Origin of the sequence: uncultured Ilumatobacter sp., assembly GCF_963980585.1 — a bacterium.
Lineage (GTDB): Bacteria > Actinomycetota > Acidimicrobiia > Acidimicrobiales > Ilumatobacteraceae > Ilumatobacter_A.
The window spans coordinates 1-98,112 of sequence record NZ_CAXCAM010000005.1 but is presented as its reverse complement, the minus strand read 5'-3'; the positions used below and the strand labels follow the sequence as shown (position 1 = coordinate 98,112).

At 62.9% G+C, this 98,112-nt stretch carries 106 protein-coding genes, 4 tRNA genes and 3 pseudogenes; 17 read left to right on the top strand and 96 right to left on the bottom strand.

Features of this window, described 5'->3' with window-relative positions; translation table 11 throughout:
- Positions 1-22: 22 nt before the first annotated feature.
- The 14 genes from ACH2DW_RS03235 to ACH2DW_RS03170 form a co-directional block, all read right to left on the bottom strand.
- A complete protein-coding gene (locus tag ACH2DW_RS03235) occupies positions 23-511 on the bottom strand; it encodes a hypothetical protein (RefSeq protein WP_394928271.1) in 489 nt (162 codons plus the stop codon).
- Positions 504-1,544, bottom strand: coding sequence for a tRNA (adenosine(37)-N6)-threonylcarbamoyltransferase complex transferase subunit TsaD (gene tsaD, locus ACH2DW_RS03230; protein WP_394928270.1), 1,041 nt, complete (start codon positions 1,542-1,544; stop codon positions 504-506). The genes ACH2DW_RS03235 and tsaD overlap by 8 nt, the downstream gene beginning before the upstream one ends.
- Entirely contained in the window at positions 1,525-2,082 is a 558-nt protein-coding gene (gene rimI / locus ACH2DW_RS03225) for a ribosomal protein S18-alanine N-acetyltransferase (protein ID WP_394928269.1), read from the bottom strand. The genes tsaD and rimI overlap by 20 nt, the downstream gene beginning before the upstream one ends.
- The gene (tsaB, locus tag ACH2DW_RS03220) at positions 2,079-2,774 is read right to left on the bottom strand and encodes a tRNA (adenosine(37)-N6)-threonylcarbamoyltransferase complex dimerization subunit type 1 TsaB (protein ID WP_394928268.1); all 696 of its coding nucleotides are present in this window, start codon (positions 2,772-2,774) and stop codon (positions 2,079-2,081) included. Before tsaB ends, rimI begins: the two co-directional genes overlap by 4 nt.
- A complete protein-coding gene (tsaE, locus tag ACH2DW_RS03215) occupies positions 2,768-3,286 on the bottom strand; it encodes a tRNA (adenosine(37)-N6)-threonylcarbamoyltransferase complex ATPase subunit type 1 TsaE (RefSeq protein WP_394928267.1) in 519 nt (172 codons plus the stop codon). The genes tsaB and tsaE overlap by 7 nt, the downstream gene beginning before the upstream one ends.
- A complete protein-coding gene (gene alr / locus ACH2DW_RS03210; protein WP_394928266.1) occupies positions 3,286-4,425 on the bottom strand; it encodes an alanine racemase in 1,140 nt (379 codons plus the stop codon). Before alr ends, tsaE begins: the two co-directional genes overlap by 1 nt.
- Before the next feature lie 7 nt (positions 4,426-4,432).
- A complete protein-coding gene (locus ACH2DW_RS03205) occupies positions 4,433-5,803 on the bottom strand; it encodes an NAD(P)H-hydrate dehydratase (RefSeq protein ID WP_394928265.1) in 1,371 nt (456 codons plus the stop codon).
- A 38-nt stretch (positions 5,804-5,841) separates the two neighbouring features.
- Positions 5,842-7,563, bottom strand: a complete 1,722-nt coding sequence (locus ACH2DW_RS03200; protein ID WP_394928264.1) for a class I adenylate-forming enzyme family protein — start codon at positions 7,561-7,563, stop codon at positions 5,842-5,844.
- Between the two features lie 69 nt (positions 7,564-7,632).
- Positions 7,633-7,998, bottom strand: a complete 366-nt coding sequence (locus tag ACH2DW_RS03195; protein ID WP_394928263.1) for a holo-ACP synthase — start codon at positions 7,996-7,998, stop codon at positions 7,633-7,635.
- Positions 7,999-8,027: 29 nt separating this feature from the next.
- On the bottom strand, positions 8,028-11,423 hold the full coding sequence (locus ACH2DW_RS03190; protein ID WP_394928262.1) for an SIS domain-containing protein: 3,396 nt from the start codon (positions 11,421-11,423) through the stop codon (positions 8,028-8,030).
- A gap of 107 nt (positions 11,424-11,530) precedes the next feature.
- Complete coding sequence (glmM, locus tag ACH2DW_RS03185; protein WP_394928261.1) at positions 11,531-12,871, bottom strand: phosphoglucosamine mutase; 1,341 nt, start codon at positions 12,869-12,871, stop codon at positions 11,531-11,533.
- Positions 12,872-12,887: 16 nt separating this feature from the next.
- Positions 12,888-13,283: a 30S ribosomal protein S9 gene (gene rpsI, locus ACH2DW_RS03180; protein ID WP_394928260.1), complete on the bottom strand. Its 396-nt coding sequence runs from the start codon at positions 13,281-13,283 to the stop codon at positions 12,888-12,890.
- A 17-nt stretch (positions 13,284-13,300) separates the two neighbouring features.
- Positions 13,301-13,747, bottom strand: a complete 447-nt coding sequence (gene rplM / locus ACH2DW_RS03175; protein WP_394928259.1) for a 50S ribosomal protein L13 — start codon at positions 13,745-13,747, stop codon at positions 13,301-13,303.
- A gap of 178 nt (positions 13,748-13,925) precedes the next feature.
- On the bottom strand, positions 13,926-15,020 hold the full coding sequence (locus ACH2DW_RS03170; RefSeq protein ID WP_394928258.1) for a glycosyltransferase: 1,095 nt from the start codon (positions 15,018-15,020) through the stop codon (positions 13,926-13,928).
- Between the two features lie 150 nt (positions 15,021-15,170).
- Here ACH2DW_RS03170 and ACH2DW_RS03165 point away from each other — a divergent pair, with 150 nt between their 5' ends.
- Positions 15,171-17,192, top strand: coding sequence for a putative bifunctional diguanylate cyclase/phosphodiesterase (locus ACH2DW_RS03165; protein ID WP_394928257.1), 2,022 nt, complete (start codon positions 15,171-15,173; stop codon positions 17,190-17,192).
- Positions 17,193-17,263: 71 nt separating this feature from the next.
- On the opposite strand, the gene truA is transcribed toward ACH2DW_RS03165, so the two are convergent.
- From truA to ACH2DW_RS03000, 33 genes and pseudogenes are all read right to left on the bottom strand, one after another.
- Positions 17,264-18,085 (bottom strand): tRNA pseudouridine(38-40) synthase TruA, encoded by an 822-nt coding sequence (gene truA, locus ACH2DW_RS03160; RefSeq protein ID WP_394928256.1) that lies wholly within the window; start codon positions 18,083-18,085, stop codon positions 17,264-17,266.
- A 32-nt stretch (positions 18,086-18,117) separates the two neighbouring features.
- Positions 18,118-18,483: pseudogene (rplQ, locus tag ACH2DW_RS03155) on the bottom strand (50S ribosomal protein L17); the annotation flags it as partial.
- 33 nt (positions 18,484-18,516) lie between these two features.
- A complete protein-coding gene (locus ACH2DW_RS03150) occupies positions 18,517-19,440 on the bottom strand; it encodes a DNA-directed RNA polymerase subunit alpha (RefSeq protein ID WP_394928255.1) in 924 nt (307 codons plus the stop codon).
- Between the two features lie 127 nt (positions 19,441-19,567).
- A complete protein-coding gene (rpsD, locus tag ACH2DW_RS03145; RefSeq protein ID WP_394928254.1) occupies positions 19,568-20,185 on the bottom strand; it encodes a 30S ribosomal protein S4 in 618 nt (205 codons plus the stop codon).
- Positions 20,186-20,205: 20 nt separating this feature from the next.
- A complete protein-coding gene (gene rpsK, locus ACH2DW_RS03140; RefSeq protein ID WP_394928253.1) occupies positions 20,206-20,601 on the bottom strand; it encodes a 30S ribosomal protein S11 in 396 nt (131 codons plus the stop codon).
- Complete coding sequence (gene rpsM / locus ACH2DW_RS03135) at positions 20,601-20,981, bottom strand: 30S ribosomal protein S13 (RefSeq protein WP_394928252.1); 381 nt, start codon at positions 20,979-20,981, stop codon at positions 20,601-20,603. Before rpsM ends, rpsK begins: the two co-directional genes overlap by 1 nt.
- Before the next feature lie 14 nt (positions 20,982-20,995).
- Positions 20,996-21,109: a 50S ribosomal protein L36 gene (gene rpmJ / locus ACH2DW_RS03130; protein WP_394928251.1), complete on the bottom strand. Its 114-nt coding sequence runs from the start codon at positions 21,107-21,109 to the stop codon at positions 20,996-20,998.
- Between the two features lie 8 nt (positions 21,110-21,117).
- Positions 21,118-21,342 (bottom strand): translation initiation factor IF-1, encoded by a 225-nt coding sequence (infA, locus tag ACH2DW_RS03125; protein WP_394928274.1) that lies wholly within the window; start codon positions 21,340-21,342, stop codon positions 21,118-21,120.
- Between the two features lie 291 nt (positions 21,343-21,633).
- Positions 21,634-22,287, bottom strand: coding sequence for a TetR/AcrR family transcriptional regulator (locus ACH2DW_RS03120; RefSeq protein WP_394928250.1), 654 nt, complete (start codon positions 22,285-22,287; stop codon positions 21,634-21,636).
- A gap of 90 nt (positions 22,288-22,377) precedes the next feature.
- Positions 22,378-22,731, bottom strand: a pseudogene (locus ACH2DW_RS03115) (DCC1-like thiol-disulfide oxidoreductase family protein); the annotation flags it as partial.
- Between the two features lie 89 nt (positions 22,732-22,820).
- Positions 22,821-23,486, bottom strand: coding sequence for an adenylate kinase (locus ACH2DW_RS03110; RefSeq protein ID WP_394928249.1), 666 nt, complete (start codon positions 23,484-23,486; stop codon positions 22,821-22,823).
- A gap of 10 nt (positions 23,487-23,496) precedes the next feature.
- Entirely contained in the window at positions 23,497-24,825 is a 1,329-nt protein-coding gene (gene secY, locus ACH2DW_RS03105; RefSeq protein WP_394928248.1) for a preprotein translocase subunit SecY, read from the bottom strand.
- Positions 24,826-24,963: 138 nt separating this feature from the next.
- Entirely contained in the window at positions 24,964-25,476 is a 513-nt protein-coding gene (rplO, locus tag ACH2DW_RS03100; protein ID WP_394928247.1) for a 50S ribosomal protein L15, read from the bottom strand.
- 2 nt (positions 25,477-25,478) lie between these two features.
- The gene (rpmD, locus tag ACH2DW_RS03095) at positions 25,479-25,673 is read right to left on the bottom strand and encodes a 50S ribosomal protein L30 (RefSeq protein ID WP_394928246.1); all 195 of its coding nucleotides are present in this window, start codon (positions 25,671-25,673) and stop codon (positions 25,479-25,481) included.
- Positions 25,670-26,293 (bottom strand): 30S ribosomal protein S5, encoded by a 624-nt coding sequence (gene rpsE / locus ACH2DW_RS03090; protein WP_394928245.1) that lies wholly within the window; start codon positions 26,291-26,293, stop codon positions 25,670-25,672. Before rpsE ends, rpmD begins: the two co-directional genes overlap by 4 nt.
- Positions 26,293-26,658 carry a 50S ribosomal protein L18 gene (gene rplR / locus ACH2DW_RS03085; protein WP_394928244.1) on the bottom strand — a complete coding sequence of 122 codons (366 nt, stop codon included), beginning with the start codon at positions 26,656-26,658 and terminating at the stop codon, positions 26,293-26,295. Before rplR ends, rpsE begins: the two co-directional genes overlap by 1 nt.
- A gap of 2 nt (positions 26,659-26,660) precedes the next feature.
- Positions 26,661-27,200 carry a 50S ribosomal protein L6 gene (gene rplF, locus ACH2DW_RS03080; RefSeq protein WP_394928243.1) on the bottom strand — a complete coding sequence of 180 codons (540 nt, stop codon included), beginning with the start codon at positions 27,198-27,200 and terminating at the stop codon, positions 26,661-26,663.
- 23 nt (positions 27,201-27,223) lie between these two features.
- Positions 27,224-27,625, bottom strand: a complete 402-nt coding sequence (gene rpsH, locus ACH2DW_RS03075) for a 30S ribosomal protein S8 (RefSeq protein WP_394928242.1) — start codon at positions 27,623-27,625, stop codon at positions 27,224-27,226.
- A 10-nt stretch (positions 27,626-27,635) separates the two neighbouring features.
- Positions 27,636-27,821: a type Z 30S ribosomal protein S14 gene (locus ACH2DW_RS03070; RefSeq protein WP_394928241.1), complete on the bottom strand. Its 186-nt coding sequence runs from the start codon at positions 27,819-27,821 to the stop codon at positions 27,636-27,638.
- 8 nt (positions 27,822-27,829) lie between these two features.
- Entirely contained in the window at positions 27,830-28,459 is a 630-nt protein-coding gene (gene rplE, locus ACH2DW_RS03065; RefSeq protein WP_394928240.1) for a 50S ribosomal protein L5, read from the bottom strand.
- Positions 28,459-28,761 (bottom strand): 50S ribosomal protein L24, encoded by a 303-nt coding sequence (rplX, locus tag ACH2DW_RS03060; RefSeq protein WP_394928239.1) that lies wholly within the window; start codon positions 28,759-28,761, stop codon positions 28,459-28,461. Before rplX ends, rplE begins: the two co-directional genes overlap by 1 nt.
- Entirely contained in the window at positions 28,761-29,129 is a 369-nt protein-coding gene (rplN, locus tag ACH2DW_RS03055) for a 50S ribosomal protein L14 (protein ID WP_394928238.1), read from the bottom strand. Before rplN ends, rplX begins: the two co-directional genes overlap by 1 nt.
- Positions 29,126-29,413: a 30S ribosomal protein S17 gene (gene rpsQ / locus ACH2DW_RS03050; protein WP_394928237.1), complete on the bottom strand. Its 288-nt coding sequence runs from the start codon at positions 29,411-29,413 to the stop codon at positions 29,126-29,128. Before rpsQ ends, rplN begins: the two co-directional genes overlap by 4 nt.
- Before the next feature lie 2 nt (positions 29,414-29,415).
- Positions 29,416-29,631: a 50S ribosomal protein L29 gene (gene rpmC, locus ACH2DW_RS03045; protein WP_394928236.1), complete on the bottom strand. Its 216-nt coding sequence runs from the start codon at positions 29,629-29,631 to the stop codon at positions 29,416-29,418.
- Positions 29,631-30,047, bottom strand: coding sequence for a 50S ribosomal protein L16 (rplP, locus tag ACH2DW_RS03040; RefSeq protein ID WP_394928235.1), 417 nt, complete (start codon positions 30,045-30,047; stop codon positions 29,631-29,633). The genes rpmC and rplP overlap by 1 nt, the downstream gene beginning before the upstream one ends.
- Positions 30,048-30,063: 16 nt before the next feature.
- Entirely contained in the window at positions 30,064-30,954 is an 891-nt protein-coding gene (gene rpsC / locus ACH2DW_RS03035) for a 30S ribosomal protein S3 (protein WP_394928234.1), read from the bottom strand.
- A gap of 482 nt (positions 30,955-31,436) precedes the next feature.
- Positions 31,437-31,805, bottom strand: a pseudogene (gene rplV / locus ACH2DW_RS03030) (50S ribosomal protein L22); the annotation flags it as partial.
- Complete coding sequence (rpsS, locus tag ACH2DW_RS03025) at positions 31,805-32,083, bottom strand: 30S ribosomal protein S19 (protein WP_394928233.1); 279 nt, start codon at positions 32,081-32,083, stop codon at positions 31,805-31,807. The gene rpsS and the pseudogene rplV, both read right to left, overlap by 1 nt.
- Before the next feature lie 31 nt (positions 32,084-32,114).
- Positions 32,115-32,951, bottom strand: a complete 837-nt coding sequence (gene rplB / locus ACH2DW_RS03020; RefSeq protein ID WP_394928232.1) for a 50S ribosomal protein L2 — start codon at positions 32,949-32,951, stop codon at positions 32,115-32,117.
- A gap of 7 nt (positions 32,952-32,958) precedes the next feature.
- On the bottom strand, positions 32,959-33,246 hold the full coding sequence (rplW, locus tag ACH2DW_RS03015; protein ID WP_394928231.1) for a 50S ribosomal protein L23: 288 nt from the start codon (positions 33,244-33,246) through the stop codon (positions 32,959-32,961).
- Entirely contained in the window at positions 33,246-34,022 is a 777-nt protein-coding gene (rplD, locus tag ACH2DW_RS03010) for a 50S ribosomal protein L4 (protein WP_394928230.1), read from the bottom strand. The genes rplW and rplD overlap by 1 nt, the downstream gene beginning before the upstream one ends.
- Before the next feature lies 1 nt (position 34,023).
- Positions 34,024-34,671, bottom strand: coding sequence for a 50S ribosomal protein L3 (rplC, locus tag ACH2DW_RS03005; protein WP_394928229.1), 648 nt, complete (start codon positions 34,669-34,671; stop codon positions 34,024-34,026).
- A gap of 392 nt (positions 34,672-35,063) precedes the next feature.
- Positions 35,064-36,608, bottom strand: coding sequence for a fused MFS/spermidine synthase (locus ACH2DW_RS03000; RefSeq protein WP_394928228.1), 1,545 nt, complete (start codon positions 36,606-36,608; stop codon positions 35,064-35,066).
- Between the two features lie 65 nt (positions 36,609-36,673).
- On the opposite strand from ACH2DW_RS03000, the gene ACH2DW_RS02995 reads away from it, so the two are divergent.
- Positions 36,674-37,633, top strand: a complete 960-nt coding sequence (locus ACH2DW_RS02995; protein ID WP_394928227.1) for a TRM11 family SAM-dependent methyltransferase — start codon at positions 36,674-36,676, stop codon at positions 37,631-37,633.
- A gap of 46 nt (positions 37,634-37,679) precedes the next feature.
- Here ACH2DW_RS02995 and ACH2DW_RS02990 read toward each other — a convergent pair whose 3' ends face one another.
- From ACH2DW_RS02990 to ACH2DW_RS02890, 21 genes are all read right to left on the bottom strand, one after another.
- A complete protein-coding gene (locus tag ACH2DW_RS02990) occupies positions 37,680-38,879 on the bottom strand; it encodes an alpha/beta hydrolase (protein ID WP_394928226.1) in 1,200 nt (399 codons plus the stop codon).
- A gap of 51 nt (positions 38,880-38,930) precedes the next feature.
- On the bottom strand, positions 38,931-40,061 hold the full coding sequence (locus tag ACH2DW_RS02985; RefSeq protein ID WP_394928225.1) for a S1C family serine protease: 1,131 nt from the start codon (positions 40,059-40,061) through the stop codon (positions 38,931-38,933).
- A 255-nt stretch (positions 40,062-40,316) separates the two neighbouring features.
- Positions 40,317-40,631, bottom strand: a complete 315-nt coding sequence (gene rpsJ / locus ACH2DW_RS02980) for a 30S ribosomal protein S10 (RefSeq protein ID WP_394928224.1) — start codon at positions 40,629-40,631, stop codon at positions 40,317-40,319.
- Between the two features lie 11 nt (positions 40,632-40,642).
- A complete protein-coding gene (gene tuf / locus ACH2DW_RS02975; RefSeq protein WP_394928210.1) occupies positions 40,643-41,827 on the bottom strand; it encodes an elongation factor Tu in 1,185 nt (394 codons plus the stop codon).
- A 108-nt stretch (positions 41,828-41,935) separates the two neighbouring features.
- Positions 41,936-44,038: an elongation factor G gene (fusA, locus tag ACH2DW_RS02970; protein WP_394928223.1), complete on the bottom strand. Its 2,103-nt coding sequence runs from the start codon at positions 44,036-44,038 to the stop codon at positions 41,936-41,938.
- A 260-nt stretch (positions 44,039-44,298) separates the two neighbouring features.
- A complete protein-coding gene (locus ACH2DW_RS02965; protein ID WP_394928222.1) occupies positions 44,299-44,736 on the bottom strand; it encodes a CBS domain-containing protein in 438 nt (145 codons plus the stop codon).
- Positions 44,737-44,872: 136 nt separating this feature from the next.
- Complete coding sequence (gene rpsG, locus ACH2DW_RS02960) at positions 44,873-45,349, bottom strand: 30S ribosomal protein S7 (RefSeq protein WP_394928221.1); 477 nt, start codon at positions 45,347-45,349, stop codon at positions 44,873-44,875.
- Positions 45,350-45,357: 8 nt separating this feature from the next.
- The gene (rpsL, locus tag ACH2DW_RS02955; protein ID WP_394928220.1) at positions 45,358-45,729 is read right to left on the bottom strand and encodes a 30S ribosomal protein S12; all 372 of its coding nucleotides are present in this window, start codon (positions 45,727-45,729) and stop codon (positions 45,358-45,360) included.
- Between the two features lie 301 nt (positions 45,730-46,030).
- Positions 46,031-49,966, bottom strand: a complete 3,936-nt coding sequence (locus ACH2DW_RS02950; protein WP_394928219.1) for a DNA-directed RNA polymerase subunit beta' — start codon at positions 49,964-49,966, stop codon at positions 46,031-46,033.
- Positions 49,967-50,068: 102 nt separating this feature from the next.
- Complete coding sequence (locus tag ACH2DW_RS02945) at positions 50,069-53,701, bottom strand: DNA-directed RNA polymerase subunit beta (RefSeq protein ID WP_394928218.1); 3,633 nt, start codon at positions 53,699-53,701, stop codon at positions 50,069-50,071.
- A 425-nt stretch (positions 53,702-54,126) separates the two neighbouring features.
- Entirely contained in the window at positions 54,127-54,501 is a 375-nt protein-coding gene (gene rplL, locus ACH2DW_RS02940; RefSeq protein WP_394928217.1) for a 50S ribosomal protein L7/L12, read from the bottom strand.
- Between the two features lie 63 nt (positions 54,502-54,564).
- Positions 54,565-55,104, bottom strand: a complete 540-nt coding sequence (rplJ, locus tag ACH2DW_RS02935; protein WP_394928216.1) for a 50S ribosomal protein L10 — start codon at positions 55,102-55,104, stop codon at positions 54,565-54,567.
- Positions 55,105-55,338: 234 nt separating this feature from the next.
- Positions 55,339-56,040, bottom strand: coding sequence for a 50S ribosomal protein L1 (gene rplA, locus ACH2DW_RS02930; RefSeq protein WP_394928215.1), 702 nt, complete (start codon positions 56,038-56,040; stop codon positions 55,339-55,341).
- Positions 56,041-56,156: 116 nt separating this feature from the next.
- Positions 56,157-56,582, bottom strand: a complete 426-nt coding sequence (gene rplK, locus ACH2DW_RS02925) for a 50S ribosomal protein L11 (RefSeq protein WP_394928214.1) — start codon at positions 56,580-56,582, stop codon at positions 56,157-56,159.
- Between the two features lie 78 nt (positions 56,583-56,660).
- The gene (gene nusG, locus ACH2DW_RS02920; RefSeq protein WP_394928213.1) at positions 56,661-57,683 is read right to left on the bottom strand and encodes a transcription termination/antitermination protein NusG; all 1,023 of its coding nucleotides are present in this window, start codon (positions 57,681-57,683) and stop codon (positions 56,661-56,663) included.
- Entirely contained in the window at positions 57,680-57,976 is a 297-nt protein-coding gene (gene secE, locus ACH2DW_RS02915; RefSeq protein WP_394928212.1) for a preprotein translocase subunit SecE, read from the bottom strand. Before secE ends, nusG begins: the two co-directional genes overlap by 4 nt.
- 91 nt (positions 57,977-58,067) lie before the next feature.
- A tRNA-Trp gene (locus ACH2DW_RS02910) sits at positions 58,068-58,140 on the bottom strand.
- A gap of 104 nt (positions 58,141-58,244) precedes the next feature.
- Positions 58,245-58,409 carry a 50S ribosomal protein L33 gene (gene rpmG, locus ACH2DW_RS02905; RefSeq protein ID WP_394928211.1) on the bottom strand — a complete coding sequence of 55 codons (165 nt, stop codon included), beginning with the start codon at positions 58,407-58,409 and terminating at the stop codon, positions 58,245-58,247.
- Positions 58,410-58,513: 104 nt separating this feature from the next.
- Positions 58,514-59,698, bottom strand: coding sequence for an elongation factor Tu (gene tuf, locus ACH2DW_RS02900; protein WP_394928210.1), 1,185 nt, complete (start codon positions 59,696-59,698; stop codon positions 58,514-58,516).
- Positions 59,699-59,743: 45 nt separating this feature from the next.
- Positions 59,744-59,820: transfer RNA gene (locus ACH2DW_RS02895), tRNA-Met, on the bottom strand.
- Positions 59,821-59,886: 66 nt separating this feature from the next.
- Positions 59,887-59,959, bottom strand: a tRNA-Thr gene (locus ACH2DW_RS02890).
- Between the two features lie 162 nt (positions 59,960-60,121).
- Between ACH2DW_RS02890 and ACH2DW_RS02885 the strand changes: the two genes are divergently transcribed.
- The gene (locus ACH2DW_RS02885) at positions 60,122-60,670 is read left to right on the top strand and encodes a GNAT family N-acetyltransferase (RefSeq protein ID WP_394928209.1); all 549 of its coding nucleotides are present in this window, start codon (positions 60,122-60,124) and stop codon (positions 60,668-60,670) included.
- Here ACH2DW_RS02885 and ACH2DW_RS02880 read toward each other — a convergent pair.
- From ACH2DW_RS02880 to ACH2DW_RS02865, 4 genes are all read right to left on the bottom strand, one after another.
- The gene (locus ACH2DW_RS02880; protein ID WP_394928208.1) at positions 60,660-61,091 is read right to left on the bottom strand and encodes a DUF6941 family protein; all 432 of its coding nucleotides are present in this window, start codon (positions 61,089-61,091) and stop codon (positions 60,660-60,662) included. The two genes, ACH2DW_RS02885 and ACH2DW_RS02880, sit on opposite strands and share 11 nt — an antisense overlap.
- Before the next feature lie 64 nt (positions 61,092-61,155).
- Entirely contained in the window at positions 61,156-61,731 is a 576-nt protein-coding gene (locus ACH2DW_RS02875) for an adenylate/guanylate cyclase domain-containing protein (RefSeq protein ID WP_394928207.1), read from the bottom strand.
- A gap of 8 nt (positions 61,732-61,739) precedes the next feature.
- Positions 61,740-62,264, bottom strand: coding sequence for an adenylate cyclase regulatory domain-containing protein (locus ACH2DW_RS02870; RefSeq protein ID WP_394928206.1), 525 nt, complete (start codon positions 62,262-62,264; stop codon positions 61,740-61,742).
- Between the two features lie 115 nt (positions 62,265-62,379).
- Positions 62,380-62,462 (bottom strand) — tRNA-Tyr (locus ACH2DW_RS02865).
- 63 nt (positions 62,463-62,525) lie between these two features.
- Here ACH2DW_RS02865 and ACH2DW_RS02860 point away from each other — a divergent pair.
- On the top strand, positions 62,526-63,014 hold the full coding sequence (locus ACH2DW_RS02860; RefSeq protein ID WP_394928205.1) for a YajQ family cyclic di-GMP-binding protein: 489 nt from the start codon (positions 62,526-62,528) through the stop codon (positions 63,012-63,014).
- Positions 63,015-63,035: 21 nt separating this feature from the next.
- Here the strand turns inward: ACH2DW_RS02860 and ACH2DW_RS02855 are convergent, their stop codons facing one another.
- From ACH2DW_RS02855 to ACH2DW_RS02835, 5 genes are all read right to left on the bottom strand, one after another.
- Positions 63,036-63,455 carry a hypothetical protein gene (locus tag ACH2DW_RS02855; RefSeq protein ID WP_394928204.1) on the bottom strand — a complete coding sequence of 140 codons (420 nt, stop codon included), beginning with the start codon at positions 63,453-63,455 and terminating at the stop codon, positions 63,036-63,038.
- Complete coding sequence (locus ACH2DW_RS02850; RefSeq protein ID WP_394928203.1) at positions 63,452-63,811, bottom strand: hypothetical protein; 360 nt, start codon at positions 63,809-63,811, stop codon at positions 63,452-63,454. Before ACH2DW_RS02850 ends, ACH2DW_RS02855 begins: the two co-directional genes overlap by 4 nt.
- The gene (locus ACH2DW_RS02845) at positions 63,786-65,255 is read right to left on the bottom strand and encodes a hypothetical protein (protein ID WP_394928202.1); all 1,470 of its coding nucleotides are present in this window, start codon (positions 65,253-65,255) and stop codon (positions 63,786-63,788) included. Before ACH2DW_RS02845 ends, ACH2DW_RS02850 begins: the two co-directional genes overlap by 26 nt.
- Before the next feature lie 95 nt (positions 65,256-65,350).
- Positions 65,351-67,303, bottom strand: a complete 1,953-nt coding sequence (acs, locus tag ACH2DW_RS02840) for an acetate--CoA ligase (protein ID WP_394928201.1) — start codon at positions 67,301-67,303, stop codon at positions 65,351-65,353.
- Between the two features lie 44 nt (positions 67,304-67,347).
- The gene (locus ACH2DW_RS02835; RefSeq protein ID WP_394928200.1) at positions 67,348-68,349 is read right to left on the bottom strand and encodes an SAM-dependent methyltransferase; all 1,002 of its coding nucleotides are present in this window, start codon (positions 68,347-68,349) and stop codon (positions 67,348-67,350) included.
- Between the two features lie 163 nt (positions 68,350-68,512).
- On the opposite strand from ACH2DW_RS02835, the gene ACH2DW_RS02830 reads away from it, so the two are divergent.
- Positions 68,513-69,109, top strand: a complete 597-nt coding sequence (locus tag ACH2DW_RS02830; protein WP_394928199.1) for a peptidoglycan-binding protein — start codon at positions 68,513-68,515, stop codon at positions 69,107-69,109.
- 71 nt (positions 69,110-69,180) lie between these two features.
- Here ACH2DW_RS02830 and ACH2DW_RS02825 read toward each other — a convergent pair whose 3' ends face one another.
- The 13 genes from ACH2DW_RS02825 to ACH2DW_RS02765 form a co-directional block, all read right to left on the bottom strand.
- The gene (locus ACH2DW_RS02825; RefSeq protein WP_394928198.1) at positions 69,181-70,698 is read right to left on the bottom strand and encodes an NADH-quinone oxidoreductase subunit N; all 1,518 of its coding nucleotides are present in this window, start codon (positions 70,696-70,698) and stop codon (positions 69,181-69,183) included.
- Positions 70,698-72,341: a NuoM family protein gene (locus tag ACH2DW_RS02820; protein ID WP_394928197.1), complete on the bottom strand. Its 1,644-nt coding sequence runs from the start codon at positions 72,339-72,341 to the stop codon at positions 70,698-70,700. The genes ACH2DW_RS02825 and ACH2DW_RS02820 overlap by 1 nt, the downstream gene beginning before the upstream one ends.
- A 19-nt stretch (positions 72,342-72,360) precedes the next feature.
- Entirely contained in the window at positions 72,361-74,919 is a 2,559-nt protein-coding gene (locus ACH2DW_RS02815; RefSeq protein ID WP_394928196.1) for an NADH-quinone oxidoreductase subunit L, read from the bottom strand.
- A 1-nt stretch (position 74,920) separates the two neighbouring features.
- On the bottom strand, positions 74,921-75,220 hold the full coding sequence (gene nuoK, locus ACH2DW_RS02810; protein ID WP_394928195.1) for an NADH-quinone oxidoreductase subunit NuoK: 300 nt from the start codon (positions 75,218-75,220) through the stop codon (positions 74,921-74,923).
- 5 nt (positions 75,221-75,225) lie between these two features.
- Positions 75,226-75,765 carry an NADH-quinone oxidoreductase subunit J gene (locus tag ACH2DW_RS02805; RefSeq protein ID WP_394928194.1) on the bottom strand — a complete coding sequence of 180 codons (540 nt, stop codon included), beginning with the start codon at positions 75,763-75,765 and terminating at the stop codon, positions 75,226-75,228.
- Between the two features lie 49 nt (positions 75,766-75,814).
- Entirely contained in the window at positions 75,815-76,294 is a 480-nt protein-coding gene (locus tag ACH2DW_RS02800) for a 4Fe-4S binding protein (protein WP_394928193.1), read from the bottom strand.
- Entirely contained in the window at positions 76,294-77,376 is a 1,083-nt protein-coding gene (locus ACH2DW_RS02795) for an NADH-quinone oxidoreductase subunit H (protein WP_394928192.1), read from the bottom strand. Before ACH2DW_RS02795 ends, ACH2DW_RS02800 begins: the two co-directional genes overlap by 1 nt.
- Complete coding sequence (locus ACH2DW_RS02790) at positions 77,376-78,545, bottom strand: NADH-quinone oxidoreductase subunit D (RefSeq protein WP_394928191.1); 1,170 nt, start codon at positions 78,543-78,545, stop codon at positions 77,376-77,378. The genes ACH2DW_RS02795 and ACH2DW_RS02790 overlap by 1 nt, the downstream gene beginning before the upstream one ends.
- A complete protein-coding gene (locus ACH2DW_RS02785) occupies positions 78,542-79,234 on the bottom strand; it encodes an NADH-quinone oxidoreductase subunit C (RefSeq protein ID WP_394928190.1) in 693 nt (230 codons plus the stop codon). Before ACH2DW_RS02785 ends, ACH2DW_RS02790 begins: the two co-directional genes overlap by 4 nt.
- Complete coding sequence (locus ACH2DW_RS02780) at positions 79,227-79,871, bottom strand: NADH-quinone oxidoreductase subunit B (RefSeq protein ID WP_394928189.1); 645 nt, start codon at positions 79,869-79,871, stop codon at positions 79,227-79,229. The genes ACH2DW_RS02785 and ACH2DW_RS02780 overlap by 8 nt, the downstream gene beginning before the upstream one ends.
- A 51-nt stretch (positions 79,872-79,922) precedes the next feature.
- Entirely contained in the window at positions 79,923-80,288 is a 366-nt protein-coding gene (locus ACH2DW_RS02775) for an NADH-quinone oxidoreductase subunit A (protein WP_394928188.1), read from the bottom strand.
- A gap of 89 nt (positions 80,289-80,377) precedes the next feature.
- Complete coding sequence (nth, locus tag ACH2DW_RS02770) at positions 80,378-81,022, bottom strand: endonuclease III domain-containing protein (protein WP_394928187.1); 645 nt, start codon at positions 81,020-81,022, stop codon at positions 80,378-80,380.
- A gap of 132 nt (positions 81,023-81,154) precedes the next feature.
- The gene (locus ACH2DW_RS02765; protein WP_394928186.1) at positions 81,155-81,907 is read right to left on the bottom strand and encodes an IclR family transcriptional regulator; all 753 of its coding nucleotides are present in this window, start codon (positions 81,905-81,907) and stop codon (positions 81,155-81,157) included.
- A 234-nt stretch (positions 81,908-82,141) separates the two neighbouring features.
- On the opposite strand from ACH2DW_RS02765, the gene ACH2DW_RS02760 reads away from it, so the two are divergent.
- The 7 genes from ACH2DW_RS02760 to ACH2DW_RS02730 all read left to right on the top strand — a co-directional run bounded on the left by ACH2DW_RS02760 (position 82,142) and on the right by ACH2DW_RS02730 (position 89,408).
- Positions 82,142-82,891, top strand: coding sequence for a corrinoid protein (locus tag ACH2DW_RS02760; RefSeq protein ID WP_394928185.1), 750 nt, complete (start codon positions 82,142-82,144; stop codon positions 82,889-82,891).
- A gap of 3 nt (positions 82,892-82,894) precedes the next feature.
- Positions 82,895-83,611, top strand: a complete 717-nt coding sequence (locus ACH2DW_RS02755; RefSeq protein ID WP_394928184.1) for a DUF1638 domain-containing protein — start codon at positions 82,895-82,897, stop codon at positions 83,609-83,611.
- A complete protein-coding gene (locus ACH2DW_RS02750; protein ID WP_394928183.1) occupies positions 83,611-84,021 on the top strand; it encodes a virulence factor in 411 nt (136 codons plus the stop codon). Before ACH2DW_RS02755 ends, ACH2DW_RS02750 begins: the two co-directional genes overlap by 1 nt.
- A 96-nt stretch (positions 84,022-84,117) precedes the next feature.
- Complete coding sequence (locus ACH2DW_RS02745; protein ID WP_394928182.1) at positions 84,118-85,038, top strand: dihydropteroate synthase; 921 nt, start codon at positions 84,118-84,120, stop codon at positions 85,036-85,038.
- A 9-nt stretch (positions 85,039-85,047) separates the two neighbouring features.
- A complete protein-coding gene (locus ACH2DW_RS02740) occupies positions 85,048-87,105 on the top strand; it encodes an ASKHA domain-containing protein (RefSeq protein WP_394928181.1) in 2,058 nt (685 codons plus the stop codon).
- 180 nt (positions 87,106-87,285) lie between these two features.
- Entirely contained in the window at positions 87,286-88,836 is a 1,551-nt protein-coding gene (locus tag ACH2DW_RS02735) for a trimethylamine methyltransferase family protein (protein ID WP_394928180.1), read from the top strand.
- Between the two features lie 110 nt (positions 88,837-88,946).
- Positions 88,947-89,408, top strand: coding sequence for an SRPBCC family protein (locus tag ACH2DW_RS02730; protein ID WP_394928179.1), 462 nt, complete (start codon positions 88,947-88,949; stop codon positions 89,406-89,408).
- Here the strand turns inward: ACH2DW_RS02730 and ACH2DW_RS02725 are convergent.
- On the bottom strand, positions 89,391-90,644 hold the full coding sequence (locus ACH2DW_RS02725) for an MFS transporter (RefSeq protein ID WP_394928178.1): 1,254 nt from the start codon (positions 90,642-90,644) through the stop codon (positions 89,391-89,393). The genes ACH2DW_RS02730 and ACH2DW_RS02725 overlap by 18 nt on opposite strands.
- A gap of 113 nt (positions 90,645-90,757) precedes the next feature.
- Here ACH2DW_RS02725 and ACH2DW_RS02720 point away from each other — a divergent pair, with 113 nt between their 5' ends.
- Genes ACH2DW_RS02720 through udp form a run of 3 tightly spaced genes read left to right on the top strand, consistent with a single transcriptional unit; the run spans position 90,758 to position 92,545 of the window.
- Positions 90,758-91,135, top strand: coding sequence for a hypothetical protein (locus ACH2DW_RS02720; protein ID WP_394928177.1), 378 nt, complete (start codon positions 90,758-90,760; stop codon positions 91,133-91,135).
- Positions 91,136-91,150: 15 nt separating this feature from the next.
- Positions 91,151-91,756, top strand: a complete 606-nt coding sequence (locus ACH2DW_RS02715) for a TlpA family protein disulfide reductase (RefSeq protein WP_394928273.1) — start codon at positions 91,151-91,153, stop codon at positions 91,754-91,756.
- Between the two features lie 33 nt (positions 91,757-91,789).
- The gene (gene udp / locus ACH2DW_RS02710; protein ID WP_394928176.1) at positions 91,790-92,545 is read left to right on the top strand and encodes a uridine phosphorylase; all 756 of its coding nucleotides are present in this window, start codon (positions 91,790-91,792) and stop codon (positions 92,543-92,545) included.
- 28 nt (positions 92,546-92,573) lie between these two features.
- On the opposite strand, the gene ACH2DW_RS02705 is transcribed toward udp, so the two are convergent.
- Both ACH2DW_RS02705 and ACH2DW_RS02700 read right to left on the bottom strand, forming a co-directional pair.
- The gene (locus tag ACH2DW_RS02705; protein WP_394928175.1) at positions 92,574-92,945 is read right to left on the bottom strand and encodes a helix-turn-helix domain-containing protein; all 372 of its coding nucleotides are present in this window, start codon (positions 92,943-92,945) and stop codon (positions 92,574-92,576) included.
- Between the two features lie 137 nt (positions 92,946-93,082).
- A complete protein-coding gene (locus ACH2DW_RS02700) occupies positions 93,083-93,550 on the bottom strand; it encodes a hypothetical protein (RefSeq protein WP_394928174.1) in 468 nt (155 codons plus the stop codon).
- A gap of 172 nt (positions 93,551-93,722) precedes the next feature.
- On the opposite strand from ACH2DW_RS02700, the gene ACH2DW_RS02695 reads away from it, so the two are divergent.
- Positions 93,723-94,679, top strand: a complete 957-nt coding sequence (locus ACH2DW_RS02695) for a homocysteine S-methyltransferase family protein (RefSeq protein WP_394928173.1) — start codon at positions 93,723-93,725, stop codon at positions 94,677-94,679.
- Here the strand turns inward: ACH2DW_RS02695 and ACH2DW_RS02690 are convergent.
- From ACH2DW_RS02690 to ACH2DW_RS02680, 3 genes are all read right to left on the bottom strand, one after another.
- Complete coding sequence (locus tag ACH2DW_RS02690) at positions 94,676-95,650, bottom strand: NADPH:quinone oxidoreductase family protein (protein WP_394928172.1); 975 nt, start codon at positions 95,648-95,650, stop codon at positions 94,676-94,678. The two genes, ACH2DW_RS02695 and ACH2DW_RS02690, sit on opposite strands and share 4 nt — an antisense overlap.
- 128 nt (positions 95,651-95,778) lie before the next feature.
- Positions 95,779-96,552: a DUF169 domain-containing protein gene (locus ACH2DW_RS02685; protein ID WP_394928272.1), complete on the bottom strand. Its 774-nt coding sequence runs from the start codon at positions 96,550-96,552 to the stop codon at positions 95,779-95,781.
- A gap of 60 nt (positions 96,553-96,612) precedes the next feature.
- Positions 96,613-97,797, bottom strand: coding sequence for a MalY/PatB family protein (locus ACH2DW_RS02680; RefSeq protein ID WP_394928171.1), 1,185 nt, complete (start codon positions 97,795-97,797; stop codon positions 96,613-96,615).
- A 107-nt stretch (positions 97,798-97,904) separates the two neighbouring features.
- On the opposite strand from ACH2DW_RS02680, the gene ACH2DW_RS02675 reads away from it, so the two are divergent.
- Positions 97,905-98,112: HAD family hydrolase (locus ACH2DW_RS02675; protein WP_394928170.1), on the top strand; the 208-nt coding region annotated here is incomplete at its 3' end.

Sequence of the window (98,112 nt, the reverse complement as noted above, 5' to 3'; positions counted from 1 at the left end):
AGCCGGTCAGCCGGTCAGCCGGTCAGGGCAGATCAGAGACGGCGCGGGCCAGGAGATCGGCGTCGATGTCGATGGCGAGCCAGAGAGAGGGAACGGCGTCGGGGTCATCGACCGCGGCGTTCACGTCGTCGGGCGACGTCGTGGCGATGACGAGATGGCCGTGTTCGGCGGCTTCGCTGAGCACTCGGCCCTGCGCGGGAAGGACGAACGAGATGCCGAAGGTGCAGCGCACGGGCGAGGTGATCATGATGGCGAGCACGAAGAGGTGCGTCGCCTCCTCGGTGACCTGCTCGGGCGCCAACGCAAGGGCTGCCGCTTCTGTGCGAATGTCGCCGATGCCTTCGACCGCATGCACTCGAGCGAGGTCGGCGATGGCCCCGTCACCCGGACCGACATCGATCACCGCGGTCGGCCAGTAGCCACCGTCAGCATCGAGGGTCATGCCGATGTCGGCAACGGCGAAAACCGGCGTGTCGGTCGGCCCGACTTGGTCGGTCTCGGACTCAGTCAATGAAGGGCAACTTCAGGTTGGGAGTGGCGCCAACAGACAGCGGCGTCGGGCCGTCAGAGCGCAGCCGATGCCATCCCGCTGCTGCGATCATCGCAGCGTTGTCGGTGCACATCGCCCGACTGGGCAGGAACCCTTGGATGCCGTCTCGAGCGCAGCCTTCCAAGATCTCCTCGCGCAGGAGCGAGTTCGCTGCAACACCGCCGCCGAGCACGATGCTGGTGGCCCCCGTCGCCTTGGCCGCGGCACGCGACTTTGCAACCAGCACGTCGACCACGGCGGATTGGAATGACGCTGCAACGTCAGCTGAGCTCACGTCGGGATGCTTTCGGACGTAATTCATCACTGACGTTTTCAGTCCACTGAAGGAGAAGTTGTAGCTGTTGTCCATCAGGGCCCGCGGGAACTTGATCGCATCAGGATCACCGAGGAGCGCTGCTTCGTCAATCGCCGGCCCACCTGGGTAGCCGAGGTCGAGGAAACGGGCAACCTTGTCGAAGGCTTCGCCTGCTGCATCGTCGATGGTCTGCCCGAGCAACCGGTAGCGGCCGTGGTCCTGCATCTCGACCAACATGGTGTGCCCACCGGAGACGAGCAGCACGACGAGTGGGAACTCGAGCGTGGGATCCTCCAGCGATGCGGCGTACAGATGCGCCTCCATGTGGTTGACGCCGATGAACGGCACGTCCCAGGCCAGCGCAAGGGACTTCGCCGCCGACACACCGACGAGCAGCGCACCGATCAAGCCGGGCCCCACGGTGCATGCAACCGCATCGATGCGCGAGTCCTCGACCCCCGACTCGACGATCGCTCGCGCGATCACCGGGTTGAGCACATCGAGGTGCGCACGCGAGGCGATTTCGGGGACCACGCCACCAAACTCGGCATGCAGATCCACCTGAGTCGACACCACACTCGAGACGACGTCGTACCCACCCATCACGAGTGCAGCTGCGGTCTCGTCGCAACTGGTCTCGATGCCCAAGATGAGGGTGGACTCGTCGATCGTCAGGTCGTCATTCACCGGCGCTGTCATGGCTGGCCTCTCGAATCGTGTTGAGCCGGGTGCGATAGCCATCGCCCTGGATGTCGTGGCACCACATCACGATCGCGTCTTCGACGTTGTCGTAGTAGCGCTGGCGCACGCCAGCGGACTCGAAGCCAAATTCCTCGTACAGCCGCTGGGCGCCGTAACTCGACAGACGCACCTCCAGCGTCCACGCGACGCAGCCGCACTCCACGGCGACCTCAGCCAAATGCAGCATCAGCGCTCGGGCGACTCCTTGACGACGAGCGTCAGGATCGACGGCAACGTTGGTGACGTGCGCCTCGTCGACGGCAAACCACACCCCGGCATAACCAACGATGTTGCCGTCTTGGCGTGCCACCACATAGTGGCGGGTACCGGACCGCATCTGGTCGATCTCGCTGACGAACACGTTGTGCGACCAACCCACCGGATAGGCCGCGGCCTCGATGTCGAGAATGCCATGGCGCAGATCGCGCTTACGCAACGGTGCGATCGAGAAACCTTTCTCGTGCTCGCGGCCGAGCAACCGCTCGAGGACGCTCATGTGCGCGCCGCCCGGGTCGACCAGTTGATCTGAGCATCCGGCGCCCGGAGGTAGACCGGCTCGATTTCACGCGGGTTGACCCACTCTTCGCGCAGTGCCCGGGCATGCGCGAGCTGCACGAGCGGCGCCGCCGATGGGTGGGCGTCGCCACCGATCTCGCAGTGGAAACCTTCGAGAATTTCGTCGCGGTACCGAACCGCACCGTCGCCGACCAACAGGACGTCCTGACTGCGGGCCATCAGGTCGGCAACCAGGTCCTCGATCGGACCGACCGCCGGCTCGGCAACCTGCTGCACACCGCCGGGCACTTGGCGATACATGGCATAGAACACCTCGCCCTTCCGGGCGTCGATGACCGGCACGATCACACGATCGGTATGCCGACACGGGAAGGCAAGCAGGTCCAGTGAGGTGATGCCGATCATCGGGATCCGCAAAGCCTGCGCAATCGCCTTGGCCGAAGCCAGCCCGACACGCATTCCCGTGAAGAGCCCCGGCCCCACATCCACCGCGACGACGCTGATCTCGTCCAACTCGATGCCTGACTGTGTGCACACGAATTCGATTGCCGGCACCAAGGTCTCGGCGTGTCGCCGACCCTTCGTGACCTCGAACAGACCAATCACTCCTTCGTGTCCGCCGATCGACACGCTGACGCGCTCCGTGGCGGTTTCGATACCCAAGATCAACATGTGAATTCCGCCAGTCGGTTGCGTAACAAGTCCCAACGGGAGGCCCACGTCGAGCCGGTCCCAGCCACATCGATCAGTCGGCCGCGGTCGAGTGTCAGTTCGTCGGTCTCGTCGTCGGGGTCCTGATCGAGATGGATGGTGAGGTGATCCCCAAAGAACCCCTCGACCACGTCGCCCCACTCCACCAGCACCACGCCACCAAATTCTGCAAGCTCGCCGAGCGCAAGGTCCGCAACCTCTGAGGTGCGGTCGAGCCGATACAGGTCGGCATGATGCATCACGCGGATGCCACGCACTGCGGTACCGAGGTCGTAGCTGTGCACCAGCGTGAACGTTGGCGACGTGATCGGCTCCCCGATTCCGAATGCGGCGCCAAAGCCCTGTGCGAATGCAGTCTTGCCCGCACCCATTTCGCCAGCGAGCACGATCACGTCACCGGAGCGCGACACAGCGGCGACGGCGGCGGCCACAGCGTGGGTGTCGGCAATCGACGATGCTCGAAGGTGCAACATCAGCCATCGATGCTACGGCGCGGGAACCGAGGCACACGCGACGATATGCCACACACGATTTCGTAACCGATCGTGTCCAATCGGTCAGCCCAGTCCTCCGCGCGAATTGTCTGCTCGCCGTCGGGGCCGTCTTGGTTGCCGATCAGCACCACGTCGTCGCCGACGTTGACCTCGTCATCACCGCAGTCGACCATGAGTTGGTCCATCGTGACGCGGCCGACGATCTGTCGCCGACGACCGCCAATCAGGACTTCACCGCCCGTTGATGACAGTCGGCGCGGCACGCCGTCGGCGTAACCGATGGGAATGGTCGCCACCGTGGTGTCGCGCTCGAACTTGTGGACGCGCCCGTACGAGATGCGGCTCCCGGCGCGCGCCATCTTCACATACGACACACGAGCGCGAAGTTGTAGTGCAGGTCGGAGGTCAGCACAGAGGTCATCGACGCCGTGTCCAGGCGATACGCCATAGATCGCGATCCCGGCGCGCACCATCGAACGTCGAGTCTCGGGATGGGCCAGTGTCCCCGCAGAGTTGGCGAGGTGAATGAGCGGCACGGAACCCACCCGCTCGATGACGTGTTCGAGCGCACCGTCGAAACGCTCGACCTGGCGAGCGGTGAAGGCGTCCGACGGATCATCGGCAACAGCAAGATGGCTGAACACGCCGGCAAGCCGAACCGCTGGCGCACGTTCGGCAATCGACTGCGCCATGGCCGCGGCAGCATGCGGGTGCGCGCCGACACGCTGCATGCCGGTATCAATCTTCAAATGCACGGGCAAGCCGGTGGGCCCGACGGCGACGAGTGCGTCGAGGAACTGACGGGTGTACACCGTCGGCGTCAGACGGTGCTCGACGATGTGCCCGGCCGTCTCGGGCGGCTGCTCGCTGAGCAGCAGGATCGGTGCGTCGATCCCGGCCCGGCGCAGTTCGAGCCCTTCGGCGACCAAGGCAACGCAAAGCCCTTCGGCACCCGCGTCCATCGCGGCCCGGGCCACATCGACGGCACCGTGGCCATAGCCATCGGCCTTCACGACTGCCCAGACTGCAGCGGGGTCAGCGACTGCGCGGAGGGACGCGACGTTGTGACGAATCGCACCGAGATCAATCTCGACCCAGGCCCAACGGGTGTCGCTCATTGCGCGATCACTTCCATTGGGACGAGAGTACGCCAGCGAGCGCCATTGGCAAGGTGCTTGCAAGATCACCGGCGAGCATTCCTCGCCGAGGCAGCAGCGCTCCCGCCTCGGCATGCAACCAGGCAGCAGCCGCTGCCGAGCGCAGCGGATCCAGCCCGCGGGCCAATCCAGCGGCGATGATGCCGGTCAGTACGTCACCAGATCCAGCAGTCGCCAGGCGCTCATCACCATGGTCGACCACCAGCGCTGCTCCCCTCGGATTCGCAACAACCGTCGTCGGCCCTTTCAGCAACACGGTGCACTCCAGGTGTGCAGCGAGCTCGCGAGCGGCAGCAACACGATCCGGTCCGGGGAGCGATCCGGTCAGCTCGCGGAACTCGCCGTCATGCGGTGTCAACACGGTCGGATGCGACCGTCCCGCCAGAACGCCGGCAGCGCCTCCGTCGGCATGTGCGAGCGCGAACAGTCCGTCGCCGTCGACCACCACCGGCTGCGGAGCCGAAGCGACGCATGCCCGCACGGACTGCAGCGTTCCGTGGCCACGCCCGAGGCCCGGACCGATAGCCAGCGAACCGAATCGGTCGGCCTCGGCCAACACCTCGGCCGACCAGTCCTCGGCCGACAGCAGGGTCTGCACAATTTCTGGCCGACAGGCGACCATGAGGCCGGGAGCAGACAACTTGACCAGCCCAGCTCCTGCTCGCGCTGCGGCCTCGGCGGCGAGAGCGGCCGCTCCAGACATTCCCTCGCTCCCAGCGACGACGCGCACCGCGCCTTGCCACTTGTGCGCGTCGAAAGGTCGCTCCGGCCACCACGCCCCGACGTCAGCGCGATCGACGCGGTGACATGTTGCAGCGGACACATCGAGGCCGATGTCGACAACGTCGATGGTCCCTGCGCGCTCCGCGCCGGCTCCGAACAGCAACCCCGGTGCAAGTGCCTGGAAGGTCACGGTGCGGTCCGCTGCGATAACGCTCCCGCTGATCGTCCCTGTCAGCGCGTCGACCCCACTCGGTATGTCGACAGCGAGCACCGGCGAGGTGCCGACATCAGGAGCATCCCAAGCGCCGCGGAAACCTGTCCCGTAGGCCGCGTCGATCACCAGATCTGCCGCTGGCAGCGCCGCAGGTGCCAAGGCTGCATCGATGATCTCGACGTTCACCCCTCGCGAGCGCAGGATGCCGGCGGCAACGCGCCCATCGTTGCCATTGTTCCCTTTGCCCACAATGACGCGGACAACCCGTCCGTACGAGCCGCCGAGCATCTCGAGTGCGACGCGCGCCACTGCTCGGCCAGCGCGGTCGATCAACTCCTCGATCGATTCTGGGGCGCCCGCATCGACCGCCGCCATCTCGTCCGGAGTGAGGATCGGCTGCATTGTGCGGTGGGTCGAGTGCTTGCTATTTCACGTGCTGGTTATGCGGTGAGCGTCTCGCGGAGTTCGCGTTTGAGGAACTTGCCACTTGCGTTCCGCGGCAAGGGCTCCCCGAGGATCCAGATCCGCTCAGGGATCTTGAACTTGGCCAGCGATGTGCTCAGGAACTCTCGAAGCTGGTCCTCGGTGAGCGATGTCCCGTCAGCAAGCACAATGGCTGCACCGACGAGTTCGCCGAGACGGTCATCAGGAACGCCGAAGACGGCGGCCTCGGCAACGGCGTCATGCTGGTAAATCGCCGTCTCGACTTCGCTGCAGTAGATGTTCTCCCCGCCGCGCAGCACCATGTCCTTCGCGCGGTCGACGATGAACACGTAGCCGTCTTCGTCGATGGTTGCGATGTCACCGGTACGGAACCATCCATCTTGAATGGCCTCAGCGGTCGCCTCCTCGCGGTTGAGGTAGCCCTTGATGACCACCGAGCCGCGCACACAGAGCTCGCCGACACCGCTGTTCGGCACGTCGTCGCCGACCTCGTCGATCAGCTTGCCGTCGAGGGTCGGAACGATACGTCCGCACGATGCGGGCTTCGCGACGTACAGCTTGCCGGAGTTCGCCGTCACAATGCCGTGTGTCTCGGTGAGGCCGTAACCCGTGCTGGGCGCGGTGCCCTCTTGCGACTGGTCGATTTTCTCGACGAGGTCGGGCTGCAGCGGCGCTCCACCACCACCCAGGCCGACGAGCGTTGAGGTGTTGCGAGTCTCCCAATCCGGATGCATCAGCATCTCACGACTCATCGTGGGCACGCCCGAGAAGTTGGTGACTCCTTCCCGCTCGATCAGTTCGAGGGCCCGCGCAGCATCCCACTTGTAGGTCAGCACCAGCTTGGAGCCCGAGATCGTGGCGGGATGCAGCAGGCAGTTGTTGGCCGTGACATGGAAGAGCGGCGTCGGAGCCATGAACACGTTCTGCTTGTTCGGGTCCGCTGGGGGCGCTGGATCTTTGCCAGCTTTGGCTCCGACCTTTGCTTCTGCGGCTCCTGCCACGCCGGTCATGAACGCCAGATTGAGCAGGTTGTGCACCGAACCGCGGTGCGTGAGCTGCGCTCCCTTGGGGAACCCGGTCGTGCCGGAGGTGTAGAAGATGCACGCATCGTCATCAGGGTCGATGTCAGCAGCGGGGAGTCCCGCTGGCGCCGTTGCAGGATCGATGACGTCGTCCCAGTGGTCGGCGCCCTCGGGGAGGTCACCCTCGGTGCGTACGGCGATGACGTGCATCGCATGCTTCTCGCGCAGCTTCGAGAGGATCGGAACGACTCGCTCGAGGCGTTCGCTGTCGGCGATGAGCACCTTCGGGGCCGAATCGGCAAGCCCGTATTCCATCTCATCGGTGGTCCACCAAGCGTTCATCCCGACACAGGCGGCGCCGATCGACACGATGGCCCAGTACCCAAACACCCATTCGGGATAGTTACGCATCGCAAGCGCGACACGATCGCCCGGGCCAACGCCGTGCACATCACGAAGGTGATGTGCCAGAGCACGGATGTTGGCATCTGATTCGGCGTACGTGTAACGCTCATCTTCGAACACGACGTAGTCGCGGTCGCCATAGCCAGTCGCCAGCTCCCACACGAACCGCATTGAGGGCGGCGCCGCTTCGTACACGCGCATCGGAACGCCTCGGACTTCGATGTCCTTCATGGCGAACTGCGACCCCGGCTGGGTCAGTTCGGTCCAGGCCTCTTGAAACTCTTCGAGCATCGGGAGATTGTCGCACCCGGTCCGGCGATGTCACCAATTGGGGGCCAGCCCAGCCGACCGCTCCGAGCCCTACTCGCACACGACGTATGCCGCCGCGACCAAATCGCTGTGGGTCAGACTGAGGTGCCAACGCGTGACGCCTGCTGCTTGGGCCAACTCGGCGGCACGTCCAGTGATCGCCAGGCTCGGCGCGCCCGACGCTGCCCGCTCCACCCACACATCGTGGAAGCTAAAGGCGCCGAGGCCCAGCCCAAGCGACTTCATCACAGCTTCGCGAGCGGCAAATCGGGCCGCAAGCGACGGGATCGGGTCAGATTGTGGCGCGACGTAGTCGAGTTCGATCTGCGTGAAGACTCGTGTCCGCATCGATGGCGTCCGCTCCAGCGTGGTGCGGAACCGCTCGATGTCGACGACGTCGATCCCGATCCCGATCATCGGACCCTGATCACCAACTCGAACATGTCTCAACGATTCCAGTGATCGGCGGTCTCAGAGATCGGACCGATCAGCAACTGTTCGACCGGCAATTCGCCGAGCAGTGAGTCGTCGAAGGCGCCCTCGGTCTCGGTGACCCAGTCGACGAGGCGGTCATACCGTCGGTCGTAACCCTGCATGACTCCCCGCATCACATCGGCGGGCAACTGCTCGTGGAAGGCAACGTGGAGCAACGTGATTCCCGTTGCCTGACCCGCCTTCATCTCGGGCACGAAAATGAGGGTCCGGCCATCGCTCCGCCCACGACCGACGAGAATCTCGCCCTCGGAAGCAACGCGATGCTTGGTGCCACGCAACACAGCGTTGGCATCGACGCGACTGACCAGCCCACGTGCGACGCCGCCGCGATCGATGACAGAGATCGAGTCGCCGTCGATGCCATACCGGGTGTAGCCGTGGACAGCAGCGACTGCCGGATCGAGATCGGCGAGCACTTTCAGCGTGCGATAGCTCAACACGTCGCGGCCAGCGCCGGCCTGGATCACGGCTTGCACGAGGGCTCGGTCGATGATTCCCTCGTCGCTGCGCGAGATGCCGACGGTGACCGTCTTTGCCTGGTGCTTGATCGTGTCAACCGGGCGCGTGAGCTCCTCGATCACCTTGGTCAGTGCCGAGACGAAGTCGTCGATCAATGCGCTGGGTGAGCCGACTTTGCCGCTCTGGCGTGAGTACGCGTGCACGGGCCGGTCGGACAACACGTGACCGAACATCGCGGCCAACCGGACTGCGGTGGACGCTTCCAGGTGCCCGTCGTAGGTCCCGGAACGAAGACCATCGTCAAACGCAGTCGAGAAGCTCGGGACTTCGGCTGCGACTCGCTCGAGTGTTTCGTCGCTCGACAGGCCGAGTCCTGCGAGCTGCTCAACGACCTCGCGCGCTTCGCGCAGGGGGCGGGCAGAGGCATCGATCGCCAACGCGGCCTCGTACCCGAAGAGGTGACCGACCATTGCGGACAAGATGAATCCAAGCGCCGGGTCGACCGCCGGCACCTCGATGGTCGCGACGGCGTTGTAGCGGGTCTCACCGTCGTTGGCGACGACAATCGGAGTCGCCTTGTGCGCCTTGAAGATGGCCACTTCCTTGGCCACGTCATCAGCCGTCGATCCTTCGAGGCCGGCGGCGCAGACCAAGATCAGCGGTTCCGACGACAGGTCGATGTGCTTCTTGTCCTCCGTCGAGTCGCAGGCCATGGACTTGTAGCAGAGCTCGCTGAGCTTGATCCGGACTTCTTCGGCGGCGACCTTGTTCGGTCCGTTGCCGACGACGGCCCAATAGCGCTTCGACGGGGCGAATCGGCGAGCAGCGTCGGCGATGCCCTCACGTCGACTGAGCACTTCGCGCATGGCCTCCGGCAGCGCGCGGAGCGCATCGAGGAGCTGGGACCGACGCGTGGACAGACCCAACGAAGCAGCATCAGCAATTGCACACGCCAGCACGGCGCCTGCGGCGACCTGCGCGTAGAACGCTTTGGTCGAGGCGACGGACATTTCCACGTCGCGGCCGTCGGAGGTGTACAACACGCCGTCGGCCTTGTCGGTTAGGTCGCTGCCGCGCCGGTTGACGATGCCGATGACCGCCGCCCCACGCGAGCGCAGCAGGTCAACGGTGCGATTGGTGTCGGTCGTGGTGCCCGACTGGCTCACCGCAATCGCCAGCGTGTCGCTCATGTCGAGACGCATGTTGAAGCCCGACAACTCTGTTGCAGTGATTGCGTCGACGTCCAGGACCGACCCGGTGAGCTCATCGAGGATCGCTGCCATGCTCTGCCCGGCGACGGCAGCGGTGCCCTGTCCGATCACGCGCACGCGAGTGATCGTTCCTGCAGCCAACCGTTCGACGATCGATGCCGGCAGCGCCCGGTCGCCGACGACGGCGCGCAGCTCGCCATCCGCTTCAACGATCTTCCCGCGCAACGTCTTGGCGAAGCTGTTCGGCGACTCAGAGATCTCCTTGAGGAGGAAGTGCGGGGCGTCGCCGCGGTCGATGTCTCGAGTGGTGACTTCGGCGACCGCGATATCAGCGTCGACAACCGGTATCTCGGCGCCGTCGTAGGCGAGGCGAGTGATGCCCTCGAGGTCACCCGACTGCGCCCCGTTGAGCACGACGATCTCGCCCCCTCGCTCGCCGTCCATCCGGACGTATCGCTCGGTCTCTTCGACGACTCCGTAGGGCTCGCTCGCGACCACATAGCAGTCATCGCCCAGACCGATGTACAGACCTTGACCACTCCCCCGCAATGCGAGGAAGAGCGTCTCTGGTGCTGCAGCGGTGGCGACTCCAATGGCGATCGAACCCTCGAACACCGCCACCGTGCGACGGAAGGACTCGGCTGGAGCGACTCCGTCGGCGAGGTGGCGCGACATCAATGTCGGGATCACTTTGGCGTCGGTGGTAATCGGTGCTGGGATCCCCAAGGAGTGCTCGGCGCGCAGGTCGGCATGGTTGTCGACGTCCCCGTTCAAGGCGGCCACGACATACGGTGCCGGCGCGGTGCCGGCGGACTGCTCGAGCTCGACCGAGTTGAGCGGGTGCGTGTTCGGCTCAGAGATGATTCCGACGCTCGCCCAGCGCGTGTGCCCAAGCAGCGCGACGCGAGCAGTCGGCGCTTGGAGCGCACGGCGGAGCAACGCGTCGGACCGAAGGGCCGCGCGCAGAGCAGCGGTGTTATCGCCCAGCTCACCGATCTCCGCGGCAGCTTTGTAGACAAACGAGAGGGAGTCGCCGGACACTTCGACCGATCCCGACTGAAACAACGGGTCGTGGCCGCGTTCGGCAAGCAGCGTTGCCAACGCGTCGGCGCTGATGTCGTGACCCCACAGATACAGGTGGACCCCGGCGGAGTCGCGTCCGCGCACTTCGAGTCGGTCAATGGCGGAGAACGCCTGTTGGGCAACGAGATACCCGGAAAGAGAAGAGGGTGATGCTTCCGGCCCTGCGAGGCTCTCGACCTCGCGAACAGTTCTCAGTCGGTCGTGAGCGATGGTCCACACCGCGTCCTTCAACGTGATCAGGTCGGCGTTCGCGCGTTCCAAAGCGTCAGCCGTGAGGCCACCCATACCCTCGTCAGCATCACGACCGTCCTCTCCGGCGAGCGTGCTCGCATCGAGGTCCGACTCGATCTGGGCGGCGAACGCATCGAGTTGATCGAGCCGACCAGTGATCGAGGCAACGAGGTCAATGCGACCGGCCAATGCCAGCACGCCAGGCAGACCCTTGAGCAATGCATCGACCGCTGCAGCTTCGCCAGCGACCGCCAACACATCAGGCCGAGCGGCCAGTGCTGCATCGAGCCCCGCGAGAATCTGATCGTCAGTCGGAGTGGGCCTCGTCGGTGGCCGGCTGACAATTCCAATGATGCCGCACATGAGGGTTGCAGGCTATCGACCTGGGCCACCGGGTCAGGGCCACTCGCTCGTGCCAGCGAACAATCGAGCCGGGCTTGATGTACAGGAACAGATCCGTTACTTGACCGTCAAGCGAACTTGGTGCGAGCAACTTCGGCCAGTTGGTCGGCAGCGGCCTGGGCCTGATCTGGTGTTGCTGCTTCGACCATCACACGGATCAGCGGCTCGGTACCGCTGGGCCGGACGAGGACACGACCGGTGGCGCCAAGGTCGGCTTCGACAACGGCGATCTCGTCGGCGAGGCGCTCGGCGACGTCCGGGACGCGCTCACCGACACGAACGTTGACGAGTGATTGGGGAAGCGACGTCATGGCGTCGCTGGCAATGTCCGCGAGAGTGCGCTCAGAGCGCTTCACGATGTCGATCAAGGCGACTGCGGTCAGCAGCCCGTCCCCGGTGGTGGCATGGTCAGCAAAGATCACGTGGCCGCTCTGCTCGCCACCGAGGGAATGGCCGCCGGCACCGAGTGCCTCGAGCACGTAACGATCACCGACGCCGGTTTCGACGACGTTGATGCCCGCCACGTCCATCGCCAGCCGGAATCCGAGATTGGTCATCACGGTGACCACCACCGTGTCGTTGGCGAGTTGGCCTCGACCGCGGAGGTCCGCCGCGCAGATAGCGATGATGTGGTCACCGTCGACAACCGTGCCCGTGCCGTCGACAGCAATCAACCGGTCGGCATCACCATCGAGCGCCACGCCGAGATCGGCGCCGTGCTGAACCACCGCCGCTGCGACCAGCTCGGGGTGCGTGGCACCACAGCCATCATTGATGTTTCGACCGTCAGGGTCCGCAGCGATCACCACGACGTCGGCACCTGCGGCACGCAGCACGTCGGGAGCGATCGAACAGCCAGCGCCATTCGCCGCGTCGAGCACGACCTTGATGCCTGCGAGATCGCGCCCGTCGAGGAATGCCAATACGTGCGCCGAATAGGGCCCAGCATCGTCGTGCGTTCCGAGTCGGCCGGCTGAGCCAGTCGGATCACCCAACGATTCGAGCACTGACTCGATCCGTGCCTCGACATCGTCGGTCAGCTTGGTCCCACCGGGCGCAAACAGCTTGATGCCGTTGTCGCCATACGGGTTGTGGGACGCAGAGACCACTGCGCCCATAACGCCAAGGCGCTGCGCTTCGAAGGCGACCATTGGTGTCGTGGCGGTGCCAAGATCGATCACATCGACACCTTCGGCAGCGAAGCCCGCACCCAACGCCGCTCGCAACATCGGCGTTGACTCTCGAGTGTCACCACCGATGACGACGACATCGACGGGTTCGGACGCCACCGAGGAACTCGTGTCCAAACGCGAAAGAACCTGGGCCGCAGCGCGACCCAGGTTCAATGCGAATCCGGCAGTGAGTTCGGTATTGGCGACGCCACGGACGCCATCGGTCCCGAACTTCATCGTGCCCAGCCGAGCGCTAGCGCTTGGTGAACTGCGGTGCCTTACGAGCCTTCTTGAGGCCGTACTTCTTCGACTCCTTCTTACGAGAGTCACGAGTGAGAAGACCGGCGGACTTCAACGTGCCGCGGCTCTCAGGGTCGAGTTCGAGAAGCGACCGAGCAATGGCCATGCGCAGTGCGCCGGCCTGTCCGCTGATGCCGCCGCCGTGGATGCTGGCGCTGACGTCATAGGACTCGGTGGTCTCGGTCACGGTCAATGCCTCGGTGACGACCATCCGCGACGCGGCGGTCGGGAAGTACACGTCGAGTGCCTTGCCATTGATGCTGAACTGGCCCGTTCCGGGGCGCAGCGACGCACGTGCGACGGAGCGCTTGCGACGGCCGGTGGTCTGGGTGAGCGGTGCTGTTGCCATTGTGTGGTTCCTGTTTCTCAGCGACGCTTCGCGCCAGCGATTTCGAATGCCTTGGGCGACTGCGACCCATGCGGATGGTTGGAGCCCGCGTACACCTTCAGCTTGGTGAGCTGCTGGCGACCGAGGGGGCCCTTCGGGAGCATGCCACGCACCGAGCGACGAACGGCGTCGGCAGGCTTGCGAGCATGGAAGTGAGCGAACGACTCGCTCTTGATGCCGCCCGGGTAGCCCGAGTGGGTGTAGATCATCTGGCGCTCGGCCTTGTCGGAGGTCATGATGACCTTGTCGGCGTTGATGATGATCACATGGTCGCCGGTGTCGATGTGCGGCGCAAAGATCGTCTTGTGCTTCCCGCGCAGGAGACGAGCGACTTCGGTTGCCATGCGCCCGAGGACCATGCCTTCCGCGTCGATGACATGCCAGTCACGGGTGATTTCGCTTGCTTTAGGTGTGTAGGTGGCCATGGCCGAACTCGTCTCGTTGGAGATGTGGTTTCCGACTGCGTCTCGATTGCTCGATCACACAGCATCCAAGTGCAGGGCTCACACGCGTGGCGCGTCAACCTGCTCCAGGGAACCGTGCAATGATACGGCGCGCGACGAGACGCTCCAACGCCAGCGGTCAGATGCCGAGGGCAGACTGTCAGGCGTCGACCACCGCGTTGCTGGCGTCGACCACTTCGTCGACCCAGGTCACGACGCGATCCGCCATCGCGAGCGACGAATACTCGGCATCGACCCGCTGACGGCACATCGCCCGGTCGATCTGATCGATCCGCTCGACGGCGTCAGCCAAGGCGTCCACGTCATCGGCAGGCACCACAAAGCCGGTGACACCATCGACAACAATCTCTGCGGGCCCTCCGCGGTCGTAGGTCAGCACCGGCACACCTGTCGCCATGGCTTCGATCGCCACGTTGCCGAACGCCTCGACCCACTTCGGGGTCATCACGAGCGCGGCACAGCGACCGATCTCTGCCTGCAGCTCATCGGTTGGGAGAAAGCCGCGGTAGTCCAGTCGGGCGTCGGGATGATCGATCGCCACGCGGTGCCAATACGCCTCGTCCTGCATCATCCCCCACACTCGAACGACGCGTCCGGTGCGCGCCGAGAGCTCAGCGACGTCCTCGAGTCCCTTCTCCGGCGAGATTCGTCCGACGAAGCCAAGTGCCGCCTCAGCGTCAGGACGAGTCTGCAGGTCGTAGCGCTCGGTGACGATGCCGTTGCCGACGATACGGAACATGGCGGGGTCGGGGAATGTGTTCGCCTGCGCCATGCTGTGCGCAGCCAGTCGGCCTGAAAGTTCCAGCTCGACATCGGCCAGGGCGCTGTCCATCACATCGTTCAGGGAACCCATCGAAACGAGGTGCAGGACAGGCACCCGCATGAACGGCGTGAGGTACAGCGGCAGCCAGTCGTAGGCGAGGTTGATGACGGCGTCGAACTGGTCCTGAATATCTGACACGGTGCTCCACATCGCTGCGAGTACCGAGCCGCTGGGCATCTCGATCGGAGCGTCACGCGCTTGTGTCTGGCTGCTCACCTGCAGTGCACCCTTGACCTGGTGCACGCGTTCACCGACGTGGAGCGAACCCGCAGGCGCGACGACTTCGACATGGTGCCCTTGGAGGCCGAGTCCGTACACGAGATTGTGCAGCGTGAGTTCGACGCCGCCGCCAATTCCGGAGCCGAGTGGGCCGACCGGCGTCGATGCCAACAGAATCCGTCGTGGAGTCACGTCGAGTTCAACCCATCGAGACACCGGATATTCCCCCGAAGTACTGTCGGGACGGTCATGGCAACAGAAGATTCTGAAGATTCTGAAGATTCTCCTCAAGAACCGGCGGCAGCACGCCGATACCCCTCAGTGAGGCCTGTGGAGAACTCCATGCCGACTCCGACGGTCGATGCGCTCAGCGACCCGGTGATCGGTGTCGACCCTCAGGGAATTCTTCGCTACGGCAACGAACGAGCCATGGAAGTACTCGGTTGGGACACCAACATCTTGGGTACCTCGGTGCTCGATCTCATCCATCCGGATGACATGAACATCGTGGTGTCGTCGATGTCGACCGTCCTCGACAAGTCCTTCGGGCAGCTCCTCCGGATCCGAGCCCGCCACAGCCGCGGCATGTGGGTCCATCTCGAACTCCGTGGGTCGGTGCAGACCGTCGACGGAGATGACCTCATCGTGCTCGTCGCCCGCGACACCACGGACCGCCATCAACTCGACTTCGATCAGGGGGACGTGGATGTGTTGCGGTCGGTGATGGACAACATGCACGGCATGGTGGCGTTAATGACCGAAGACGGGCGAGTCCGTTCCATCAACGGCGCTGTGACGCGCCTCCTGGGTCACGATCCCGAGTTGATCCGCAACCAGCCGTTCGTCAAGTTCCTCCACGAGGACGACCGCGAGGAGATTCTCGACATTGTCCAGGCGCTCGCACCCGCCTCGACGGTGAACTTCGATGCTCGCCTGCGCGATGCCAACGGGACCCACCACGTGTGCGAGTTCACCGTCAACAACCTGCTCGACGATCCGATCGTCGGCAACTACATCGTCAGCGCACAGATCGCCACGTCGCTCGCCGATGCTCGCAACCTCGCCGACTTCTTGGCAGAGCACGACAACCGAACCGGGCTCCTCAACCGTGATGGGTTCATGCGAGCCGCTCGCGACCTCATGGCCGATGGCGGCGGTCTGGGACTCATGATTATCGACATCGTGCAGTTCCGCTCGATCAACGAGTTGTACGGCGAGCCGGTCGGTGACGCCGTGCTCACCGCCGTTGCCCAGCGCATCGGTCAGATCAGCTGGCCAGATCTCTTGACGGCGCGCTTTGGCGGCGACGAGTTCGTCATGGCAGTCCGATCATCAACCGAGGCATCGATCGCGATGTTGCGCGAGCGCGTCAGGCGCGATGTGGCCCGATCGATTGCAGTCGATGAGCACGAAGTCAACTTCGCCATCCGCACCGCAACGTCCTTTGAGGCCCAGCCCCAAGGCCTCGACTCGCTCCTCGTTCGCGCCTCCAACGAGTTGATGTCAATCAAGCGCAACGCTGACCCCGAGTCGGGCGGCATCTCCTTCGACGCGATCAACCAGCGCCGAGCCCAGCTCGACCAGCTGCGTGCTGCGCTGAACAACGGCGAGATCCAGCCGTTTTACCAGCCGATCGTCGACGTCGATGGCAATGTTCGGGCGGTCGAAGCGCTCGTGCGATGGGTGCACCCGGTCCGGGGCGTCCTCGGTGTCGGCGAAATCCTCCCACTTGCCCAGATGGCCGGCCTGGCGGAATCAGTCGACGAGCGAGTGCTCGAAATGGCGCTGGCATTCGCGGCACGGCTCGAGGCTGCCGGACACGGCACGGTCGAGGTTCATGTCAACGTCGATCCGAAGGTCATTGCGTCACCGGCGTTCGGGCCATCGTTTCTCGAGCGGTGCCAAACCGCCGGCACGAACCCGAGCCAGATGGTTGTTGAAATCACCGAAACCGATCTCTTGGCTCCCGGGGCCACCTCGTTGTCAAACATGGACAAGCTGCGGCGCGCGGGCACCCATGTGTCGATCGACGACTTCGGAACCGGTTATTCCAGCCTCGCTCACCTCCTCGAACTGCCCGTCGACGGCGTCAAGATCGACCGCCGCTTCGTTGCCGGCATCGACATCGATCCCGCTGCGACAAACTTGACAACGGCAATTCTCGGACTGAGCGACAGTCTCAAGCTGACGTGCGTCGCCGAAGGCGTGGAACAGCCGTACCAGCGGGACCGTTTGGCCGAGCGCGGGTGCAGCCTTTTCCAAGGCTGGCTCTTCGCCCCGGCAACGCATGGCGACGAAGTTCTCCAGATGCTGCCGCGCATCTCTCCCACCATCGACGACGACGCCCGCGCCCCATCCCCGTGAGCTGACGTCGGTTCGGCTGGGCATCGCCACGAACATTCCCACGGCGCCGAAGCACCGATGCTGTCCGGTCCTCACACCGCAGCGTCCCAGCGGGGGCCATCGAAACCGATGTGCCACAGCGTCAGCCCGGTCGGAGGCGCGACCTGCCCGGCGGCATTGCGGTCGCGTGCGGCAAGGATCGCCGGAATTTCGGCAGCGTCGATACGACCGAAGCCCACATCGACCAGCGTGCCGACGATACTGCGCACCATTTGATGGCAAAACGAAGATGCAGTGATCTCGAAGCGCACGAGTGCCGACGAATCGGGCCGACGCCAACGAGCATGGTGCAGCTCCCGCTGCAGACTGGGTTCGCCGTAACCCGGACCGGGCTTCGGCTTGCGACAGAACGACGAGAAGTCGTGGTTCCCGAGCAAGAAGCCCGCCGCTGTGTTCATCGGCTCGATGTCGACGGCCGGCCCGATGTGCCACGCGTGACGCGCGACGAGCGGGTTTGGTGACCGGTCGTTCCAGATGTCGTACCGGTACGTGCGCGATGTTGCCGAGAAGCGCGCGCTGAACGCATCGTCGACCCACGCCGGATCACGCACCGAGATCTCGGGCCGGAGCAACTGGTTGATGCTCGACATCAGCCGGTACAGATCGGTCTCGACCGGAAGACGACCGTTGACCACCTGACCCCAGCCGTGCACGCCGGCGTCAGTGCGCCCACCCAACACCAATTCGACAGGGCGCCGCACGACGCGTTCGATCGCCCCGCGCAGTTCGCCCTCGACGGTTCGTACGCCGTCGCTCTCCGCAAAGCCGCGGAAGTCGGTGCCGTCGTACGCGACGAGGAGCCGGACGTTCCGAAGCTGTTGCCCCGTCACACCCGGCTCCACGCCATCGGTCATTCGATTGTGCCCTGTGTCCGGGGCGGAACTCAGACGAGTTCGATGCGGGCCATCTCGGCGTTGTCGCCGTGACGTGTCCCCATCTTCAGGATCCGGGTGTAACCACCCGGACGTTCCATGTAGCGCGGGGCCACATCGTGGACCAGCTTGTAGGTCATCTCGCGGTCACCGAGGAACGCCTGGATCTGACGGATCCGGTGGACCTGCATCGGACCTTCCTCTTGGGCCTTCTTGGCCTTGGTGATCAGCTTCTCGGCGATCGGCCGAAGGTGCTTGGCCTTGGCTTCGGAAGTGGTGATGGCCTCGGCGGCGAAAAGCGACGCTGCGAGGTTGGCCATCATGAGGCGCTGGTGCGATGCGGAGCTACCGAAGCGGCGTGAGCGGCGGGGTGTAGGCATGATTCAGTCTGTCTTTCTTGATCGCAGCTGGGCTCAGCCGCGAAGCTGGAGGCCACGCTCGTCGAGCTTGGCCTTCACTTCATCGAGGCTCTTCTGGCCAAAGTTGGTGATGTTGAGTAGGTCGTCTTCGGTTTTCGTCAGCAGTTCGCCGACCGTGTTGACCTGGGCCCGCTTGAGGCAGTTGTTCGGACGCTCCGAGAGATCGAGGTCCTCGATCGGGAGGTCGAGGTCAGGCGAGCTGACCGTGGTGTCGACGACTTCGCCAAGCTCGAGGCCCTGCGGCTCGTCGGCCATCGACGCAACGAGCTCGGTCAGTGCCGTGAGCGTGGCGCCGGCCGAGGCAAGAGCGTCGCTCGGGGTGATCGAACCGTCAGTGTCGATCTCGATGACGAGGCGGTCATAGTTGGTGGCCTGCTCGACGCGAGTCGGCTCGACGGTGAAGGACACACGGCGGACCGGGCTGAAGATGGCATCAATCGGAATGACGCCGATCGTGCGATTGTCGTCTTCGCGGTTGCTCGAGACGTAGCCACGGCCTTGCTCGACGGTGAGGTCGATCGACAGGCGGCCCTTCGTGTTGAGCGTGGCGATGTGGAGTTCCTTGTTGAGGACCTCGACGTCAGCTGGGCACTCGATGTCGGCGCCGGTGACGTTCGCTGCACCACGAGCGTCGAGACGCATGGTGACGGCCTCGTCAGACTCGCAGGTGACCACGATGTCCTTGAGGTTCAAGATGATGTCGGTCACGTCTTCGGCAACGCCGCCGATCGTGCCGAACTCGTGGAGCGCCTCGTCGAAACGAACCGACGTGATTGCTGCGCCGGGGATCGACGACAACAGGGTGCGGCGCAAGGAGTTACCGAGCGTGTGACCGAAGCCGGGCTCGAGCGGTCCGACAGCAAATTGCTGCCGGTTGTTCGACTCTTCGCCGAGGGCTTCGATGGAGGGGCGCTGCATGACGAGCATTTGGTGCCGGGCCTTTCAACTGCTGTGTTCTGAGGATGCGAGACGGGTGACAGGACGTGGATGCCGGCGGACCGGCGGTGCGAGTGACTCAGACGCTGCTGAGGCCACTCCCGAGGGATTACTTCGAGTAGAGCTCGACGATGAGCGATTCGCGCACCGGGACGTCAATGTGCTCGCGCTCGGGGAGCGAACGCACCGTGACCTGCTTGCCACCGTCGCCGGCCTCGAGCCAGCCAACGAGGCTGCGGTCGAGAGTGTCGCGGTTGTGCTGGATGACGATCATCTTGTCAGCCTTCGGCGAGAGCGAAATCACCTGGCCGCGCTTGACGCGGTAGCTGGCGATATCGACGCGCTTGCCCTCGACCTGGATCAGGCCGTGGTTCACGAACTGGCGTGCCTGCGGGCGGGTCGAGGCCCAGCCGGCGCGGAACACAATGTTGTCGAGGCGGCGCTCAAGGAGCTGCAGCAAGATTTCACCCGTGGGGCCCTGCAGCTTGATGGCCTCTTCGTACGTCTTTTTAAATTGACGTTCGAGGACGCCATAGATGTACTTCGCCTTTTGCTTTTCCTGCATCTGGGCGAGGTACTCAGAAGAGTTGCCACGACGGCGGGTGCGCCCGTGCTGGCCGGGCGGGAAGGGGCGACGCTCAAGAGCGGTCCGACCCTTTTCGTTCTCGAAGATGTTGACGCTGAGGCGGCGCGAGATGCGCACCTTGGGTCCGGTGTAACGAGCCATTGTTCAGTGATCTCTCTTGCTCAGCCGCGCCGACGCTTGGGCAAGCGGCAGCCATTGTGGGGAACGGGGGTGACGTCCTTGATCGAGATGACCTCGATGCCGGTGTTCTGAATGGAACGGACGGCGGTGTCGCGGCCCGAGCCGGGACCCTTGACCTGGATCTCGGCGCGACGCAGGCCGTGTTCCTGTGCAGCGCGGGCAGCCTTTTCGGCGGCGAGCTGTGCAGCGAACGGCGTGCTCTTGCGGCTGCCTTTGAAGCCGACGGCGCCCGACGATGCCCAGGCAATGACATTGCCCTGCGGGTCGGTGATGGAGACAATGGTGTTGTTGAACGTGCTCTTGATATGCACGACACCAGTGTTGACGTTCTTGCGGTCGCGCTTGCGTGGGCGACGGGCTGCGGGTTGCTTGGCCATTACTTGCGAACTGCCTTCTTCTTGTTGGCCACCGTGCGCTTCGGCCCCTTACGGGTGCGAGCGTTGGTGTGGGTGCGCTGACCGCGAACGGGCAGGCCCTTGCGATGCCGGATGCCCTGGAGGCAGCCGATCTCGATCTTGCGCTTGATGTCGCCCTGCACGTCGCGGCGCAGGTCGCCTTCGATCTTCAGGTTCTGATCGATATACGAACGGATCTGATTGACCTCGTCCTCGGTCAGGTTGGAGACCTTGGTGTTGGGGTCCAAGGTCAGGTCAGCGCACATCTTCTGGCTGGTCGGCAGACCGACGCCGAAGATGTAGGTGAGCGAGATCTCCAACCGCTTCTCGCGGGGGATGTCGACGCCGGCAATACGTGCCATGAGTTACTTGCTCCTCAGCCTTGACGCTGTTTGTGACGGGGATTGGTACAGATGACCATGATGCGGCGGTGGCGACGAATCACCTTGCAGTTGTCGCACATTGCTTTGACGCTGGGTCGTACTTTCATGGTTCTCTCTACTTGTACCTATACGTGATACGGCCTCGGGTGAGGTCGTAGGGGGTGAGTTCAACCTGCACCTTGTCGCCGGGGAGAATACGGATGTAGTGCATCCGCATCTTTCCGGAGATGTGCGCCAGCACTTCATGGTCGTTTTCGAGCTTGACCTTGAACATGGCGTTCGGAAGGGATTCGAGGATCACGCCTTCGAGCACGATCGCATCTTCCTTTGGCTTTGGCAGGGGCTTCTCCTCTTCGATTCGTTTGCGATTCTGAGAGCAACGATTGGCCCAGCGTGTGGACCTGATCGTGGCTCATTTCGCAAGCTTGCGTGAGAGCACGCTTGCGCGGCCTGCTGAACAGACCGGCGAGCCATGCTAGCGGAGCATTTCGCGAACCCAAGCGCGAAATCCGCGTACTTTCCTGTGACCTGTGATAGTGCCGAGGTCCCGACTGGCCTGTCCGCGCTCGTTTGCGTCGGGATATTGGTGACCCGGTCCGCAAAATCTCGGACACAAACGCGTCTGCGGCGTTCAATCGAGCGGTGTAAAGATCGTCCCGCGCAGCAATCCCGTCACTGCGTCAACAGCTCGACGATGTTGTTCGGGTGACATGCCGACCGTCTCGGTCAAGCCCACGAGCACGGTCCGCACGAACTCGACCATCTCGGGCTTGTGTGCAGGCGCGATTTCGCCGGTTGACAGCCCCGCATCAACAATGTCGACGAAGAACTGCTCACGCGCCTCGGCGTAACGCGACAGCCGCTCGTCGATTTCTGGGTGACGGCGGGCATCGGTGCGCACTGCCCCAACGAAGCCGGCAAGCGACGGATCTTCGATGCCCATCTGATGCGCCGCTTCGAGCACTGCGGTCAGCTTGCCCAGGAAGGTGTCCGAGCTGACGACGGCGTCCTGGAAACGTCGGTAGATCGTGCGTTGCATGTCGCGGTCGACTTCGGCGTACAGGTCAAGCTTCGACTCGACATAGTGGTAGAGCGCTCCGGTGGTGATCCCGGCAGCGGACGCCACGTCCTTATTGGTCACGGCGCCGTAGCCACGCTCGGCGAAGAGGGCTCGAGCCGCTTCCAGGATGGCCTGCCGCGTGTCGGCCGAGTCGGTGGCGGGTGGACGACCGCGACGGCGACCGGACGACGGCTGGGGATCACCGATCTGGTCCACCGCTGCCATCTCCCGAGTATGACGGACGTCCCGGGCCCTGCCGTTACGGAGCGGACGGCGCCGACAGCGCGACAGACTCAGCGCGACAGACTCAGCTCCTCAGGTCATGGCGGCTGGGTCTGGTACACAGTCGTCGGGATGCTCGATGCACCACGGCGACTCGCCCGGCAGTCGACGACGATTCAGCGCGACCAGCCCATAGACCTGATCCAACAACCACGGGACCCCGGGCACGGCCCAAGCCCACATTGGCCATCGGGCCGACCGCCCAGTGGCGAGCGCCAGGGCGATTGCCCGGGCACCACCCACTTTCGTCCCGTCAGCAGTGACTGCCCACGCCGCCACGGCCGCCTCTTCCGCGGTGACGAGCGGTTGCGTGTCGAAACCAATCTGCTGAGACGCAACGATGTCGAGTCGCCGCTCGTCGGTCAGGCGCCGGATCCACCGGGCGCTACGCGTGCAGAAACCTCAATACCCATCAAAGACCAGGGTGGCGCGTTCCGGCCGACCCTCGGGAAGCTGGCCGAAGTCCATACAGCGTTCTAAATGCGGTTGGCTTCGACGGCTTTGACCATCCGAGCGAACACCGCATCGGGGTGGCCGACACCGTTAATGACTACCAGACGATTCTGATCGCTGTAGTGCTTGACCAATGGGAACGTCTGCTCCTCGTAGAGGTCCAGACGCCGGTTGACCGACTCAGGGGTGTCGTCCTCGCGCTGGAGCACGTCGCCGCCACACACATCACAGATCCACGGGCTCGGATCGTTGCCCGTGGCGGTGTAGTTGGTGCCGCAGTCACGGCAAACACGGCGCGCTGAGATGCGGTCGAGCACAATCTCGCGTGGAACGTTCAAGTCGAGCACGACATCGATCGGTCGGTGCTGCTCGTCGGTGATCTTGTCGAGTTCGATTGCCTGATCGAGTGTCCGCGGGAACCCGTCGAGGATGTACCCCCGCTGGCTCGCATCAGGTGCGTTGAGACGCTCGCGCACAATACCGATCATGATGTCATCGCCGACCAGACCACCGGCATCCATGACTTCTTTGGCCATGAGACCCAGCTCGGTCTCTTCGCGCACGGCGGCACGCAGCATGTCGCCGGTCGAGATATGCGGAACGACGAAGTGGCGCGACAGGCGAACACACTGTGTTCCCTTGCCGGCACCCTGACGGCCGAGAATGATGAGGCGAGCGCCCGGAATCATCTGGCGCCGCCTACTTCAAGAAGCCCTCGTAGTTACGCAGCGTGAGCTGGCTGTCGATCTGACGCATCAGTTCGAGTGCGACGCCGACCGAGATGAGCACGCTGGTACCGGCGAAGCCGAAGGAGTTGATATCAGCGGCGATCAGCAGCAGGTACGGCATGATGGCGATGATGGCCACAAAGACGGCGCCTGGCAGCGTGATGCGGTTGACGGCCTTGCCGAGGTAACGCTCGGTCTGCGGGCCAGGCCGGACGCCTGGGATAAAGCCACCCTGCTTGCGCAGCTGATCGGCCTGACGAATGGGGTCGAAGGCGATCGAGTTGTAGAAGTAGGCGAAGGCAATGATCATCAGCGCCAGGATCGTGATGTACACCATGTTCTGCGGGTTGACGATGTACTCGTCAACGAAGCTCTGAACGGAGGATCGCCAGCCACCTTCGGTACTGCCACCGAGCACATTCGACATGATCACCGGCAGGAGCAGGATTGACGAGGCGAAGATGATCGGGATGACGCCCGACTGGTTGACCTTCAACGGAATGTAGGTGTTCTGGCCGCCCATCATCCGACGGCCGACCACACGTTTAGCAAACTGAACGGGAATACGCCGCTGCCCAAGTTCGACGAACACCACCGCCACGATGATCCCCAAGGTGAGCAGCACCATCGCAACAAACCAGAAGGTCTTGTTGAGCTGGAGAATGCCCCAGAAACCACCCGGAAGCGATGCCACAACAGATGCGAAAATCACCATCGACATGCCGTTACCGATGCCGCGCTGGGAGATCAGCTCACCCATCCACATCAGCACCGCCGTACCGGCGACCAGGGTGGGAATGATCAGGTAACCGCGTGGCCACACGCCATCGGGCAGCAGTGGAACAGTCGGTGCAGCACTCGCTGCGGAGAAGAAGGCCGTACCGCGGCCCGTGCCGAAGATGAACACCAGTCCGGTGGCCTGCAGCGTGGCCAGCGCGACGGTGACGTAGCGGGTGTACTGCGTGATCTTGCGTTGCCCGACCGCGCCCTCTTGCTGCAGCTCTTCGAGCTTGGGGATGACAACGCCAAGCACCTGCATGATGATCGATGCAGTGATGTACGGCATGATGCCGAGCGCGAAGATCGAGAACGATTCAAAGGCCCCACCGGAGAACAGGTTGAGGAAACCGAGCGCTCCCTGCTGGTTCGCAGACTCCCGAAGCTGTTCGATGGCGATGCCATCGACGCCGGGAACGCGAATTGCCACACCAAGGCGGTAGATGATCACGATCATGATCACGAACAGCAGCTTGTTGCGAAGATCCGGGATCTTGAAGATGTTCGCGAGATTCGAAATCAAAGGAAGCGGCTCCCTGTCGAGGCGTGATCGCCGTGTCGAGCGTGGTGGAGTACGTGGTGGACACCCAGCGACCGCTGACCGTACCAGCGTGAGCAGGTGCTCAGGCGGGCACGACCAGGGTCGAGCGAATCCGGGTGATCAGCGGTTGGCGAACTGGTTGCCCTGCACTGCAGGACGACCGGCCTTGCCCTCTTCCATGAATGGAAGCGTGATCAGCGTGACCGAGCCACCAGCGGCCTCGATGGCCGAGACAGCAGCGGCCGATGCGCCGTGGGCATGCACGTTGACCTTGGCCGTGATCTCGCCGCGGGCGAGGATCTTGGCGAAGTCACCTTTGGTCAGCAGACCACTGGCAACCAGGTCGTCGAGCGTGATGTCGCTCTGACCGAGCGACTCGGCGAGGTCGTTGAGCGCGTGGAGGTTGATCGCCTGGTACTCGACGCGGAACGGGTTGTTGAACCCACTCAGCTTCGGCACACGCTGCTTGAGGGGAGTTTGACCACCCTCGAAACCGCGGGCAACTGTGTTGCGAGCGCGCTGGCCTTTGGAACCACGGCCGGCGGTCTTGCCGCCCTTGCCGCCGGTACCACGTGCTTTGCGCTTGGCGCTCTTATTCGACCCGGGTGCGGGTGCGAGGTCATGAACCTTCATGCTCAGCTCTCTTCCGTGACGTCTTCAGTAACGATGATGAGGTGCGGAACTCGGGCGATCATGCCGCGAATCTCCGGACGATCAGGAAGCGTGTTGGTGTTGCCGATCTTGCCCAAACCCAGTGCCCGCAGGGTGCCGCGGTGCTTGGGCTTGGTGCCGATGGCCGACTTGATCTGCTTGACGTGGAGCTCACTCATGATCCAGCTCCGGCGGCAGCAGGTGCCGGTGTGTCAGCAGCGACAGGCTTCTTGTTGCGCTCGTTGTACGCGTTGAGCAGACCCTTGGGGATGCACTCTTCGGGTGTCAAGCCGCGGCGGGCCGCGATCTCGTCGGGGCGCTGCAGGGACTTGAGACCCTGAATCGTCGCCCGAGCAACGTTGATGTGGTTGGCCGAGCCGAGCGACTTCGACAGTACGTCGTGCACGCCGGCTTCTTCGAGGATGACACGAGCAGCACCACCGGCGATGACACCGGTACCAGCCGCTGCGGGCTTCATCATGACGCGTCCGCCACCGGTGATACCGATGACCGGGTGAATGATGGTGGAGCCTGCCATCGGGACCTCGAAGAGGTTCCGACGTGCTTCTTCGGTGCCCTTCTGGATCGCCAGCGGCACTTCCTTGGCCTTGCCATAGCCAAGGCCGACCTTGCCGTTGCCGTCACCAATCACCACAAGTGCGGTGAAGGAGAAACGACGGCCGCCCTTGACGACCTTGGCGACGCGGTTGATGGTGATGACACGCGACTCGCGCAAGCCATCGGGGTCCTCGCGGCGGTTGTCGCCACGACCATCACGGTTGTTGTTTCCAAATGCCATCAGAACTCCAGTCCTGCTTCACGTGCGGCGGATGCGACGGCTGCGATGCGGCCGTGGAAGGCGAAACCGCCACGGTCGAAGACGACCATGTCGATGCCTGCGGCCTTGGCGCGCTCGCCGATGAGCTCACCGACCTTGGTCGCTGCTTCGACACTTGAACCCGAAGCCGAGCGCATGTCAGATTCGGTGGTCGAGGCAGCTGCCAGCGTGGTGCCGGCGTCGTCGTCGATGACCTGCACCGAGATGTGCTTGTTCGAGCGGAATACGGCCAAACGAGGACGTGCGGCGGTGCCGTGGACCTTTTTGCGGACCCGACGGTGGCGGCGGATGCGCCCCTGGCGGCGTTGCTGTGCGATCTTCGTCATGACTACTTCTTTCCGGCCTTGCCGGCCTTGCGCACGACGCGCTCACCGAGGTACCGAACGCCCTTGCCCTTGTACGGCTCTGGCTTGCGGATGCTGCGAATGTTGGCGGCGACTTGGCCGACGACCTCTTTGTCGATGCCCTTCACGATGACTTGCGTCTGTGCAGGGATGTCGAAGGTGATGCCCTCGGGCGCCTTGACGTCGACGGTGTGGCTGAAGCCGAGGCTGAGACGAATGTCCTTGCCCTGGGCCTCTGCACGGTAGCCAACGCCCACGATCTGGAGTTCCTTCGTGAACCCCTCGGTGACGCCGATGACCATGTTGTTGACGAGGCTGCGGGTGAGACCGTGCATTGCCTTCGTCTTGTTCTCATCGTTCGGGCGCTCACACGTCAGCGTGTCGCCTTCCTGAGAGATGATGATGTTGCCAGGGATCACTCGAGCGAGTTCGCCCTTGGGACCCTTGACCGTGATGCGGCCTGCAGCGACGGTGACGTCGACGCCTGCCGGGACGGTGATAGTGGCTTTGCCAATACGGGACATGTGTTGCTCCTACTTTCCCGGGTTCACCAGACGTAGCAAAGGACTTCGCCGCCGACCTTGCGCTTGCGCGCTTCACGGTCGGTCATGAGCCCTTGGCTGGTGGACAGGACAGCGACACCCAGGCCACCGAGCACGCGAGGTACGTCGGTGGAGCCGCGGTAGACGCGGAGTCCGGGAGTCGAAATACGGCGCAAGCCCATGATCGTGCGATCACGCTCTTCGCTGTACTTCATGTGGATGGTGAGCACTTCGCCGACACCACGCGGCGAGGGCGCCGTTTCGTAGTCGGTGATGTAGCCCTCGCTCTTGAGGACTGCGGCGAGTGCGACCTTCTGCTTCGACGACGGCATGGGAACCTCGTCGTGCTTTGCGGTGTTCGCGTTACGAACACGGGTCAGCATGTCTGCGATGGGATCTGTCAGCATGGGGTACTCCTCACCAGCTCGACTTCGTCAGGCCGGGGATCTCGCCGGCGTGTGCGAGCTCTCGCAGACACACACGGCAGAGGCCGAACTTGCGGTAGACGGAACGGGCACGACCGCAGCGCTTGCAGCGGGTGTAGGCGCGAACCTTGAACTTCGGCTTTGCGTTTGCCTTGTTAATCAGTGCTTTTTTGGCCATGGTTCAGCTCACTTGCTCTTCTGGCCGCCGTAAGCGGGGCCCTTGCGACGCTTCTTGCGTGGCTCATTGTCGGCGTCGGCGCCCTTCTTGAAGGGGAAGCCATACGCCTCGAGCAGCGCCTTGCCGGCGTCGTTGCTCTTGGCGGTCGTGACGATGGTGATATCCATGCCACGGGGATGGTCGGCGCGGTCGGGATCGATCTCGGCGAACATTGTTTGTTCCGTGAGACCGAACGTGTAGTTGCCATTGCCGTCCCAGCTGTGTGCCGGCAGGCCGCGGAAGTCGCGGATACGAGGAATGGCCACCGAGATAAGGCGGTCGAGGAACTCCCACATCCGATCGCCACGAAGGGTCACCTTCGTGCCGATGGCTTGCCCCTCACGGAGCTTGAAGTTGGCGATCGACTTGCTGGCCTTCGTGATGATCGGCTTCTGGCCCGAGATCACGGTGAGGTCAGCAACGGCAGCTTCGATCAACGACGGCTGACCGGCAGCGCGGCCGACACCCATGTTGATCACAATCTTCTCAAGACGAGGGACATCCATGACGTTCTCGATGCCCAGGCCCTCTTTGAGAGCGGCGGCGATCTCGTCGTTGTAACGCACCTTCAGGCGCGGAATTTCAGCTGTCTCAGCCATCAGACTTCGTCTCCACTCGGACGGGCGATACGCACCTTGGTGCCATCGTCTTTCATTTTGTAACCGAGACGCACCGTCCGACCGCCGTGCACGAACATCACGTTCGAAGCGTCGAAGGGGAGGTCCTTCTCGATAATGCCGCCCTGCTCGTTTGCACGGCTGGGCTTGCTGTGCTTCGACGCCGTGTTGACGCCGTGCACGATGATCTTGTTGGACTTCGGGAAGACCTGGTCGACCTCGCCCTGCTTGCCCTTGTCTTTGCCGGTGACAACCTCAACGGTGTCGCCCTTGCGGAGTTTCATCACAACACCTCCGGTGCCAGTGAGACGATGCGCATGAACTTGCGGTCACGCAACTCACGGCCAACGGGGCCGAAGATGCGAGTACCACGCGGTGTCATGTCATCTTTGATCAGAACCGCAGCGTTCTCGTCGAAACGGATATAGCTGCCATCGGGACGGCGCTTTTCTTTCTTGGTCCGGACGACGACGCACTTGACGACTTCGCCCTTCTTGACAGCTGCACCGGGCATCGCGTCCTTGACCGTGGCGACGAACACGTCGCCGATCGAGGCGTAGCGACGGCGAGTACCACCGAGGACCTTGATACAGAGAACTTCTTTGGCGCCGCTGTTGTCGGCAACGCGAAGTCGAGATTCCTGTTGAATCATTTTGCACGCTCCAACACATCGGTGACACGCCAGCGCTTCTTCTTGCTGAGCGCACGGGTTTCCATGACACGAACCTTGTCGCCAATGTTGACGTCGTTGGTCTCGTCATGGGCGTACAACTTGGTGGTCTGCAGGATCATCTTGTTGTACTTGGCATGCGGAACACGACTGACAACGGCCACTACTGCGGTCTTGTCCATCTTGTTCGACACCACGGTGCCTTCGCGTACCTTGCGAGCGCTGCGGTCAGCAGCCTCTTCGGTTGTTGTTGTTTCGTCAGCCATGCTCAGTTCCCTGCCTCGGCCGCTGCGATTTCTTTCGAGCGGATCAGCGTGTTGATGCGGGCGATCTGCTTGCGGACCTTGCCCATTTCGGCGGTGTTCTCAAGCTGACCGGTTGCGTTGCGGAAGCGGAGATTCAGGGCTTCCTGCTTGGTGGCAGTGAGCTCCTCGATGAGTTCACCCATCGACAACTCCGCCAGATCGTTCTTCTTGCCAGCCATCAGATCGGCTCCTCACGGGTGATGATCCTGCACGCGATCGGCAGTTTCTGAATCGCCTTGTTGAGAGCCAACTTGGCGGTCTCTTCGTCCGGATAGGACAGTTCGAACATCGTGCGTCCAGGCTTCACGACTGCAACCCAAAACTCGGGGTTGCCCTTGCCGGAACCCATGCGGGTCTCGGCTGGCTTCTTCGTGACCGGCTTGTCCGGGAAGATGTTGATCCAGACTTTGCCACCGCGCTTGATGGCGCGGGTCATGGCAATACGAGCGGCCTCGATCTGGCGGGCGGAGATCCAACCCGGCTCGAGAGCCTGAATGCCGTATTCACCGAAGTGCAGCCCGGATCCACCCTTGGTGAGACCCTTGGTGCGACCTCTGTGGTGCTTACGGTGTGCGACCTTGCGGGGCATCAACATGGTGCTGCTCCCTTCCTCAATCCGAGCCGCGCATGCGCGGCCCCTCGTTGGTCTCGCCGGCGGCGGTGCGCTTGGCGATGGCTTCTTCTTCGTCGAGCAACTTCTCGAGTTCTGGATCGGCTTCCTTGACCAGCGGCTGGGCCTCCGGAGCGGGAGCGGCCGTCTCGACCTTGGGGCCAGCGGAGCTGACAACCTTGCGCGGCAGCGGTGCCGGGCCTGAAGTCTCACCGACGGCCATCGCAGCTTCGCGCTGGATCTTGTCGTCGTTGGTCAACTTGTACGGCGTGATGTCACCCTTGTAAATCCACACCTTGACGCCGACTCGGCCGGAGGTGGTCTTGGCTTCACGCATGCCGTAGTCGATGTCGGCTCGGAGCGTGTGCAACGGCACACGACCTTCGCGGTACCACTCGGTGCGGCTCATCTCGGCGCCGCCGAGACGTCCCGAACACTGGACACGAATGCCGAGGGCGCCGGCGCGCTGTGCGTTCTGCACGGCACGCTTCATGGCACGACGGAAAGCGATGCGGTTGACCAGTTGGTCGGCAACGCCCTGTGCAATGAGTGCTGCGTCGAGTTCGGGGTTCTTGATCTCGACGATGTTGAGCTGGATCTTGCCGTTGCCGGTGATCTTGGTGATCATCTGGCGAAGCTCGTCAGCCTGGGCGCCACGACGACCGATCACGATGCCCGGGCGGGCAGTGTGCACGTCGACACGGAGCTTGTCACGAGTGCGCTCGATCTCGATGCGGCTGATTGCGGCCGACTCGAGGAGCGTCATGATCTCTTGGCGGATGGTCCAGTCTTCGGTGAGGTACTGCTTGTACTCACGCTCACTGAACCAACGCGACTTCCAGTCGGTGGTGACTCCGAGACGGAATCCGTACGGATTGATCTTCTGACCCATCAGTTCTCCTCCGCCTCGTCAGCGGCCGTGTCGCTTGCTTGATTTGCAGCAGGGGCTGCTTCGGCTTCTGCCGCTTCTTCGGTGTCATCGGCCGTGGCGCCGGGCTTCGAGAAGCCTGCAGCAACGGCTGATTCTTCGGTGTCGAACCACACTTCGGCCTTGGTGGCCTTGTAGTAACGGCTGTCCGGTGTGTGGAACAGCATCGACTGGGCGTTGCCCTTGATCTCGTAACCCTCAGGCGCTTCACCGTCGTCGGTGGCATCGACTGAGCCGTCCCAGATCGCAACGGATGCTGCGTCGGAGGAAGTCTCTTCGACCACCTCGTCAGCGGTCTGCTCGGTGCTCTCTTCGACGGCGTCGTCCTTCGCACGGCTGCGAGCAACACGATCACGGCGGCTCGTGGCGGCGGGACGACCGCTGCCGGCACCCTGACGTTCGGCACGGGCCTGAATGATCGCAATGCGATCGTCGCTCATGCGGGCCACAATGATCGTGACGTGACAGGTGCGCTTGAGGATGCGCGACGCCCGGCCACGAGCACGAGGCTTGAAGCGCTTGAGCGTCGGACCCTCATCAGCGAAGCAGGCGATGATGTAGAGCTCGTCGGCATCCTGATTGTCGTTGTTGACCGCGTTCGCGACGGCCGAGGCGAGCAGCTTGCGCACCGGGATCGCCGTGTGGCGCTCGGTGAGCTGCAGGACCTGGTCGGCCGACTTGACGTCGAGGCCACGAACCAGATCGAGCACTACACGGATCTTTGATGCCGAGGTGCGGACGTACTTGGCGGTGGCCTTCGTGCCGGAGCGTTCTCCGGCGACGTAGGACTTCTCGTTGAGCTTGGGGCCGGTCATTAGCGACGTGCTCCTCGTTCTTGACCCGCGTGGAACTTGAAGGTGCGGGTGGGGCTGAACTCACCGAGCTTGTGACCGACCATCGACTCGGTGACATACACCGGGACGTGCTTGCGACCGTCGTGGACGGCAAGCGTGTGGCCGACCATGTCGGGAATGATGGTCGAGCGGCGCGACCAGGTCTTGATGACCTTGCGTTCGCCGGCTTCGTTCTGGGCGTCGATCTTCTTGAGCAAATGCTCGTCGACGAATGGGCCCTTTTTGAGACTGCGTGTCATGTGTCTGTACTTCTTTCTCAAGCAGCCGCAATCAGCGGCGGCCACGTCCTGAACGACGACGACGGATGATGAGGTCCTGGCTGGCCTTCTTCTTGTTGCGAGTGCGGCTCTCGGGCTTACCCCAGGGCGACACGGCAGGACGACCACCGGAGGTGCGGCCTTCGCCACCACCGAGGGGGTGATCGACCGGGTTCATCGCAACACCGCGAGTCTGAGGCTTGACGCCCTTCCAGCGGTTGCGGCCGGCCTTACCGATTTTGATCAGTTCGTGCTCTGCGTTACCGACTTCGCCGACAGTTGCACGGCAGTCGATGAGCACTCGACGCATCTCGGTGGATGGCATGCGCAGCGTGGCGTGATCGCCGTCTTTGGCGACAAGCTGCACGGAAATCCCGGCCGAACGGCCGATCTTGCCGCCCTGGCCGGGACGCAACTCGACGTTGTGGACGGTCGTACCGACGGGCACGTAGCGGAGCGGCATGGCGTTGCCAGGCTTGATGTCAGAGCCTTGACCGGAGACCACGTGATCGCCGACGTTCAGCCCGCGGGGAGCAAGGATGTACGCCTTTTCGCCGTCTGCGTAGTGCAGAAGCGCAATACGGCAGGTGCGGTTGGGGTCATACTCGATGGCAGCGACCTTGGCGGTCACACCGTCTTTGATGCGCTTGAAGTCGATGATGCGGTACTGCTGCTTGTGACCGCCACCACGGTGGCGGCTGGTCTTGCGGCCGTAACTGTTTCGACCACCGGTGCGGCTCTTCGGAGCGAGCAGCGACTTCTCCGGCGTCGTCTTGGTGACGTCGCTGAAGTCCGAGCTCGTCTGGAAGCGACGACCGGGTGATGTGGGCTTGCGTGAACGAATGGCCATGATGCGCTCAGTTCTCGAACAACGGGATTTCGCCCGCTGCCAGGGTGACGATGGCCCGCTTTTGGCTGGGCTTCTGTCCGACTCGGTTAGTACCGCGGGTGCGCTTGCGCTTGCCCTTGCGGTTCAGGGTGTTGACCTTGAGCACTTCGACGCCCCAGATGCTCTCGACCGCGTCGCGGATCTCAGGCTTGGAGGCCGACTTGTGAACTTCGAAGGTGTAGACACCGGTTTCGATGAGCGCGTAGCTCTTCTCGCTCACGATCGGAGCAATGATGATGTCGCGGGGATCCTTCATCAGGCTTCCTCACTCTCTTCTGCGGTGTCGGCGTCTGCCGCGTCGTCGGCTGCCTTCGGCTTGGCAGCGGCCTTCTTGGCCGGCGCCTTCTTGGCTGCAGCTTTCTTGGCTGCTGGCTTGTCAGCCGGTGCTACTTCGGCAGGCGCCTCGGCGGCAACGGCCGATCCGTCGGCTGCGGGGACGACGTCCTTGCTGAACACGATCCAGTCGTTGCACAGCACGTCGTAGGTGTTGAGCTCGCCGGGGCTGATGACCTGCACGTGCGTCAGGTTGCGGAAGCTCAAGGCAGCGTTGGCGTCGTCGCGGCCGATCACCACGAGCACAGTGCCCGAGATGTCGAGCGCCGCGAGCAGTGCCTTGGCGTCCTTGGTCTTCGGCGTATCGATGCCGTAGCTGTCGACGACGATGACCTTGCCTTCGGTGGCCCGGTCGGACAGTGCCGAGCGGAGGGCCGCCTTGATCATTTTCTTCGGGGTCTTCTGGCTGTAGCTGCGGGGCTTGGGAGCCAGCGCAACGCCACCACCGGAGAAGTGCGGTGCACGGATCGAGCCCTGTCGAGCGTTGCCAGTGCCCTTCTGGGCGTACGGCTTGCGACCGCCACCACGGACCTCGGCCCGAGTCTTGGCGCTCTGCGTGCCAGCACGACGTGCTGCAAGCTGGGCCGTGACGACTTGGTGCATGAGCGGCACGTTCGGCTCGATGCCGAAGATGGCGTCATCGAGGTCGACCGAGCCGGCGTCCTGTCCGGAGGCGTTCTTGAGTGTCAGTGATGCCATGTCAGGAAACCTTTCCAGCGAACTTGACTGCGTTGCGGACGATGACCACACCGCCGGCGGGGCCGGGAACGGCGCCCTTGATCAGCAAGATGTTGCGCTCGGCGTCGGTCTGCACGACCTCGAGGTTTTGCGTGGTGACTTGCTCGTGACCCATGTGGCCAGCCATTTTCATGCCCTTGAAGACACGAGCGGGGAAGGCACACTGGCCGATGGCGCCAGGCTTGCGGTGGTTCTTGTGCGCACCGTGCGAGGCAGGTGCACCCTTGAAGTTGTGACGCTTCATCACACCGGCAAAGCCTTTGCCTCGGCTCGTTGCCGTGACATCAACCTTCATGCCGGCAGCAATCTGCTCGACAGTGAGTTCCTGGCCGACTTCGAAGCCGTCGACGGAGTCGAGGCGGAGTTCCACGAGGCGCTTGCCCGGCTCGACGCCGGCCTTCTCAAAGTGGCCCGCAGCAGGCTTATTCAGCTTGCTGGCCTTCTTCGATCCGTAGGTCACCTGCAAAGCGGTGTACCCGTCGCGTTCATTGGTCTTGATCTGCACGATGCGCATGGGGTCAACACGAAGCATCGTGACGGGGACGACTTTGTCGTCCACCCACGTCTGCGTCATGCCGACCTTTTCGCCGACGATCGCTTGTTGTGCCATTTCCGGCAGCCTTTCCGTTGTCCAAGCCCGCCGACCGGTGTCGGGGGCTCTCCACGCAAATGCTCCGAACACCAATCTGTCCCTGCGAGGCAGGAGCAGCGAGGTGCACGGAGCACGATTCTTTGGGTTTGCTGAGCGGTTCCGGCTCCCATCTACGGGGAAGGCCTACTCAGACATCGATTCTCTGTGGACGAGATTCCTCTCGTTCACGGCCATGCAATGCTAGGGCCGGGCCAACGCGAACCCAACTCGCGTGTTCACGCGGATTGCACGCAGATCGCGTGACTCGCGCCACACGCGAGCCCAAACGGCACATTTCGCGTCGACTCTGCTCACAGCAGTCGGCACGCCCACCGCGCCAGGGGCCACGCCGGCGGTCATGACTCCGGTCCTCACTGCGAGGAGCCGGCATTGATGAGCTGGTCGACCGGAGCGAAGTCGTCCGTGAGGATGGTGGCACCGTCGATGAACGCCGCAAAGTCGGCAACAAGCTCGCCGGGGTCGGCCGCGTCAATGCGCAGCTGGTCGAACGCGGCCGGATCAAGGTACGAATCGCTCGCAACGATCACCGAGTTGCCGCGCCGACCTGCAGCGATCCCCTCCCCGCGCATTACGACCACGTGATCGAAGACGCGAGCAAGCGTGGCTGCCTCGGCCGCCAGGAACTGCTGCCCACCACCGTCAATGATGTTGGCCGCATACACACCTCCGGGACGCAGCACCCGGTCAATCTCGACCATGAACTCTTCGGTCGCGAGGTGAAACGGCACCGACCGGCTACCAAAGGCGTCACCAATCACGATGTCGGCACTGTCGTCGGCGACATTGCGCAGGGAGAGGCGCGCGTCACCGACCACAATGTCGATGGGCTCCGGAACATCACGGTCAAGGCCCATTTGATTCTCGACGACCTCGATCAGTTCACCGTCGATCTCGAACACCGTCTGAGCCGTACCTGGCGCAACGGCACGCACATATCGAGGAATCGTCAACGCTCCCCCGCCGAGATACACGATGTCGTCCGCCGCGGGTGCCGATGCAATGGCATCCACGAGGCGCCGGACGTACCAAAACGAGAGCACCGTGGGATCGTCAGTGTCGACGGAACTGTGGCGGAGGTCGTCGAGCACCAGCACCTGCTGACTGGCATCGTCGGCGTCTTCCACCACCGCGAGGCAGTAGTAGCTGGTTTGTGTCTCACATGGTGAATCGATCGTCAGGACCCCGAGGAGCGACATCGCTGCAAGTCCGGCAACACTCATCAGCTCGGTGGTTTGTGCCGCTGGTGACGCCGTCGCCGACCCCGCAAACACAGCCATGGCGACTCCGCCGAGCATCAGCAGCAACCCGGTGCTGACGATCAAGGTCGACACCCCTGCTGTTGCGACCAGGATGAAACCCGTGAAGAAGGTGCCAAAGATGGCGCCGGCCGTACTCCAGGCCGACAGCTGACCCACGGTGGAGCCGGTCTCGTCGAGGTCGCGCAGCTGCAGCTTGATCACTGCGGGCGGGACGGCGCTCAGGACCGTGGCCGACGGCAGAAAACCGAACGCGCTCAGAATGAGGATCATCGGGCCACCGCCGCCTGAACTGCCGCTCCCGATCACACGGACGACGGGAATGGTGGTGATCGCCAATGCGCCGCCAAGCATCAAGAGCACCGGAAGGAGCCGCCGCGGGTCGACGCGATCGGCGAGCACACCGCCAGCCCACGCACCGACAGCAATGCCGGCAAGGATCGTGCCGATGATCCCGGTGTAGGTCTCGAGGCTCACGCCCACGTACGGCGCAAGCAGTCGGCTCGCGAGGATCTCGAGCACCAACACCGCCGCGGATGTCCCGAACACGAGGGCGACCGCCAGCCATGCGGAAAGCGCAGGGCTGGTCAACGGCAGAGTTGCGTCAGGCCGATCGACGTCGGTGGCGTTCGAAGTCACGGCCAAGAGGGTAGGTCTGCCTGCGCCCGATCCGATCTCGGGCGGCGCCGCGCCATGCTGTGCAGATGAACGACGCCGACGGACACAGCAGCGAGCGGCGTGCCGTGACCGCTCGGGCGCCTCGGAACGGGCTGATCGCCGCCGAATGCCAGGCGCTCACCGGCGGCAGCCCCGATGTTGACGGCGTGGCAAACTGCGACACCATCGCCCGCATCAGCCGCGCGGCATTCGTCCACCGCGGCATCGCGGTGTTCGCTCGGGCGGCAACGCTCGATGAGCTGGTCGAGCGTGTGCGCGAGCGTTGGGACGCCGACATGGATGCCGATCGGTTCCGCATCGATGTGCACGATCCGTCACAGCGTTGCTCTTCCACCACCATCGAGATCGCCACCGCATTCGCCGACGTCATTCCGTTCGGACCTGACCTCCGTGATCCGCTGCATCGTTTTCTCGTCATCGCTGGTGAGGACGGCTTCACGTTCGGCGCGGTGGAGGCAGAAGCAGACGGCTCGTACCGGGACCATGACGCCAAGCCATGGACGACATCATCATCGTTGGACTCACGTTTTGCCCGGGCGTTGGTCAACCTGGTTCCCGATGCACGATCGATCCTCGACCCGTGTTGCGGTGCCGGATCAATCGTCCTCGAAGCCGCGTCTCTTGGCCTGAGCGCATTCGGCGTCGACTGGAAGCCCGCGCTCGTTGGGATGACCCGCGAGAACCTGGCCCACTTCGGCTACGACGCAGGCGTGGAACTCGCTGACTCACGCACACATGCCCAGACCGCTGACGCGATCGTGACCGACCTGCCGTATGGCCACGCCATCGAGAGCGACGAACACGGGATCCGGGCGATCTTGGAGCAATCCGCAAGCCAGGCTGCGGCGGGCGTGTTCGTGGCACCAGCGGATATCTCGACGTGGCTGGCTTCTGCCGGATACATCGACATCGGGGTGCACACCGTGCTCAAACGTCGGGGCTTCACCCGCTGGGTCCACGTCGCGCGCAGCCAACACGCACCCTGACGCTGACCCGACCCGGTCGACATTGCGCGAGACACAACGGACGGAGTCAGGGAAATCGCGCCGCGAGCCAATCGGCAACGTGGCCTAAGGCTTCGGGGCGATCGCCTTCGAGGTAGTGCAGTGCGCCCTGCATCTCGATGTACGTGACATCCGCCGCTCCAGCTGCAGCAACGATTTCTTTGGCCTGCCACACCCGAATCTCGGTGTCGGCGGTGGGATGAATCAGCAGCGTCGGCACTTTGACCTGCGGCATGGTGTCAGCGAGCCTGGCGCCACTCGACAAACCTGACCACGTACTCAACCAGCCGCGCGCCGTCATCGTGCGAGCGAGTCCGCCTCGGCCATAGTTCGCATCGAACGGGTCGGGGAACGCAAACAGCGAACCCATCGCACGGTCATCAGGGTCAATCGACAGGTCGAGATATGCCGGGTCGGCCAACGTGCGGTAGATCGTGAGGTACTTCGTGAAGACCGCCCGCCGCCGCAACTCGCGCCACGCCGCCGGATCGTCGCGTTTGTTCACGGTCTGCAAGTCGGCAAGCACCTCCCTCGACGCGTCAATCGACTCCTTGGCGACCGCGTCGATACGCGCCACACGTTCAATCTGCGCAGCCCGGTACCGCTCGACCCATGCCGGGTCGTACGTGCACGGCTCGGGCCACGGCCGCCATCCATTGTCAGGGTGATACATGTCCAGTTCCGGATTGGTCGCAAAGGGGTCGGCCTCGTCGATGACCGACGGGTCGATGACCTGCAGCATGAAGACGCCCTCCCCCGGGTGGGCCGCCATGCCCACCCATCCGTCACCGATGCCGAGTTCGGCATTGGCCATCGCCATGAGCGAACCGCCGCCCGAGTTGCCGAGCAGGACCACTGCCTCTGCGCCGCGGCGCACCATCTCGTCGTGTGCGGTCTGCACGTCAGTGATGCAGGCTTCGTGCAGACAGTCGGTGTCGTTGTTCATGTAGCGCGTTCCGAACCCGAGCACTGCGTAGCCGGCAGCGGCGAGCAATGGGCAGGCATAGTGCACGCTGAAGTCCCCTCTCGGGTGGCTCAGAATCACGGCGGTCTTCCACGGTGTGCCGATCGGCGGTGTCCACAACACTCCGCGCACCAGCGCCCCGTCGGGCGACACCAGGCGCACCGCTTCGCGCTGCACGCCAACACCCGGATCATCATCCGGAAGTGGCCAATACCCCAGGCCGAACGGGCGCGAACCGCCGAGGAACGGATCAGTCGTTGTCATCGACAAAGGCTACGACGAGCGGACCGAACGGATCGACCCGCGTGCGACTGGTCAGTTGTCGGGGCGTTCGATCAACTCGACGGTGACCTCGATGGACTCACCGTCACGGACCAGCGTGATGTCAATCGTGTCGCCTGCCTCGCGATCGCGAATCGCAGCGATGACTCCGGCCGAACCATCAGTGGTGGACCCGTCGACGGCAACGATCAAATCACCACCAACGACTCCAGCAGCCGCTGCGGGCGTGTCGGCCTCCACACCGGTGACGATGACTCCTTGACCGCCGTCGCGACGATCCTCGAGCCCGACACCGAAGTAGGCCTCTCGACGCAACGCTCCGTCGGCCTGTGCACGCAGCGCCTCGACGATCGGCAGCGCCTCGGTCACTGAAATTGCAAAACCCACGTTCGTTGCCGACGTCGTGGATGTGTCGCGGGCGACGGCGGTATTGATTCCGACGACTTCTCCGGCAGCGTTGACCAGTGGACCACCCGAGTTCCCAGACGAGATTGCGGCGTCGGTTTGGATGAGACCGTCGAGGAAGACATCACTCTGGCCGATGCTGCGGTTGAGGGCTGACACAATCCCGAGCGTGACCGACGGTTCGCCGTCGAGACCCAGCGCGAAGCCGATCGCCACGACCTCGTCGCCGAGGCGAATACTCCCCGGATCGGCAAACGTGGCAGCCTCAAACCCATCGCCACTCATCCGCAGCAACGCCAGGTCGTTGCCACGATCCGCGGCGAGCAAGCTGACCCGACGCGGTTCGGTTTCGCCAGCAAGGCGCACCCGAATCTCGGTGGCGTTTTCGACGACGTGTGCATTCGTCAGGATCTCGCCGTCGGTGGAAATGATGACGCCCGTCCCCAATGACGTGCCGCCGTTGACGTCGGCACTGATCGTGACCACACTCGGTGCCACGTAGTCAGCAACTTCGGCGACATTGACGCGCGTTTGGATGATGTCACGGGGTTCAGCGATATTGAGCGGCTCGTCCGAGGCCCGGCTCGGCGGCTTGTCGAGCCAGTTGGACAGTTGATCCCCGAGCAACGCCCCGGTCAGGCCTGCGATCCAGGCGACCGACGCGACGAGCGCAACGAACAAGAAGGCGCGCCGCGGACGACGAGAGGCAGGTGGAGCTGGTGGCAGCGGCGCTACGCCGGGCGCGGGCGGGGGCAGCATGAAGACAGGTTCGGTTGGCCACTCGGATGCCATACCTGTTGTCTATCGGTCAGAACAGGGGTGAACTGGATCAGGACAGCAGGTTCATACCAGTTTCACAACTCGGCTGCTCGGACGCGTTTCGGATGCAGCAGGCCCGTTGATGCGCTGCGCCTGGGCTCCCACCAGCGCCGAAACGCGACGAGGGCGGGCCCACAGGCCCGCCCTCGTTCACATTCGCTGTGTTTCATCTGGCGCCTGGCCAGACGAAACGGTTCAGCCGTTCTGAATCTTGATTTCGATGTCGACACCGGCCGGCAGCTCGATGCGCTGCAGGCTGTCGATCGTCTTGGCGTTAGGGCCGACGATGTCGATCAAACGCTTGTGGACGCGCATCTCGAAGTGCTCGCGAGAGTCCTTGTCAACGTGCGGCCCCTTGATCACCGTGTAGCGGTGCTTGTCAGTCGGCAGCGGGATGGGTCCACGAACGGTGGCGTCGGTACGGGTCACCGTCTCGACGATCTTCTTCGTCGACTGGTCGATGATCTCATGGTCAAATGCCTTGAGACGGATGCGAATGCTCTGTGCCATGGTCAATCAGCTCACTTGATGATCTTGATGACGCGGCCGGCACCAACAGTGCGGCCACCTTCACGGATAGCAAAACGAAGACCCTCGTCCATCGCAATCGGCTTACCCAACTGCACCGTCATCTCAACGTTGTCACCAGGCATCACCATCTCCGTACCAGACGGCAACTCAATCGTGCCCGTCACATCAGTCGTCCGGAAGAAAAACTGCGGCCGGTAATTGTTGAAGAACGGCTTATGACGGCCACCCTCATCCTTCGTCAACACATACACCTGACCCTCAAAGTCAGTGTGCGGCGTAATCGAACCCGGCTTACACAACACCTGGCCACGCTCAACATCTTCTTTGTCGATACCACGCAACAGCGCACCAATATTGTCGCCCGCCTGGCCCTCATCAAGAAGCTTGCGGAACATCTCAACACCAGTACACGTCGTCTTCTGCGTGTCACGCAAACCAACGATCTCAATCTCATCACCAGTATTGACAATGCCCTGCTCAACCTTGCCAGTCACCACAGTGCCACGACCCGTGATCGTAAACACATCCTCAATCGGCATCAAGAACGGCTTATCCAACTCACGGACAGGATCAGGAATCGACGCATCACACGCAGCCATCAGTTCCATGACCTTTTCCTGAGCACCAGAATCACCCTCAAGCGCCTTCAACGCCGAAACATGCACCACCGGAGCATCATCGCCCGGGAACTCGTACTCGTCCAACAACTCACGAACCTCAAGCTCAACAAGCTCCAAAAGCTCTTCGTCATCAACCATGTCCGACTTATTCAACGCCACCACGATGTACGGCACACCAACCTGGCGAGCCAACAACACATGCTCACGCGTCTGAGGCATCGGACCATCCGTCGCAGCCACCACCAAAATCGCGCCATCGATCTGGGCTGCACCCGTGATCATGTTCTTGATGTAATCCGCATGACCCGGCATATCAATATGGGCATAGTGACGATTCTCAGTCTCGTACTCAATATGCGAAATCGAGATCGTAATACCACGCGCCTTCTCCTCAGGCGCCTTATCAATACCCTCGAAGTCAGTGAAGTCAGCCAACCCACGCTCCGACAGCGTCTTCGAGATAGCAGCAGTCAACGTCGTCTTCCCATGGTCAATATGACCCATGGTGCCAATATTCACGTGCGGCTTATTCCGCTCGAACTTTTCCTTGCTCATTGCAATATCTCTTCTCTCAGTGTCGGTAATCGTGGGTTGTCAAAGAACTTGAGCGCTATCGGCCGGGATGGCCGGAGCACTGTGACTCGTCGGTCACGAACGAATGGATTATTCGCCGCGGACGCGCTTGATGATTTCGTCGGCAATCGCGGCGGGCACCTGTTGGTACTCCTCGAACTGCATGGTGTACGTCGCACGTCCCTGGGTACGTGAACGCAGGTCGGTACTGTAACCGAACATCTCGGACAGCGGCACCGTGGAGTTGACGACCTGGGTATTGCCACGAGCTTCCATCTGGCCGATGCGGCCACGACGGGAACTGAGGTCGCCCATGACGTCGCCCATGTAGTCCTCAGGGGTGACGACTTCGACCTTCATGATCGGCTCCATCAGCACGGGCTTGGCCATTTCAGCGGCCTTGCGGAATGCCTGCTGGCCAGCGATCTTGAACGCCATCTCCGAGGAGTCCACGTCGTGGGCCGAGCCATCCACCAGGGAGACCTTGACGTCGACGGTGTTGTACCCGGCGAGCACGCCGTTGTCCATCGCTGCTTCGAGGCCCTGTGCGGTCGGGTTGATGTACTCACGGGGGATCTTGCCGCCCGTGATCTTGTCTTCGAATTCGAAGCCGCCGCCGGGGTTCGGCGCCATGTTGATCTTGACCACGGCGTACTGACCGGTACCACCGGACTGCTTGATGTGGCGGTACTCGACGTTGGTCACTTCCTTGGTGATCGTCTCGCGGTAGGCGACCTGGGGCTTGCCGACGGTTGCCTCGACGCTGAACTCACGCATCATGCGGTCGACGAGCACCTCGAGGTGCAGTTCGCCCATGCCGGAAATGACGGTCTGGCCGGTCTCGTGGTCGGACCGGATCCGGAAGGTCGGGTCCTCATCGGACAGCGACTTGAGCGCCTTGCCCAGCTTTTCCTGATCGGACTTCGTCTTCGGCTCGATGGCCACGTGGATGACGGGCTCGGGGAACTCCATCCGTTCGAGGACGATCGGGTCAGAGCGGTCACACAGTGTGTCACCGGTCGTGACGTTCTTGAAGCCGAGACCGGCAACGATGTCACCGGCCATGGCGACGTCGAGGTCTTCGCGCTGGTTGGCGTGCATCAGCAGGATACGGCCGAGGCGTTCGCGGTCTTCCTTGACCGAGTTGTACACCTCTTCGCCTTTGGTGATTTCGCCGGAGTACACGCGGAAGTACGTGAGCTTGCCGAACGGGTCCGCAACGATCTTGAAGGCGAGCGCAGCGAAGGGCTCATTGATGTCGGCCTTGCGGTAGACATCAATCTGTTCGCCGCCCTTCGTGATGGTGCCGTGTGCCGGCGGGATGTCCAGCGGGCTGGGCATGAAGTCGACAACGGCGTCGAGCATGGGCTGGACGCCCTTGTTCTTGAACGCCGAGCCGCAGAGGATCGGGACGAAGTCGAAAGCCAACGTGCCCTTGCGGATGGCGGCCTTGATCGTGTCTTCGGAGATCTCTTGACCGTCGAGGTAGGCATCCATGAGCGCCTCGTCCTGCGTGGCGATGGTTTCCATCATCGCTTCGCGGTACTCAGCGGCCTGCTCGACCATGTCCTCGGGGATGTCGGTTTCTTGCCAGGTGGCTCCGAGCTCTTCGTTGTCCCAGATGAGGGCCTTCATCTTCACGATGTCAACGAGGCCGGCGTAGGCCTTGACGGCCTCCGGGCCACCAGCGCCGATCGGCAACTGGATGACGAGCGGGTTGGCCTGGAGGCGCTCGATGACCATCTCGACGGTGCGATAGAAGTCGGCGCCGATGCGGTCCATCTTGTTGACGAAACACATGCGCGGCACGTTGTAGGTGTTGGCCTGGCGCCACACGGTCTCGGTCTGTGGCTCGACGCCAGCGACCGAGTCGAACACGGTGACGGCACCGTCGAGCACGCGGAGCGAACGCTCCACCTCGATGGTGAAGTCGACGTGACCCGGGGTGTCAATGATGTTGATGCGGTGGTCGTCCCACACGCAGGTGGTGGCAGCGGAGGTGATGGTGATGCCACGCTCTTGCTCCTGGGCCATGTGGTCCATGGTCGCTGCGCCATCGTGCACTTCACCGATCTTGTAGCTCTTGCCGGTGTAGTAGAGGATGCGCTCGGTCGTGGTCGTCTTACCGGCATCGATGTGCGCCATGATCCCGATATTCCGGGTGCGCTCCAGGGGAAACTCTCGCTTGGCCATCTTCTACTTCACTTCCATCTCAAAGGGCGTCATCACGCAGCGAGCCGATGTTTCGGGCTGCGTCTCGGGGGGTCTCGACCTTGTGCAAGCGTGCACAAGGGCGTCTAGTGTATCGGCGAGAATCCCACTGCAACGCCGAGTCGCAACAGATTGCAGACAACTCACGGCGACGCAGTCGACGCGTTAGAGCGGCGCCAACGACGAGGACAGCGGCCTCCTGATGATCACCTCGCGAAGAGCGGTTCAACCCGCTCGCGACCTCAGACTCGGCCGTCGATGTAATCGTGCAGCTGGCTGTTCTCGTTCTCCAGTTCGACGAGGCGGTACTTGACAACGTCGCCAATGCTGATGATGCCGGCGATCGCGCCATCAAGAGCGAGCACCGGAAGGTGCCTGATGCGCCGCTCGGTCATCATCTCCATCAAGGTGTCGATCGAGTCGGCAGGCGCACAGGTGATGACATTGCTCGACATCGCCGAGCCGACGGTCAAGTGCATCGTGTCGTCGCCGTGGCTGGCAATCGAGCGGACGACGTCGCGCTCAGAAAGGATGCCATCGATATTGTTCCCATCAGCGCTGACCACCAGTGCGCCGATGCCGTGGTCGCGCAGCGCGGCGACGGCCTCGCTCAGTGTCGAAGTGGCCGCGATCTTGGCAACAGCATTGCCCTTGGCGGCCAGGATGGATTGCACATTCATCAAGTGTCCCCTTGTCGTCATGTCCTCAACCACCACGATAGTGCACTCGTGAACGCAGCGCGTCCGGCCACCTCTCCGCCGAAAACGACAAAAGCCCCGGACCGGAGTCCGGGGCTTCGGTCAATTCGTTTTCAGATCACCAGCGATAGTGAGCGAACGCCTTGTTCGACTCGGCCATCTTCTGAATGTCGTCGCGACGCTTCATCGCCGCACCGAGGCCGGTGGATGCATCCATGACCTCATTGGCAAGGCATTCTGCCATCGTCTTTTCGCGGCGGGCCCGCGAGTAGTCGACGAGCCAGCGAATGGACAGCGTCGTGGCGCGACGGGGACGAACCTCGACCGGCACCTGGTACGTGGCACCACCGACGCGGCGGCTGCGCACTTCGAGTGGCGGCTTGAGGTTGTCGACCGCACGCTTGAGGCTGTCGATGGCCAGTTCGTCGCCTTCAAGGCGGCTCTGGACGATTTCCATCGCGTCATAGACGATCTTCTCGGCGATGGTGCGCTTGCCGTGCAGCATGACCTTGTTGATCAGTTGCGTGACGACGACGCTCTTGTAGATGGGATCCGCAACGAGTTCGCGGCGGGGTGCTGGACCTTTACGAGGCATGACTCAGCTCACTTCTCTTTCTTGGCGCCGTAGCGGGAGCGAGCCTGCTTGCGGTTCTTGACGCCGACGGCGTCGAGCGCGCCGCGGATGATCTTGTAGCGGACACCGGGAAGGTCGCGTACACGACCGCCACGGACGAGCACGATCGAGTGCTCCTGCAGGTTGTGACCTTCGCCGGGGATGTAGGCCGTGACCTCGACGCCGGAGTTGAGGCGCACACGAGCAACCTTGCGAAGCGCCGAGTTCGGCTTCTTCGGGGTGGTGGTGTACACACGGGTGCACACGCCGCGACGCTGCGGGGAGCCCTTGAGCGCCGGCGTCTTCGACTTGGTGACCTTGGAGCTGCGGCCCTGACGGACGAGCTGTTGAATTGTTGGCACGAATGAAACCTCGTTCGTCTGGACTGGCTGGTTCATGTTGCAGAACGCAGCATGGGGTGAGTTGGTCGATGCCACAGATGTGGCCGACCGCCGTACACCGAATGCCTGGTGACACCCGATGAGAGGACCGTTCAAGGTTAGGAGCGGCCCGCCAATCGCGCAACGCCGGACTGGCCCATTCCCGCGTTCTGCTGAGACCGCGCGCGAAAGAGTTCGGGACGCGCAACGGCCCGGGCAACGCTCTCAATGAGCGCAACCCGGGCCGTTGCAGGACGAGTTGGTGCCAGGCACCGACTCGTCGTTAGCCGATTGGCTCGGTCGTCTTGTTGGAATCGTAGGACCCGTGCAGGTTTGCGAGGAACGCTGCGGGATCTTCGACTCCATCGTCGCTCGAGTAGAACGTCATCGGCTCGTAGTCCGGGGCATCGATACCGAACTCGCGGTACTTCGGCATACCCGTGCCAGCTGGGATCAGCTTGCCGAGGATGATGTTCTCCTTGAGGCCGATGAGGTTGTCGGCGCGACCGTCGATCGCGGCTTCGGTGAGCACACGAGTGGTTTCCTGGAAGGACGCAGCGGACAGCCATGACTCGGTGGCCAGCGATGCCTTGGTGATGCCCATCAGTTCTGGGCGGCCTTCGGCGGGACGCAGTGACTCTTCGACCATGCGACGGTTGGTGTCGCGGAAGCGCTTGGAGTCGACGCGCTCGCCTGGCAGGAAGCCAGAACCACCGGGCTCCTGGACGCCGATGCGACGTGTCATTTGACGGACGATCAACTCGATGTGCTTGTCGTGAATCGACACGCCCTGGTCGCGGTACACGCGCTGGACTTCCTCCACCAAGTAGAGCTGAGTCTCGCGGATGCCCTTGATCTCCATGATCTCCTTCGGATCGAAGGGACCATCGACGAGCGGGTCGCCGGCCTTGACCGACTGTCCGTCTTGGACGATCGGGCGAGCGCCGAGCGGCAGAACCACTTCGTGCTCTTCGCCGGCGTCGTCGATGACCACGACCGGGATGCCCTTGCCTTCGTCTTCACGGAGATGCAGGATGCCGGTCGCCTTGGCGAGGCGAGCTGACCCCTTCGGCGTGCGAGCTTCGAAGAGCTCGACGACGCGGGGCAGACCGCCAGCGATGTCCTTACCTGCAACACCACCGGTGTGGAAGGTACGCATCGTCAGCTGAGTACCGGGCTCGCCGATCGACTGTGCTGCGATGACGCCAACGGCCTCACCGAGCTCGATCATCTTGCCGGTTGCCAACGAGCGGCCGTAGCACATCGCGCAAACGCCGAGCTCAGCGTCGCACGTGAGTACGGACCGAACACGCAGACGGCTGATGTCTTTGTCTTCGCGGAGTGCTTCCATCTCCTCGTCGCCGACGATGGTGTTGCGCGGCAGCATCTTGCGGCCGTCTTCCATCGCCTTGGCGAGCTCGGTGTCCTGCAACAGCGCACGACCGTAGAGCTTGGTCTCGATGTAGGAGCGAATGTTGGCTGTGTCGGGTGCAACGTTTTCGATCCACACGCCGAGCGTCGAGCCACAATCCTCCTCGCGGACGATGAGTTCCTGGGCGACGTCAACGAGACGACGCGTCAGGTAGCCCGAGTCAGCAGTACGCAACGCCGTGTCGACGAGGCCCTTACGGGCACCCGGCGTGGCGATGAAGTACTCGAGGGTTTCGAGGCCCTCACGGAAGTTCGACTTGATCGGACGAGGAATCATGTCACCACGAGGGTTGGCGACGAGGCCACGCATGCCGGCGATCTGACGCATCTGCGTCATGTTGCCTCGGGCACCCGAGCCGACCATCATGTCGATCGGGTTGAACTGCGCTTCTTTGAACTCGCGCTCCATCTCAGCTTGCACCTCGGCGGTGGCATCGGTCCAGATGCGGACTTCCTGCTGACGGCGCTCACCATCGGTGATGATGCCTCGACGGAACTGCGTCTCGACCTTGTCGGCCTGACGCTCGTACTCCTCCATCATGCCCTTCTTGGCTTTCGGAGTCCGCACGTCGTCAATCGACACCGTGATGCCGGACTGCGTGGCGAAGCGGTAGCAGAGGTCCTTGATGTTGTCGAGCGCCTTGGCGATTTCGGCCTTGGAGTAGTTGTCGGAGAGGTGCTCAACGATGACACCCATCTCCTTCTTCGTGACGAGGTAGTCGATGTGACCAAACTTGTCGGGGTAGCTCTCCTGGGCGACGTCGCCCTTGGCATCGAGGTGGCGCTGCGGGAGCGCCTCTTCGAGCAGCAGACGACCAGCGGTGCTGTCGAACTCCTCTTCGCCCGGCTTGCGCATCTTGATGATTGCGTGCAGGTCGAGCGTCTTTTCGTCGTAGGCCCGCAGGACTTCCCACAGGTGACGGAACACGCGGCCTTCGCCACGAGCACCCTCGATCGGCTCGGTCAGGTAGTAGCCGCCGATGATGAGGTCCTGGCTCGGGGTCACGATCGGGCGACCCGATGCCGGCGACAAGATGTTGTTTGCGCTGAGCATCAGCACGCGCGCCTCGGCGCGGGCTTCGGCCGACAGTGGCACGTGGATGGCCATCTGGTCACCGTCGAAGTCGGCGTTGAAGGCGGTACAGACCAGCGGATGGATCTGGAGCGCCTTGCCCTCGACCAGCACGGGCTCGAAGGCCTGGATGCCGAGACGGTGCAGCGTGGGCGCACGGTTGAGCATCACGGGATGCTCGCGGATGACATCTTCGAGGACGTCCCACACCTGCGGGCGACGACGCTCGACCATGCGCTTGGCGGTCTTGATGTTCTGTGCCAACTCAAGGTCAACGAGACGCTTCATGACGAACGGCTTGAACAGCTCGAGCGCCATCAGCTTCGGCAGACCGCACTGGTGCAGACGAAGGGTCGGGCCGGCCACGATGACCGAACGGCCCGAGTAGTCGACGCGCTTGCCGAGGAGGTTCTGACGGAAACGACCCTGCTTGCCCTTCAACATGTCGGACAGCGACTTCAGCGGGCGGTTACCCGGGCCGGTGACCGGACGGCCACGACGACCGTTGTCGAAGAGCGCGTCGACTGCTTCTTGCAGCATGCGCTTTTCGTTGTTGACGATGATCTCCGGCGCACCGAGGTTGAGCAGACGCTCAAGACGGTTGTTGCGGTTGATCACACGGCGGTAGAGGTCATTGAGGTCCGAGGTGGCAAAACGGCCACCGTCGAGCTGGACCATCGGGCGCAGTTCCGGCGGGATGACCGGAACCACGTCGAGGATCATGGCCATGGGATCGTTCTCGCGGCGGCCGTTCTCATCGCGACGGTTGAACGACGCAACAATCTTGAGGCGCTTGATCGCTTTCTGCTTGCGCTGGGCGCTGAGCGGCTTGCGACCTGAGTCGCCGACGTCGATGGCCTCGCGGAGCTTGATCTCTTCTTCGTCGAAGTCGATGCGGTTGATGAGCTGCTTGATGGCCTCGGCACCGGTGCCGCCCTCGAAGTACTCGCCGTACTTGTCGCGCATCTCGCGCCACAACATCTCGTCTTCGATGATCTTGCGGGAGTGCAGCGTCTTGAACTCGGCCCAGGTGCGCGCCACGAGGTCAAGCTCGATGGCATAGCGCTCGCGGATGGCTTCGACTTCTTTGTCGCCTTCCTTCTGCAGCTTCTTCAGGTCGGCAGGCTTAGCGCCGTCCTTCTCAGCAGCCTTGACGGCGTCTTCGAGGTCCTTGAACCGACGATCGACAGCAATCTCAAGTTCTTTGTTGATGGCGTCGACCTCTTCGAGGTACTCGGCTTCAAGGTTGGCAAGCGCTTCGTGGCGGCCGTCTTCGTCGACCCAGCTGACGAGGTGGGCAGCGAAGTAGATGACCTTTTCGAGCATCTTGGCCTTGAGCTCTTCCTTCGGCTCGATGCCGGCGAGGAGATAGGCGAGCCATGACCGGGTGCCACGGAGGTACCAGATGTGCACGGCCGGGGCGGCCAGCTCGATGTGGCCCATGCGATCGCGGCGCACCTTGGAGCGCGTGACTTCAACGCCACAGCGCTCGCAGATGATGCCCTTGAAGCGGACGCGCTTGTACTTGCCGCAGTAGCACTCCCAGTCGCGGGTCGGTCCGAAGATCTTCTCGCAGAACAAGCCGTCCTTTTCGGGACGCAGCGTGCGGTAGTTGATCGTCTCCGGCTTTTTGACTTCGCCGTGGCTCCAGTTACGAATCTGGTCTGCCTCAGCGAGGCCGATCTTCAGTTGGTCGAACATATTGACGTCGAGCATGTGGTTTCCCTTTTGTCGGTTGCTCTGGGTGTTCGGGGTTCATCGGAGCGACGCGTCGCCGCTCCGGAGATCAGACGAGTTGGTGCCAGGCACCAACTCGTCTCAGCGGAAGTTGCCTGCGCGTTCTGCCTTTTCGCGTTCGCGGCGGGCGTCGTCTTCGTCGGTGCCGCGCTCGGGGCGGGAGATGTCGATGCCGAGTTCTTCAGCAGCGCGGAAGACCTCGTCGTCGAGGTCGCGCATCTCGATCTCCTGGCCGTCTTCGGTGAGCACTTCGACGTTGATGCAGAGTGCCTGCATCTCCTTCATGAGCACCTTGAACGACTCGGGCACGCCCGGCTCGGGAATGTTGTCGCCCTTGACGATCGACTCGTACACCCGGACACGGCCGAGCACGTCATCAGACTTGATCGTCAGGAGTTCCTGCAAGCAGTACGCCGCACCGTAGGCCTCGAGTGCCCACACTTCCATCTCACCAAAGCGCTGGCCGCCGAACTGGGCCTTACCACCGAGCGGCTGCTGGGTGATCATGGAGTACGGACCAGTGGAGCGGGCATGGATCTTGTCGTCGACCAGGTGGGCCAGCTTCAAGATGTACATGTAGCCGCAGGTGATCTCGTTGTCGTACGGCTCGCCCGTGCGGCCGTTGAACAACGGCATCTTGCCGTTGGTTCCGACCAGGCGGGTGCCCGATGCAGACTCGACATTGAGGTTCTCGAGGATGTTCTGGATGACCGGGTGCTTGCCGGCCTTCTCTTCCTCATCCCACTTCGCTCCATCGAACACCGGAGTTGCCACGAAGGTGGCGGGCTTGGTGTTCGGACGGGTCTTGGTCTCGGTTCCGCGGATCGGATCGTCGCCGATCTGGGTGCCATCCGGGTTGGTCCAGCCCCAGCGAGCGCAGTAGCCGAGGTGCGCTTCGAGCACCTGGCCCACGTTCATTCGGGACGGAACGCCCAGCGGGTTCAAGATGATGTCGACGGGCTGGCCGTCGGCGTTGTACGGCATGTCTTCGATCGGGAGGATCTTGGAGATGACGCCCTTGTTGCCGTGGCGACCGGCGAGCTTGTCGCCCACCGAGATCTTGCGCTTCTGAGCGACGTAGACACGCACGAGCTGGTTGACACCCGGCGGCAACTCGTCGCCGTCGTCACGGTTGAACACCTTGACGTCGATGACCTTGCCGACCTCGCCGTGAGGCACTTTGAGGCTGGTGTCACGGACTTCGCGAGCCTTCTCGCCGAAGATTGCCCGCAGAAGGCGCTCTTCAGGTGTCAGCTCGGTCTCGCCCTTTGGCGTGACCTTGCCGACGAGGACGTCGCCCGGTCCGACTTCGGCGCCGACACGGATGATGCCACGGTCGTCGAGGTCGGCGAGGATCTCGTCGCTCAGGTTCGGGATGTCACGGCTGATCTCTTCCGGGCCGAGCTTCGTGTCGCGGGCGTCGACTTCGTGCTCCTTGATGTGGATCGACGTGAGCACGTCGTCCTTGACCAGGCGCTCGGAGAGGATGATCGCGTCCTCAAAGTTGTAGCCCTCCCAGGGCATGAACGCCACGAGCAAGTTCTTGCCCAGAGCGAGTTCGCCATGATCGGTCGACGGGCCGTCAGCGATGATCGAGCCCTTCAGGACCTTGTCGCCCTCGTTGACTCGCACCCGCTGGTTGATGCAGGTGTCCTGGTTGGAGCGACGGAACTTGGCAAGGCGGTACACCTTCTTGCCAAGCGTCTTGTACTGCACGGTGATCGCGTCGCCGGAGACATCGGTGACGTCACCGTCGTCGTCGGCCTGGATCAGGTCAGCAGCATCGCGTGCCGCACGGTTCTCGATACCGGTGCCGATATACGGCGCCTCGGCGCGGAGCAACGGCACAGCCTGGCGCTGCATGTTGGCACCCATGAGGGCACGGTTGGCGTCGTCGTGCTCAAGGAACGGAATGAGCGCCGTGGCAACCGACACGATCTGCTTCGGGCTGACGTCGATGAAGTCGACTTCGGCCGGCGGCACGTAGCCGATGTCGGTGGTGGCACCGAAGAAGCTTTCGGCTTCGAGCATCTTGCGGAGATCCTCGAGGCTGGCGGCCTGCGGCGAACGACGCACGAGCACGCGCTCGTCAGCGAGGGCTCCGTCGTCCTTCAACGGCGTGTTGGCCTGGGCGACGACGTAGTTCTCTTCCTCGTCGGCGGCCATGTAGACGATGTCGCCGGTGACCTTGCCGTCCTTGACCTGGCGGTACGGCGACTCGATGAAGCCGAACTCGTTGACCCGTGCGTAGCACGACAGGCCACCGATCAGGCCGATGTTCGGGCCTTCCGGGGTCTCGATCGGACACATGCGGCCATAGTGACTGAAGTGAACGTCGCGGACTTCGAAGCCGGCACGCTCACGCGACAGGCCACCCGGGCCGAGCGCCGAGAGACGACGGCGGTGGGTCAGACCCGACAGCGGGTTGACCTGGTCCATGAACTGCGAGAGCTGTGAAGTTCCGAAGAACTCCTTGATCGCTGCGACGACCGGACGAATGTTGATGAGCGTCTGCGGCGTGATTGCCTCGACGTCCTGCGTCGTCATGCGTTCGCGGACGACACGTTCCATCCGGCTGAGGCCGATGCGGACCTGGTTCTGGATGAGCTCGCCGACGCTGCGAATGCGGCGGTTGGCGAAGTGGTCCTGGTCGTCAAGGCGGTAACCCGGCTCCTGCTTGACCAAGTGCAGCATGTACGTGATGGTGGCGAGCACCTCACAGCGACTGAGCACGTTCTGGTCGTCCTCGGGGTAGTCGAGCAGTGGCTCGCCTTCGCCATTGACGGCACCTTCGAGGCCGAAGAGCGCACCGAGCTGGCTGATCTCTTCGCCAAGCTTGCGGTTGATCTTGTAGCGGCCGACGCGGCTGAGGTCGTAACGACGGCTCTCAAAGAACGCGTTCCGGAAGTACGCCTTGGCGGACTCGACCGTCGGCGGCTCACCGGGGCGGGCACGCTTGTAGATCTCGACGAGAGCTTCGTCCTGGGTCGGCGCTGTGTCGCGCTCCTTGTCCCACTGGCCTTCGAGGAAGTCGAAGTGCGAAACGAAGCGGTCGAGGAAGCCGGGAGCATTCTCTTCGTCGTAGCCGAGCGCACGCAGCATGGTGAAGACACCGAGGCGGCGCTTGCGGGCCACGCGGGTGCCAGCGGTGACGTCCTTGCCAGGCTTGTGCTCGACGTCGAACTCCATCCATTCGCCGCGGTACGGGTGGATCGTGCCCTTGACGAGCTGGTGCTTGGTGAGGTTACGCAGGCGGAAACGCTCACCCGGCTCGAAGATGACACCAGGGCTGCGGACGAGCTGGCTGACAACGACACGCTCGGTGCCGTTGACGATGAACGTGCCCTTCTCCGTCATGATCGGGAAGTCGCCCATGAACACGGTCTGCTCTTTGATTTCGCCCGTGTTGCGGTTCATGAACCGAGCGCGCACGAAGACCGGCGCGCTGTAGGTCATGTCCTTTTCCTTGCACTCCTCCACCGTGAACTTCGGCGGGGGGCGCAGGTCTTCGTCGAACGGGTCGAACTCAAGCTCAAGCTGGAGCGACTCCGAGAAGTCCTTGATGGGGCTGATGTCGCGGAACGTATTCGCGAGCCCTTCATCGAGGAACCACTGGAAGCTCTCACGCTGGACGGCAATGAGGTCGGGGAGCTCAAGCGGCTCCTTCAGATTGCCGAACGAATAACGTTCACGAGACACGGGACGAGTCGCCACGATCACTCTCCAAAGAGTTGATGTTGATTGTTGCCAGGCAGCAGGGCGCGCTGAACCACACCAATGAAGGGGTGAGGGAACAGGGGACGCACGGCAGCATGCCAGGCTATCCACGTCGGGCGAGCAACGTCAACCGCAGACAGCGTGAATTTGCGCTGCGAGCGTATTTCGTCTGAATCGTCGATGACAAACTGTCACAAACGAATTGCGGGACAAGCTAAAGAAGCATCGCCCCGATGTCAAGCACCCATTGCCCTTCGCCACAAAATCGGAACGTGAGCAGGTGTTCTTCGGTGTCACTTCCGTGACCGCGTGCTCTCCGGACGCGACGGAGCCCGGCACCCCGCCCTCAACAGAGGGCGGGAGCCGGGCTCCGATCAATTCGAGTCGAGACTCAGATCAGCAGCGCAGAACGCTGCATTTGATCACTTGACTTCGACGTCTGCGCCAACCTCTTCGAGCTTGGCCTTGGCTGCGTCGGCATCGGCCTTGGCAACCTTCTCCATCAGCGGCTTCGGGGCGCCGTCGACCAGGTCCTTGGCGTCCTTGAGGCCAACGCCGAGGAGGTCCTTGACGACCTTGACGACCTGGATCTTCTGGGCGCCAGCGCCGTTGAGGATCACGTCGAACTCGGTCTGATCGTCTTCGCCGCCAGCGCCGCCGCCTGCGGGAGCGGCTGCTGCCACTGCCACCGGGGCAGCTGCGGTGACATCGAACTTCTCTTCGAAGGCGTCGAGGAGCTCCTTGAGCTCAATGACGGTCAGTGCGGAAATTGCGTCGAGGATTTCTTCCTGTGACATGTTGTTCTCTCTTTCGATTCAGTGTTCAGTGCGGGGCCGTTCGACCCCTGAAAATGGGGGTGTTCAGGCTTCGGCTTCCTGCTTCTCGATGAGAGCAGAGAGTCCGAATGCAAGTTTGTTCGGCAGTGCGTTGAGCAGCCGAGCGGTCTTGACCAGCGGTGCTTGAAGTGCGCCGGCGAAACTCGCCAACAACTCTTCGCGCGACGGCAGGCTTGCCAGTGCTTTGACATCGTCGGCGGACATCGGCACGTCGCCGAGCATTCCACCCTTGATGACCAGCATCGGGTTGGCCTTGGCCGTATCGACCAACGCCTTGGCTGCGCCAACCGAATCATCGGCGGCGAAGGTGAGCGCAGTCGGACCGGTCAGGTGTTCCGTGAGGCCGTCGAGACCGGCGTTGGTGGCGGCGAGCTTGGCCAGGGTGTTCTTGTACACCTTGTGCTCAGCGCCAACAGCGCGCAACGGGGCACGAAGGTCGGCCAGCTGGCCAACCGACATCCCGCGGTACTCGGTGACGAACACTGCGTTGGCTGCGGTGAGCTTGGCAGTGATTTCCTCGACCTTTGCGGCCTTGTCGGGCCGCGGTGCGTTTGCTTCTGTCATATGTTTTCCTCCTCTCGCTACAACTCGGGGTGCTCGCTTGTTCAGCGAACACCACACGAGGAGCCGAGAGGCTCGATTCGTTTGGCATGCACCTCGGCTGGCGTCCCCTCACAACATTCGGAGGAGGCATTACCCGGGATTCCCGGACCAACGGTCTCTGGCGAGCGACCTATGAATAACTCACATGATGCTAGGGACAGCGCGCACGACTTCCACGCGCAACGCCCCGCAGCGTCAGGCGTCGAGGTTTTGCTTGAGCCGCTGGATGTCGACCTTGACGCCGGGCCCCATCGTGGCAGACACGGTGATCTTCTGGATGTAGCGACCCTTGGCCGAAGCCGGCTTGGCACGCTGGATCTCGTCGATGACAGCAAAGAAATTCTCGGTGAGCGCTTCGGGTGTGAAGCTGGCCTTGCCGACGGTGAGCTGCACGTTGCCGTACCGGTCGGTGCGGTATTCGACCTTGCCGCCTTTGAACTCGCTGACGGCCTTGGCGACGTCGGGCGTCACGGTGCCGGTCTTCGGGTTGGGCATCAGGCCACGCGGGCCGAGCGAACGGCCGAGACGGCCGACGAGCGGCATCATGTCCGGTGCGGCGATCACGAGATCGAAGTCCAGCATGCCGCCCTCGACCTGCTCGAAGAGGTCGTCGGCGCCCACCAGGTCGGCGCCAGCTTCACGGGCTGCGTCTGCAGCCTCGCCTGAGGCGAACACGGCGACGCGGATGTCTTTGCCGGTTCCCTGCGGAAGTGCGACGGTGCCGCGCACCATCTGGTCCGCTTTGCGAGGGTCGATACCGAGCCGGAACGAGACGTCGATCGCCTCGTCGAACTTGGCGGTTGCGGTGTCCTTGGCGAGCCGGACGGCATCGGCGGGGATGTAGAGCATCTCCCGGTCGAACTTCTTGGCTGCGTCGGTGAACTTCTTGCCTGACATTTGGTGTCTCCCTCAGTAGTAAGTCCGCCAGCCGAGGTGATGCTGGTCGAGACTGTTGATGTTGATTGGTTGTTTCGAAAGGTCAGAAACGGGGTCTGACCCCGTTTCTGACGATTTCAGCTGACAGTGATGCCCATGCTGCGGGCAGTACCACGGACCTGGAGCTTTGCGGCTGCCATGTCGTTTGCGTTGAGGTCAGGCATCTTGATCGTGGCGATCTCTTCGACCTGCGCCTCAGTGATGTTGCCGGCGACTTCGGAACCCGGGTTGTTGGCGGCCTTCTGAAGGCCCGCCTTCTCGCGGATCAACGTCGACGTCGGCGGCGTCTTCAAAATAAAATCGAAGGTGCGATCTTCGTAGATCGTGATCTCGGTCGGCACAACCGTGCCGGCCTGGGCCTCGGTCTTGGCGTTGTACGCCTTGACGAAGTCCATGATCGCGATGCCGTGCGGGCCGAGTGCCGTACCGACCGGCGGGGCCGGGCTGGCCTTGCCTGCTTCGATCTGGATCTTGACGACGGTGATGACTTTTTTCTTTGCCATGAGGCTGCTTCTTCCGTGTTTCTTCTGTTCAGCGATTGTGATAGCCGGGTTGGGTGTAATGATTCAGCGTGATGCTGATCAGAGCTTGGCGACCTGGCTGAAGTCCATCTCGACCAAGGTCTCGCGACCGAAGATGTTGACGAGGACCTTCAGCTTGAGGTGATCGGCGTTGATTTCGGCGATCTCGCCGGTGAAGTCGGCAAACGGGCCTTCCTTCACGCGCACGCTTTCGCCCTCTTCGTAGTCGAGCTTGGCCTTACGGCGAGGCGCATCGGCCTGCGCTGCGGTCTTCGGCGACAGGAAGGTCTTGACCTCACGGCGCGAGAGCGGCGTGGGCTTCTGGCCCTTCACGGCCTGTCCGACGAAACCGGTGATGCCCGGCGTGTTCCGCACGCAGTACCAGGTCTCGTCGTCCATCTGGCAACGAACGAGCAGGTAGCCAGGGAAGACCTTCTTCATGACGGTCTGCTTCTTGCCGTTCTTGAACTCGTCGACTTCTTCCATTGGAATGACGATCTCGTAGATCTTGTCTTCCATGTTCATCGACTGGATCCGGGCGTTGAGGTTCGCCGTGACCTTCTTTTCGTAACCAGACTGCGTGTGCACCACGAACCACTTACCCGGGCGCAGGTTCGGGTCGTCGTACGGTTCGGGCTCTGCGTCGACTGGCGACTCCTCAGCAGTTTCAGCTGCACTGGAATCGACGTCCGACTCGGCGCTGACGTTTGCGTCGTCGGCCGCGCTCTCGCTTGATTCGGCCTCGCTTGATTCGGCCGCGGTAGAGGAATCGGCGTGCGTGTCATCAGCGAGCACGTCAGTGTCGCCAGATGGCAAGATCGCGTCGGCACTCACCGTGTCGCCGACCGAGGCTTCAGAGTCCACGTCGGCGAGCACGTTGGTGTCGCCGGATGGAAGGAGGTCAGCCGGAGCGTTCGATGCCTCTGCGTCGACCGCCAGCTCGGTGGCGGCGTCTTCCAGGTCGGCAGCGCTGGTGTCGGCTGCGTCGAGTACCGAATCAAGTTCGGCATCGAGTGCCGCCAACGCATCGGTGCCGGTCTCGGCTTCAGTTGGGGTGGTCTCGTCTGTCATGTCGTCGCTCACGATGCTGAGTAGAACCATTCGGACCACAGGCCGAATATGTAGTCGGAGCCACCAACGAGCGCCGTGTAGAACACAACGGTGATGACGACGACAATGGAGTACCGGGTGACCTCGGGACGTTGCGGCCACGCAACCTTGCGCATTTCCTCGCGCACCTCGCGGAGGTACTGGCGGGGCCCAACGCGGTCTTGCGGGCGCTTCTGAGGCCGCGGGGCGCGCGTTGCTTTGCCCTCGTCATCGAGGGCACCCATCTTGCGAAGCTGACGCTTCTGCTCGCGGTTGAGATCGTCCATTGACACGTTGTTGCTGCGTTCTCTCGTGTTCGGCTGATGGTTGGGTGGGAAGGTTCAAATCGTGCGGCCCGGTTGGGACGCACGAGGTGGGCAGGGCAGGAGGGACTCGAACCCCCGACCGTCGGTTTTGGAGACCGATGCTCTACCAGCTGAGCTACTGCCCTCGGAAGGGAACGCCAGGGTACCAGCGCTTCCTGAGAGGGCGAGTGCGGCCAAACTCTGCGGCAGATACCGAGAATCGTGCTGCGCTCGCTGCCTCACCTGTTGTTCAGCGCGTCTCCTTGTGGACCGTGTGGGTCCGCTGACGCGAGCAATACTTCTTCATCTCAAGACGTTCACGGTCGTTGACCTTGGACTTCATCGTGATGTAGTTGCGCTCTTTGCACTCGGTACATTCGAGGGTCACTTTGACCCGCTTGTCACTTTTGGCCATGACTGGCTCACTTTCGTTTTCGTTCCAGAATCGGAACAGATTCGGGTGACAACACAGCGGCCGGCTCGGACGAACCGAACCGGCCGCGGGTTGTCAGTACTCGATTACTTAATGATCTTGATGACGCGGCCGGCACCAACAGTGCGGCCACCTTCACGGATAGCAAAACGAAGACCCTCGTCCATCGCAATCGGCTTACCCAACTGCACCGTCATCTCAACGTTGTCACCAGGCATCACCATCTCCGTACCAGACGGCAACTCAATCGTGCCCGTCACATCAGTCGTCCGGAAGAAAAACTGCGGCCGGTAATTGTTGAAGAACGGCTTATGACGGCCACCCTCATCCTTCGTCAACACATACACCTGACCCTCAAAGTCAGTGTGCGGCGTAATCGAACCCGGCTTACACAACACCTGGCCACGCTCAACATCTTCTTTGTCGATACCACGCAACAGCGCACCAATATTGTCGCCCGCCTGGCCCTCATCAAGAAGCTTGCGGAACATCTCAACACCAGTACACGTCGTCTTCTGCGTGTCACGCAAACCAACGATCTCAATCTCATCACCAGTATTGACAATGCCCTGCTCAACCTTGCCAGTCACCACAGTGCCACGACCCGTGATCGTAAACACATCCTCAATCGGCATCAAGAACGGCTTATCCAACTCACGGACAGGATCAGGAATCGACGCATCACACGCAGCCATCAGTTCCATGACCTTTTCCTGAGCACCAGAATCACCCTCAAGCGCCTTCAACGCCGAAACATGCACCACCGGAGCATCATCGCCCGGGAACTCGTACTCGTCCAACAACTCACGAACCTCAAGCTCAACAAGCTCCAAAAGCTCTTCGTCATCAACCATGTCCGACTTATTCAACGCCACCACGATGTACGGCACACCAACCTGGCGAGCCAACAACACATGCTCACGCGTCTGAGGCATCGGACCATCCGTCGCAGCCACCACCAAAATCGCGCCATCGATCTGGGCTGCACCCGTGATCATGTTCTTGATGTAATCCGCATGACCCGGCATATCAATATGGGCATAGTGACGATTCTCAGTCTCGTACTCAATATGCGAAATCGAGATCGTAATACCACGCGCCTTCTCCTCAGGCGCCTTATCAATACCCTCGAAGTCAGTGAAGTCAGCCAACCCACGCTCCGACAGCGTCTTCGAGATAGCAGCAGTCAACGTCGTCTTCCCATGGTCAATATGACCCATGGTGCCAATATTCACGTGCGGCTTATTCCGCTCGAACTTTTCCTTGCTCATGTGCTTCCTCTACTCCTGAGGGTGTTATTCGTTGATTGATGTGTTTGGTAGCGGCGGTCGGACTTGAACCGACGACCTTCCGATTATGAGCCGGATGCTCTGACCAACTGAGCTACGCCGCCATATGGTCCCGATGTTCCGGGTGGTGTTGCTTGGCACGCGAACGGGTTGCCCCGACCACTTGGTCGAGCCCTCTGTGGGAATCGAACCCACGACACCAGCCTTACCATGGCTGTGCTCTACCGACTGAGCTAAGAGGGCGTCACGGTGATACCCAGAATTTTCAGGTTTCCGGGCACCCTTCGGGGGCGACCTGGGCCGCAACCGACGTTCGAGTGTATCGGCGGTGGTTGCAAGACCACCCTGCGTTTGCGCGCGAAGTTTCCGCCGTTTGCGCCCGTCGAGGAACTACGTTCAACGGCGATGGGTACCGCTCGATCAGCCGACGAATCGACTGGGCAACGACCGACCGTCACGATTCGCCTGGCCACCGCGAGCGATGCTGCGTCGATCCTCGAGATCTACAACTACGAAGTCGAGAATCGCACCAGCACGTTCGACATCGTTCCACGCACGCTCGATGCCCAGCGCGTCTGGCTCGCCGAGCGTTCCGGAGCGTTTGCTGCGGTGGTGGCCACGATTCCGAACCGCGATGGCGACCCGGCCGTCGTCGGGTTCGCCTCGCTCTCTCCCTACAAAGAGCGCGCCGCGTATCGCACGACCGTCGAGAACTCGGTCTACGTCTCGCGCGAGCACGGCGGCCTCGGCATCGGCAGAACGTTGATGGAGCACTTGATCGAGGTGGCACGCGACAGTGGATTCCACTCGATCATCGCTCGCATCGAGGCCAGCTCGGAGGCCTCGCGAGCGCTGCACCGGGCATGCGGGTTCGTGCTCGTCGGCGTCGAAACGGAAGTCGGTCGCAAATTCAATCGATGGCTCAGCACCGCAGTGATGCAACTTATGCTTTGAGGCCGCCACCATCGCGCTGGGCCACACGGAAGCTGATGTCGCCGGCGAACTGCTCGTCGACTTCGACCTGCAGGTCGTACTCGCCGGGGGCCGGGAACGAGACCGCGGCGAGCGGCACCACAATCGGCACTTGACGCCCTTCGCCCGGCTGCAAGCCAGAGGGAGGCGACGACTCGTGAAGCGCCACCTTCACCGTCGCGGCGAGCATCGCTGTCTCGGCGGACTTCACTTTCATCACCATCTCATGGGCGGTGCCTGCCTCATCGGGCGGCAGCCACACCAGGGTCGCGACGTGGCAGGCGAACTTCGCGGGAAACGTCGGGGCGACCAGCCGCGTCAGTCCACCGGACTGCACGAAGAGCAGCCCCTCACGAATCTGTGCGAAGTCGCACAGAATCAGCGACTTCAGCTCCGCAGTCATGTCGGCACGATATCTCACCGATACCCGAGGGCTGACTTCCGGATTGGGCCGAGCGCGCGGAGCGTCACTCGAAGGCGAAGGAACGCACCGCGATCGGATCGGCGAATCCCTTCACCATTCGTCGGCCAGCTGGATCAAATCTGGACGTCGGGGCAGCGTGAGCGAGTTCCTCAGTGACCAACAGTTCCTGCGGGACGGCCTCGTCCACGAGACGAGCCGCAAGGTTGACAATCGGTCCGTAGTAGTCGCCGCCCCGCACCAGGACGTCGCCGAAGGCGAGCCCGCCGCGCGGCACGACTCGTTCCATCTCGCTGCCAAACCCTGCCATCAGCCGACTTCCTGCCACGCAGGCAGCCTCCGGATCGGTGGCGACGAACATCACTTCGTCACCGATCAGCTTCACCAGACGGGCCCCGACAGCAGTGACGATGTCGTGGGCGCGGCCCTCGAAATCTCGGATGAACACCGCCAGATCTTTCGGCTGCAAGGCAGCCGAGATCTCGGTGAACCCCACGAGATCCACGAACCCAACCGCATATCGGTACAGGAATCGTTCACCCTGCTCGATCTCAGCGACACGGCTCCGTTCGGTGGCTTGCAGAATGTGCCGCCTCAGCAACGGCTCGAGCTGCGCACTCAAACGGTCGATCAGACCGACAGCGTCGTAGCCCTTTCTGGCAAGTGCCAGCTCGTTGTGCCCGCGGTCAGCATCTCAGCCTCGACATCGGTGAGGAACAGTGAAACGCCCGCCTCCCCAATCCGGCTCATTGCCGAGCCGATGACGCGCAGAAAGGCAAGCGTTTCTTCCCGGGAGAAGACCTCACCGAGCAGGTCGAAGGATGCCAGCGCCTCGATCTCGGCCTGGGTCACTCCGATCTCGCCAGGCGGCGCTCCACCGATCTGCGTCAAGCCGACGGCGCGCAGGAACGCGTCGAAGTTCTCGGTTGCCATCCCAGACGTCTCAATCGCTTGGGACCGACTCAAACGTTCTCCAGGCAACGTTCGGCGATCATTAGCAATCGCCGACAAGCTCCCAGCCGACTCGGCGAGCACCATTTCGTCAATGGTGAAACCCATCTCGACAAGCCAATCGAGCAACTCGAGCCGGCCATGTTCCGCTGTGTTCTCCGGGTCGTACAACCCAGCGGCGACGTACTCCTCGGTGGACGGCATGGGACCACCGTACGACACCTGGTTGGCCCAGGTTGCCGGGGGCGAGGAGCCCGGAATCGACCGAGAACGTCAAGAGCCCGCCAGCCGAAGCTGACGGGCTCTCAACATCTCAGTGTGGGCCGAGAAGGATTTGAACCTTCGAAGGCATACGCCGGCAGGTTTACAGCCTGCTCCCTTTGGCCACTCGGGCACCGACCCATGTTGATGCGGCCGACATCGTACCCATCAGGGTCGAAAACGAACACCCGGTATTGTCTGGGTATGGGAAGTTTTGATGTCGTGTCCGAAGTCGACGACCAGGAAGTCAAGAACGCGGTCGATCAAGCGCAACGCGAGATCTCTCAGCGGTTCGATTTCAAGAACACCAACTCCAGCATCGAGCAGAACGACACCGCCATCACCATGGCAACGGTGAGCGAAGACCGGCTCAATGCGCTGCGGATCGTCCTTGAGGAAAAGCTGGTCAAGCGTGGCGTGTCGCTGAAGGGCGTCGACTATGCAGATGTGCAAGAGGCCTCAGGTGGCACCGTGCGCCAGGTGATGACGATCTCCTCAGGCATCAGCTCCGACAAGGCCAAGTTGATCAACAAGGCCATCAAGGAGAAGGGCCCCAAGGGCGTTTCGAGTTCCAACCAAGGCGAGTCGATCCGGGTCCAGAGCAAGAAGCGGGATCACCTGCAAGAGGTCATCGCGATGCTGAAAGCCGAAGACATCGGTATTCCGCTGCAGTTCAACAACTTCCGCGACTGAACCTTGCGAGCAGCTGACCGATCACTCGGTCTCGTCAAGGGGGTCGAGAGGGTCAGACAGGATGTTGCTCGCAGCGACGACGATCGCCCGTGCTTGCTCAGCGGAGTCCGGCAACGTGGTGTCGAATGCGAGCTCCAGCAGCGGGAGCCCGAGTTGAGAGTTGCGGACCTCGGCGATGGCGACCGCGCGGTCAGCGGCGGTTCCCGCGACCGGAACCGCTGCAGCAGCTTCGAGCTCAACTGACCGGAGCCGTGCGATCTCCCGACCAACCCCGGACCGGGCAAGGGTCTCGAAGCCGACGCCAGGATCGCAGGTGCGAAGCTGCATCGTGCCGGTCGCCAGCGTCGTGAGGCTGGCGGTCATTTCGGCGGGCACGTTATTGACCCACTGCTGCAGCATGCCGGAGACTTGGGCCGTGCCGTCAACGTCGGTGCCGCTCAACGTGACGTACGTGCAATGTCTGCCAGCGCTGTCAGCTGTTGCCAGTGAGGCCTGAACGAGTGCGTGCTGGCTGCATATGCGGTCGCGGCATCGGTGTAGCTGGCGAACACGAGATACCAATACGTTCGGTCGGTCAGCCGCTGCGACGAGGTGAACGTGTCGCCCACCGCAAGTTCTGGTTCGCTCGCCAGCTGCAGTTGCGACGCTGCACGTAGCGCTTCGAAGTCAGCGGACCGCTGCGTTGGGTCGTTGGTGGAGACCTCGGCGAACGCAAGGGGGGCGTTGGCCCGATACTCGATCACCGGTGGCAACAACGACGAAACCGCAATGTCACGAATCGTGTCGGGCAGCGCCATAGCTGGTCGCCGCTGCGGCTGCACGGCTCGAGGCGATCACGACTGCACGCGTCAGGGCGGGGGCATCGAGTAGCCCGTCGTCGATCGACGCCGACCAACCGGTTTCCTGATCGAGCGCGGCTGCGGTCATGGCTTCAGTCATTGCAGCGTCAAACAGCGCCGGTCCAGCCGCATCGTTGGCAATGACTTCTCCAGTGACCGGCGAGTAGTAGGCCACCGTCCAGTCTTCGACAAGTTCGTGCAGCAATGGTGCGTCAAGCATCCCGCTGACCAGACCGAACGAGCGCCAAGTGGGGAGTTCGGACTCCCATGGTCCAACGAGCTGCGCCGTCATCGATGTGGCGTACACGTCGGCGGCGCGGCGCTGCACGTCGACCGGCTCAGCAAACTCTGCACCACGGGCGATCTCGACTGCCTCGCCGTACGGGCGAGCGTCGTCATCCCACTTGTCAGGAAACAGGTAGGGACGCCCGAAGATGATTGCGCCCGCAATGAGGCCAGCGAGAACCAGCAACGTGAAGAACAGTGCAAAGCCGCCGGCACCTGAGCGGGCCGAGGCAGCCTTGGCCTTCTTGAGCGCAACCTTCTGCTGATGCTTCTTCAACTTCTTCTGGTGTTTGCGATCCCTGCGGCTGATGACAGCAGTCGGTGTCTGGAGCGACGCTGTCGCGGGCGCAGCCTGCCGGGGCCCAGACTGATTGAGCTGACTGCCCGGCAACTGTGGGACCGCAACCGGTGGCGCGCTACTTGGAGCAGCTCCAGCCCCCGCAGCGGCCGCCGCGGCTTGCACCGCAATCACTGTGGTTGGCGCATGATCCTGCGACACGACGTCGGTCGGTAGGGCAGCCACCGCTGCCGAAGGACTGCTGGCGTCGTTGACGACCTCGGGTGCACGAGGCGACACCGTCTTCGTCGCCGTGGGTCCGGGTGACCCGGCGGCCGGCGCTCGCCCCTCGGGCTCCACCGAAGGAACACGCCCACTCGGAGTGAGGTCGGGGATGTCGAGCGGGGCGATCGTCAGATCGATGATGTCACCGACGACAGGTTGGGCAGTTGCCGGCACGGGATCTGCTGGAGCCAGTGCCTGGCCCGGCGGCGCGGGCAACGGGGTGTCGTCCAGGCGGAGTGACGGAAGTTCGAGGTGCAGCTCACCGAGCACATTCGCATTGTCATCTGCGGCGGGCCCGGGAGTTGCCGAACGGTCGCCGACCAACGGCAGCGGGTCGAGCGTCAGGGGCTTCATGGTCAAGTCGAAGTCACCCAAGACGGGCGAAGTGACCTGCGAGGGGTTTGGCGCCGAGAGCGGCGTCTGTGTTTCGGCGCCAGCCCGAACGACGCTCAGCTCAGCGTTCGGCTCGGTTTGCGGTGCGGTGTCGTTGGCGTCCAGAACGGACTCCCATGACAGCACAGAACGATCGGTGTTCTGGTCCGGCTGCGGGCTCATGCCAGGTCATCGGCACAATCCGTCAGCACCTTGAGACTCCCCTGAGAGTTCCCCCGACCTCCGACCCGCCCGTTGGCATGGCCGTCAGGTGGGCATCAGTCGTCGGCCGACTGGGCTGCCTTCGCTTGGAGTTCGTCGACGATTGAGGAGTCGGCCAGCGTGGTCGTGTCTCCGATGTTGCGTCCTTCGGCCACATCGCGCAACAAGCGACGCATGATCTTTCCCGAGCGCGTCTTAGGAAGATCGGGTGTGATGTAGATCTGCTTGGGCTTGGCAATGGCACCGATCTCGGCAGCCACGTGGTTCCGAAGATCCTGTTCGCCGACATCCTCCCCGCCGCGCAGGATCACATAGGCAATGACGGCCTGGCCAGTCGTCGGATCGGTCGCACCCACCACGGCTGCCTCAGCGACTGCGGGGTGCGAGACCAACGCCGACTCGACCTCCGTGGTGGAAATTCGGTGCCCGGAGACGTTCATCACATCATCGACGCGGCCCAGTAGCCACAAGTAGCCGTCGTCGTCGAGCTTGGCGCCGTCGCCAGCGAAATACCGACCTTCGAAACGCGACCAGTACGTCTCCTGGTACCGATCGGGGTCACCCCAAATCCCGCGCAGCATGCCCGGCCACGGTCGGGTGAGGGTCAAGTAGCCGCCGCCGTTCGACACGGTGTTGGCATCGTCGTCGACCAACTCGGTGGACACGCCGGGCAGGGGGAACGTCGCCGAACCAGGCTTGGTCGTGGTCGCTCCCGGGAGCGGACTGATCATGATGCCGCCCGTCTCGGTCTGCCACCAGGTATCCACGATCGGACAGTTGCCCTTGCCGATCGTGTCGTGGTACCACATCCAGGCTTCAGGGTTGATCGGCTCGCCAACGGTCCCAAGGAGTCGAAGCGACGACAAGTCATGCTTGTCGGGTTCCTGCGCGCCCCACTTCATGAACGTACGGATGGCCGTCGGCGCGGTGTAGAAGATGGTCACACCGTATTTTTCAACGATCTCCCAGAACCGATCGTTGCCTGGATGATTCGGCACGCCTTCGTACATCACCTGAGTACAGCCATTACTCAGCGGTCCGTAGACGATGTAGCTGTGGCCCGTGATCCAGCCGACATCGGCGGTGCACCAGAACACGTCGGATTCGGGCTTGAGGTCGAAGACGTACTTGTGGGTGTAGGTGACCTGCGTGAGATAGCCACCGGTGGTGTGCATGATGCCCTTGGGCTTGCCCGTGGTCCCCGAGGTGTAGAGCAGGAAGAGCAGGTGCTCGGCTTCCATCGGCTCGGCCGGGCAGTCGGTGGATGCTCCGTCCAGCAACTCGTGGTACCAGTGGTCGCGTCCCTCGTGCATCGTGACGTCGTTGCCACCACGCTTGACGACGATCATGTGCTCGATCGTGGGCGCCGAGTCACACGCCTCGTCAGCCGCAGGCTTGAGCGGAAAGACCTCGCCGCGCCGGTATCCACCGTCTGCGGTGATCAACACCTTCGCTTCGGCGTCGTTGATGCGGTCGCTCAGCGACTGACTCGAGAACCCCCCGAACACAACACTGTGCGCTGCTCCGATCCGAGCGCAGGCGAGCATCGCAACGGCCGCTTCGGGAATCATCGGCAGATAGATGTTGATCCGATCGCCCTTCTGCACACCGAGACCTTTGAGCACGTTGGCGAACTTGGACACCTCGTCGAGCAGGTCTTGATAGGTGATCTTGCGCGTATCGCCCGGCTCACCCTCCCAGTGAATGGCCACCTTGCCGCCGTTGCCGGCATTGACGTGGCGATCGAGGCAGTTGTACGCCACGTTCAGCGTTCCGCCCTCGAACCACTTCGAGTACGGGAGCTGCCAATCGAGCACCGTGTCCCACGGCTCGAACCACTCGACGAGCTCGCCTGCTTGACGTGCCCAGAACGCTTCGTCGTCCTCATTCGCCTCGTCATACAACGATGTGTCGACGACGAGGGCATCACGCTTGAAGCTCTCCGACGGCGGGAAGGTTCGATTCTCGGAGGCAAGTGCGTCGATGGTGTCGTGCTGTTCGTCGCTCATTCCGTGATCGTAGATCAGAGCAACGGCCGTCTCAGAGGTCGGACTCAGGCTCGCCATTCAGCGACGAGGAAGTTCCCGAGTCCGCTTGGGTCGAGGAGCGCTTCGGCCTCGCTGATCCGGCTCCGCATCCTCATCGCCTCGAGCCCAGGCCGCGCGGCCTGGGCCTCCCACACTCGCTTGCCTTCGGTGACCAACTCGTCAATGCCCCAACGCTGGAGGAATTGTGCCTGGGTGCGCATGGCATCGGCCTCGGGGAGCTGATCGAAGGGAATGTCGGTCGTGATGTCTTGCGATCCGGGCGCGGTGAGGTAGTGGTCGCCGCGTTCGTTGCCCCGGTACGTGCGGAGCCATTCACGCCATGGCCGCATTGCCAGCTCGGCGGTGAGTGGCACCCCGTAGTCGATGATCAGCAGCGAACCGGACCGCAGCAGCTGGCGGGCGTCCTCGACAAATGTCGCCGCCTGTTCGACCAGTGGAACTCGGGCGCCCAGCGCTGCGCCCATCAGCAGTTGGGCCGGCGGCGGATCGAACGGCGCGGACAACATCTCGCTCGGCGCGCCCGATTGGTCGACTGCGACGTAGGCCTCGCGCCAACCGCTGTCGAAGACAGCCAGTCGGAAGGGGAGGTTGTCGAGCAACTCGTTCGCGATGATCACCCCATCGAGCGGAGCCGTCGGCATCGTCGCCAGCGACGTCACACCGTCGGGGTGACGTTCCCGTTGTGACGCAGAGAGTTCGACGGCGACATAGTCGAGCGCATCGGCACACGCAGGTCCGGCGGCGAGGATCGATCGGGCGAGGGTCCCCGGCCCGGCTCCCGCGTCGACCACGGTGAACTGTTCGGGTCGTCCAAGACGAGCCCACTCAGCATCCAGATAGTTCGCGATCACTGCACCGAAGAGCGGTCCGACTTCGGGCGATGTCAAGAAGTCGCCGCGGCGACCGGCGTGCCCGCCGTCCGGACGGGTGTAGAACCCGTTCTCGCCGTACAGCGCCTCGCGCATGAACTCGTCGAACGGAACCGGCTGCGGCTCTCTCGCACTCACCAGCTCAGTCTCCCAAGTCCGGATGCTTCAACCTCGCTCGAGCAACGATTTTGACGAAACAGTCCGTCTCTGCGGGGTCCCGCCGGGCGGGCTGGTCGGACCGACTCCGAACAGGCCAGCGAGGCGCGGGACATGGCGCCTGCCGATGAGGCAAGCTGTGCGGATGCGAGCGAGAACGGTCAGCGCCATCATGTTGCTGTCCCTTGGTGCGTGCGGTGGCGAACCTGCCGACAGCGTGGCGGCGCCTGGTGTCCCCACCGCCGGGGACGCTCGACCGCCGATCAGCACGATTGCGCCCGCTCCGACCACCCGGCCACCGACCACGGTGGAGCGAACGACGACCACCGTCACGGTCACTCCGACCGTCACCCCGAATGCCACACCGCCAACGTCATCTGCGGCCTCGGCGACGGTTTCCACGACCACCGTGGCTGCCTCGACCAGCACCACCACCACCACCTTGGCACCGACCACAACCGAGCTCGTCTACGTCGCCGAACTCCCTGAAGGAGCGCTCTTCGTAGGAGTCGAAGGACCGCGATCGCTCGCGGTCCAGCAGCAACTCATTGCCCTGGCCATTCTTCCGTCGACTGCGGCCGACTCGAAGTACGGCCCGGGCACCGCAGCCGGAGTCCGCCGCTTCCAGGAGTCGCAGGGCTTGATCGTCGACGGCGTTGCCGGGCCGGTCACCCTGGCCGCCCTGGCCGCAGCAGTCGCCGCCGGGCCAGCGACCACGCCCCCAACCACCAGCGACGACTAACGGTGAGCAGCGAGCGGCGCACGCATCGGAGCTCTGGCAATGCAGAGAGGCCGAGTTGCCACCGATCGGGATCAGGGAAGGACGGCGCCGGTGAGGTCTTGGAGTTCGCCGAAGCCGGCGACGAGGCGGGGATACACGCCAACGGCAATCGTGCCGATGACGGTGAGCGCCAGCGCGGCCATGATGGGGCTCGGCGTCACGATCGGCGTCGTATCGCCGTCGGGTGCGTCGTCCATCCAGACGACTCGGAGCACCTTCATGTAGTACGCGGCCGAGATAACGGTGTTCACAGCGGCAATCGATGCCAGCGCGTACGCCCAGTTGTTCTGAGCGTCAAGCACGGCCTTGAAAGCATTGAACTTGGCGAACCAGCCACCGAGCGGCGGGATGCCGGCGAGCGACGCGAAGAAGATCGTGGTCAGCACGGCAAGACCTGGTGCGTAGCCGAACAGGCCACCGAAGCTTGAGATCTCACCGCTGCGCGTTTTGCGGGTCACGGCGATGACCACGGCGAACGCACCGAGGTTCATGAAGCCATACACGAGCAGGTAGACGACCACGGCGTTGAGAGCCGAACCGGCAGCTTCGGCCTCACCCGCGAACGCCAACGGCATCAGGATGAAACCGCCCTGGCTGACCGAAGAGTAGGCAAGCATGCGAACAATGTTGGTCTGACGCAGAGCGAGCACGTTGCCGACCGTCATTGTCAGCGCAGCAAGGGCCCAGATGAACGGCTGGTAGACGTCGGATGCGTTGGGGAGGGCGAGGTAGATGATCGTCACCAGAGCGATGAAGCCTGCCGCCTTGGATGCCACCGACAGGAACGCCGTGACCGGAATGGGGGCGCCCTCGTAGGTGTCCGGCGCCCAGCTGTGGAACGGAACAGCTGAGATCTTGAACGCGAAACCACTGATGATGAAGACGATGCCGACAACTTCGATGCCGTTCAAGTTTCCGTCGGTCAAGGAGGCACCGATGTCAGTGAGCAACGTCGAGTTGGTCGAACCGAACAGCAGGCTCATGCCGTACAGCATGACCGCCGAGGCAAACACTCCGAGCAGGTAGTACTTGACACCTGCTTCGTTCGACTTCGAGCTGCGCTTGTTCCAGGCCGCCATCATGTAGGCCGGAATCGAGAGCAGCTCGAGAGCGACGAAGATGCTGATGAGGTCACGAGACGAGGTCATCATCACCATGCCGAGTACGGAGCACATCATCAAGACATAGAACTCGCCCTGGTAGTACCCGCCTTCTTCGAGTTCTGTCTGGCTCATCAAGATGACGACATATGCCACCAGGAGGAAGAACGCCTTCATGATGAGCGCGTACTCGTCGATGACGTACCGGCCACCGAACATCGATCGCGAGTCGTCACCGATGACGAACAGCGTGACGACAGGGATGAGCGCCGCCAACATCACGAAGCCCGTGAGGGTGGCCATGATCCACTTCTTCGACTCAGAGATGTTGAGGTCGATGAGGAGGACGATGTTGATGCCCGCCACGAGCACGAGCTCGGGCGCGATGGCATGCCAATCAATAGTTGGAGCGACCCAGTCGGTCGCTTGTGCGAATAGAGCAGCGAGCATCAGCCCAGTGACTTCCCGAGGGTTTCCACCATGGCCTGCACGGCCGGGTCCATGACCTTGAACATCAGTTGCGGGTACACACCGAAGACGACGATGGCGACGAGGAACGGCGTCCAGGCAATCCACTCGGTGAGCTGTACGTCCTTGATCTCTTCATGCTCATGGGCATCCGCGTCGGCGTTGGCTGCCGAGCTGAGGCTGTGCGCCATGGCCTGACCGTGATCGTCTGCACCGTGGCCGGCGTCGATCTCAGCAGTCGAGTGGCCCTTGAACTCGTCGCTCGGCACACCGAACGCGGTGCGCTGGTACAGCCACAGGAGGTAGGCGGCTGCCAGGACAGTGCCCATCGCCGCGATGACCATGAGCGTCCGGAACAGCGGCTCACTGAGCCCGAAGTTCGGGTTGTAGGCCGACAGAATGGCCGGGAATTCACCCCAGAAGCCGGCGAGGCCGGGCAGACCGAGCGAGGCCATCGAGGCGAAGCCGAGAATCCAGCCCATCTTCGGCATCTGGATGAGCATTCCACCCAAACGGCTGATCTCAAGTGTGTGGAAGCGGTGCTTCACGGAACCGGCGACGAAGAAGAGCATCCCGGTGATCAAGCCGTGAGCGACCATGCCGAACAGGGCGGCGTTGATGCCGAACGTGGTGAGCGTGGAGATGCCGAGCATGACGAAACCCATGTGAGCCACCGACGAGAACGCAATGAGGCGCTTCATGTCGGTCTGGGCGAGGCAACCGAGCGAGCCGTAGATGATGCCGATGACAGCAAGAATGCCGATCGCCGGCGCCCATGCCTTTGCGCCTTCGGGCAGCATGGGGATGGCGATCCGGACGAAACCATATGTGCCGAGCTTCAGCAGGATGGCGGCCAGGATGACCGAACCTTGTGTCGGTGCCTGTGTGTGCGCGTCGGGCAGCCAGGTGTGGAACGGGAACATCGGCACTTTGACCGCGAAGCCCAGGAACATGCCGGCGAAGATCCAGATCTGGACGTCACGGTCGATACCGGCGCCCAGGTCGATCAGCGTGGCAAAACCAAAGCTCTCCGCACCGGTCTGGAAGAACAGCGCAAGGAAGGCCACCAGCATGAATGCCGAGCCGAACATTGTGTAGAGGAAGAACTTGAGCGAGGCGTACTGCCGTTGCTCGCCGCCCCACACGCCGATCATGAAGTACATCGGCAGGAGCACGACCTCGAAGAAGACGAAGAAGAGGATCAGGTCCTGCGCAATGAACGTGCCGGCCATACCGGTCTGCAGCACGAGCATCAAGATGTAGAACGCCTTGGGGTTGCCGGCGTCGGGCATGTTGTCCCACGTGTAGATCATCACGAGGAACGTGACGCACATCGACAGGAAGTACAGCGGCAGGCTGATGCCGTCGAGGCCGATGGTGTAACCCGACCGGATCACTTCGATCCATTCGGCATCGACCGCGAACTGCAGCTTCTCGCTCTGTCCATAGTCAAACTTGACGAGCGTGTAGATGCCGACCAGCAAGGTCGCTCCGGCGGTCGCGATGCCGATGGTCTTGACGCCGGACTCATCGTCCTTCGGCCAGAACATCATGACGAGCGCGCCGACGAGCGGCAGGAACGTGCCGACGGTCAGCAGCCAATTGTTGTCTGTGAGTGTTTCCATGAGATTAGTAGTCGTTCTTTCAGCTCACGTTGAGGATGACGAGGACGATGGCGCCAACAGTTGCAGCACCGAACAGCAGGGCGCCGTACTGGTTGACCTTGCCGGACTGCACCGGTTGCAGACCGTGACCGGTTTCTGAAGCGACCGTGCCCGAGGCGTTGACTACCCCGTCGACGATCTTCTGGTCGATGTTGTTGTAGACCCAGTCGCCAGCCTTCTTGCCACTGGTGCCGACACCGTTGACGGCGCCATCGATGACGTTCTGGTTGAACCAGTACGTGGCTTTGGCGAGCGGGCGGGAAACGAAGTACACGAAGACGTTCTGGTAGAGCACGTCGAGGTAGTACTTGTTCTTGAGGAACAGGTAGCCGCCGCGGGCGATCCGCGAGCGCTCGGTCAGACCGACAAGTCGCGGGTTCTTGTTCTTGTAGAACGCGATGCAGAAGCCAATGGCGGCGGCGTAGCCAAGGGCAACGACACCAAGCGACAGCAGGATCTTGCTGAGCTCGGGGACAGCGTGCTTGACCTTCGGGAAGTAGCAGACCGTGCCGGGCTCGGGATCGGTTCGGCCACAGCCGGTGGCGTAGGCGTCCTTGCCATCTGCACCTTCTTCGGCTGCAGGCAACGGAGTGACTTCGAGCAGTTGCACGCTTTCGCCGGCGTGCCCCGCCGTCTCGCCGATGGCGACAGGTTCATAGCGGGGCTCGACGTACTTCTTGAGCAGCTCAACGCCTTCGCCGAGGTTCGCGCCCAGCGCGTCACCGGCCAGCGGCGTCGGGTTGACGAAGCCAGACGTGAGTGCCAGGAAGGCGAGGATCACAATCGGGACGAGGATCAGCTTGCCGGACTCATGTGGTCCGTGATCGTCGTGATCGTCGTGACCGTCGTCGCCGTGACCGTCGTCGCCGTGATCGTCGGTGTGTGCGGCCGCTGCGCTGAGCGACTTCGGCGCAGCACCCGCCGTGACGAGTTCGCGGTCGATCGCGTCGGCGTGAACGATCTCTTCGCGGAACTCAGTCGCGTAGCCATGATCGTCGTCGTGATGGATACCGGCGGCAGCGCCGCGGGGCTCGCCGAAGAAGGTGAGGTACGTCGCACGGGTCATGTACATCGCCGTGAGCGCCGCGCCGCCGAGGCCGACCCAGAAGAGGAACGTGTAGCCGTTGGCTCCGACGTTGTCGATGATCTCGTCCTTCGACCAGAAGCCGGCGAACGGAATCACACCGGTGAGGGCGAGCGTCGACACACACCACGCACCGAAGGTGATGGGCATGAACTTGCGCAGGCCGCCCATGTCCTTTTTCATGTCAAAGGAGTGATGCGAGCCGGAATGGCTGATCGATCCAGCAGCGAGGAACAGGCAGCACTTGAAGAAGGCGTGCGTGAACACGTGGAAGACAGCCGGCAGCCAGGCGCCGGTACCGAGGCCAAGCATCATGTAGCCCAGCTGGGACACGGTCGAATACGCCAACACCTTCTTGATGTCGTCCTGCACAAAGGCAAGAAGCGCCGCGACGACGATCGTGATGCCACCGATAATCGCAATAAAGCTCAACCCGCCGTTGGCGATGTTGAAGCCCTCCCAGAACACGGGGTAAATGCGAGCAACGAGGAAGACGCCGGCGACGACCATCGTGGACGAGTGCAGCAGCGATGACACCGGCGTCGGACCAGCCATGGCGTCGGGGAGCCACGTGTGCAGCGGGAACTGGCCCGACTTGCCGATCGCGGCAATGAACAGCGCACTCGACGCCATGATCAAGGTCCAACTCGAGCCGTCTCCAGACAACGCCCACGCCTGGATGGCTCGAATGTCAAACCCGTTCGAGTCGAGGTTCGCCACGGCGAAGTCATTGGCGCCGAAGAACAGGATCGCCGTACCGACGAGCAGGCCGACATCGCCGACGCGCACCGTGAAGAAGGCTTTGAGGGCCGAGTGGCTGTTGTAAGCGTCTTCCCACCAGTGACCGATCAGCATGAACGAACAGAGGCCCATGATCTCCCAGCCCAAGATGAGCTGAACCATGTTGGACGACATGACCATCACCAACATGCCGCTGGAGAACAGCGTCAGTGCGGCGAAGAAGTGGGTGTAACGACGATCGCCTCGAACGTAGTCAAGGCTGAAGACCTGGACGAGCAGGGAGATGAAGGCCACCAGCCAGAGCAACAGAACCGACAGGCCATCGATGTGGGAACCGAGGCCGAACTCGAGGCCGGAGTTCTGCCACCACACCCATTGGGTGACGACGGGTTCGATGTATGGCTCGACCTCGCCACCTTCGCTGGCGCGCAGTACTCCGCGAACACCACTGAAGGCGCCCCCGATCGCTTCGTCGCCACCGTGCGATGCAGAGTCAGTGCGCTGCATCCACTGGATGCCAGCGCCCGTCGCAATCACGAGCGATGCGGCCATCGATGCAAGACCGATCTCGGAACCCTTCATCGGCATCTTCTTGCCGAGGCCGATGATCAGCGCAAAACCGATGGCAGGGATGAGCGCGATGAGCCAAGCGTTGTCCAGGAACCAGCCTGAGCTCAGTTCGAGCGCAGCATGTGTGTCTTCTACGGCGAGCACGTCAGCCCTTCATTTCCGAGAGTCCGTCGAGGGCGATCGACTTGCGGTTGCGGTAGATCATGAGCACCATGGCGAGGCCGACACCGACTTCGGCGGCAGCAATGGCGATGACGAACAGTGCAAACACCTGCCCGTCGATGTTGTCGTTCATCATCGCAAAGGCGACAAAGTTCAAGTTGACGGCAGCAAGGATCAGCTCGATCGACATCAGCACGAGCACGGCATTGCGCCGCGCAATGACACCGAACACGCCGATGCAGAACAGCACCGCTGCGAGCAGGAGGAAGTTGACAGCAAGCATGAGCCTCAGTCCTTCCGGGCCAGGACGATGGCGCCAATGGCGGCGGCGAGCAGAACAAATGACACTGCCAGGAACGGCACGAGGTAGGCCGACAGATACTGGTCGGAGAGCTGCTCGGTCGGGAACGGCGCACGCTCTTCAAGCACGTCGTCTTCGAAGGTGTTGAAGATGACGTAGCCGAGCAGCCCGAAGAGCACGACGGCGACGGGGATACCGAGCTGCCAGCCTTGGTTGTTGAGACCGTCTTCTTTTCCGATCTGGGCACGGGTGAGCATGATGCCAAACAGGAACAGCACCATCACGGCACCGATGTACACCATCACCTGCGCCACCGCGAGGAACTCCGCCGAAGCCAGAATGAACTGTGCCGCAACGCCGGCGAGGACGAGGACCAGATACAACGCCGCATGCACGACGTTCTTCGTGGTGACCACGCTGAACGCCGCAAAGATCATCACCGTGGCAATGAGGCCGAACCCGATGTTCAAGGCAACATTGACCGCCGGTTCAGCGTCGGTCTGCGCAATCAGAGCGTGCAGGTTCACTGTCCACCTCGCGACCATTGAAGGGCAACGTCATTCATGGCGCCTGTGTTCACTTGCCGGCTCCCGCTTCGAGTTCGGGCGCCTCAGGCACCGTCTCCATCCACTCGCCGAGCTTGGCCTTGTCGTGGAGCAGATCGGCGATCTTCGGCTCGGAGTATTCGTACTCAGGGCTCCAGAACAGTGCGTCGAACGGGCAGACCTCGACGCAGATACCGCAGTACATGCAGAGCGCATAGTCGATGTCGAATCGGTCCAGGTGGTTGACCTGGCGCGGCTTGCCACCAGCGCGACGCGCTGGCGCGAGCTGCTTGTGGCCCTCGATGTAGATGCACCAGTCGGGACAGCTGCGCGAGCAGAGCATGCAGGCAGTGCAGTTGTCTTCGTGCAGCGCAATCACGCCGCGGGCGCGAATCGGCGGCGCTTCTTTCTCGTGCGGGTATTGCACGGTGTCGGCACCGTTCTTCAGCGTCTTGCCGAGGATGCCGGCAGTGACGCCGAGACCTTTGATGAGTCCAGGAACCTTGGGCATCAGAGGACCACCTTCAAGATTGCAGTGACGGCCGTGTTGGCCAGTGCGAGCGGGATGAGCACCTTCCAGGCAAAGGTCTGGAGTTGGTCCTCACGGAAACGCGGGTAGCTGAAGCGCACCCACATGATGACACCGACGAGGGCGAACATCTTGGTGAACATGATGACGGGGCCCACGAAGTTCATCCACCAGGCGACATCGCCGAGGTTGTCCCAGCCGAACCATTCGAAGGGAACGCCCCAGCCACCGAGGAACAGCGCCGCAGCAATGAAGCTGAAGACGCCAGCCGTGGCGAACTCGGCGATGAAGAAGATCAGGAATCGGAAGCCCGAGTACTCGGTCATGTAACCGGACACGAGCTCGGACTCAGCAATCGGCATGTCGAACGGTGCCTGCGTCAGCTCGGCCTGCACGGCGATCATGAAGATCAAGAAGCCAACGAACTGCGTGATGATGAACGGGTTGCCAAACCAGCCGATGCCGAAGATCTCACCGGTGTTCTGCACTTCGATGATCCGGTTGAGGTTCATCGACTCGGCTTGGATGACCACGCCGAGGGTGGCGAGCACCATCGGGAGTTCGTAAGCAATCAGCTGACCGCCGGCACGCAGGCCGCCGAGCAGTGAGTACTTGTTGGCCGACGACCAGCCGGCGATGAGGATGCCGAGCACGCTGACCGACCCAACGGCCAACGCGTAGAAGATGCCGGTCTCGAAGTTGGTGAACCACGCTTGGGGACCGAACGGCACGACGACGATCAGCAGGAACGTCGACAGCAGCACGATGAGCGGCGCCATGCGATAGATCCGCAAGTCGGCGTTCTCCGGCGCAAGGTCTTCCTTTTGCATCCACTTGCCGACTTCAGCAAGCAGCTGCATCGACCCGTACGGACCGGCCTCCATGGGGCCGAGACGGCTCTGCATGAACGACATCATCTTGAACAGGAACAGATAGACGATGCCACCGGCGGGCAGCAGCACCGCGACGAGGCCACCCACGACGCGCAAAATCGACATCAGCCAATACGGGATGGACCACTCCGGCCAGAAGTCCGGAAATTCGGCTGCAAGTTGAGCGAGCATCAGCGATCGATGTCTCCGAGGATGAAGTAGAGCGAAGCAAGGATCGTGATGACGTCAGGGACGTACACGCCCTTCAACGCCCACGGCACGATCGAGATGTTGTTGAAGCTCGCCGAGCGAATCTTGACGCGGAACGGCCCGAGGCCGCCCTTGCTGACGACGTAGTAGCCCATCTCGCCGAGCGGGTTCTCCGTGGACACCCAGGCTTCGCCTTCGGGCACCTTGATGATGCGTGGCACCTTGGTCATCACCGGGCCGGCCGGGATCTGATCGAGGAGTTGCGTCACGATCTTGCAGGACTCGCGGGTCTCTTGGAGACGAATCCAGCAGCGGGCCCACGAGTCGCCGTCGGGGTGTGTCCACACCTTCCAGTCGGCAAGGTCGTAGCTGAGCGGGATGTCTTGATCGCGACGGAGGTCCCAGTCGATGCCGGACGCACGGGCGTTCGCACCGGAGAGACCGTAGTCCTTGGCGATATCGGCAGGAATGATGCCGATGCCGCGCATCCGACTCTGGAAGATCTCGTTGCCGAAGAGCAGGTCATCGATCGTGTCGCAGAACTGCTCAAGCTTCTTGACGGCGCCGCGCGTCTCTTCGATCCAGCCCTTGGGTAGATCGTCTTTCAGGCCGCCAATACGGTCAAAGTTCGGGTGGAAGCGACCACCGGTGGCACCTTCGATGAGGTTCAGGATGTATTCACGGTCACGGAAGGCAAGGAAGACCGGCGTGATCGCGCCCATTTGCACGCCAAGGTCACCAAGGAACAGCGACACGTTCGCAATTCGTGACAACTCGAAGAGGATGGTGCGGATGACCTGAGCACGCGGTGGCGCTTCGATCTCCATCAGCTTCTCGGCAGCGAGGATGAACGGCACTTCGTTGGCGAAGCTGCCGAGCCAGTCAATGCGGTTGACGAGGGTGGTGACCTGCGGGAACGTGCGGACCTCGGTGAGCTTTTCGTAGCCGCGGTGCATGTATCCGGCAACCGGCTCAGCCCAGACGACCTGCTCGCCGTCAAGGCGACAGATGATGCGGAGCGTGCCGTGCGTGGCCGGGTGCTGCGGACCGATGTTGAGGGTCATGCCCTCGGTCTCGAGTTCGACGTTGAGGCGCGCGTCGGCAGCCTGGCTCGCGATGTACGAAAGTTGCTGGCGGTCGGTCAACGTCATGACTCGTCACCCTTCTCGTCGACGGGTGCTTCTGCTTCGTCTTCAGCCGGCATGGGTTCGACGTCGACGATGCCCGGCCATGGCTTGACCATGCGGGCGAGCAGCGGGAAGTCCTTGCGAAGCGGGTAGCCCTCGAAGTCGCCCGGCAGGTACATGTTGCGGAGGTCGGGGTGGTTGTCGAACCCGATCCCGTACATCTCGTGGCACTCACGCTCGTGCCAGTTGGCCCCGGCAAAGAGGTGACTCCACGATTCCATGACGAGCCGATCGTCAGGAACGTCGGCCTTGATCGTGACGCCCACGTGACGGTTGAGGTCGGTGAGACGCGCGAACACCTGGAAGCGAGTCTCGCCACCGGTGTAACCCTGCACGATTTCGGTGTCGGGTTCTTTGGGCTCGTCATCCGGGTCTTCTTCGCTCGTGCCGTACGGCGACGGCATCCAGTCGAGCCCCGAGAGGAAGCAGAAGTAGGTGAACCCGGCGTCCTTCAACGCCTGACCAGTCGACAACCACGCCTCAGTGCTGACGCGAATCCAGAGATCGTCATTGGGCGTGATCTTGGTGTCGACGATCGCGTCACCGATGTGGCTGCGCAGGTTGTCGATGATGCCTTCGCGCAGTCCGTCTCCGGGCAGTGCTGCCGGAGCGTCGGCGCCGGGCGCGTCCTGGGTTGTGGTGTCGTCACTCAATGGGGCCACCGCCAACGACGATCGGTTCGGGTTGCACCGAATCAGCCGCCTGGGCCATCTCGGGGGTCGGGTCGGTCGGCTCGTTGATCAGCTCGCCATCACGGTCAACCTCGCCGGCTTCCATGGCGCGGGTTCGCTGCAGGGTCGTGAACTCGTCACCGCGCCACTTGGCGGCCATGTCTTCGTTCTTGATCCGCTGTTGGAGGAGCACGATGCCTTCGAGCAGCGCTTCAGGCCGCGGCGGGCAGCCGGGGACGTAGACATCGATGGGGATGATCTGGTCGACGCCCTTGGTGACCGAGTAGCTGTCCCAGTAGGGGCCACCACAGTTGGCGCACGAACCCATCGAGATGGCGTACTTCGGCTCGGGCATCTGCTCCCAGAGTCGCTTCACCGCCGGCGCCATCTTGTCGGTGACCGTGCCGGACACGCAGACAAAGTCGGCTTGGCGTGGGCTGGCAGGCAGCGGGATCACGCCGAGCCGCATCACGTCGTAACGAGGCGAACCGAACGCTGCACCCATCTCGATGGCACAGCAGGCGAGACCCCACTGGTACACCCAGAGACTGTAGGAGCGGCTCATGTTGAACAGTTTGGTCAGCGGAGCCGGCAGGCGACCCTTGTCGACGAGACCCATGTCAGACCGTCTTTCTCTGCGAGTTGGAGCCCATGGCGGAGCGAAGGAACATCAGACCCATCGGAGGAGCCCCCGCTTCCAGGCGTAGACCAGGCCGTCGAGGAGCAGCACGATAAAGACGAGCATCGCGACGAGGCCGAACGTGCCATACCTCTCTGCGGACGCTGCCCAGGGGAAGAGGAACACCGCTTCAACATCAAAGATGACGAAGAGCAGGGCGAACACGTAGTAACGGATCTGGCTCTGAGACCAGCCCATCCCCACCGGGTCGACACCCGATTCGTATGCCATCGACTTGTCGTAGTTGGGCTTGGACGGGCGAATCGCCGCGGCGAGTCCGAGCAGCAACCCGCCAATGGCGAGCGCTGCAATACCAAACCAGACAACGTTGAGGTAATCGCGAAGAAAGAGCGACATGCGGGCCCGAAGATATCAGCCCTTGTGAATCTCTTCCCAACCTCAGGGGAGACTATTCCCGCCGTGTGTCACGTTGGGGTCGGGTGGAACTACCTGGACTCGGCGGCGATGCGCTTCTTGGTGGCGGCCCAACTGCAGATCGGACAGCCAGTCAGATCGTGATATTTGGCGGGGCAGTACTCCCGGCCGAAGTAGATGATCTGCAGGTGCCGTCGATCCCACGTGTCTTCAGGGAACACCGCTTTGAGGTCTCGCTCGGTCTTCTCGACGTTCTTCCCATCGCTCAGGCCCCAACGATCTGCGAGGCGATGAATGTGGGTGTCGACAGGAAACGCTGGAAAACCGAACGCCCCGGCCATCACGACACCAGCGGTCTTGTGCCCGACCCCGGCGAGCCCCTCGAGGAACTCCCAGTCGGCAATGACTTCGCCGCCGGCGTCCACAATCTGGTGCGCCATGGTCGACAGGTTGCGTGCCTTTGTCGGTGCGAGGCCGACCTGTTTGATGAAGCCGAGGATCTCCTCCGGTGACAGACGTGCCATTTCCTCCGGTGTTGATGCTGCGTCGAACAGCGCAGGGGTGACCTCGTTGACCTTCTTGTCAGTCGTCTGCGCGGACAGCGCCACGGCGACGAGCATCGTGTAGGGGTTGCGATGATCAAGCGGCACCGGCGGGTTCGGGTAGAGATCGTCGAGCATCTCGCCAATGCGGTCGGCTTTGTCCTGTCGCTTCATCCCCGTCGAAGCTACTGCCGATTCGCGACCGCACCCAGCGCGAAACGTCTCGTCTGTTGCACCATGGTTACTCCGTCATCACCGTTGCACCGTCGAGGTGAAACCCGTCTGGTGAAACAGATGGGCAACGGCTCAGTGCACGGTGAAGCGGTCCGACAACCGTTGCGCAGCATCGACGACGAGGGCTTCGACGCGGTCCTTGTCACCTTCGGCAGGAAATCTGAAGCTCGGAGCGTTGACAAAGAGGGCGCCTTCAAAATGGCCACTTGCGCCGCGGAACGGGACATCGAGCGCCGTGATGCCGTCACCGAGATCGTCGATCGACCACATGAGACCGTCGTTGACGATCTGATCGAGGTGCGCGCGCAGCGTCGCGACGTCGGTGATCGTGCGCTGGTTGACCCGCTCGAGCGGCTGAGCGAGATAGCGCTGAATCTCGTCGGGCGGTAAGTGGGCGAGCAGCGCCAGACCCGCCGGGACCGAGTGCATGGGCGCGTAGAAACCGGTGCGGTTCTGCACCTGCACGGCGGACTCCTCGTCATCGACGCTGTCAACCCAGTACACGTTTCGACCTGAACGCACCACGAATCCTGCTGATTCTCCGGTTTCCTCGCTCAATTCGATCAAGAACGGGCGGACGACAGCCGCCATATTCGCGTCGTTGTTTGCAGCATCGGCCAGAGCTGCCAGACCGGCACCGAGTTCGTACTCCGAACCCGTTTCGCGTTGTGCGACTGCGCCCTCTGCTTCAAGCGCCGAGAGCAAGCGAGACACCGTTGACTTCGGCAGACCGACCTGCTCAGCAATCTCCGTGACGCCAGCCGGGCCGAGTGAAAGTTCGCGAAGCACCGTGAAGGCTCGCTCGATCGACTGCACACCTGCCATGCACCTTGGATAGCAGCTTTGGAGCCGTCTGCACGCTTTGGTGACGTGCGCAACGTCGCGGCGACCAGGCTTGACGACCGACATCATTGCAGGACGCGACTTGCATCATTAGCCTGCAGAGATCGCTCGTCCCAGAGGGGCCTGGCGTACTGTTTCACCATACGGTACAGTTCCGCATTGCGGAACAACGGCACGAGGCCCCCTCGTTCCGCCCCTCTCTCTGGAGACAACAACATGAGTGACGACATCGACGCCGCCGGCGACTCGAACGGCGACGAAGACATCGATCTTGCGCTGCTGAGTGACGAGGATCTGACTGCCCAGATGCACGACGACCTCTACGACGGCATGAAGGAAGAAATCGCGGAGGGCACGACCATCCTGCTCGACCGCGGTTGGGGGCCCGACCGCGTCCTGAACGACGCACTCGTTGAAGGCATGCGCATCGTCGGCATCGACTTCCGTGACGGCATTCTTTTCGTTCCCGAGGTCCTGCTCGCCGCAAACGCGATGAAGGCGGGCATGGCCATTCTCCGTCCGCTGTTGGCCGAGACGGGCGCTGAGTCCGTCGGCAAGGTCGTCATTGGCACCGTCAAGGGCGACATCCACGACATCGGCAAGAACCTGGTCGCAATGATGCTCGAAGGTGCCGGGTTCGAAGTGATCGATCTTGGCATCAACACCGACGTCGACGAATTCATCGCCGCCCTCGACGAGCACCAACCCGACATCTTGGGCATGTCGGCCTTGCTCACCACCACGATGCCGTACATGAAAGTCGTCATCGACACCCTCACCGAGAAAGGCCGTCGCAACGATCAAATCATCCTCGTCGGTGGCGCTCCACTCAATGAGGAGTTCGGCGAAGCAATTGGCGCGGACGCCTACTGCCGCGACGCAGCGGTGGCCTCCGAGCAGGCCAAGTCCCTGGTGTCGGCGCGACGCGGCAACCCGGAGCCCGCCGGCCCGTCAGTCCACGCCTGAGCCATGACCGCCCCACGGGTGCTCGTCATCGCGTGCGGGGCACTGGCGCGTGAACTGCTCGCAATCACCGAGCTGAACGGCCTGGTCAACGTGACCGTCGAGTGCCTTCCTGCTTCGTTGCACAACCGCCCGAAAGAAATCCCCGAACTCGTCCGCCAACGAATCCACCGGGCCCGCGGCAAGGACGACATGCTGCAAGACGACATGGTGCCAGGCACCAACTCGTCGACCGGCGCGTCGCCGCCCGGCGACAATCAACTCCTCGATGCGGGTACAGAGCCAGCGGCAGGAACGTTCGACCAGATTCTGATCGGGTACGCAGACTGCGGCACCGGCGGATTGTTGGACAAGGTGTGCGCCGAGGAAAACGTGGAGATGCTCGCCGGCGCGCACTGCTACCAATTCTTCGCCACTGCACCCCGGTTCGACGAGCTCCAGGATCATGCGCTCGGCAGCTTCTACCTGACCGACTTCCTCGCCCGGAACTGGGAGCGGTTGATCTGGGACGGCATGGGGATCGCCAAGCACCCCGAGCTGCGCGACATGTACTTCGGCAACTACACCCGGTGCGTGTATCTCGAACAGACCGATGACCCCAAGGCCCGGGCCGCCGCCCATGAGTGCGCTGACCGGCTGGGGCTCGAGCTGCACATCGAGCACACTGGCTACGGCGAACTCGAGTCCACCATGGTGGACTTCACACGGAAAGCAACAGCGTGATGAGCGAAGAACAATCAGCAGGCGACGAACTCGATCAAGGCGCGATGCGTGAGCGCCAGACCGGCAGACGGACGAACCGACGGCGAGGTGGCGGCGGGCCCACGGTCAGCACGATTTACTGGCGCGACATCCCAGCGCAACTCACCGCCCGCGGTGCCGCCGAGCAGAGCAAGGTGCTGCTGCACGCCCGGTTCCAACACGCAATCGATCGTGCCGCTGGCGTTGCCGGGCTGACGTCGACCGACGACTATGTCAAAGAGTGGCGCAACACCGCCGCACCGTTGAGCGAGGGCGACATCAGTGCCAAGCTCGACCAGCTCTGTGCCGACATCGAAGACCAATATCCCAAGGAACGCCTCGAAGCCATCGTCGCCAACGGCGGCCTCGATCCCGACGGCCCGCCTGCCTGACCGACCTGTTCACTCCTCCGCACCCCGCCAGCGACACCTGGTCCCGACCCCAAAGTAACTCGACTCCGAAGTCACTCGAAGAGAATCGACAGCAATATGACCGAGACCATCATCAGCTCCGCAACAAAGGAAGTCGTCATCGGCTTCGATCGTCCGTTCGTCATGATCGGCGAACGCATCAACCCAACCGGTCGCAAGTTGCTTGCAGCGGAGATGAAGGAAGGCAACTTTGAGCGCGTGGCAGCTGACGCACTCGCGCAGGTCGCCGCCGGCGCCCAGATGCTTGACGTCAATGCCGGTATTCCGCTCGCTGACGAACCGGCTCTTCTTGCGCAGGCAATTCAGCTCGTGCAGTCAGTCACCGACGTGCCGCTGTCGATCGACTCCTCGATTGTCGAAGCGCTCGAAGCCGGCTGCGCCGTCTATCAGGGCAAGCCGTTGATCAATTCGGTCACCGGTGAGGACGAACAGATGGAGCGAGTCCTGCCGCTCGTCAAGAAGTACGGCGCTGCTGTCGTCGCAATCTCGAATGACGAGACCGGCATCTCCGAGGATCCCGACGTGCGGTTCGAAGTCGCCAGGAAAATCGTCAACCGTGCCGCCGACTACGGCATCCCGTCATCCGATGTGATCGTCGACCCGTTGGTGATGCCAATCGGTGCCATGGGTCAGGCCGGCCAGCAAGTGTTCAAGCTGCTCCGCCGCTTGCAGACCGAGCTGAAGGTCAACACCACCTGCGGAGCCTCGAACGTGAGCTTCGGATTGCCGGAACGTCATGCGATCACCGGCACCTTCCTCGCGATGGCGATTTCGAACGGGATGACCTCGGCAATCATGAGCCCACTGCACGATGAGGTGAAGAAGGCCGTGAAAGCCGCCGACGTACTCGCCGGTCACGATCAGGACTGCGGCGCTTGGATCGCGACGTATCGCGAGGGTGGCGGCCAAGCGGCTGGCGACGCGGCGGGCGGCGCCCCACGTCGACGCGGCGGGCGACGCGCCCGCGTCGAAGGCTGATCCAGCGGCATGGATGCACGACATCGGGTGGTCTTTGCGCCGTCAGGGCTTTTGGTCACCGTCGATGAGGGCACGACGGTGCTCGATGCGGCACGGCAGGCAGGTGCTGACCTCGACTCCACGTGCGGTGGTCGCGGATTGTGCGGGCGATGCCAAGTCGTCCCAACAGCCGGGTCGTTCTCCAAGTGGCAGATCGAGTCGACCGACAACTCGATCACCGGTTGGGCCTCGACCGAAGAGGAGTACACCGGGCGGCGCCCGATCCTCGACGGTCAGCGTCTCGGCTGCGCAGCGCGGGTGTGCGGTGACGTCGTCGTCGAGATCCCTGCGGCAAGCCAAGTGCACAAGCAGGTCGTCCGCAAGTCGGTCGATCTCGGCAACATCGAAGTCGACCCGCTGGTGCGATTGCACTACATCGAGTTACCGAAGGCGGAGTTGGGAGCCGAGCTCGGCGGGTTGAGCGAACAGATCGGCGCGGCATTGCTCGCCGACTACGACGTCACCATGGCGCGCCTCGACGCGCACGTGCTGCCGTTGATCGCCGATGCTGCCAAGCAGGGCGACAACGCAATCACTGTCGGCGTTCGGCACGGCTGCGATGTGTGCGCCGTGTATCCCGGCTACGTCGATCGCTCCTTCGGCGTCGCCGTTGATGTCGGGTCGACCACTGTCGCCGGCCACCTGGTCGACCTAGCGACCGGCGAGGTGGTCGCGAGTAATGGCGTGATGAATCCACAGATCCGATTTGGCGATGACCTCATGTCGCGGGTCTCGTACGTGATGATGAACCCGGGTGGCGATGTCGAGCTCACCCGTTCGATCCGCGCCGCGCTGAACACCATGGTCGGCGAACTCGTCGACGACGCTGCGACCAGCGTCGACACGCTGCGTCCGATCGATCGGTCGTCGATTCTCGACATGACCCTCGTCGGGAACCCAATCATGCATCACGTCATCCTCGGGATCGACCCCACTCCCCTGGGCCAGGCACCCTTCCTCCTTGCGACCGACAGCGCCGTGACCGTCCGCGCCACTGACCTCGAAATTGATGCGCCGTTCGCGTCGACATACCTTTTGCCATGCATTGCCGGCCACGTCGGTGCCGACACCGCTGGCGCCATCCTGGCTGAGGGTCCTCATCGCTCGGACGCGCTGCAACTCCTCGTCGACGTCGGCACGAATGCCGAGATCGTGTTCGGCAACTCCGAGCACGTGCTCGCTGCCTCCTCCCCCACGGGCCCAGCCTTCGAAGGTGCTCAGATCTCGGCGGGGATGCGCGCAACGGCGGGTGCCATTGAACGCGTGCGCATCGATCGCGACACCCTCGAGCCTCGCGTCAAGGTGATCGGCAGTGACCTGTGGTCCGACGATCCAGCGTTCAGCGCAGAAACTTCCAAACTCGACATCTCAGGAATCTGCGGTTCGGGGATCATCGAGGTGATGGGCGAGCTCTATCTCGCAGGTCTCCTCGATGTCGACGGCACGGTCCGCTCAGACGGGCCGTCGAAGACCGACCGGGTGTTCGCCGATGGCCGGACGTTCTCCTATCGGCTGTTCGGCGACGCCGATGATCCGACGGCGAACATCAACGTCACGCAGGACGACGTCCGTGCGATCCAACTCGCAAAGGCAGCATTGCGCGCCGGCATCGATCTGCTCTGCGAACACGCTGGCAAGACCGACCCGAACGAGATCGGCTCGGTGCGTCTTGCCGGTGCATTCGGGGCGCATATCGACCCGCTGTATGCCAAGGTCCTTGGCCTTGTTCCCGACGTGCCGGTGACTCAGGTCGCCTCGGTCGGAAACGCCGCAGGCGCCGGTGCTGTTCGAGCGCTCGTATCAGCCGCACAACGTGTCGAGATCGAGGCGGCTGTCCGGCGCGTGGAAAAGATCGAGACAGCGACCGAGCCGCGCTTCCAGGAGCTGTTCGTGAATGCAATGGGCTTCCCACACACCACCGAGCCAACTCCGAACCTTGCGAGCGAGACCGCCCTGCCCTCAGCACAACCCAAGCTCGACGCCGTCGGCGGGCGTCAACGCACCGGCCGCCGTCGACGCCCCACCTGACACTCCCACTCCCACTCCCACTCCCACTCCCACTCCCACTCCCAAAAATGTCGGAGGAGCGTCGCACAGCGACGCTTATGCAGCATTTTTCGGGAGTTGTGCTCCGGTCGACGGGGGGATGAGTGTTCTGTATGCTGGAACAGTTCCGCATGGTGGGACGTCGAGCGGTAGTGCGTCGTGATGGGGGTCCTGGTGAGTGAAGAACGTCGAGGACGCAGGTCCGGTGGTCGCGCCGGGCGAGCGGCGAGTCGAGCCACGTCGGCAACGCCGACTCCGCCCTACCTGCAACGACAGATCCGTCCGTACGAGTTGGTCACCGACGAACACCTCGAGCTGATCGAATACAACGCTGAGACGATCCTCGAACAGGTCGGCATCGAGTTCCGGAACTATCCACGCGCGCTCGAGATGTGGCGCGATGCAGGTGCCGAGATCGACGGCGAACGTGTCCGGTTCCCTCGCGGGCTGTGTCGCACACTCGTTCAGGCGACTGCGCCGCGGCAGTACACGCAGCATGCTCGCAACCCTGCACGTAACGTCGAAATCGGCGGACCCAATACGGTGTTTGCGCCGAACTACGGCTCACCGTTCGTTTACGACCAGGACCAAGGCCGCCGTTACGCGACGATCAACGACTTCGAGAACATCGTCAAGCTCACCTACTCGTCGCCTCACCTGCATCATTCGGGCGGCACGGTGTGCGAGCCCGTCGACGTTCCCGTCAACAAGCGGCATCTCGACATGGTGTACGCCCACCTGAAATACAGCGACAAGGCGTTCATGGGTTCGGTCACCGCCGGCGAGCGGGCAGCCGACTCGATCGAACTCGCCCGGATCGGGTTCGGTGGAGATCTGGCCGACCGCACCGTGATGTCATCGCTGATCAACGCCTCGTCCCCACTGGTGTGGGACGACACGATGTTGGCCGCTGCGGAAACCTATGCAGCGGCGAATCAGGCGTGCATCATCTCTCCGTTCATCCTTTCCGGAGCTATGGCCCCGACTACAGCGGCGGCCGTCGCCGCACAGACGCTCGCTGAAGCGCTTGCCGGAATGGCGTTCTGCCAGCTCGTGCGCCCAGGTGCCCCCGTCATCTTCGGATCGTTCGCGTCGTCGATGTCCATGGCGACTGGCGCACCGACGTTCGGCACGCCCGAACCCGCCATCGTCCTGTACACCGTCTCGGCCCTCGCTCGACGCCTCGGCGTCCCATTCCGCTCGGGCGGCTCGCTCACAGCATCGAAGCTGCCCGATGCACAGGCGGCGTACGAGTCTGCGTCAACGATCATCCCGACCGTCATGGCGGGTGTGAACTTCGTGCTGCACGCGGCGGGTTGGATGGAGGGCGGCCTCGCCGTCGGGTACGAGAAATTCATGATGGATGCTGATCAGCTCGGCATGATGATGAAGTTCGGCCAGGGCCTCGACATGAGCGAGAACGGCCAGGGCGTCGATGCGTTCCTCGAGCACACGCCGGGCGAGCACTTCCTCGGCACGGGCCACACGTTCGCCAACTTCGAGACTGCGTTCTATCGCTCGACACTGGCCGACAACTCCAGCTACGAGCAGTGGATGGAAGACGGTTCGACCACCACCGCTGACCGAGCGAACGCAGCATGGAAGGCGTCACTCGCCAGCTACGAACCGCCGCCGATCGACGATGCCATCGACGCAGAGCTGCAGGACTACATCGGGCGCCGCAAGGCTGAGATGCCCGACGAAATCGGCTGAGCGATTGGCGTGGCCACCCTCCACGCACCCCGGGCCAAGATGCCGGGCCAATATGTCCTGAGCTCCAGCTCGATCCGTGCGACGGCGCTCAGATCAACGACACTGCTCCCATGGAGCCATCTGCCACCAACGGGTCTGCAACCGTCGACGTCAACGCATCGGCCGCCGACGTCTACACCTTTCTCACCGATCTCGAACGCCTGCCGACACTCAGTCCGGAGAACGAACGGTGCGAGTTCCTGGACGACGCGGCAGCGATCGCTGTCGGGACGCGTTTCCGCGGGCACAACCGAGCGAAGGACTACACCTGGCACGCGGACTGCGAAGTCACTGTCGCTGATCCGGGAAGCGGGTTTGCCTATGAGGTACCACCCGCATTCGAACATGCCACGACATGGAGCTACACCATCGAGCCCACCGGGCCGTCGTCCTGTCGCGTGACCGAGTCCTTCGATGCTCCAATGCTCGCGCTGCCCGACGTGTACCCCGGCAAGATCGAAGGGCGTCGCGACAACCTCGAGAGGGGTTGTCAGATCACGATGCAGAATCTGCAGTCAGCGTTCGCCGACTGACACAGGGCGTGGGCTCGGCACGTTCCCGGCAGGTTGACGCGTCGCCAAGACGAGGCAACCCAGACCGAGTACGCCGTACACCAGCGCACCCAACAACATCGGGGTGACGGTCGCATCGATCTGCGCATCGACGATCGCCGCCAGACCGGCGCCGACACCGAGCTGAGCGACACCAAGAATTGCCGAAGCTGTCCCCGCCTTGTCCGCCATCGGTTCGAGCGCGAGGGACGCGCTCATCGGCCCCATGATCATCGACATCGCGTTGGCCAAGAATGCCCAGCCGAACCACCACCAAATCGACGGCACACCGTCGGCAGCCAACGTTCCGGCGAGGCCAACGGCTGCGAGGGCGACGAATGCCGTCGCCGCCAGCACCACCATCCGGGCGGCGCCAAATCGTTCGATGAGTGGACGGTTGAAGAGCAGTGCCAGTGCCATGCCGATTCCCGACGCGCCGAAGAAGAGCGTGAACTGCGAGGAGCGGTCGTAGATCTCGTCGATGACTGGTTGGGCACTGCCGAGCCACACGAAGAACGCGCCGCCGAAGAATGCTTGAGCGATCAGTATCCACCGAGTGACCGGCGTGGCCGCGACCGCTCGGAGAGCGTCGAGCAGCGGAGCGAGCTGAAGCGTGCGGCGATTGGCCGGATCGAGGGTCTCGCCGAATCGAACGGTCCACACCCCGGTCACGGCAGCGAGCACCAGCGCGGCAGCGAACACCGCGCGCCAGTCCCCAACCGTCAAGATCGCTTCGCCGATGAACGGCACGATGATCGGGCCGAGCAAGAACACCGCGCTAAAGGTGCTGACCACCCGAGCCATCTGATCGCCTGCGTACAGGTCACGGGCGATGGCGAACCTCAACACTGTCGGCGCGGAGGCGCCCAGACCCCAGACGAACCGAGCCACCAGGAGGACGGCAAGGTTTGGCGCAATCGTCGAGGCCAGCGCGCCGACCGCATAGATCCCGATACCGGCGAGGAGGACGGGGCGACGGCCGAAGCGGTCGGCGAGCACGCCATAGACCAGCTGTCCGAGCGCCATCCCAACGAAGTACACGGTTCCGGTGATCGCCGGACTGAGGCCGCGATCGTCGAGGTCGAAGGCGACTCTGAGTTCGTCGAAGGCCGGGAGCGCTCCATCGATACCAAAGGCCATCAAGATGCCGATGAAGGCGAGGAATGCGACAACTGAGCGCTCCGAACGCGCTCGCTGCACTGGGCCCACCTCGCTCACCGCGGCACGATACCGACCAGCGTTCCCTCACGCTCATCCGGCCGCCCTGGGCTCTCGGCGCGACGGAACGCGCCAAAGCGACCCGGACGCGACACGACCAGTACGGTGGCGAGATGACGACGAACGACATCGTGATGCTGGAAGGTGGTCCGCTCGTTGACGCAGCTGGCCTCGAAGATGCGCTGGGCTGGACGCTCAAGCCCGAAGGTCTGTGCAAGGACGACGCCTGCGTGATCGTCAACGATCGCGATGCCTTGTTCGATGGCGACCGCATCGACGTCACCGCGGTTGCATCACTCCTCGATCGCCCGGCAACTACCGACACCGAGTCAGGCCTGGTGGCCATTGGCGCACCTCGCGAACAGCGTCGCGCTGCAGTGAACGACATGAAGGCGCCGGACTTCGTGCTGCCCGATATCGATGGGTTGCCGATGAACTTCTCCGACCACCGCAGCAAGAAGCGGTTGCTCGTCGCATTTTCGTCGTGGTGAGGTTGCCTCCTCGATCTGCCAGGTTGGCAGGCACTCCAAGAAGAACTCGCTGATCACAACTTCCAAGTGATCGCTGTCGCCATCGACGAAGACGTCGAGGCGGTCCGCGCCGGGTGTGACGGGATCACCTATCCGGTTCTCATCGACGCCGAGCACATCGTTGCCGAGCTCTACGCGATCTCGAACGTGCCGACCGTGCTGATGATCGACGAAGACGACAACATCGTTCAGCCCAACTGGAGCGCCTACGCGAGCGACACGTTCCGCGAGCTCACGGGCATCGACTCCGAGAAGCAGAAGGACCACATTCGGGCCTGGGCCAAGGACGGCACACTGCGAATGTCCCCGGATGAGGCCAAGGGAGTCGTCGGCGACCTCAGCGCTGAAGAGGAAGAGGCTCGCCTCGTCTTCCGCATCGCTGCAAAGCTCCGCCGCGACGGTGACACCGATGGGGCCGAACGCAACTTCGAGCGAGCGAATGCGCTCGCGCCGAACGACTGGACCGTGCGCCGTGCCTCGCAGCCCTTACGTGGGATCAATCCATTCGGTGATGCATTCATGGAGATCTACACCGAGTTCAACGAAGCCGGTCGCCCGTACCACGGCGTCACCGGCCACTGACCTCACGCGTACGGTTCCGGGTACGGTTGCCGAATGGCTGAGACGTTTCATCTGGGGCTTGACACCGCCGACCTGCGAGGTGCCACGCTGTCGATTCTCCCGGGCGATCCCGAGCGCGTCGCACGCATCGCATCGCTCCTCGACGAGCCCGTTGCGCTTGCAGCACATCGAGAATTCACGTCGTGGCTCGGCTTCCTCGGCGGCACACCCGTCGTGGTCTGCTCAACCGGCGTCGGTGGACCGTCGACGTCGATTGCGGTCGAGGAACTGGCCCAACTCGGCGTGCGCACGTTCCTCCGAGTCGGCACGACCGGCGCGATCCAACCCGACGCGAATCCTGGCGACATCATCGTCACCACGGGCGCTGTTCGCCTCGACGGTGCGAGCCTGCATTTCGCGCCAATGGAGTTCCCCGCTGTCGCCGACTTCGAGTGCACCACTGCACTGGTCGACGCAGCTCGCGCCTCTGGCGCAAACGTGCACGTCGGCATCACCGCGTCAAGCGACACCTTCTATCCGGGCCAGGAGCGGTACGACACGACATCGGGGCGCGTGGTCGAACGATTCCGCGGCTCACTCGACGAATGGCAGTCGATGGGGGTCCTCAACTATGAGATGGAGTCCGCGACGCTGTTCACGATGTGCGCGTCGTCAGGCTGGCGGGCCGGCTGCGCTGCCGGAGTGCTCGTCAATCGCACTCAGCAGGAGACCCCTGACGCCGCGGTGATCGCAGCAGCCGAGTCCGGCGTCGTCGAGGTCGTTGTTGAGGCAGCACGCCAATTGCTCTGACCGCTCAGGATCCTGGCGACGGCTGACGTCAGGTGTGTTCGTTGGCGGCGATAAAGGCGCGGTAGACGTCGAGCAGGGACTGCTTCTGAGCGTCTGTCAACGATTCATCGGTGGCGATCGCTGACTCCGTGGTGACCACGTCGGCGCCCTCGGCACGTTCTCGGCCGAGGAAGTTCAGCAGCTTCTCAGCGGGAACATTGAGCGCCGATGACAATCCATTGACCACGCGAACCGATGGCTCGTGCAGCCCTCGCTCGAGCTGGCTGAGGTAGGCGTCAGAGAGATCGGCCAGCTTGGCGAGCTCACGCTGGCTCAGTTCAGCGAGTCGGCGCTGACTACGAATGAAGTCGCCAAGCGCTCCGACACCGAGCGGATTGCTGTCGTTTGAGCTGGTTGACATCAGCGTCATCCTCTCACTTCTTGGCGGAAACAAACAGAGGGACGACAACGTGCCTGGCACGTTGTCGTCCCTCTGTTGGAGTCTTCAACGGCGGCACCTTCCCGATGGGGGGAAGGGAAGGTGCCTGCCGCACGAGCTCACTTCTTGGCGACAGCCTTGCGGGCCGGAGCCTTCTTGGTCGCCGGAGCCTTCTTGGCGGCTGGCTTCTTCGCTGCAGCTGTCTTGGTGGCCGTCGCAGCGGGCTTGACGACCGGCTTGTCGGCGGGGAGCATCGCAACGACTCGCTCGCTGAAGTCACGATTCATGTCGGCCATGCGCTCGACAACGTCGATGTACCGCTTGCCAGCGTCGGCTGCGGTCGGCACGTCGAAGCGGTCCATTTTCGGCATGTCGAACGGAAGCTCGATGGTCGGAGTTTGGTCGGCGATGCGATCGTTGATCTGATCGAATGTCTTGACGGCGAAGTCGACGGCTTTGCGGTTGGTGTCGACAATGGCGTCGAGGATGCGATCGTTGGTCTCGGTGTAGGTCTTGGTGGCAGTGGTGACCTGCTCGGTGACCTGGTCGTTGATCTTCTCGGCGATGGTGTTGATCTGGTTGCGCATCGGATGCTCCTCTGGCGGATGTGGGGGGATTGGATGGTTGTTCAACAGGCTGGGCGGTTGATTGACTCACTGCTTGATCCGTTGTTGTACTGCGTACTTTATCACGCATAGCGAGAAATGCAAGAGGATTGCAAGAAATACTTTGCAACACCATTCACTAACGTGGCACCTGATGCATCACCTCACCATTCTCGACGGCGGCATGGGCAAGGAACTTCGTCGCATCGGTGCGCCGTTCCGACAACCGGAGTGGTCGGCGCTGGCGCTCATGGACGCACCAGAATTCGTCTTCCAAGCACACACCAACTTCATCGAGGCGGGCGCTCAGACCATCATCACGAACAACTACGCCGTCGTGCCGTATCACCTCGGCGATGACGTCATTGCCGATCGAGGCGCTGCGCTGACTTGCGCATCTGGAGAACTCGCCCGCCAAGCAGCCGACGCTGCCGCGCACCCGGTGAGCGTCGCCGGCTCGTTGCCACCATTATTTGGCTCGTACGAACCAGAACACTTCGACGCGGTTCGAGCGCCAGCGTTGTACTCGATGATCGTTGCCTCGTTGGCACCGTTCGTCGATCTCTGGGTCGCCGAGACACTCAGCCTCGTGTCCGAACTCGACGTGATCGCCGAGGCGGTGCGACAGCACGGTGCCGGGCAGCGTCTCTGGGCAGCGTTCGCCCTTCCCGATCATTACAGCGGCGACGACAAGCACGGCGCCCACATCGCGCTGCGTTCGGGCGACACGATCGATGACATCGTGGCCGCCGTCGGCCGACATCGCGACGTTGTCGACGCAGTGCTGTTCAACTGTTCACTCCCTGAGCAGATCGGCCCCGCCTTGATGGAGTTGACCGCCAAGCTTGCTGACGCAGGGCTCGACGTCCGGACCGGCGCGTACGCAAACGCGTTCCCCGACGCCCACGCCGAGGACTACGCCGCCAACAGCGTCATCTACGAACGACGCGATGACCTCACCGCTGAGGCGTACGGGGACATCGTCGACGAATGGGTGGCCGGTGGCGCAACGATCATCGGGGGCTGCTGCGACATGTACCCCGAACACATCGCCGAACTCGCCCGCCGTCACGCCTCAGCGACGGCGGAAGGATCAGCAACGTCCGATTAGAAGGTGGCGACGACCTTGCCGTGCGTTTTGCGATCGGCGAGATCTTGCAACGCTTGGCTCGCCTGGTCGAACGCGTACGGCGGGTAGAGCGGTGGGTCAATCGTGCCGGCCGCGGCCATGTCGAGCAGCGTGTGCATCTGCTCGCCCAACGAATCGGGGAACCGCGGCAACGAGGCACCCCAATGCACGCCGACGACCGAATAGCTCTTCAACAGCGCATGGTTGGTCTTGTACTCAGGGATCCCGGCAACGAAGCCGATCACCAACAGGCGACCGTCCCAGCCCATGCATCGCCGCACCTGATGGAACGTGTCGCCGCCCACCGGGTCGTAGGCGACGTCAACGCCGCCACCACTGGCCTCGCGCACGGCATCGACCCAGTCGGGTGTTTCCTGGTGATCGATCACGACGTCGGCGCCGACATCGCGCAGCACACCGACCTTCGTGGCGCCACCGGCGACGGCGATGGTGGTCGCCCCCATCGCCTTGGAGAGCTGAATGGCCGCCGTACCGGTACCGCCCGCAGCACCCGTGATCAGCACGGACTCACCGGGCTGCAACTTGGCGCGCTCGCGAAGCGCGTAGAGCGTGGTGCAGTAGTTGATCGGGATCGCTGCGGCTGTTTCAGCCGGCACTCCATCCGGAACAACGAAGACTGCATCCGCGGCGTGGACGACCTGCTCGGCGAGCCCACCGTTACTCCCGAGATAGACGACCCGCTGGCCAACCTCGATTCCGGTCACGCCATCGCCAAGCGCCGCGACGGTTCCGCACGATTCACCGCCCGGAGTGAACCCGGGGTACGACTTCACCTGATACATCCCCCGGCACGACAACACGTCGGGAAACGCGAGGCCGACTGCTTCCTGTTGAATCAACACCTCTCCGGGGCCCGGAACGGGTGCGTCTTCATCGACCAGTTCGAGCTGTTCGAGAGGGTCGCCGTGCTGCTTGAGTCGCCAGATCTTCATCTCCGCACCGTATGCGATCCGCGTGGCTCAAATGCAGGCCGACGGTTCCCGCCCTCGTGACGACAAGCGGGAGCGTTGCTGACCCGATGAGCGCGCTGGCCCACGAAGACCACCGGCGCCGTGCTCGATCAGTAGCTGGCGCCGAGGCCCGCCCGCGCATCGGTTTGAATGCCATACGGAGGAATCGGATATCGCAAACCGTTTCGCGACAGGGCCTCCATGCCGTCGATGGCCTGTACCAACTGTTCCCCGGTCAGCGCCATCAACATCTCGTCGTCCTGCACACCGCCGTATCGGCGCTCGGCGTAGCACGGGATGGAAAGACTCGGCTCGCCTGTCGACAGTGCCCGGCCCCACGAGTCGGCGCACGACGACTCGCCGACGCAGCCCCACTCGAGCTTTTTGTATCCCGACCACTGCAGTCCGTTGATCAGCAAGATCATCTGTCCTGGCGTCGCGTAGACCATGCAAATGTCGGGCGGGTCGAGGCGCCCAGTACTCAGCGGTGACACCGCCATGGCCTGGTATCGGCCGACGGGCACGATCGTCATCGCGGCCTGATGGGCAGCTGAGTCTTCGATGGTTTCGAACCAGACGCCGGCCATGTGCTTGCCGGAGTACCACTCGTCATCCTGCGCGCCGAGGCCAAGCACCGCTTGGCACTGCGCGCCGACGAGATCGGCACCAGTGATACCCACGGTCCAGTTGAGGCGCGACGCCATCGACACGATCTGGTCTGCTGTGTGCACGTCCTTCGGTCGCCGAATCTTCGGCACTGCCTCCATCTCCTCGACGGTCTCGAACATTTTCATGCCAATGGGCGTGGTCCGAATTCGGAGCACCTTGTCGAGTCGGGCCAACGTCGACGCCCAGTCGATGTCGCCGGGTGCGCCCATGCGGATGTGCACCTGCTGCTCGTTCTCGCCTGCGGTCGTGTCGGTCATGCGGATGTCTCCAATTGGTCAATCGTGCTGGTCAATCGTGTGCACGATTCGGTCGATCGTGTCATCGAGTATCTGTTCCGACGTGGCGAAGTTGAGTCGAGCGACGCCCACTCCCCCGGTGCCGAACTTCGGGCCGTTGGACAGTGCGACCCCAGCGTGTTCGAGCAAGTACTCCGCCGGATCATCACCCAACCCGCCACCTGCAGCACCAGCAGCCACATCAGTGAAGTCGAGCCAGGCGAGATAGGTCGCCTCTGGTGCGCGGTAGCCGATCGTCGGGGCGTCAGCAGCGAGACGCCGCGTGAGCTGATCGCGGCGAGCGGTGATCGTCCGTTGTACGGCGCGCATCCAGTCGTCGCAGTCGGTCCACGCCGTCAGCGTGCCGGTGATGCCGAGCGAGCTGGGCGAGCCCTGTTGATGACTGGCCATCGCGGCGAGTGCGGAGAGCAGGGGCTCATGATCGATGTGCGCCACGGCGGTGCGTAGGCCTGCGATGTTGAACGTCTTGCTGGCCGACCCGAGCGTGACGAGCCGACCAGCGAATCGCTCGTCGCAGATCGCGAGCGGGCGATGCACCGCGCCGGGGTGCAACAACTCGCCCCAGATCTCGTCGGTAATCACGAGCAGGTTGTGACGTTCGGCGACATCGGCGACCGCCGCGATCTCGGCCGCATCGAAAACGCGTCCGGTCGGGTTATGAGGGTTGCAGAAGAGGATCACCTTGGTCGTGGCGTCGATCGCGCTCTCGAGTCGTGCGGGGTCAAGACGCCATCCATCGGGATCAAGGGGGCAGTCGACGCGCCGTCGGCCGCTGTCGGCGATGGCGTCGAGAAACGGGTAGTAGATCGGCGTGAAGACGACAATGCCGTCGCCCCGTTCAGTCGTGTTCCAGAGAGCGACCTCGAGGGCGTGCAGCGCGCTGGTGAACGGCCGAATCTGACGCTCGTCCGGGCGCCACCCATGCTGGCGTTCTTGCCAGTCGGCGTATGCGGGAGCCAGCTCAGCCGAGAACGGCCCGTAGCCCAAATCGCCGCGATCGACGTGGCCCCGAATGGCGTCCAGGACGGGCTGTGGCGGGTCAAAGTCCATGTCTGCCACGAATGACGGAATGACGTCGACACCATGCTTGGTCCACTTGATACCGACCCGCGCTCGCGCTCGCTCCTCGCTGACTGTCAGCAGACCGTCCGCAGATGCGCCCATTTCCGAACGCTAGCTCTCCGCGTTCGACGGTCGATCAGCGTGGCCGTCGGCGCCGTGGCGTCGGGCAGTCCCGGGTGTTGCATCGGAGCGATCGGTACGGTGACGCCGTGACCCCCAAGCTGATCGCGCTCGACCTCGACGGCACCCTGCTCACATCCCGAGGCGACGTTTCGGAACGCAACGTTGCCGCCGTCCAGGCCGTCGCAGATGCCGGTCATCACGTTGTGATTGCCACGGGTCGGCCGCTCCACCTTGTCGCCGACCTCGGTGGCCAACTCGGCACCTCGGTCTCACATGTCGTCGGCACGAACGGGT

Coding starts and splice junctions, on each gene's coding strand:
- tsaD (WP_394928270.1), bottom strand. CDS start 1,544: ATGACAGCGCCGGTGAATGACGACCTGACGATCGACGAGTCCACCCTC.
- rimI (WP_394928269.1), bottom strand. CDS start 2,082: ATGAGCGTCCTCGAGCGGTTGCTCGGCCGCGAGCACGAGAAAGGTTTC.
- tsaB (WP_394928268.1), bottom strand. CDS start 2,774: ATGTTGATCTTGGGTATCGAAACCGCCACGGAGCGCGTCAGCGTGTCG.
- tsaE (WP_394928267.1), bottom strand. CDS start 3,286: ATGTTGCACCTTCGAGCATCGTCGATTGCCGACACCCACGCTGTGGCC.
- alr (WP_394928266.1), bottom strand. CDS start 4,425: ATGAGCGACACCCGTTGGGCCTGGGTCGAGATTGATCTCGGTGCGATT.
- ACH2DW_RS03205 (WP_394928265.1), bottom strand. CDS start 5,803: ATGCAGCCGATCCTCACTCCGGACGAGATGGCGGCGGTCGATGCGGGC.
- ACH2DW_RS03200 (WP_394928264.1), bottom strand. CDS start 7,563: ATGCTCGAAGAGTTTCAAGAGGCCTGGACCGAACTGACCCAGCCGGGG.
- ACH2DW_RS03195 (WP_394928263.1), bottom strand. CDS start 7,998: ATGATCGGGATCGGGATCGACGTCGTCGACATCGAGCGGTTCCGCACC.
- ACH2DW_RS03190 (WP_394928262.1), bottom strand. CDS start 11,423: ATGTGCGGCATCATTGGAATTGTCAGCCGGCCACCGACGAGGCCCACT.
- glmM (WP_394928261.1), bottom strand. CDS start 12,871: ATGAAGTTCGGGACCGATGGCGTCCGTGGCGTCGCCAATACCGAACTC.
- rpsI (WP_394928260.1), bottom strand. CDS start 13,283: ATGGCAACAGCACCGCTCACCCAGACCACCGGCCGTCGCAAGCGCTCC.
- rplM (WP_394928259.1), bottom strand. CDS start 13,747: ATGGCCACCTACACACCTAAAGCAAGCGAAATCACCCGTGACTGGCAT.
- ACH2DW_RS03165 (WP_394928257.1), top strand. CDS start 15,171: ATGCCGACTCCGACGGTCGATGCGCTCAGCGACCCGGTGATCGGTGTC.
- truA (WP_394928256.1), bottom strand. CDS start 18,085: ATGACCGATGGCGTGGAGCCGGGTGTGACGGGGCAACAGCTTCGGAAC.
- ACH2DW_RS03150 (WP_394928255.1), bottom strand. CDS start 19,440: ATGCAGCGCCCCTCCATCGAAGCCCTCGGCGAAGAGTCGAACAACCGG.
- rpsD (WP_394928254.1), bottom strand. CDS start 20,185: ATGGCTCGTTACACCGGACCCAAGGTGCGCATCTCGCGCCGCCTCAGC.
- rpsK (WP_394928253.1), bottom strand. CDS start 20,601: ATGGCCAAGCAACCCGCAGCCCGTCGCCCACGCAAGCGCGACCGCAAG.
- rpsM (WP_394928252.1), bottom strand. CDS start 20,981: ATGGCACGTATTGCCGGCGTCGACATCCCCCGCGAGAAGCGGTTGGAG.
- rpmJ (WP_394928251.1), bottom strand. CDS start 21,109: ATGAAAGTACGACCCAGCGTCAAAGCAATGTGCGACAACTGCAAGGTG.
- ACH2DW_RS03120 (WP_394928250.1), bottom strand. CDS start 22,287: ATGGCAGCGGTGGACCAGATCGGTGATCCCCAGCCGTCGTCCGGTCGC.
- ACH2DW_RS03110 (WP_394928249.1), bottom strand. CDS start 23,486: ATGATTCCGGGCGCTCGCCTCATCATTCTCGGCCGTCAGGGTGCCGGC.
- rplO (WP_394928247.1), bottom strand. CDS start 25,476: ATGAAGGTTCATGACCTCGCACCCGCACCCGGGTCGAATAAGAGCGCC.
- rpmD (WP_394928246.1), bottom strand. CDS start 25,673: ATGAGTGAGCTCCACGTCAAGCAGATCAAGTCGGCCATCGGCACCAAG.
- rpsE (WP_394928245.1), bottom strand. CDS start 26,293: ATGGCATTTGGAAACAACAACCGTGATGGTCGTGGCGACAACCGCCGC.
- rplR (WP_394928244.1), bottom strand. CDS start 26,658: ATGACGAAGATCGCACAGCAACGCCGCCAGGGGCGCATCCGCCGCCAC.
- rplF (WP_394928243.1), bottom strand. CDS start 27,200: ATGTCCCGTATTGGCAAAGCCACTATCACCGTCCCGGCAGGCGTCGAC.
- rpsH (WP_394928242.1), bottom strand. CDS start 27,625: ATGCTGACAGATCCCATCGCAGACATGCTGACCCGTGTTCGTAACGCG.
- ACH2DW_RS03070 (WP_394928241.1), bottom strand. CDS start 27,821: ATGGCCAAAAAAGCACTGATTAACAAGGCAAACGCAAAGCCGAAGTTC.
- rplE (WP_394928240.1), bottom strand. CDS start 28,459: ATGGCTGAGACAGCTGAAATTCCGCGCCTGAAGGTGCGTTACAACGAC.
- rplX (WP_394928239.1), bottom strand. CDS start 28,761: ATGAAACTCCGCAAGGGCGACACCGTTGAGGTTGTCACCGGCAAAGAC.
- rplN (WP_394928238.1), bottom strand. CDS start 29,129: ATGATTCAACAGGAATCTCGACTTCGCGTTGCCGACAACAGCGGCGCC.
- rpsQ (WP_394928237.1), bottom strand. CDS start 29,413: ATGGCTGACGAAACAACAACAACCGAAGAGGCTGCTGACCGCAGCGCT.
- rpmC (WP_394928236.1), bottom strand. CDS start 29,631: ATGGCTGGCAAGAAGAACGATCTGGCGGAGTTGTCGATGGGTGAACTC.
- rplP (WP_394928235.1), bottom strand. CDS start 30,047: ATGTTGATGCCCCGCAAGGTCGCACACCGTAAGCACCACAGAGGTCGC.
- rpsC (WP_394928234.1), bottom strand. CDS start 30,954: ATGGGTCAGAAGATCAATCCGTACGGATTCCGTCTCGGAGTCACCACC.
- rpsS (WP_394928233.1), bottom strand. CDS start 32,083: ATGACACGCAGTCTCAAAAAGGGCCCATTCGTCGACGAGCATTTGCTC.
- rplB (WP_394928232.1), bottom strand. CDS start 32,951: ATGGCCATTCGTTCACGCAAGCCCACATCACCCGGTCGTCGCTTCCAG.
- rplW (WP_394928231.1), bottom strand. CDS start 33,246: ATGAAGGATCCCCGCGACATCATCATTGCTCCGATCGTGAGCGAGAAG.
- rplD (WP_394928230.1), bottom strand. CDS start 34,022: ATGGCATCACTGACACTCAAGAACGCCTCCGGACAGGACGCCGGCTCG.
- rplC (WP_394928229.1), bottom strand. CDS start 34,671: ATGGCACAACAAGCGATCGTCGGCGAAAAGGTCGGCATGACGCAGACG.
- ACH2DW_RS02995 (WP_394928227.1), top strand. CDS start 36,674: ATGAACGACGCCGACGGACACAGCAGCGAGCGGCGTGCCGTGACCGCT.
- ACH2DW_RS02990 (WP_394928226.1), bottom strand. CDS start 38,879: ATGACAACGACTGATCCGTTCCTCGGCGGTTCGCGCCCGTTCGGCCTG.
- ACH2DW_RS02985 (WP_394928225.1), bottom strand. CDS start 40,061: ATGCTGCCCCCGCCCGCGCCCGGCGTAGCGCCGCTGCCACCAGCTCCA.
- rpsJ (WP_394928224.1), bottom strand. CDS start 40,631: ATGGCACAGAGCATTCGCATCCGTCTCAAGGCATTTGACCATGAGATC.
- tuf (WP_394928210.1), bottom strand. CDS start 41,827: ATGAGCAAGGAAAAGTTCGAGCGGAATAAGCCGCACGTGAATATTGGC.
- fusA (WP_394928223.1), bottom strand. CDS start 44,038: ATGGCCAAGCGAGAGTTTCCCCTGGAGCGCACCCGGAATATCGGGATC.
- ACH2DW_RS02965 (WP_394928222.1), bottom strand. CDS start 44,736: ATGAATGTGCAATCCATCCTGGCCGCCAAGGGCAATGCTGTTGCCAAG.
- rpsG (WP_394928221.1), bottom strand. CDS start 45,349: ATGCCTCGTAAAGGTCCAGCACCCCGCCGCGAACTCGTTGCGGATCCC.
- ACH2DW_RS02950 (WP_394928219.1), bottom strand. CDS start 49,966: ATGCTCGACGTCAATATGTTCGACCAACTGAAGATCGGCCTCGCTGAG.
- rplL (WP_394928217.1), bottom strand. CDS start 54,501: ATGTCACAGGAAGAAATCCTCGACGCAATTTCCGCACTGACCGTCATT.
- rplJ (WP_394928216.1), bottom strand. CDS start 55,104: ATGACAGAAGCAAACGCACCGCGGCCCGACAAGGCCGCAAAGGTCGAG.
- rplA (WP_394928215.1), bottom strand. CDS start 56,040: ATGTCAGGCAAGAAGTTCACCGACGCAGCCAAGAAGTTCGACCGGGAG.
- rplK (WP_394928214.1), bottom strand. CDS start 56,582: ATGGCAAAGAAAAAAGTCATCACCGTCGTCAAGATCCAGATCGAAGCA.
- secE (WP_394928212.1), bottom strand. CDS start 57,976: ATGGACGATCTCAACCGCGAGCAGAAGCGTCAGCTTCGCAAGATGGGT.
- rpmG (WP_394928211.1), bottom strand. CDS start 58,409: ATGGCCAAAAGTGACAAGCGGGTCAAAGTGACCCTCGAATGTACCGAG.
- tuf (WP_394928210.1), bottom strand. CDS start 59,698: ATGAGCAAGGAAAAGTTCGAGCGGAATAAGCCGCACGTGAATATTGGC.
- ACH2DW_RS02885 (WP_394928209.1), top strand. CDS start 60,122: ATGGGTACCGCTCGATCAGCCGACGAATCGACTGGGCAACGACCGACC.
- ACH2DW_RS02880 (WP_394928208.1), bottom strand. CDS start 61,091: ATGACTGCGGAGCTGAAGTCGCTGATTCTGTGCGACTTCGCACAGATT.
- ACH2DW_RS02870 (WP_394928206.1), bottom strand. CDS start 62,264: ATGCCGTCCACCGAGGAGTACGTCGCCGCTGGGTTGTACGACCCGGAG.
- ACH2DW_RS02860 (WP_394928205.1), top strand. CDS start 62,526: ATGGGAAGTTTTGATGTCGTGTCCGAAGTCGACGACCAGGAAGTCAAG.
- ACH2DW_RS02850 (WP_394928203.1), bottom strand. CDS start 63,811: ATGGCGCTGCCCGACACGATTCGTGACATTGCGGTTTCGTCGTTGTTG.
- ACH2DW_RS02845 (WP_394928202.1), bottom strand. CDS start 65,255: ATGAGCCCGCAGCCGGACCAGAACACCGATCGTTCTGTGCTGTCATGG.
- acs (WP_394928201.1), bottom strand. CDS start 67,303: ATGAGCGACGAACAGCACGACACCATCGACGCACTTGCCTCCGAGAAT.
- ACH2DW_RS02830 (WP_394928199.1), top strand. CDS start 68,513: ATGCGAGCGAGAACGGTCAGCGCCATCATGTTGCTGTCCCTTGGTGCG.
- ACH2DW_RS02825 (WP_394928198.1), bottom strand. CDS start 70,698: ATGCTCGCTGCTCTATTCGCACAAGCGACCGACTGGGTCGCTCCAACT.
- ACH2DW_RS02820 (WP_394928197.1), bottom strand. CDS start 72,341: ATGGAAACACTCACAGACAACAATTGGCTGCTGACCGTCGGCACGTTC.
- nuoK (WP_394928195.1), bottom strand. CDS start 75,220: ATGCTTGCTGTCAACTTCCTCCTGCTCGCAGCGGTGCTGTTCTGCATC.
- ACH2DW_RS02800 (WP_394928193.1), bottom strand. CDS start 76,294: ATGCCCAAGGTTCCTGGACTCATCAAAGGTCTCGGCGTCACTGCCGGC.
- ACH2DW_RS02795 (WP_394928192.1), bottom strand. CDS start 77,376: ATGCTCGCTCAACTTGCAGCCGAATTTCCGGACTTCTGGCCGGAGTGG.
- ACH2DW_RS02790 (WP_394928191.1), bottom strand. CDS start 78,545: ATGACGTTGACCGACCGCCAGCAACTTTCGTACATCGCGAGCCAGGCT.
- ACH2DW_RS02780 (WP_394928189.1), bottom strand. CDS start 79,871: ATGGGTCTCGTCGACAAGGGTCGCCTGCCGGCTCCGCTGACCAAACTG.
- ACH2DW_RS02775 (WP_394928188.1), bottom strand. CDS start 80,288: ATGTCGCTCTTTCTTCGCGATTACCTCAACGTTGTCTGGTTTGGTATT.
- nth (WP_394928187.1), bottom strand. CDS start 81,022: ATGAAGCGACAGGACAAAGCCGACCGCATTGGCGAGATGCTCGACGAT.
- ACH2DW_RS02765 (WP_394928186.1), bottom strand. CDS start 81,907: ATGGCAGGTGTGCAGTCGATCGAGCGAGCCTTCACGGTGCTTCGCGAA.
- ACH2DW_RS02760 (WP_394928185.1), top strand. CDS start 82,142: ATGAGTGACGACATCGACGCCGCCGGCGACTCGAACGGCGACGAAGAC.
- ACH2DW_RS02755 (WP_394928184.1), top strand. CDS start 82,895: ATGACCGCCCCACGGGTGCTCGTCATCGCGTGCGGGGCACTGGCGCGT.
- ACH2DW_RS02750 (WP_394928183.1), top strand. CDS start 83,611: ATGAGCGAAGAACAATCAGCAGGCGACGAACTCGATCAAGGCGCGATG.
- ACH2DW_RS02745 (WP_394928182.1), top strand. CDS start 84,118: ATGACCGAGACCATCATCAGCTCCGCAACAAAGGAAGTCGTCATCGGC.
- ACH2DW_RS02740 (WP_394928181.1), top strand. CDS start 85,048: ATGGATGCACGACATCGGGTGGTCTTTGCGCCGTCAGGGCTTTTGGTC.
- ACH2DW_RS02735 (WP_394928180.1), top strand. CDS start 87,286: ATGGGGGTCCTGGTGAGTGAAGAACGTCGAGGACGCAGGTCCGGTGGT.
- ACH2DW_RS02730 (WP_394928179.1), top strand. CDS start 88,947: ATGGAGCCATCTGCCACCAACGGGTCTGCAACCGTCGACGTCAACGCA.
- ACH2DW_RS02720 (WP_394928177.1), top strand. CDS start 90,758: ATGACGACGAACGACATCGTGATGCTGGAAGGTGGTCCGCTCGTTGAC.
- udp (WP_394928176.1), top strand. CDS start 91,790: ATGGCTGAGACGTTTCATCTGGGGCTTGACACCGCCGACCTGCGAGGT.
- ACH2DW_RS02705 (WP_394928175.1), bottom strand. CDS start 92,945: ATGTCAACCAGCTCAAACGACAGCAATCCGCTCGGTGTCGGAGCGCTT.
- ACH2DW_RS02700 (WP_394928174.1), bottom strand. CDS start 93,550: ATGCGCAACCAGATCAACACCATCGCCGAGAAGATCAACGACCAGGTC.
- ACH2DW_RS02695 (WP_394928173.1), top strand. CDS start 93,723: ATGCATCACCTCACCATTCTCGACGGCGGCATGGGCAAGGAACTTCGT.
- ACH2DW_RS02690 (WP_394928172.1), bottom strand. CDS start 95,650: ATGAAGATCTGGCGACTCAAGCAGCACGGCGACCCTCTCGAACAGCTC.
- ACH2DW_RS02680 (WP_394928171.1), bottom strand. CDS start 97,797: ATGGGCGCATCTGCGGACGGTCTGCTGACAGTCAGCGAGGAGCGAGCG.